At 41.2% G+C, this 115,343-nt stretch carries 89 protein-coding genes and 2 pseudogenes (1 of these 91 cut by a window edge); 73 read left to right on the top strand and 18 right to left on the bottom strand.

What is annotated here, in order from left to right:
• The first annotated feature begins 51 nt into the window (after positions 1-51).
• On the top strand, positions 52-771 hold the full coding sequence (locus tag BUB77_RS09375) for an SDR family oxidoreductase (protein ID WP_073275091.1): 720 nt from the start codon (positions 52-54) through the stop codon (positions 769-771).
• On the top strand, positions 768-1,544 hold the full coding sequence (locus tag BUB77_RS09370) for a meso-2,3-butanediol dehydrogenase (protein ID WP_073275089.1): 777 nt from the start codon (positions 768-770) through the stop codon (positions 1,542-1,544). The genes BUB77_RS09375 and BUB77_RS09370 overlap by 4 nt, the downstream gene beginning before the upstream one ends.
• 98 nt (positions 1,545-1,642) lie before the next feature.
• On the opposite strand, the gene BUB77_RS09365 is transcribed toward BUB77_RS09370, so the two are convergent.
• A complete protein-coding gene (locus BUB77_RS09365) occupies positions 1,643-1,855 on the bottom strand; it encodes a hypothetical protein (RefSeq protein ID WP_073275087.1) in 213 nt (70 codons plus the stop codon).
• A 502-nt stretch (positions 1,856-2,357) separates the two neighbouring features.
• Between BUB77_RS09365 and BUB77_RS09360 the strand changes: the two genes are divergently transcribed.
• The 4 genes from BUB77_RS09360 (at position 2,358) to BUB77_RS09340 (ending at position 7,971) form a co-directional block, all read left to right on the top strand.
• Positions 2,358-3,065 (top strand): DNA alkylation repair protein, encoded by a 708-nt coding sequence (locus BUB77_RS09360; RefSeq protein WP_073275085.1) that lies wholly within the window; start codon positions 2,358-2,360, stop codon positions 3,063-3,065.
• A 62-nt stretch (positions 3,066-3,127) separates the two neighbouring features.
• Positions 3,128-3,892 carry an AAC(3) family N-acetyltransferase gene (locus tag BUB77_RS09355; RefSeq protein WP_073275253.1) on the top strand — a complete coding sequence of 255 codons (765 nt, stop codon included), beginning with the start codon at positions 3,128-3,130 and terminating at the stop codon, positions 3,890-3,892.
• A gap of 970 nt (positions 3,893-4,862) precedes the next feature.
• Positions 4,863-6,242, top strand: a complete 1,380-nt coding sequence (locus BUB77_RS09350; protein WP_073275083.1) for a right-handed parallel beta-helix repeat-containing protein — start codon at positions 4,863-4,865, stop codon at positions 6,240-6,242.
• A gap of 565 nt (positions 6,243-6,807) precedes the next feature.
• Complete coding sequence (locus BUB77_RS09340) at positions 6,808-7,971, top strand: InlB B-repeat-containing protein (RefSeq protein ID WP_073275079.1); 1,164 nt, start codon at positions 6,808-6,810, stop codon at positions 7,969-7,971.
• A gap of 76 nt (positions 7,972-8,047) precedes the next feature.
• Here BUB77_RS09340 and BUB77_RS09335 read toward each other — a convergent pair whose 3' ends face one another.
• A complete protein-coding gene (locus BUB77_RS09335; RefSeq protein ID WP_073275077.1) occupies positions 8,048-8,845 on the bottom strand; it encodes a LacI family DNA-binding transcriptional regulator in 798 nt (265 codons plus the stop codon).
• Positions 8,846-8,992: 147 nt separating this feature from the next.
• On the opposite strand from BUB77_RS09335, the gene BUB77_RS09330 reads away from it, so the two are divergent.
• From BUB77_RS09330 to BUB77_RS09210, 25 genes are all read left to right on the top strand, one after another.
• Positions 8,993-10,690: a glycoside hydrolase family 13 protein gene (locus tag BUB77_RS09330; protein WP_073275075.1), complete on the top strand. Its 1,698-nt coding sequence runs from the start codon at positions 8,993-8,995 to the stop codon at positions 10,688-10,690.
• 14 nt (positions 10,691-10,704) lie between these two features.
• Entirely contained in the window at positions 10,705-12,168 is a 1,464-nt protein-coding gene (locus BUB77_RS09325) for a sugar ABC transporter substrate-binding protein (RefSeq protein ID WP_084124075.1), read from the top strand.
• A 10-nt stretch (positions 12,169-12,178) separates the two neighbouring features.
• Positions 12,179-13,507 carry a carbohydrate ABC transporter permease gene (locus BUB77_RS09320; protein WP_242962440.1) on the top strand — a complete coding sequence of 443 codons (1,329 nt, stop codon included), beginning with the start codon at positions 12,179-12,181 and terminating at the stop codon, positions 13,505-13,507.
• Entirely contained in the window at positions 13,504-14,340 is an 837-nt protein-coding gene (locus tag BUB77_RS09315) for a sugar ABC transporter permease (RefSeq protein ID WP_073275072.1), read from the top strand. The genes BUB77_RS09320 and BUB77_RS09315 overlap by 4 nt, the downstream gene beginning before the upstream one ends.
• Before the next feature lies 1 nt (position 14,341).
• The gene (locus BUB77_RS09310; protein ID WP_073275070.1) at positions 14,342-14,605 is read left to right on the top strand and encodes a hypothetical protein; all 264 of its coding nucleotides are present in this window, start codon (positions 14,342-14,344) and stop codon (positions 14,603-14,605) included.
• Between the two features lie 436 nt (positions 14,606-15,041).
• Positions 15,042-17,210, top strand: a complete 2,169-nt coding sequence (locus BUB77_RS09305; protein ID WP_073275068.1) for an alpha-amylase family glycosyl hydrolase — start codon at positions 15,042-15,044, stop codon at positions 17,208-17,210.
• Between the two features lie 762 nt (positions 17,211-17,972).
• Positions 17,973-18,977 (top strand): LacI family DNA-binding transcriptional regulator, encoded by a 1,005-nt coding sequence (locus BUB77_RS09300; RefSeq protein WP_073275066.1) that lies wholly within the window; start codon positions 17,973-17,975, stop codon positions 18,975-18,977.
• 59 nt (positions 18,978-19,036) lie between these two features.
• On the top strand, positions 19,037-20,407 hold the full coding sequence (locus BUB77_RS09295) for an ABC transporter substrate-binding protein (RefSeq protein ID WP_073275064.1): 1,371 nt from the start codon (positions 19,037-19,039) through the stop codon (positions 20,405-20,407).
• Positions 20,408-20,526: 119 nt separating this feature from the next.
• Positions 20,527-21,402, top strand: a complete 876-nt coding sequence (locus BUB77_RS09290; RefSeq protein ID WP_073275062.1) for a carbohydrate ABC transporter permease — start codon at positions 20,527-20,529, stop codon at positions 21,400-21,402.
• Complete coding sequence (locus BUB77_RS09285; RefSeq protein ID WP_073275060.1) at positions 21,402-22,235, top strand: carbohydrate ABC transporter permease; 834 nt, start codon at positions 21,402-21,404, stop codon at positions 22,233-22,235. Before BUB77_RS09290 ends, BUB77_RS09285 begins: the two co-directional genes overlap by 1 nt.
• Positions 22,235-23,068 carry an MBL fold metallo-hydrolase gene (locus BUB77_RS09280; RefSeq protein WP_073275058.1) on the top strand — a complete coding sequence of 278 codons (834 nt, stop codon included), beginning with the start codon at positions 22,235-22,237 and terminating at the stop codon, positions 23,066-23,068. Before BUB77_RS09285 ends, BUB77_RS09280 begins: the two co-directional genes overlap by 1 nt.
• Positions 23,069-23,243: 175 nt before the next feature.
• Positions 23,244-24,857 carry a glycoside hydrolase family 43 protein gene (locus tag BUB77_RS09275; RefSeq protein WP_073275056.1) on the top strand — a complete coding sequence of 538 codons (1,614 nt, stop codon included), beginning with the start codon at positions 23,244-23,246 and terminating at the stop codon, positions 24,855-24,857.
• 16 nt (positions 24,858-24,873) lie between these two features.
• Positions 24,874-27,318, top strand: coding sequence for a glycoside hydrolase family 2 protein (locus BUB77_RS09270; RefSeq protein ID WP_170866621.1), 2,445 nt, complete (start codon positions 24,874-24,876; stop codon positions 27,316-27,318).
• A 25-nt stretch (positions 27,319-27,343) separates the two neighbouring features.
• The gene (locus tag BUB77_RS09265) at positions 27,344-28,708 is read left to right on the top strand and encodes a GH1 family beta-glucosidase (RefSeq protein WP_073275052.1); all 1,365 of its coding nucleotides are present in this window, start codon (positions 27,344-27,346) and stop codon (positions 28,706-28,708) included.
• 120 nt (positions 28,709-28,828) lie between these two features.
• Positions 28,829-29,809, top strand: coding sequence for an adenylyl-sulfate kinase (locus BUB77_RS09260; protein ID WP_242962438.1), 981 nt, complete (start codon positions 28,829-28,831; stop codon positions 29,807-29,809).
• Positions 29,793-31,475 (top strand): alpha-amylase family protein, encoded by a 1,683-nt coding sequence (locus BUB77_RS09255; protein ID WP_073275049.1) that lies wholly within the window; start codon positions 29,793-29,795, stop codon positions 31,473-31,475. The genes BUB77_RS09260 and BUB77_RS09255 overlap by 17 nt, the downstream gene beginning before the upstream one ends.
• Positions 31,476-31,836: 361 nt before the next feature.
• Entirely contained in the window at positions 31,837-32,649 is an 813-nt protein-coding gene (locus BUB77_RS09250) for a MerR family transcriptional regulator (protein ID WP_073275047.1), read from the top strand.
• 169 nt (positions 32,650-32,818) lie between these two features.
• A complete protein-coding gene (locus tag BUB77_RS09245; protein WP_073275045.1) occupies positions 32,819-34,753 on the top strand; it encodes an oxidoreductase in 1,935 nt (644 codons plus the stop codon).
• Between the two features lie 495 nt (positions 34,754-35,248).
• Positions 35,249-36,037, top strand: coding sequence for a methionine ABC transporter ATP-binding protein (locus BUB77_RS09240; protein WP_170866620.1), 789 nt, complete (start codon positions 35,249-35,251; stop codon positions 36,035-36,037).
• 49 nt (positions 36,038-36,086) lie between these two features.
• Positions 36,087-36,797 carry a methionine ABC transporter permease gene (locus tag BUB77_RS09235; protein ID WP_073275043.1) on the top strand — a complete coding sequence of 237 codons (711 nt, stop codon included), beginning with the start codon at positions 36,087-36,089 and terminating at the stop codon, positions 36,795-36,797.
• Between the two features lie 43 nt (positions 36,798-36,840).
• Positions 36,841-37,722 carry a MetQ/NlpA family ABC transporter substrate-binding protein gene (locus BUB77_RS09230; protein ID WP_073275041.1) on the top strand — a complete coding sequence of 294 codons (882 nt, stop codon included), beginning with the start codon at positions 36,841-36,843 and terminating at the stop codon, positions 37,720-37,722.
• A 188-nt stretch (positions 37,723-37,910) separates the two neighbouring features.
• Positions 37,911-38,594 (top strand): hypothetical protein, encoded by a 684-nt coding sequence (locus tag BUB77_RS09225; RefSeq protein ID WP_073275039.1) that lies wholly within the window; start codon positions 37,911-37,913, stop codon positions 38,592-38,594.
• 106 nt (positions 38,595-38,700) lie between these two features.
• Positions 38,701-40,065 carry an SMI1/KNR4 family protein gene (locus BUB77_RS09220; RefSeq protein ID WP_073275037.1) on the top strand — a complete coding sequence of 455 codons (1,365 nt, stop codon included), beginning with the start codon at positions 38,701-38,703 and terminating at the stop codon, positions 40,063-40,065.
• Between the two features lie 404 nt (positions 40,066-40,469).
• The gene (locus BUB77_RS09215; protein WP_073275035.1) at positions 40,470-41,390 is read left to right on the top strand and encodes an ABC transporter ATP-binding protein; all 921 of its coding nucleotides are present in this window, start codon (positions 40,470-40,472) and stop codon (positions 41,388-41,390) included.
• A gap of 1 nt (position 41,391) precedes the next feature.
• Entirely contained in the window at positions 41,392-42,228 is an 837-nt protein-coding gene (locus BUB77_RS09210) for an ABC transporter permease (protein WP_073275033.1), read from the top strand.
• A gap of 192 nt (positions 42,229-42,420) precedes the next feature.
• Here BUB77_RS09210 and BUB77_RS09205 read toward each other — a convergent pair whose 3' ends face one another.
• From BUB77_RS09205 to BUB77_RS09190, 4 genes are read right to left on the bottom strand one after another with little or no spacing between them, the layout of a single operon-like run.
• Complete coding sequence (locus tag BUB77_RS09205; RefSeq protein ID WP_073275032.1) at positions 42,421-43,539, bottom strand: metal ABC transporter permease; 1,119 nt, start codon at positions 43,537-43,539, stop codon at positions 42,421-42,423.
• Positions 43,523-44,446, bottom strand: a complete 924-nt coding sequence (locus BUB77_RS09200) for a metal ABC transporter permease (protein WP_073275031.1) — start codon at positions 44,444-44,446, stop codon at positions 43,523-43,525. Before BUB77_RS09200 ends, BUB77_RS09205 begins: the two co-directional genes overlap by 17 nt.
• 12 nt (positions 44,447-44,458) lie before the next feature.
• Positions 44,459-45,217: a metal ABC transporter ATP-binding protein gene (locus BUB77_RS09195; protein ID WP_073275241.1), complete on the bottom strand. Its 759-nt coding sequence runs from the start codon at positions 45,215-45,217 to the stop codon at positions 44,459-44,461.
• A gap of 28 nt (positions 45,218-45,245) precedes the next feature.
• On the bottom strand, positions 45,246-46,175 hold the full coding sequence (locus tag BUB77_RS09190; protein ID WP_084124047.1) for a metal ABC transporter solute-binding protein, Zn/Mn family: 930 nt from the start codon (positions 46,173-46,175) through the stop codon (positions 45,246-45,248).
• 429 nt (positions 46,176-46,604) lie between these two features.
• Between BUB77_RS09190 and BUB77_RS09185 the strand changes: the two genes are divergently transcribed.
• From BUB77_RS09185 to BUB77_RS09170, 4 genes are all read left to right on the top strand, one after another.
• Positions 46,605-47,168 carry a TetR/AcrR family transcriptional regulator gene (locus BUB77_RS09185; RefSeq protein ID WP_073275029.1) on the top strand — a complete coding sequence of 188 codons (564 nt, stop codon included), beginning with the start codon at positions 46,605-46,607 and terminating at the stop codon, positions 47,166-47,168.
• Between the two features lie 115 nt (positions 47,169-47,283).
• A complete protein-coding gene (gene lon, locus BUB77_RS09180) occupies positions 47,284-49,656 on the top strand; it encodes an endopeptidase La (RefSeq protein WP_073275027.1) in 2,373 nt (790 codons plus the stop codon).
• 297 nt (positions 49,657-49,953) lie between these two features.
• Positions 49,954-52,335, top strand: coding sequence for a CDP-glycerol glycerophosphotransferase family protein (locus tag BUB77_RS09175; RefSeq protein ID WP_073275025.1), 2,382 nt, complete (start codon positions 49,954-49,956; stop codon positions 52,333-52,335).
• A gap of 70 nt (positions 52,336-52,405) precedes the next feature.
• Positions 52,406-54,697 (top strand): polysaccharide pyruvyl transferase family protein, encoded by a 2,292-nt coding sequence (locus BUB77_RS09170; protein ID WP_073275023.1) that lies wholly within the window; start codon positions 52,406-52,408, stop codon positions 54,695-54,697.
• A 105-nt stretch (positions 54,698-54,802) separates the two neighbouring features.
• On the opposite strand, the gene BUB77_RS09165 is transcribed toward BUB77_RS09170, so the two are convergent.
• Together BUB77_RS09165 and BUB77_RS09160 are read right to left on the bottom strand one after the other, a co-directional pair.
• On the bottom strand, positions 54,803-55,288 hold the full coding sequence (locus tag BUB77_RS09165; RefSeq protein WP_073275021.1) for a DUF2798 domain-containing protein: 486 nt from the start codon (positions 55,286-55,288) through the stop codon (positions 54,803-54,805).
• A gap of 272 nt (positions 55,289-55,560) precedes the next feature.
• A complete protein-coding gene (locus tag BUB77_RS09160; protein ID WP_073275019.1) occupies positions 55,561-56,514 on the bottom strand; it encodes a helix-turn-helix transcriptional regulator in 954 nt (317 codons plus the stop codon).
• 183 nt (positions 56,515-56,697) lie between these two features.
• Between BUB77_RS09160 and BUB77_RS09155 the strand changes: the two genes are divergently transcribed.
• From BUB77_RS09155 to BUB77_RS30985, 3 genes and pseudogenes are all read left to right on the top strand, one after another.
• Positions 56,698-57,861 (top strand): iron-containing alcohol dehydrogenase, encoded by a 1,164-nt coding sequence (locus BUB77_RS09155; protein ID WP_073275017.1) that lies wholly within the window; start codon positions 56,698-56,700, stop codon positions 57,859-57,861.
• A 26-nt stretch (positions 57,862-57,887) separates the two neighbouring features.
• Positions 57,888-58,046, top strand: a pseudogene (locus tag BUB77_RS30990) (maltose acetyltransferase domain-containing protein); the annotation flags it as partial.
• A 234-nt stretch (positions 58,047-58,280) separates the two neighbouring features.
• Positions 58,281-58,430 (top strand): annotated as a pseudogene (locus BUB77_RS30985) (DapH/DapD/GlmU-related protein); the annotation flags it as partial.
• Positions 58,431-58,574: 144 nt separating this feature from the next.
• Here the strand turns inward: BUB77_RS30985 and BUB77_RS09145 are convergent.
• Positions 58,575-58,901 carry a winged helix-turn-helix transcriptional regulator gene (locus BUB77_RS09145; protein ID WP_073275013.1) on the bottom strand — a complete coding sequence of 109 codons (327 nt, stop codon included), beginning with the start codon at positions 58,899-58,901 and terminating at the stop codon, positions 58,575-58,577.
• 264 nt (positions 58,902-59,165) lie between these two features.
• On the opposite strand from BUB77_RS09145, the gene BUB77_RS09140 reads away from it, so the two are divergent.
• The 10 genes from BUB77_RS09140 (at position 59,166) to BUB77_RS09095 (ending at position 73,201) form a co-directional block, all read left to right on the top strand.
• Complete coding sequence (locus tag BUB77_RS09140) at positions 59,166-59,993, top strand: SDR family NAD(P)-dependent oxidoreductase (protein WP_073275011.1); 828 nt, start codon at positions 59,166-59,168, stop codon at positions 59,991-59,993.
• Between the two features lie 104 nt (positions 59,994-60,097).
• Positions 60,098-60,502: a pyridoxamine 5'-phosphate oxidase family protein gene (locus BUB77_RS09135; protein ID WP_073275009.1), complete on the top strand. Its 405-nt coding sequence runs from the start codon at positions 60,098-60,100 to the stop codon at positions 60,500-60,502.
• A 268-nt stretch (positions 60,503-60,770) separates the two neighbouring features.
• Positions 60,771-62,378, top strand: coding sequence for a response regulator (locus tag BUB77_RS09130; protein WP_073275007.1), 1,608 nt, complete (start codon positions 60,771-60,773; stop codon positions 62,376-62,378).
• An 11-nt stretch (positions 62,379-62,389) separates the two neighbouring features.
• A complete protein-coding gene (locus tag BUB77_RS09125) occupies positions 62,390-63,427 on the top strand; it encodes a sensor histidine kinase (RefSeq protein ID WP_073275005.1) in 1,038 nt (345 codons plus the stop codon).
• Positions 63,424-65,100, top strand: coding sequence for an ATP-binding cassette domain-containing protein (locus BUB77_RS09120; protein ID WP_073275003.1), 1,677 nt, complete (start codon positions 63,424-63,426; stop codon positions 65,098-65,100). Before BUB77_RS09125 ends, BUB77_RS09120 begins: the two co-directional genes overlap by 4 nt.
• A 165-nt stretch (positions 65,101-65,265) precedes the next feature.
• Positions 65,266-66,366, top strand: a complete 1,101-nt coding sequence (locus BUB77_RS09115) for a galactose ABC transporter substrate-binding protein (RefSeq protein ID WP_073275001.1) — start codon at positions 65,266-65,268, stop codon at positions 66,364-66,366.
• Between the two features lie 77 nt (positions 66,367-66,443).
• Positions 66,444-67,988, top strand: a complete 1,545-nt coding sequence (locus tag BUB77_RS09110; RefSeq protein ID WP_073274999.1) for a sugar ABC transporter ATP-binding protein — start codon at positions 66,444-66,446, stop codon at positions 67,986-67,988.
• Between the two features lie 17 nt (positions 67,989-68,005).
• Positions 68,006-69,040, top strand: coding sequence for a galactose/methyl galactoside ABC transporter permease MglC (gene mglC / locus BUB77_RS09105; protein ID WP_073274997.1), 1,035 nt, complete (start codon positions 68,006-68,008; stop codon positions 69,038-69,040).
• Positions 69,041-69,061: 21 nt separating this feature from the next.
• Complete coding sequence (locus BUB77_RS09100; protein WP_073274994.1) at positions 69,062-71,134, top strand: beta-glucosidase family protein; 2,073 nt, start codon at positions 69,062-69,064, stop codon at positions 71,132-71,134.
• 75 nt (positions 71,135-71,209) lie between these two features.
• On the top strand, positions 71,210-73,201 hold the full coding sequence (locus BUB77_RS09095) for a beta-galactosidase (protein ID WP_073274993.1): 1,992 nt from the start codon (positions 71,210-71,212) through the stop codon (positions 73,199-73,201).
• A gap of 123 nt (positions 73,202-73,324) precedes the next feature.
• Here the strand turns inward: BUB77_RS09095 and BUB77_RS09090 are convergent, their stop codons facing one another.
• Genes BUB77_RS09090 through BUB77_RS09080 form a run of 3 tightly spaced genes read right to left on the bottom strand, consistent with a single transcriptional unit; the run spans position 73,325 to position 77,107 of the window.
• Positions 73,325-74,044, bottom strand: coding sequence for a hypothetical protein (locus tag BUB77_RS09090; protein ID WP_073274991.1), 720 nt, complete (start codon positions 74,042-74,044; stop codon positions 73,325-73,327).
• Entirely contained in the window at positions 74,037-76,244 is a 2,208-nt protein-coding gene (locus BUB77_RS09085) for a M1 aminopeptidase family protein (RefSeq protein WP_073274989.1), read from the bottom strand. The genes BUB77_RS09090 and BUB77_RS09085 overlap by 8 nt, the downstream gene beginning before the upstream one ends.
• Positions 76,241-77,107, bottom strand: a complete 867-nt coding sequence (locus BUB77_RS09080; RefSeq protein ID WP_073275233.1) for an ATP-binding cassette domain-containing protein — start codon at positions 77,105-77,107, stop codon at positions 76,241-76,243. The genes BUB77_RS09085 and BUB77_RS09080 overlap by 4 nt, the downstream gene beginning before the upstream one ends.
• 456 nt (positions 77,108-77,563) lie before the next feature.
• Between BUB77_RS09080 and BUB77_RS09075 the strand changes: the two genes are divergently transcribed.
• The 3 genes from BUB77_RS09075 (at position 77,564) to BUB77_RS09065 (ending at position 79,506) form a co-directional block, all read left to right on the top strand.
• Positions 77,564-78,166: a class I SAM-dependent methyltransferase gene (locus tag BUB77_RS09075; protein ID WP_073274987.1), complete on the top strand. Its 603-nt coding sequence runs from the start codon at positions 77,564-77,566 to the stop codon at positions 78,164-78,166.
• A 129-nt stretch (positions 78,167-78,295) separates the two neighbouring features.
• Positions 78,296-79,042, top strand: a complete 747-nt coding sequence (locus BUB77_RS09070) for an alpha/beta fold hydrolase (RefSeq protein ID WP_073274985.1) — start codon at positions 78,296-78,298, stop codon at positions 79,040-79,042.
• Between the two features lie 224 nt (positions 79,043-79,266).
• Positions 79,267-79,506: a hypothetical protein gene (locus BUB77_RS09065; RefSeq protein ID WP_073274983.1), complete on the top strand. Its 240-nt coding sequence runs from the start codon at positions 79,267-79,269 to the stop codon at positions 79,504-79,506.
• A gap of 172 nt (positions 79,507-79,678) precedes the next feature.
• On the opposite strand, the gene BUB77_RS09060 is transcribed toward BUB77_RS09065, so the two are convergent.
• Positions 79,679-80,380 (bottom strand): glycoside hydrolase domain-containing protein, encoded by a 702-nt coding sequence (locus tag BUB77_RS09060; RefSeq protein ID WP_073274981.1) that lies wholly within the window; start codon positions 80,378-80,380, stop codon positions 79,679-79,681.
• Between the two features lie 189 nt (positions 80,381-80,569).
• Here BUB77_RS09060 and BUB77_RS09055 point away from each other — a divergent pair, with 189 nt between their 5' ends.
• The 3 genes from BUB77_RS09055 (at position 80,570) to BUB77_RS09045 (ending at position 83,658) form a co-directional block, all read left to right on the top strand.
• On the top strand, positions 80,570-80,956 hold the full coding sequence (locus BUB77_RS09055; RefSeq protein WP_073274979.1) for a BlaI/MecI/CopY family transcriptional regulator: 387 nt from the start codon (positions 80,570-80,572) through the stop codon (positions 80,954-80,956).
• Positions 80,949-82,703, top strand: a complete 1,755-nt coding sequence (locus BUB77_RS09050) for a M56 family metallopeptidase (protein ID WP_073274977.1) — start codon at positions 80,949-80,951, stop codon at positions 82,701-82,703. The genes BUB77_RS09055 and BUB77_RS09050 overlap by 8 nt, the downstream gene beginning before the upstream one ends.
• A 325-nt stretch (positions 82,704-83,028) precedes the next feature.
• Positions 83,029-83,658, top strand: coding sequence for a hypothetical protein (locus tag BUB77_RS09045; protein WP_073274975.1), 630 nt, complete (start codon positions 83,029-83,031; stop codon positions 83,656-83,658).
• Positions 83,659-83,732: 74 nt separating this feature from the next.
• Here the strand turns inward: BUB77_RS09045 and BUB77_RS09040 are convergent, their stop codons facing one another.
• The 4 genes from BUB77_RS09040 to BUB77_RS09025 all read right to left on the bottom strand — a co-directional run bounded on the left by BUB77_RS09040 (position 83,733) and on the right by BUB77_RS09025 (position 86,107).
• Positions 83,733-84,284: a glucosaminidase domain-containing protein gene (locus BUB77_RS09040; RefSeq protein ID WP_073274973.1), complete on the bottom strand. Its 552-nt coding sequence runs from the start codon at positions 84,282-84,284 to the stop codon at positions 83,733-83,735.
• Between the two features lie 83 nt (positions 84,285-84,367).
• Positions 84,368-84,925: an RNA polymerase sigma factor gene (locus BUB77_RS09035; RefSeq protein WP_073274971.1), complete on the bottom strand. Its 558-nt coding sequence runs from the start codon at positions 84,923-84,925 to the stop codon at positions 84,368-84,370.
• A 224-nt stretch (positions 84,926-85,149) separates the two neighbouring features.
• Positions 85,150-85,551 (bottom strand): phage holin family protein, encoded by a 402-nt coding sequence (locus BUB77_RS09030; RefSeq protein ID WP_073274969.1) that lies wholly within the window; start codon positions 85,549-85,551, stop codon positions 85,150-85,152.
• A 10-nt stretch (positions 85,552-85,561) separates the two neighbouring features.
• Positions 85,562-86,107, bottom strand: coding sequence for a sigma-70 family RNA polymerase sigma factor (locus tag BUB77_RS09025; RefSeq protein WP_073274966.1), 546 nt, complete (start codon positions 86,105-86,107; stop codon positions 85,562-85,564).
• Positions 86,108-86,663: 556 nt separating this feature from the next.
• Between BUB77_RS09025 and BUB77_RS09020 the strand changes: the two genes are divergently transcribed.
• The 13 genes from BUB77_RS09020 to BUB77_RS08960 all read left to right on the top strand — a co-directional run bounded on the left by BUB77_RS09020 (position 86,664) and on the right by BUB77_RS08960 (position 102,990).
• Positions 86,664-87,479 carry a hypothetical protein gene (locus BUB77_RS09020; protein WP_073274964.1) on the top strand — a complete coding sequence of 272 codons (816 nt, stop codon included), beginning with the start codon at positions 86,664-86,666 and terminating at the stop codon, positions 87,477-87,479.
• A gap of 717 nt (positions 87,480-88,196) precedes the next feature.
• On the top strand, positions 88,197-90,008 hold the full coding sequence (locus BUB77_RS09015) for a cache domain-containing sensor histidine kinase (protein ID WP_242962436.1): 1,812 nt from the start codon (positions 88,197-88,199) through the stop codon (positions 90,006-90,008).
• Positions 90,009-90,063: 55 nt separating this feature from the next.
• Entirely contained in the window at positions 90,064-91,575 is a 1,512-nt protein-coding gene (locus BUB77_RS09010; protein WP_073274960.1) for a response regulator transcription factor, read from the top strand.
• Entirely contained in the window at positions 91,576-92,841 is a 1,266-nt protein-coding gene (locus BUB77_RS09005; RefSeq protein WP_073274958.1) for an ABC transporter substrate-binding protein, read from the top strand.
• 229 nt (positions 92,842-93,070) lie between these two features.
• Positions 93,071-95,062 (top strand): ABC transporter substrate-binding protein, encoded by a 1,992-nt coding sequence (locus BUB77_RS09000; RefSeq protein ID WP_073274956.1) that lies wholly within the window; start codon positions 93,071-93,073, stop codon positions 95,060-95,062.
• A 140-nt stretch (positions 95,063-95,202) separates the two neighbouring features.
• A complete protein-coding gene (locus BUB77_RS08995) occupies positions 95,203-96,201 on the top strand; it encodes an ABC transporter permease (protein ID WP_073274954.1) in 999 nt (332 codons plus the stop codon).
• Positions 96,202-96,210: 9 nt separating this feature from the next.
• Positions 96,211-97,056 carry an ABC transporter permease gene (locus BUB77_RS08990; protein ID WP_084124041.1) on the top strand — a complete coding sequence of 282 codons (846 nt, stop codon included), beginning with the start codon at positions 96,211-96,213 and terminating at the stop codon, positions 97,054-97,056.
• Between the two features lie 3 nt (positions 97,057-97,059).
• The gene (locus BUB77_RS08985; protein WP_073274952.1) at positions 97,060-98,031 is read left to right on the top strand and encodes an ABC transporter ATP-binding protein; all 972 of its coding nucleotides are present in this window, start codon (positions 97,060-97,062) and stop codon (positions 98,029-98,031) included.
• Positions 98,032-98,181: 150 nt separating this feature from the next.
• Positions 98,182-99,159 (top strand): ABC transporter ATP-binding protein, encoded by a 978-nt coding sequence (locus BUB77_RS08980; protein ID WP_073274950.1) that lies wholly within the window; start codon positions 98,182-98,184, stop codon positions 99,157-99,159.
• Positions 99,160-99,182: 23 nt separating this feature from the next.
• Positions 99,183-100,616: an extracellular solute-binding protein gene (locus BUB77_RS08975; RefSeq protein ID WP_073274948.1), complete on the top strand. Its 1,434-nt coding sequence runs from the start codon at positions 99,183-99,185 to the stop codon at positions 100,614-100,616.
• 109 nt (positions 100,617-100,725) lie between these two features.
• Entirely contained in the window at positions 100,726-101,280 is a 555-nt protein-coding gene (locus tag BUB77_RS08970) for a GNAT family N-acetyltransferase (protein ID WP_073274946.1), read from the top strand.
• Positions 101,281-101,370: 90 nt separating this feature from the next.
• Positions 101,371-101,847, top strand: coding sequence for an MGMT family protein (locus BUB77_RS08965; protein ID WP_073274944.1), 477 nt, complete (start codon positions 101,371-101,373; stop codon positions 101,845-101,847).
• A gap of 267 nt (positions 101,848-102,114) precedes the next feature.
• Complete coding sequence (locus BUB77_RS08960) at positions 102,115-102,990, top strand: SDR family NAD(P)-dependent oxidoreductase (RefSeq protein ID WP_073274942.1); 876 nt, start codon at positions 102,115-102,117, stop codon at positions 102,988-102,990.
• Between the two features lie 123 nt (positions 102,991-103,113).
• On the opposite strand, the gene BUB77_RS08955 is transcribed toward BUB77_RS08960, so the two are convergent.
• On the bottom strand, positions 103,114-104,019 hold the full coding sequence (locus BUB77_RS08955) for a DUF2935 domain-containing protein (RefSeq protein ID WP_073274940.1): 906 nt from the start codon (positions 104,017-104,019) through the stop codon (positions 103,114-103,116).
• A 378-nt stretch (positions 104,020-104,397) separates the two neighbouring features.
• Between BUB77_RS08955 and BUB77_RS08950 the strand changes: the two genes are divergently transcribed.
• The 6 genes from BUB77_RS08950 to BUB77_RS08925 all read left to right on the top strand — a co-directional run.
• A complete protein-coding gene (locus BUB77_RS08950) occupies positions 104,398-106,272 on the top strand; it encodes a non-ribosomal peptide synthetase (protein WP_073274938.1) in 1,875 nt (624 codons plus the stop codon).
• 50 nt (positions 106,273-106,322) lie between these two features.
• On the top strand, positions 106,323-107,630 hold the full coding sequence (locus BUB77_RS08945) for a glycosyltransferase family 4 protein (RefSeq protein WP_073274936.1): 1,308 nt from the start codon (positions 106,323-106,325) through the stop codon (positions 107,628-107,630).
• Positions 107,627-109,015: a glycosyltransferase family 4 protein gene (locus tag BUB77_RS08940; protein ID WP_073274935.1), complete on the top strand. Its 1,389-nt coding sequence runs from the start codon at positions 107,627-107,629 to the stop codon at positions 109,013-109,015. The genes BUB77_RS08945 and BUB77_RS08940 overlap by 4 nt, the downstream gene beginning before the upstream one ends.
• A 1-nt stretch (position 109,016) precedes the next feature.
• Positions 109,017-114,479, top strand: a complete 5,463-nt coding sequence (locus BUB77_RS08935) for a non-ribosomal peptide synthetase/MFS transporter (RefSeq protein WP_084124040.1) — start codon at positions 109,017-109,019, stop codon at positions 114,477-114,479.
• On the top strand, positions 114,418-114,822 hold the full coding sequence (locus BUB77_RS08930) for a hypothetical protein (protein WP_139241142.1): 405 nt from the start codon (positions 114,418-114,420) through the stop codon (positions 114,820-114,822). Before BUB77_RS08935 ends, BUB77_RS08930 begins: the two co-directional genes overlap by 62 nt.
• A gap of 435 nt (positions 114,823-115,257) precedes the next feature.
• A protein-coding gene (locus tag BUB77_RS08925; RefSeq protein ID WP_073274933.1) for a helix-turn-helix transcriptional regulator crosses the window boundary here: on the top strand, positions 115,258-115,343 show its 5' end (the start). It continues 130 nt past the right edge of the window; 86 of the gene's 216 nt are visible here — the first part of the coding sequence; its start codon is at positions 115,258-115,260; the stop codon falls past the right edge of the window.

The following is a 115,343-nucleotide window of genomic DNA, read 5'->3' as shown; positions in this document are numbered from 1 at the left end:
ATATTCAATCCAATCAATGGAAATACTATTGGCATATGAAAGGAGAACAAAATGAAAGGACAACTAAACAAACAAAAGATTCTGGTTATAGGCGGGTCAAAATATCTGGGCTTGGCAATCGCCCAGCAGGCAAGTGAAGCCGGAGCGGAGGTCATCATCGGAGCACGTAATCTTGAACAGGCTTCTCAGGCAGCCGCACAGCTTCCCAAGGCTAGTGCAATTCATATCGACATTGCAGAGGAAAGCACAATTGCTGCCGCAGCATCCCAGCTGGGGCATATCGATCATGTGGTAATAACCGCGTCTGCCCATCATAATGTTCCTGTCAAAGCTCTGGAACATGATAAAATTGTTGCAGCCTTTGAGGCAAAGGTGATTGGACCTATGCTACTGGCAAAGCACTTTGCTCCGATTCTGTCTCCGGGCGGCTCAATTCTTCTATTCTCCGGTGTGGCTGCATGGAAACCATCCCCCGGATATGCGGTGATGGGAGTGACCAACGGAGCGGTTTCTTTCTTAGTTTCCCACCTGGCAAAGGAACTCGCACCTATTCGAGTGAACGCCATTTCTCCCGGCATTACAGATTCCGGTACTTGGAACACTCTTGGAGAGCAAAACAAAAAAGAGCTTCTGGAAGGTGCTGCATCGTCCAGCTTAGTAGGACGGTCCGGTACAGCCGATGATATTGCGGATACTGCCATATGGCTGCTTGGCGCCGGAAATGTTTCAGGAGAGACCATCCATGTGGAAGGAGGAGCACGGCACGTATGACAAAAAATTCTTATTCCTTCGATCAAAAAGTCGTACTGGTAACCGGGGGCGGCAGCGGAATGGGCCGTGCCATTGTGCAAGCATTTTTAGACAATAATGCCACTGTTGCTGTCATTGGGCGGCGCTTGGATGCATTACAGGATACCTTGGCTCCTTATCCCAAAGAACGTACACTGGCTATTTCCAAAGACGTCTCTGAGCCACAGGCTGCCGCACAGATAGTGGCTGAGGTACTGGAGCATTTCGGACGCTTGGATGTAGTAGTAAGCAATGCCGGTATTTATGAGGGCGGAGACATTTTGGAGCTGGACAGTAAGAATTGGGAAAGGCTGCGCTCGATTAATCTGGATGCATTTTTTTATCTTGCTCAGGCTTCATATCCGGCATTGCAGGAGGCACGTGGTACATTGATTGCTACCTCGTCGGTATCCGGACTGAATGGAGACTGGAAACAGGCCGCTTATAACGCCACCAAACACGCAGTCAATGGCTTTGTCCGTTCACTGGCGCTGGACTGGGGGGAGAAAGGGGTTCGTGTAAATGCTATTGCACCAGCTTTTACTGTAACAGATATGACTAAAAGTATGGCTGGGACGCCGGAACAACTCGCTCCGTTTAATAACCGTATCCCATTGGGAAGGCCGGGAACTCCGGAGGATATCGCCCCGGCTGTCCTGTTTTTGGCTTCACCTGACGCAGCCTATATCACAGGAGTGGTGTTACCCATCGACGGCGGAACCAGTGCTTCTACCGGCCAGCCGCATATAGTGTAAAAAGAGAAATAAAGCCGGAATATTGCCTTAGAGTGGCAATGTTTCGGCTTTAATCTTCTGTCTGAATTTTCGCTTTTATATGTAAATCCTAACAATCTTCATTTCATTTGGTTAAAGAAATCTTCTTTTGATGAGCATATAAGAAGTTCATTATCAATTAATCCAAAGTATTTGTCACTCAATTCAGGACACTTTCTTTGGCATTTGCCCACGCATCCAAATTTTAATTTGCAATTTACATCCTCTGAATAGGCTTTTATTTCATTTACATCAAAATTAGAACAATGCTTACATACTTTTACTTTTTTCATAATCAATCTCCTTATTTTAATATCATAGAGGTAACCCATATAGCCCATGTTTTAATATAGTCCTCAAAAGCTTTATCTGTAATATGAAGTTAATATAATAAATAAAGTCATACGCTATTAATAGTTTATTAACTAAGTCTGCGTCATATTTTTCTTATTTTAGATGTTCCTGAAAAAGATTTAACAAAGATTGATATCTTATTTTTTAGGCAGATCCCAAGGTATAGGTAAGAAGTTCATCAATACATCCACAGGCTTTCCATTCCAGATAATTTTAGTATTGATTTGTATTTGCGTCAACTAGTTTTTAGCTAACGGTAATATAGAAGTTTTAGCTAACAGTAAAATAGAAGTTGTTAACTGAGAGTAAAATAGAAATTGTTAACTGACAGTAAAATAGAAGTGGGCTTGATTCTGAGGCTAATTTACCATATAATTGATGTAAAAGATTGTTACAGGATACCGTGGTGATTATTAGTAATAGCTTGAAGGGAGGATTTCTGTGGACGTTCAAACAGTTTTACAGGAACTTGAATTATTAGGTTCGGAGCGAACAAAAAAAGTGTATATGCAGCAGGGGGCCCAGGAACCTCTTTTTGGTGTTGCAACCGGTGCGATGAAGCCAATTTTTAAGAAAATCAGGAATAATCAGGCACTTGCAAATGAGCTTTATGCCACTGGCAATTATGACGCCATGTATCTTGCCGGAATGATCGCAGACCCGAAAGTCATGACTGAAGCGGACTTTAACAGATGGATGGTAGGCGCATATTTTTACATGATTTCAGATTTTATCGTAGCCGTGACCCTTGCGGAAACAGACTTTGCCCAGGCTGTATCTGACAGATGGATTGCATCCGGCAAAGAATTGTATGTGTCCGCCGGATATAGCTGTTATTGCTGGCTGTTGGGCAGCCGCAGGGATGAGGAGTTTGACAGGGAAAAGCTGAATACCATGCTCGAAACGGTGGAGAAAACAATTCACAGCAGCCCTGACCGGGCCAGATACGCCATGAATAATTTTGTTACAACCGTAGGTATTTCCTATGTTCCGCTGCATGAAAAAGCAATATCAGCAGCAAAAAACATTGGAACGGTAGACGTGTTCAGGGGCAAGATCAAATGCAGTGTCCCACTGGCAGCTGATGAAATCCAAAAAGCAGTGGATAAAGGAAGAATAGGATTCAAACGTAAAAACGTCAGGTGCTAGAGCTTGATTTTATACAATTCCGGAATAGTGATGAAAAGATTTTGAAAGGAGCAGGACTGCATATGCATACGAAAAACTCTTTAATCAAAGATATTGAACAAGCAGGAATTAGAAAAAATGGAACTTTGCTCATCCATTCTTCCATGAAAGCGGTAGGAGTGGTGGAAGGCGGAGCTGATACGGTTCTGGATGCTTTTATTGAATATATGAAAGAGGGGCTATTGTTATTTCCGACTCATTCATGGTCTGATAAAAATTTACGGAACGATATCTATGACCCAAAGACAGAGCCTTCCTGTGTTGGAGTACTGCCCAATCTTTTTATGAAAAGAGAAGGTGCAATTCGCTCCATGCATCCTACCCATTCAGTGACAGCCATGGGGGACAGGGCACAAGCCTATGTTCTGCGTGACAGGGAGGTTCATACACCTTGTCCGCGTAATGGCTGCTTTGGCGGACTATACGATGAGGAAGCGCAATTGTTATTTTTAGGTGCCACACTTAAGACCAACACCTTTATTCACAGTATTGAAGAATGGCTGAATGTTCCTGACCGTATAAACCCGCAGTCAAGGAAAATAAAGCTGCAGTTGGAAAATGGGGATACTCAGGAAATTGATTATAATGGTCATTATTCCACCCGGGGGGATGTGTCAAAAAATTATGACAAGCTGCTTCTACCAATGCTGCAAATGGGGATTGCGAAAGAAGTGAAAATCGGAGATGCTGTTTCCTATGTAGTTGAAGTGAGGCCTATGACAGATTGGGTCGTAGGGCTGTTGAAGGAAAAACCGTCTTTATTTGACGATGGTAAGCCAATTGAATAGGAATAAGAAACGCTTTTTACAGTAATATGGAAGTAACAGAGGACATTGTAAAAGTGATAAAAGAAGCCTTGAAAGTAACATTTCAGGGCTTTTATATTATGGCTCTCAGTCAATAGCGGGAGTGGTCCATCTTTTTTAAATTAATAACTTCAGTATTTCTTCACAATTATCTCAATCCAGGGGGGATTGGGAACGGACGATGATTTTGGCTTACCTTTCGTAGTTTTCTCGTTCGGGGTTCCGAATTCCACTAAAATGCCGGCAGCTGTTCCTGGCAGGTGAAATTATACCAAACTCGCTGGAAGGTTGTTTCAGTGTAGAGCTGTGAGCTCAGACAGTGGTATAATTTTACCTAGGAACAGCTGCCGCCATTTAAGTGTCATTAGGGAACTCCTCAATAGAAAATTACGAAAGGTAAGCCAAAATCATCTGGGGTTGGCAATAAACTCTTGGACAGTTGTTGTATTGTTTGGGTCTTATAGTGCTTTGGGTATGGCAAAGCATAAGACCAAATAATGAATATACACAGATGACCAAGGGGGTTGTTTGGGCATTTTGTCTCAAGAGGTTCCTTATGACACTTAAGCGGCAGGAAACGTGACTAGGTAAAGCAATGCCACTGTTTGAGCTTGATAACTAACACAGCCCTATTTGTTACAGCGAGTTTGGCATTACTTTACCTGCCAGTCACGTTTTCTGCCGTTTTAGTGGAATAAGGGTTCTCGCGCAACAAAAGGTCCAAACAACCCCCTTGGTCATCGTCCGCTCCCATAACCTTCCGTCAAGCGTTTATCGCAACTAAACATAGTAAAATCTTGACAATTCCCACTTTATGGTATATTATAAAACCAATATAGCTGTCTCATTATTAGTGTTAGTTTGTCAATAGAATGCAGATTTCTATATCAGTAAATGAGTGGAGATTAAATGTAAGGTGCGTTAAAAAATACGAAATACAGGGGAGATTAAAATGAAAAAATACTTTAACAAAAATATTCTTATGGTAATTCTGTTCCTAACTACTTTTACAATATTTTTTCTGCAAATGGATGTAACAAAAGCTGATGGCGGTACTTATTATGTGTCGTCAGTAAATGGAAATGACAAAAATAATGGCTCGGCCGACTCTCCATGGAAGACGATTCAAAAAGCCGCAGGTTCTGTTAAGGCTGGAGATACAGTAGTTGTACGGGGAGGGACTTATAAAGAAAAAGTAACAATGAAAACTTCCGGTACGTCAAATGATTATATTACCTTTAAGAATTATGAAGGAGAAACACCAATAATAGATGGCAGCGGTCAATCAGCTTCTGATGATGACAGCACCAATGCATTGATTCTTATAAACAATCAAAGCTACATAAAGGTCGTAGGATTTAGTGTTACAAATTATGTAGTAAGCAATCAATCTGTTCCGGCCGGAATCAGAGTTACAGGCGCTTCTAAGAATGTAGAAATAAGGAATTGCAAAGTTTATGGGATAAAAACTACATATTCCGGCTCTAACCAGGATAGAAATGCACATGCCATAGCCATTTATGGTAGCAATAGCAATAGTGCAATAGATGGCTTGGTAATAGATAATTGTGAAGTATACAATTGTGTTCTTGGCCAGAGTGAAAGTATAGCATTAAATGGAAATGTTACCAACTTTAAGGTTACAAATAATAAGGTTCATGATAACGATAATATCGGTATTGATTTTATAGGCTATGAAGGCACAGCCTCATCAAATGACTATGTGCGCAGTGGAATATGCTCCGGGAATCAGGTATGGAATATCAGCAGTGCAAAAAATAAGACTTATACGGACCTGTGTGCAGATGGTATATATGTTGACGGCGGTGCGGATATCGTTATCGAAAATAACAAAGTCTGGGCTTCCGATATAGGGATTGAAACTGCAAGTGAGCATAAAAACAAGGCAACAGATAAGGTAACCGTACGCAATAATCTTGTTTATAATTGTGGACTTTATGGGATATCCATGGGCGGCTCCGGTGATACAAACGGAAAAGCGACAAATATAAAGATTTATAATAATACAGCCTATAATAATTCTGTAAATATGAATATCCAAAAATACTGCCAGTATAGTTCAAATGTTATAAAAAATAACATTTTCTATCAGGGTACAGCCTTTGAAGGAACCAAAACCAGTATTGTTATTTCTAATAATGTAACCAGCAATCCCAAGTTTGTAAATCCCGGAGTTGATTTTCACTTACAGGCGGATTCTGCAGCAATTAATGCTGGTGTAAATGATAGTGATATTGGTTCGGTGGATTTGGACGGAAATACCCGTATACAAGGCGGAACGGTAGATTGCGGCTGCTATGAAAAGCAATAAGAATGGTTGAATGGATGTGCCTGTCTATTGCGACGTTGATTGAATATACAGGGTTAGATTTAAAAGTTGATGTTTATCATAAGTCTTGTCAGAGGAAATGAACGGGAATATATTTTGCTTTTAAGAAATGTCAAAGCTGAGGCCTGAGGATGGTAATTCTCAGGCCTTTTTGCTATGTGATAAACAGGAATTAGGAGTATTACCAGGAATCCTCCCCCATTCCTGCATTTAGAACCATAATGCTTCTGTATAATTTTTATTTTTGACCGGGCATCAGGCAGCATATACATAAAGCTGATTCAGAAACAATTATAGTTGCATAATTATTAAAGGAAATCTCCTGAAATTGCATAAATCCTTTTTGCACAAAGCATATTAAGAATCCTTTGTATAATATTAACAAAAAAGTATGATTAAATTGGTAAAAAGTATAATTGACATACAATAATCAGCATAGTAAAATTTGCTTAAACAGTTAAGCAATAATAAATAGGCGTCTTTTGCTTGGACGCTATTTATTTTAATCCTTTGCTTAAACGGTTAATCAACCTGGAGGTAAGTATTTATGAGAAGAAGCAGAGCTATAATTATGGTATTATTATCCATTTTCGTAAGCGTTTTTTTACTGACTGCTTGCGGCAGATCAAACTCAGCTGCGGAACCTACTGTATCAAAAGATCCGGATAGTTCAAAGGAAAATATAGAGAAAACTCTATATAAAGTAACTTTTTATGATATGGATGGAAGTACGGAATTATCCAAAGAAGAAGTCAAGGAGGGGGAAGCGGTAAGTGAATATACTCCGCAGAAAGATAACTATATCTTTATGGGCTGGTATGCAACACCTTCCCTGACCCATAAATATGACTTTAGCACGCCGGTGACTGCTGATACAAAAATCTTTGCAGGCTTTTTAGAAGATAAAAAGGATACAAGAAGTTTTGCTGTTGTTGGAAGCGGTAAGAGTCCGGTACTTGTCACCTCTAACTGGGGAACTGTAATTGGTGACAAACAGATTCTGACCAAGGAAGCGGATAAAAACGTCTATTCCATAAGCTTGGATTTGTGTGAAGGTGACGAATTCCAGTTAGCAACGAATACTTCGTGGTATGACCAAAGGGGGGCTGGCTATTTAACAACTACAAGTCAGGATAAGATTGAATACCTTGCAAGCTCCGGCGGTAATTATCAGTCAGCTGAAGCCAAAAAAGCAAATATTAAATGCCTGAAAGCTGGTAACTATACACTTAAGTTAACTACATATCCCGGTGCGGATGTCTATGATACAGAGAATAGTAATTACACCGAAGCAACGAAGGAAAATTTTAATTCAAATCCCTATGATACCATAGAGTGGGTGTATAACGGTGAACCAAAGGAAGCGGCGGCGGATGTTACAACCTCATACTATATTAAAAGTTCCATTACAACCCGTTGGAATGATGTTTATAAGGATAAATACAGATTCAAGGAAGTAGACGGACTGCCGGTTTTAACAATTAAGCTGGCAAAGAAAGAAGAATTTTTATTTACTTCCACAGTCAAGACCGGAGATACAGAAAGTGTAGGAAATGAGTATGTAAAATTCAGTAATATAAAGGACAAAAAATCACTGGAATTTGTTGAGGGCAGTGCCAGTGATAATATTATCGCAAAAGCGGCGGGAGTTTATACCTTTACCTATAACCCGGAAACGAAAGAACTGACAGCAGCCTTTAAGGCAAAATAATAATTATAAGAAAATGGGCTGCCCTATAAGCTGCAAAAGGCTGCCAGGTATTTTACAGCAGCTTTTTGCAGAAGGCTTATACAAATTGGGTGTGTTCCATATCAGGAATGCGGTTGACAGCTAAGTCTATGCAACGGTACACCCTATCCATTTTCGAATGTAAGTCATATGGAATGTAGCAGGTATTTTCTTTTCCTGCCATTAAAGTATTCAGAGCATCCTGGTTATATACATAATTTAGATCCGAAAACTCTGAAAGATCATTTAAATCCTTTACAAACTTTACTTCACGGAAAGTTTGGCAGATAAACGATTTTAACAGCTCATTGTTTGGAGTTAAGCATAGATAGATATAATTATCAACTCCAAAATGTTTATCAGCATCTTTCTTTAGAAGCATATAATCGGTGCAAATTTGAAAAAACCAGGGAATATCAATTAAGCAGTCGACAGCAATGACAGGAACAAGATTTTTATCACCGATACGAAGGAAAAAATCAAGCGTGGCGTCAAAACATAAAATGGCGTCCACATGATTTAATTTTGAAAATTCCTTATTGTCCTGGATGATCATCTGATATCCGTAATGAGTCGAAACCTCCGATAATACCTCAATCAATAGTAATTGCTCGGAACGTTTTAACAGAGAAGTCTCAGGCATCATATAAAGAGCGATATTATAGGATTTACTCGTAGACAGAGACTTCGCTGAGGAATTTGGTTTATAGTCCAACAGATTGACTATTTGCAGGACCTTTTTCCTTGTTTCTTCGCTGATTCGTTGATCCGTACGGTTATTGATCACATATGAAATTGTGGCCACTGAGACACCTGCCTGCTTCGCAATGTCTTTAATTGTAATTTTTTTATCCATGACTTAGTTATATACTTTATTGACATCTTTGTCAATATACGAAAAATTACAGGAAACAGAGAGCTGGCATTTGATTTCTTTCGTTCCGATTGGGCTGGGAGAAAAGAGTTACAAAACGACAAAATAGAATATTAAAGGAATGATATCATGAATAAACAAGCAATCTTACATATACCTGAATCAAAATTCTGCTATCCCAAGGGTCAGAATACGATAGTATTACGTTTACGTATGGACAAAGAAGATGAGGTAGACCGCGTTGAAGTAGTATATGGTTGTAAATACAAATACTATCTGGAACAAAAAACTGCTGTAATGGAAGAAAAATATAAGGATGATTTATTTAAATATTATGAAACAGAACTTAAGCTGGAAGATGTAAGGTTATCCTATGTATTTCAAATCTGGAAAGACAAGGAATGCTGCTACTTTTCAGAAGATGGGCTTACTTCCTCCTATGATTTTAAATTATCCTACTATAACTCCTTTCAGCTGCCCTATATAAACAGTAATGATATCCACGAAGTGGTGGATTGGATGCAGGGCGCAGTATTTTATGAGATTTTTATTGACCGCTTTTATCAAGGGGCAAAAGATAAAAATACAGATTATATAAATTTGGAATGGGGCGGGATACCAGACCCCAAGAGCTTCACAGGCGGAGATATTCCGGGCATTACACAAAAGCTGGATTATCTGAAGGAACTTGGGATAAATGGGCTCTACTTAACTCCTGTATTTGAGTCAATATCTAACCATAAATATGATATATATAACTATAAAAAAATTGACGGGCATTTTGGTACAAACGAAGATTTTTATAAACTGGTAAAGGAGGCTCATAAGAGGGGGATTCGGATTGTATTGGATGCAGTCTTCAATCACTGCAGTAATCTGCTGCCGCAATTTCAGGATGTCCTTTTAAAAGGAAAAGCATCAAGGTACTTTAATTGGTTTATGATTGATGGTGATAAAATTGATACACAAAATATCAATTATGAGGTATTTGGCTATAGTGCTTATATGCCAAAGTTTAATACCAGTAACACGGAAGTACAGGAATTTCTAATGGATATAGCACTCTTCTGGATAAAGGAATATGATATTGACGGCTGGCGTCTGGATGTATCGGATGAGGTCTCTCATAATTTTTGGAGAAAGTTAAGAGAAGCAGTTAAGAAAGTTAAGCCAGAGAGCGTAATTATCGGGGAAAACTGGCATGATGCCTATTCATTTCTGCAGGGAGACCAGTATGACAGTATCATGAACTATGCTTTTACCAAAGCCTGTCTGGATTATTATGCTTTTCAGACTGTTAACGCACAGGGCTTTGCCGAAAAGTTAAATCATTTGTTAATGAGAAATAACGGGCAGGTTAATGCCATGATGCTGAATCTATTGGATTCTCACGACACGGACCGTTTTTTTACCTATGTACATAAGAATAAGGACCGCTTGCTTTCCGCCATTGCCGTTATGTGTATGTATATGGGGGCGCCTTGTATTTATTATGGAACGGAACTATGCCTGGAGGGAGGCTATGATCCGGATAACAGAAGGTGCTTTGATTGGGAGGAATCCCACTGGGATATTCCGTTTAGGGAGAATTTAAAGAAGCTGTTGTCATTAAAGCAAAAGCCCGTGTTACAGAAGGGAGATATCTGTATTTCCTATGATGAGAATCTATGCTATATCATTCGGACCTATGAAAACAGTGAAATTATATTAATTCTGAATCAATCCGGTAAAGCAGTACCGATAAGTCTGACCGGAACAATACTTGCTCAAAATAAATTGCTGGATGGTAACTTATTAACGGATGGCTTTGTAGTTTATGAAAATTAGAGGAGTGGATGATGATGAAGAAAATTATTTGTCTATTACTGGTAGCCTTGTTAAGTATAGGACAACTGACTGGCTGTAAATCAACAGAAGCCGTGAAGGAAAAGGATACGTCTGCCCAGGCAAATGCATTAAAATCAATTTACAACGGCGAATTAGAAAAAAATGTTACACTGCGCGTCCTTGAAAATGACACAGCTATCGAACAGGGATACTTTAAGCAATTGATTGATGCTTTTAATGAAAAATATAAGGATTATGGCATTGTTGCAGTGGATGCCAATATGGACCAGCGCAGTAATCTGGCAGATGACGGACCTTATGGATATGGACCGGATGTATTATATCAGGCAAATGATTCCATTATGAAATACGTAGAGGGCAAACATATTTATCCAATCCCTGCGGAATCCCTGGAGTGCTTTTCCAAGATTCCGGAAAACGCATGGAATGCATATAAGTCCGAGGTGGATGGCAAGACCTATTATATGGGCGTGCCTGTAAATGTTCAGACCTCCATGTTATTTTATCGGAAGGATATGCTTCCAAAAGACTGGGAATCAAACTGGGATGACAATAAGAACAAGATACCGGACATGGTAGAGAACTGGAATGCTTTGTATAAGTATTCAAAATCAATCGTGGATTCCGGTACCGGAAAATATGGCTATATGCGCTCCTTATTTGATGTATATTTTTCTTCCGGCTTCCTTTTCTCCTATGGAGGTTATATCTTTGGAAATAATAATACGAATCCGAAAGAAGTGGGCTTATCTGCCGGAAAAGCCGAGGTTGGAGCAAATGTTCTGTTAAAGCTTGCTTCTGTAATGAATGAAGAGTGCATAGACGATTCCATCACAGTAAATGGCTACAGTAAAATTGCAGACGGTACTTATTTTGCCACTATGACAACACCGGATGTTTATACCTTATTTATTAAGGAACTGGCCTTGGAATATGAAAAGCAAGGTATGAGTACGGAGAAGGCGAAAGCAGCAGCAAAAGAAAATCTGGTTGTAGCCGGACTGCCCATGCTGCCTGCAAGCGGTGATTTAACGGAAGAAAATCCGGAATTAATACCTCAAAAGTCGATGGGAGGTATTAATGGATATGCCATCAGTGCTTATACAAAAGCACCCAATGCCTGCCTTGCTTTTGTGGACTTTGCCACAAGCTATGAGATGATTATGAAGAGGCAGGAGATGCTTGGAAGTATACCGGCACGCTCCGATGCCGCTAAAGCAGTGGGAGGAGTATCGGAAATTGTATTCAATAATTTAAACGATGGAAATATTGTAGTAATGCCATCCATTACGGAAATGGTCCAGGTATGGTCACCGGCAGAGACATTCTTTACCGATCTGGCAAAGGATGCTTTTCGTACCTCCGATAAAAAATATGCTTCCTTGGAAGAACTAAAGAGTGGGCTAAAGGCTGTGGATCAGCAAATTTACGATGCTATCTACACACTTTCTAAATAGAGGGATTTGTATGAATATGGTTAGCAAAAAAATAGAGAAACTAAGTTTTTTTAAAAAGCATGCGGGCAAAAATGTGAAAGCCAGTATGTGCCTTATGGGTCTGGGGCAGTTAATGTATGGTCAAATCGGAAAGGGTCTGTTGTACCTTGCCATACTTGCCTGTGGAATTCTCTATTTTATATTTCGGGGTTTTTCAGACCTGGCAGGTATTTTCACATTGGGAACCCAGGAAAAGGATGCCTGGTTTGGCATTGAAGGGGATAACTCCGTGGTTATGCTGCTTATGGGTATTCTTTCCATAGCTGCAATTATATTATTTATTAGCTGCTACCTTTCAAATATCCGGGATGCATATGAAACACAAAGCCTGGTGGAGAAGGGCGGAAAGCCAAGGACCTTCCCGGAAGATGTGAAAAAGCTCATGGATGAAAAATTCTACAAGACAGCACTGTTTCTGCCAATTGTAGGGGTATTTGTATTCAGTATACTGCCCATTGTATTTATGATTGCTGTTGCATTTACAAACTATGGAGGAAATATTGTTCCTCCAAAACTGGTCGATTGGGTTGGATTTAAAAATTTTATACAGATTGCGACCCTTTCCAAATTTGCGCCGACCTTTGGAAGGATTCTTAGCTGGAACCTCCTTTGGGCGGTGACCTCCACTTTTTTAAATTACTTTGCAGGTCTTGGCCTTGCCCTGCTCTTGAATAAGAAATGTGTAAGAGGAAGGATTATATGGAGGGCATTTCCTGTACTGGCCTACGCAGTGCCCGGCTTTATTACCCTCCTTGGTTTCCGCTTTATGTTCTCTTATGGCGGGCCTGTTAACCAGATTATTATGGGGATGGGGCATAAGGCCATTGGCTTTTTGGATATTGATGCAAAATGGATGGCAAGGGTTATTGGCCTATTGGTAAATGCATGGATTACAGTGCCCTCCATTATGCTGTTATCCACAGGTATCTTAACAAACATAGATACGGACCAGATAGAGGCGGCTAAAATTGATGGCGCAAAACGGTGGAAGCAATTTACGAAAATCATATTACCTTTTGTATTGTTTTCCACGACTCCGGTATTGATTGGCCAGTTTATTGGAAATTTTAATAATTTCGGAATCTTTTTCTTCCTTCGTGGCGGATTATATATGGATGGATATTTCTTAGCCAGTGATACGGATTTGCTGATTAACTGGCTTTATAATCTATCCATTAGTAACAACTACTATAATATCGGTGCGGCAATCAGTTTAGTCATATTCCTTATCACCTCTATGATTTCACTGCTTGTATATGTTAAATCGCCATCTTACAAAGAGGAGGATGTTTTCCGATGAAAAAATACAAATTTCTTCGCAGGTTAGATACCGTCATTACTCATAGTATACTAATTGTGGTTGCACTGATTTTCCTCTTTCCCTGCCTTTGGCTGATATTGGCATCCTTTAGTAAATCGGGTTCCATCTATACATATGAGGGCTTTTTTCCCAGGGAATACAGTCTGGATACCTTTAAGACCTTATTTACGGATACTGCCATGTACAATTATCCCAGGTGGTTTATGAATACCCTGCTGATTGCGGTATTCAGCAGCCTGATTGGTACTTTTCTTGTAATATTAACGGCATATACCATGTCCAGGTTCCAATTTAAGAGCAGAAAGAAAATCATGAAAGGAACGCTGATACTTGGCATGTTCCCCTCCTTTATGGGAATGATTGCTGTGTATATTATCATGACACAATTTGGACTGATTAATAAAATATGGGGTGTTATCCTGATTTACAGTTCCAGTGCACCAATGGGTTATTTGACCCAAAAAGGTTTTTTTGATACGATACCCTGCTCCATTGATGAAGCAGCTAAAATTGACGGGGCAACTAATTTTCAGATATTTTTAAAAATCAATCTGCCGTTATCCCAGCCCATGATAGTTTATACCGCCCTATCAAGCTTTACCTTTCCCTGGAGCGACTTTATATTGCCAAAGCTATTATTAAAGGAAAAAAATCTCTATACGGTAGCGGTAGGCCTGATGAACCTTGGTGAAACGGAGTTTTCAAGATTTGCGGCAGGCTCTGTTTTTATAGCAGTACCCATTGTTATTTTATACTTCATATTGATTCGCTATATGATAAATGGTATGACATCCGGTGCGGTGAAGGGATAATGTGAAAGAAAAGCTTTTTCACTCCATTATTTATAGCAGTACCGCAGACCTGTCTGCGGTATGCAATGGGAGCAATGTGAAAGAAAAGCGCTTTCACTCCATTATTTATGGCAGTACCGCAGACCTGTCTGCGCTATGCAATGGGAGCAATGTGAAAGAAAAGCGCTTCCACATTCCATTATTTATGGCAGTACCGCAGACTTGTCTGCGGTATGCAATGAGAGCAAGTGGGGGCTTAAATAAAATAGCCATCAATGGTGCTTGATTGTGCCATTGATGGAGCAATCAAAACTAAGACAATACTGGATATTAACTGGATTGAAGGAAGAGTAGGACAAGACCTGCTTTTACAATATATAAAGTTAATGATACTTTTTTAATCTTTAACACTAATTTCCATGCATATCGTAAGTTTACATGCGATACAGCACAATTAGTAAGTTTAAAACTGCAGCGCATTTTTAAAACTGTAGCTTTAATGAAAAGAATTGGCTGGTAAGAAACGAAAAACTGAAGCATCTGAATGAGAAAGGAGGTTTTCAAGTATATTGAGGGGTTGGTCCTTCCTGCGAAAGAAGGGTTTTAAAAGCTGTTTGTTATTACTCATTCTTCTTCCTTGTTACATGGTAAGACAAAGGTTTTTAAAATGTATTGGAAACGATTACGCTAATGATTAATTAAATTTAGAGAGGGGTAGATTTATGAGGCAAGTGTCAGATAATACAAGTAAGAAATTTATACGTAAAATAGTGGTAATAATGGCTTCGCTGCTGTTTGTTCTGGTGGCATATGGTGTATTGGGTTCTACAACTGTTTCCTTAGCAACTTCAGTACAGGATACGGATGTTACAAATAAGGCAAGCTTCTCTACGGATGTCATTTATCAAATTGTTACAGACCGTTTTTATGATGGTGATAAAACCAATAATCCTACGGGAAATGTTTTTAATACCAGCGATTTGACCAAGTATCATGGAGGGGACTGGAAGGGTATTATTGATAAGATCGAAGATGGTTATCTGACCGGGCTTGGTGTTACGGCTCTTTGGATTTCTTCACCCGTCAAAAATATTACGGTAATTGATGGCTCCAATAATAATGCGTCCTATCATGGGTATTGGGGAAAAGATTTTTTCCAGACAAATGCAGCCTTTGGCTCCTTAAGTGATTTTCAGGAACTAATTTCCGTTGCACATGCCCACGGCATTAAGATTGTCATCGATTTTGTGCCAAATCACACTTCAACAGGCGTATATGGCGAGGATGGTGCATTATACCGGGATGGCTCTTTGGTAAGCACTTATTCCAATGACAGCCAGGGTATATTTAACCATGAAAAAGAATGGTCGGATTTCGGCACGGCTGAAAACCAGATTTATCATAGTATTTATGGGCTTTCTGATTTAAACCAGCAGAATAGTACGGTTGATAAATACATGAAGGATTCCGCTGATATGTGGATTGGCCTTGGAGTGGATGGTATTCGTGTAGATGCCGTGAAGCATATGTCTTATGGATGGCTGAAGAACTGGCTTGCCAGTATTTATTCCAGGGAAGGTGTATTTACCTTTGGTGAATGGTACTACGGCGGTATTACAAATGATGCGGAATCTTCCAATTTTACAAATACTTCAGGCATGAGCCTCCTGGACTTTCGGTTTGCCAACGCACTTCGTAATGCATTGGGCAGCAAAACCGGCACCATGGTAGATTTAAGCAGTGTTGTTTCAGGCACCAGTACGGATTTTGATGAGGTAAATGATCAGGTAACCTTCATGGATAGTCATGATATGAGCCGGTTTATGACAGTATCGGGCAATAATGCAAGAGCGGTAGAAAATGCCTATGTTATTATGCTGACTTCCCGTGGCGTGCCGAATATTTACTATGGTTCCGAACAGTATATGACAGGTAGTGCAGATCCCTATAACCGCGGAGATATGACTTCCTTCAGTACAGCATCAACAGCCTATCAGGCAATCAGTAAAATTGCACCATTACGCAAATCCAATCCCGCATTGGCTTATGGAACGACAGTAGAGCGCTGGGTAAACAATGATGTGTATATCTATGAGCGCCAATTTGGTAACAGTGTAGTATTAACAGCAGTGAACAGAAGCTCTGACACAGGCTATGACATTACAGGATTATATACCAATCTCCCGGCAGGAAACTATAATGATGTAATGCAGGGATTATTAGGAGGTAATAATATCACAGTCGCCGGTAATAAAGCTGTAACTGCCTTTCAATTAGCTGCCGGTGAATCTGCAGTATGGGAGTATACGGCACCAGGTGCATCTGCACCGATTATCGGAAATGTAGATCCTAACATGGGTAAAGCAGGTAATGTTATAACAATTACCGGTGAAGGTTTTGGGGATTCAACGGGTGCTGTTAAATTTGATACAGCTGCAGCAACAGTTAATTTATGGTCTGATACTATGATTAAAGTAACAGTACCAAGTGTTGCAGCAGGAAAATATAAAATTTATGTAACGACATCTTCCGGGACAACCAGCAATGCCTATGATGGATATCAGGTATTAACAGGAGTTCAGGTTTCTGTCAGATTTATGGTCAATAATGCAACAACAGCATTGGGAACCAATGTATATCTGGTGGGGAATTGCTATGAACTTGGCAACTGGAACGCAGCCAAAGCAATAGGACCTATCTATAATTCCACTGCTACAATCGGCTTATACCCTACCTGGTTTATGGATGTAAATGTACCGGCCGGAACAAACATAGAGTATAAGTTTATTAAGAAGGATGGCAGTGGCAATATAACTTGGGAGAGCGGAAGCAATCATACTTTCAAAACACCTGCAACCGGCACGGCTACAGTAAGTGTTAACTGGCAGTAGGCTCTCAGAAATTAGTTTTATAAAAAATAAATAGTAAAAAAGGGACTTTGATCTATCACTTAAATGGCGATAGATCAAGGCCCTTTTTTTATTGCAGTACTAAGAAGCTTTTATTTAATGTGGATTTTTGTTTCAGTACTCTTCCGTATCTTTAAAGCACCCTTCAAATCCTTCATTGCGGAATTAAACAGCGGCCCCATCAACTTTCTGAAATTTGTATAGATAAACAACGATAATCAGAATAGGATTGCTTATCAAACACAAAACTGGCGCTTGATACGATTATAAATTGGATAAAAGTAATTAAGCTGTCTTCAGAGTGATTAAATGAAGTGAAAACCAGATAAAGCTTACAGCTAAATAAATACATAAATACGGACTTAAAGCGGCACGCTGTCCTTACGAAGTAAAGTGGATGCGTGCTGTTTTTTTGTACATATTGATAATAAAAATACTAATAACGACCATATTATCACATAATACCGTAAGCAGATTTAATGCTGTAAACATTCCCTTTTTGTAAGCACCTGGAAATAAAATGAATAAGAAATCTGGGAGGAAAATACATATGCTATAAGAAAAGCACTCAGGAAAAGGTTTTCCTGAAAAATATTTATTCAATATGCACAAAAATATAAGAATAATTTGTAGTAGTATGACGAAACTAAGAATAATTTAGATAAAAATGTTGACAGAATTTAAAGAAAAGGCTATGATAAGAACACGATAAGAAAACGATTTCCCAGAAAGGATATGTAAGTTATGTCAGCAACGATTAGTGATATAGCAGAAGATGCGAAGGTATCTATATCAACAGTTTCCAGGGTGATGAACGGTTCCAAGACAGTCAGTGATGACTTAAAGGAACGGGTTATGAAAAGCGTTGAAAAACTTAATTATGTGCCAAATGCGGCAGCAAGAAGCTTAATAACACAAAGAACAGATGTGATTGCGGTTGTTGAGGCTGATTTAACAAATCCGGTCACCGCAACTATTTTAAGAGAAATTGACCAGTGCTGTATGAAAAACAACAAAATCGTAATGAACTGTGATTATGATTATAGTAATAAAAAAGCGGTAGCACTTCTGAACAAATTGCAGGAAAGAAATGTTGATGGCATCATTTTCATGGGAGTCAGCCTGGATGAAGAAATCTTAAAATGTTTAAGAAAGTTTGAGTGCCCGGTTATTCTGGCCCAGCAGGGAGTGGAGTCGGAAGCCTGCGAATTTACCACGATTACAGATGACAGTTACCATGCAGCCATTGATGTTACAAATTTTCTGATTCATGAAGGACATAGGCGTATTGCTTATATCGGCGGAGAAGAAAATGACTATACGAACAACAAACTAAGATTAAAAGGTTTTCTTGACACGATGAAAGAAAATGGATTGGAAGTTCCGGATTCCTATATCGTGCATGGGGAATTCTCCTTAGAGGCTGGTAAAAAAGGGATGCAGAAGATTTATGAAAATAACTTATCCTTACCAACTGCTGTTATATCGGGCAGTGATTTAATTGCTGTCGGCGCTATCAGGTATCTGGAATCAGTTAAGATTAAAGTTCCGGAGGATGTTTCGGTATTTGGATTTGATGACTCGGTGTCTAATTTATTTGAGCTTCCTCTATCTACTGTGAGAAGCTATGACAGAGGTAAGATCCTTTGTGAGCAGTTATTCAGGGAATGCGATTCCGGGGAAGAAAAAAAATGGCTGTATTATCCCTACAAGGTGTTAAGACGTAACTCTACCAGAAGAATTGGATAAAGGTGTATTTATGCTGAAAGGCTTAAATAAAATAAGATTTAATTTATGGAGGATGGAAAATGAAAAAGAAACTTGTTACAAAAATTGTATCATGTGCTCTTGTGTCTATTATGGCAATATCATTAATGGCTTGCGGCAGTAAAAGCAATAACAGCAATAATAGCAACAGCAACGGTGGTGGTTCGAATAGCAATTCGGAATCTTCAAAAGAAGATGCAAAGACAACGATTTCCCTATATACCACGATTCCCGGAAAAGATAAAGAATTTGAAGCATTATGCGACGAATTTATGAAGGCAAATCCTAATATTACCGTAAACTATATTGCATATGACAGCAGTGAGAAACAGAAATGGATGACTCTTTATGCCAGTGGTGAAGCTCCCACAGTAGCAGTTATGGATCCTGTAGATATTCGTGAGAACAAAGAAAATATGCTTCCATATGATTCTTCTACCGATACATGGATGGATAAAATCGACAGCGCATATTTAGATGTTTTCAAAAGTGATGACGGAAAAATTTATGGTATTCCGAACTCTGTTCAGGCAATGGGTATTTTATATAATAAAACAACCATTGAAAAAGCAACAGGAGAAAAATTTGATCCCAGTACAATCAAAAGCACCAGTGATTTAGCAGCCCTTTGTGAAAAGATTAAAAAAGGCGGAGTAAGTCCGATTATGTTCACCGGTGTTGACTGGTCCTTAGGTTCTCATTACTTAAGCCAGGTATTTACAGGAATCAGAGGAACAGCTGACCAGCAGCTTGCTTTTATTAATGATCTGAAAGCCGGAAAGGTTGATTTAAAGAAGGATGCGGCATGGAACAGTGTTATGGGTACATTTGATGTTATTGCAAAATACAACTATAATTCATCTGATCCTTTAGTTGGAAATACTGATATCGACGGACAGGCTATGGCTAAGGGCGATGTTGCAATGTGGTTCATGGGAGACTGGGGATGGAGCTATCTTTCCAAAGTTGCTACTGCTGATGATGAATACGGCATTATGCCCTGCCCTTTAACGGATGATCCCAAGGATGCAATCAACCAGCAGTTAGGTGTATTTCCTTCCAAAGGATACAGCATAGATGCGAGCCATTCTGATGCCGCACAGCAGGCAGCCGGTAAGAAGCTTGTTGAATACTTATGCTTCGGAAATCAGCAGGCAATGGCAGATTTGTTACAGGTAGCACTTCCTTATAAAGACAGTAAAGTTACTTATTCAAGTCCCATTGTACAGTCTACACAGTCCTATATTCAGAATCAGGCAACCTATAGCACATATGCCTTCAGCTTATTGCTTCCTTCTGATTTCTGGTCAGAAAACGGAGCTGTAATGCAGCGGTATTTAGTGAAGGAATTTGACAGAGATAAGGCAGCAGGCGCTATTGAGGATTACTGGAAAGCACAGAATAAAAAGTGATAACAGCTGAATAGCTGAAGATGAAAAAATATGGAGATGATAATATCATCTCCATATTTTAAAGATTATAAAAGTCACTGAGCATTGTTTCAACGCACATTTTAAATAGGTGGTAAATTATGAAAAAAAAGAAGAAAGATATAAGATTGTTTTGTGAATTTGTAGTGCCGTCAGTGCTTATCTGGGGATTGGTTGTAATTGTGCCATTATTCTATGGACTCTATTTAACATTCACAGATTGGAATGGATTGTCTTCCTCCTATAATATGGTAGGATTTAAAAATTACCTGGATATTTTTACAGATAAAGCTTTTCTTGTATCCCTGGGAAGAACCTTTCTTTACGTATTCTTTGTAGTGGTATTAAGTAATATTATCGGCATCTGTCTGGCATTATTGCTGACCTATGGAATACGGATGCAGAGCTTTTTCCGTACCTGTTTTTTTGCGGCCAATATGATTGGCGGTATTATTATGGGATATATCTGGAACTATATATTTTCCTTTGCCTTAACCCGGGTTGGTGCGGTAACCGGCTGGAAACTGTTATTAACTTCATGGCTGACAAGTCCCAATACGGCTATGGCAGCGCTGATTATTGTAACTGTATGGCAGTTAAGCGGATACCTGATGGTCATCTATGTTGCAGGTCTTACGAATATACCCAATGATATGCTGGAAGCTGCTTCTATTGACGGAGCAGCAAAGTTTCAGCTGTTTCGTTTCATAAAGCTGCCAATGATTCGTTCTTCCATTACTATTTGTACCTTTATTGCTATATCAAAAGCTTTTATGTCCTTTGATGTAAACCTGTCATTAACAGCCGGAGGGCCCTACAAGACAACAGAATTGTTAGCCTACAAGATTTATCAGACAGCCTTCAGCAATTTTGAATATGGAAAAGGACAGGCGGAAGCAGTTGTATTATTTGTAATAGTCGCAGTGATTTCCCTGATACAGGTTACAATGTCTAAGAAAAAGGAGGTGTCGGCATAATGAAGAAAAAGAAAAGTATTTCTGCGGTATTTGTATTTCTAATTGTACTGTTGTTGGCTATTTTGTTTTTTATGCCGTTCTTCCTGGTTATCATCAATAGTTTGAAGGAATCCCAGGAATTCGTAGCGAATCCTTTTAGCTGGCCCGTAAAGGTAAAATGGTCAAATTATGCAAATGCATTTCAGACGATGAATTTTTCACATGCATTTTTAAATTCCCTGATTATCTGTGTGATAGCTACAGCTTTCAGTGCTGTTTTAAGCGCGATGAATGCCTATGTGCTTTCCCGTAAGAAATGGAAAATAAACAGAATCATTTTTATGTTATTGGTTGCGGCTATGGTCATCCCCTTCCAGGTCATTATGATTCCCTTAGTAAAGATTTACGGTTCCTGGTTTGGGCTCACGAATAATATTCTTCTGGTAACATTGCTGCATATTGGATTAAATATTCCTTTTCCCACCTTCTTATATTGCGGATTTGTTGGCGGAATACCGGAAGAATTGGATGAGGCTGCGGTGATTGACGGTGCTTCCTCCGAGAGAACCTTCTTTAACATTATCTTTCCTTTATTAAAGCCGATTACGATTACCTGTGTGGTATTTACGGCTCTTTCTATCTGGAATGATTATATACTGGCAAGTACCTTCCTTTCCTTAAAGGAAGTTAAGACCTTACCCTTGATGACATATGCGTTTTTGACTACCCATTCCGCAGACTATTCACCAATGATGGCCGGTCTTGTTCTGACCATGCTTCCGGTACTCATCTTATATCTTGTAGGACAGAGATATATTATTGAAGGTATTGTAGCAGGAAGTGTGAAAGGTTAATGGAAAATTACAAAATCAGAAAAATAGATGACAGCACCTGGCAACTGGAGGATTTATTCCGAACTTACCTTTATTTAATCGAAGGGGAAGAAGAAGCTGTTCTTTTTGATGCTGGAAATGGATTCAGCGGACTAAAGGAAATTGTTTCTTCCCTTACGGATAAGCCCGTGACCGTGGTGCTCTCCCACGGACATTTTGACCATACCGGATGTGCTGCCGAATTTAACAGCTGCAAAATCTGTGAAGCAGATGTTGAAGTTATGGAGGAGGGCTTTAACGGAGAGAACCGGGCTGCCATGATACAAAAATTCAGTGAATTGTTTCAGGTTTCCCTATCAGAGGAAGAAAAGAAATATATGAAGGAGGCAAAAGCTCCCGGGGCTTATTCGTTTCTGAAAGAGCACGATGTACTTGAACTGGGCGGAAGAAAGCTGGAAGTAATCGCTGCTCCTGGACATACCAGGGGGAGTATTTGCCTCCTGGATAGAAAGAACAGGTATCTTTTTTCCGGCGATACTATATGTAACCGGGAGATACTGGTGTATTTTTCTCATTCTGCTGCGGTGGAGGATGTAAAGGCCTCAGCTGAAAAACTATTATCCTGTCAAAAGGATTATGACAATATCTGGCCGGGGCATCATGAATGCCCGTTGTCAAAGGATTTGATTGAGGACTATGCAGAAGCTGCAAAGCACATCATGAAAGACCCTTCTATTGGAAAGAAAGTAGTTATGGATACAGAGTATAAGCTATTGTATGAATATAAAACAATTGGAATTTCATATTTATATGACCACGTGTATCGAAAAACAACTGATAAAAATAAAAAATAAGGAATCCATTCAATGGTAAGCAGTATCGCAAGGAAGCTTGCGACATGCATGGGGATTAGTGTATAAGGGCCCAGTTGTTTAGATTCCTGTTTTTTCGGGAGAAATGGGGAAATAGGATCAGAAATGATTTTTAGATAAATATATAGGTAGAATCGGACTGAAAGGAGATATGGCAATGCACTGTGAGAATCCGGTATTAAAGGGGTTTCATCCCGATCCGTCCATGCTTCGAGTTGGAAATGATTATTTTATAGCGGTATCGACATTTGAATGGTTTCCTGGTGTACGTATTTACCATTCCACGAATTTAATGAATTGGGAATACCTTACGGCTCCGCTGGATGATGTGGATAAAGCAGAGCTGGCGGGATGTTGTGCATCGGATGGAATCTGGGCACCTCATATAAGCCACGACGGAAGCTATTTTTATCTGATTTATACGGTTGTTCACGGTGCAAGAGAAAATCCGGTAATGGACGTCTCCAATTATCTGATAAAGGCGAAAGATATCAGAGGCAAATGGAGTAAGCCGGTCTACTTAAATTCCAGCGGCTTCGACCCTTCGATTTTTCATGAAGAGGATGGAAGTAAATGGATTGTAAACATGGAATGGAACTATCAGAAGGTTTGCTGCGGAGAACATCCGTTTACAGGAATTCTGCTGCAGGAGTATAACAGCGAACGGGCAGAATTGGTTGGAAATCCTGTGAAAATATTTCAGGGAACCACTATTGGAAGCACGGAAGGACCCCAGATTTTTAAGAAGAAGGGCTACTATTATCTGGTTAGTGCGGAAGGCGGAACCGGGTGGTTCCATGCAGTTACGGTAGCCAGGAGCCGCAGCCTTACAGGCCCTTATGAGGTACACCCCCAAAATCCCGTGCTCTCTTCCTGGGGAGGTACCAGGGAGCGGAGGCTGGTGCAGGAGGAGAAACGGGAAATAGGGATTGAGAATTGTTACTTGAAAAAGGCCGGCCATGGCTGCTTTTGTGAAGCGGCGGATGGCAGATGGTTTCTGTCGCATCTTTGTGCACGTACTATTCCGGGAACGGAGTATTGTCCTATGGGGCGCGAAACTGCGATTCAGGAAATTGTATGGAGAAATGACTGGCCTTATCTGAAAAATGGCACATATATTCCGGAAAATTCCTTTGAAGGAATGGGAGGGGCTATAAATGAACAGGAAAAAAGAGTGGTGTATTCTTTTCAGGAAGAAGAGTTTCTCAGGGATTTCCAGACATTGCGGAAGCCATGGAATAAGCTTGGAATGACTATAAAAGAGAAGCAGGGCTGTATTCGGATCTATGGAAGGGAATCTGTCTATTCAAGATTTGATCAGGCGCTGATTGCCAGAAGGCAGTCGTCCTTGAAGTTTCAGGCAGAGGCGACCTTTACCTTCCGGCCAAAATCATTTCAGCATTCCGCAGGACTTATATACCGATATGATGAGAAAAACCAGTATTACGCATTTGTTTCATACGATGAAGAGAAAGCAGTTGCTACGATAAACCTCATTACAGTAATTTCCGGTAAGACAGCCTGGATTGCTCAGAATGAAATTCATGCAGAGAAATACTGCATCCAATTAAAGGTTTCAGATAACAGAACTGCTTTTTCCTATGTAGAAGACGGAGTGATTAAGGATTTGGGAGAGCCCTTAAGAACAGAGGTTTTATCGGACGACTATGCAGATGGTTTTACCGGAGCTTTTGTTGGAATGGCTGTCTGCGATTTGCAGAAGCATTCGGAATATGCGGATTTTGAAGCTTTTGTCTATGAAGAATTATAATTTGAAGGAGGGAATAATGGTGAAAAGAGTGATGAACGATCAATTTCGGATAAGGATAGCCGGAAAAGACCAATGGTATCCGTTTTCTATTCCAGGCTCTGCTATGACAACATTTGTGGAGCAGGGAGTGATTCCGGACCCCTTTGATGGAATGAATGAATATGAGGTAAAGGAATTTTTAAGAAATGACTTTGAAATAGAAGGAATATTAAAGGTAACACCGGAGGAATACCAAAATCAAAACATGGAATTGGTCTTTCATGGAGTGGATACCCTTGCGGATATCTATATAAATGATAAGAAACTGGGCCATGTTGAAAATATGCACCGCAGCTATGTATTTCCCTGCAAAGAGTGGATAAAAGAAGGGGAAAACAAACTTTCTGTCAAATTTTTCTCTGCCCTGGAATTCATTGAAAGCCGTAAGCCTGCAAAGGGACGGGAAATAACCATGGCGAATACCGGGACCTTGCTTGGCGAACAGTATTTGAGAAAAGCACATTGTATGTTTGGCTGGGATTGGGGCCCTCAGCTCCCTGATTGCGGAATCTATGGAAACATCGAATTTTGTGCCTATGGAGAAGCAAAGCTGGGAGAGACACTTATTCGTCAGGCTTGGACAAAGGAACAGGTGACCTTGCTTCTGTCCACAGAAATATCCGGCGGAACGGATACCAAGGCTGAAATTTGTTATCGGGTGCTGGACCCTGCGGGTGCGTGCCTATATCATGGAACCAAAACTGAGATATCCATTGAAAAACCGGAATTATGGTGGCCTAACGGATATGGAAAACAGCCTCTATATTCCGTAGAAGCAATGCTGAACATTCCTGGTGAAGAGCCACAGAAAAAAACATATACAATTGGCCTCCGCAGATTAACGGTATCCCAGGAAGAAGACCAGTGGGGAAAGGAATTTGCCTTTATGGTTAATGGGGTGAAAATCTTTGCCCGTGGTGCTGATTATATTCCGGATGACTGCTTTTACCCTAAGATTACCCATGAGGTTTTAAAAAGAGATGTGGAAGCTGCCGTATATGCCAATTTCAATTCCCTGCGTGTATGGGGAGGCGGATATTACCCCTCTGATGATTTTTATGAATTATGTGATAAATATGGAATCATTTTATGGCAGGATTTTATGTATGCCTGTAATGTGTATGATCTGGATGATGCATTTATCGAAAATATCGTGGAGGAAGCAAAGGACAACCTTATCCGATTCCGGAACCATCCCTGTCTGGGACTGATTTGCGGAAATAACGAGATGGAGGTGGCATGGCTGGAATGGAAAGATATGAAGGATCATGCACCTTCCCTGAAGAAGGATTATTTACTGCAGTTTGAATATTATCTTGCCAATGCGGTGGCAGAATATGCACCTGATGTATTTTACTGGCCCTCCTCCCCTTCGTCAGGCGGAAGCTTTGACGATCCCGGAGATGAGAACCGGGGGGACAGTCATTACTGGGATGTATGGCATGGACAGAAGCCTTATACAGAGTATCGGAAGCATTTCTTTCGTTTTTGCTCGGAATTTGGATTCCAGTCACTGCCATCGATTAAAACAATAGAGGCTTTTACAAAAGAAGAGGACAGGAATCTGTTTTCCCGTGTGATGGAAAGCCATCAGAAAAATCCGGCGGCAAATGGAAAGATTCTTTATTACCTGTCGGAAACCTTCCGATATCCAAAGAATCTGGAAAATCTGGTATTCTTAAGCCAGGTAATACAGGGATATGCCATTAAATCAGGCGTGGAGCACTGGCGGAGAAACAGAGGCCGCTGCATGGGCAGCATATACTGGCAGTTCAATGATAACTGGCCGGTAGCTTCCTGGTCCAGTATGGATTACTACGGAAGATATAAAGCCCTTCATTATATGGCAAGAGAATTCTATGCACCGGTAGCGGGAAGTATTGAAAGAGAGGGTACTGTGTGCCGTTTCTGGATTTCTAACGAGACAACAGAGCCATGTCAGATAAAAGGAAGGATAACGTTAAAAACACTGGATTTTGAGGTGCTGGACCAGATTCAGGTGTCTGAGACAATTGATTCGTTAAGTGCAGCATGTATTTTTACAAAGGACTATCAATCCCTGATTGAGGGACGGGATGATTCGGTTTTTGTAATGATGGAGTATCAATATGGAGAGGAACAGCAGGGCAGAGAAGAGTGGGAGGTATTTGTCCCGGTTAAATATCTTAAGCTGGAAGACCCTGAGCTTCAGCTGACGGTGAATGCAGAAAATCAGTTGGAATTAACAGCAAAATCCTTTGCTCCCTATTGTATGCTGGAGGATAAAAAGGCAGATAGAATATTGAATAAAAATGTATTTGCTGTTACAGCTGCAAGCCCGGTGACCCTTGAGCTTTGTAAGACAGAGAATGCTTTAGAACCGGATGCAATGGATGCACAGCAGTGGAAAATTTATGATGTTTATCATACGTATGAGCAATAGGCAGAAATAAAAGGAGGTGAAGAAAATGGGATTTCGAAAAGATTTTGTCTGGGGGGCAGCCAATGCCTCCTACCAGGTGGAAGGTGCCCCACGGGAAGAGGGAAAAGGCTTAAGTATCTGGGATGTATTTTGCAGAGAAGACGGAAAGATCTATGAAAATCAGAACGGTGATATTTCCTGCGACCAGTATCACCGTTACAGGGAAGATGTTAAAATGATGAAGGATATAGGAATTCAGGCTTACCGTTTCTCCATCAGCTGGCCAAGAATCCTTCCTGACGGGGAAGGGGAAGTAAATGCCAGGGGATTGGAGTATTATGATAATTTGGTGGATGAACTGCTTGCTAATAATATTCAGCCCTATATCACACTGTATCATTGGGATCTGCCCTATGAACTCCAGAAAAAGGGAGGATGGATGAACCCGGATATCCCGGAGCTTTTTTATAAATATGCAGCAATACTGGCAAAGCATTTTTCTGACCGTGTAGAGCATTTTATTACCATAAATGAACCCCAGTGCATAGCTGGACTGGGTTATCTGACAGGAGTACACGCACCGGGATTAAAGGTTGGAGCGGCTGGATTTTTTACAATCTGGCACAATCTGCTGAAAGCCCATGGAATGGCAGTAAAAGCCATTCGCGAACACGCAGTTCGTCCGGTAAAAATCGGCATGGCTCCATGCAGTGCATTGTATTATCCTGCTTCCGAATCGGAAGCAGATATTATGGCTGCCAGGAAAGCTACGTTCCATTTAACGAATAATTCCTTAGAGGACTGTGTCTGGAATATTGCCCTGTGGTGTGACCCTGTATTCCGGCAGGAATATCCGAAGGAAGTTTATGAATATTTTGGAGAATATCTGCCTGAAATTACAAAGGAAGATATGGCACTGATTTCCCAGCCGCTGGATTTTTATGGCCAGAATATGTACAATGCCGTAATGGTAAAAGCCGATAAAAACGGCAATCCGGTTCGTGTAAAACGGCCAGAGGGATTTCCGAAAACAGCCATTCAGTGGCCGGTAACACCGGAGTGTATGTACTGGGCACCAAGGTTTTTATCTGAGAGATATCAAAAGCCTTTAATCATCACAGAAAATGGAATGTCCTCCCATGACTGGATTGCTTTGGATGGAAAGGTTCATGATAGCAGCAGAATTGATTTTATGCACCGCTATTTGAAGGAATATAAACGCGGGGCAAATGAGGGAATTGATTTGCTGGGGTATTTTTCCTGGAGCAGCATGGATAATTTTGAATGGGCATATGGATATTCAGAGCGCTTTGGATTAATTTATGTAGATTATCAGACACAGAAAAGAACGATGAAGGATTCCGGATATTTTTACAGAGACGTTATTTCCTGCAATGGTGAGAATTTATAAGAAGGTTATTTATATCAGCTTGTGTGGGGAAAGGTGAATGGGAGAAACCCAAGGAATCCTGGGGCAGATAGAAATACTGAAAGGATAACTATGTAAAGAATTTAAAAGTGAGAGGAAACTATGAAAAAGACTACAAGCGAGCAAAATAATAATTTGGAAATAATAAGGCAGAACAATATCTGGGAGGCTCCGGAAATACCCGGGGACATCCCCTGCGGAGACATGCCGGGAGATAAGGTCAGTATTGTGGAGGGGCATATTGCCAAGGCCAATGTAATTTTCCCTGAGCTGTTAAAGCAGCTGTATCCGGTTTTGGAACAGCAGAAAAAGGGAGTGTTGACTGTATGCGGAGGCTCAGGGGCAGGAAAATCTGCTATTGCTTCCTTATTATCCTATTATTTTAACCAGATTGGAATTGGAAGCTATACTTTGTCCGGCGATAATTATCCGCGCAAAATTCCTATGTATAATGATGCGGAGCGTCTTCATGTATTTCGGGAAAGTGCATTAAGAGGGATGCTGAGAGAAAATACATATACAAAGGAGCGCTTTGATATTATCCATAAATTTCAGACCGAAGGGGACGATGCCAACACAAAGCACCTGGAAGAATACAGCTGGTATGAATCCTATCTCCGCAATGGGAAGGAAGGCTTGAAAAAATATCTGGGAACCAATCTGGAATTAGGCTTTGATGATATGACGGATACAATTCTAAAATTTAAATCCGGTGCCGAAAAGATATGGTTAAAGCGAATGGGCAGAACGGATACGGAGCTCTGGTTTGAGCAGGTTGATTTCTCTGATATTCAAATACTTATTATTGAATGGACTCATGGCAACAGTGACTATTATGAAGGCGTTGATATTCCGATACTTTTAAACAGTACGCCCCAGGAGACCATGGAATACAGAAGAATCCGGAATCGTGACGGAGCTACGGACAGTCCCTTTACAACAATGGTCCTGGAAATTGAACAGGCCATGTTACATTCCCAGGCCCATAAGGCCAGGATTATTCTTTCTAAAAGCGGTGAGTTATTAAACTACGAACAGTATTGCAGGGCAATGGAGGAGAGCGCAGATGGAAGCAAGGAATAATAACGGTCCGATGCTGAATGCATATCCGGACAGTGTCGGCGGGACACTTTCGGATATTGTTAGGTTTTTAAAGAAGCCGGAAATAAAAGATGTATTCCGCTCCTTCTATATTCTGCCCAGTATTTATAATACAGATCTGGACCGTGGATTTTCTGTTATCGATTATGAGCTTAATGAGCTGCTGGCCAGCCGTGAGGATCTGAGGGACTTAGAAGAACTGGGTATTGACCTGAAGCTGGATTTTATTCTGAATCATGCATCCGTACTGTCAAAGCAATTCCAGGATATCATTAAAAATGGAGAAAAATCCAGGTACTGTGATTTCTTCATTGAATGGAACAAATTCTGGGAAGGACATGGCAGGATGACAGAAGAGGGATATATTCAGCCGGACCCGGAGTTAATTGAAAACATGTTTTTCCGCAAGCCGGGACTGCCTATTTTAATGGTGCGTATGCCCGATGGAAGAAACATTCCTTACTGGAATACCTTTTATCAGGAGGTATGCTATGATCCGATAAATGAGCAGGATTTGATGGGCGCCATGGATATACAGTACGGTGTGGCAGAGGTTCTGGCAGAAATGGTAAACAAAGCTTTAGTGGCTGGGAAAAAACCTTCTGAAATCAAATTTGGCAGCTTTGAAAGGTATCAGGAAAAAATCATAGAATTACTGGAATCACGAAAAAAATATCTTGGACAGATGGATTTAAATATCAAGTCTCCTCTGGTTTGGGAGCATTACGATAATACCTTAAGGACTCTGGCCGGCTATGGGGCAAAAATTGTCCGCCTGGATGCATTTGCTTATGCACCAAAAGGGCCGGGAAAGAAAAATTTTCTGAATGACCCGGAGACCTGGGAGCTGCTGGAAAGGGTTCAGGGACTTGCTGATAAGTATGAATTGAACCTGCTTCCGGAAATTCATGCCAGCTACAGGGAAGGCATTTATAAGGTACTTGCAGAAAAAGGCTATATGACCTATGATTTCTTTCTTCCGGGCTTGATTATTCATGCACTGGAGAGCAAGAAGGGAGACGCCCTGGCTAAATGGGCCAAGGAACTGGTGGACAACAATATCCGGGTGGTAAATATGCTGGGATGTCATGATGGCATTCCGCTGCTGGATTTAAAAGGGATGATTCCTGATGAAGAGATTGAAAAACTGATAGACATAATTGTACGGCGCGGTGGCTTGGTAAAGAATCTTCATGGGCAGAAAAATGTATATTATCAGATTAATGCCACCTATTACAGTGCATTGGGAGAAGACGACCTGAAGCTGCTTCTGGCCAGAGCACTGCAGCTGTTCATGCCGGGAAAGCCTCAGGTATGGTATCTGGATTTATTTGCAGGAAAGAATGATAAGGAAGCAGTTGCCCTTGCCGGGGGACATAAGGAAATTAACAGAACCAACCTCGAGGGTGAGCTGGCGGAAGAGCTTATGGAGAAAGAGGTAGTAAGCAGGCAGATTGAAATGCTGAAATTCCGCAACAATTCACCTGCATTTGGATTTGATGCTGAGATGACTTTTAGCCATAGAGATTCTGAGCTGGAAATCACCTGGAGAAACCATGGCTGTGAAGCTGAATTGAAAGCGGATTTAAGTACCTGCCAATTTACAATAACTGGGACGGATACTGAAGGCAAAGCTTTTGTTTTGTAGATAGAAAGCAAATTGTTTTTGATAGATAATGTAATGATAAAAACCATCAAGTGGCAAAGTCTATAGGTCAATTTTAAATGGCCTGTAGACTTTGCCTTTGTTTCGTTTCATATAAGGGAATTAATTTTTCAGCAGTACAGAACACCAAGTTAAAAGCGGGGAGGAAGACTTTAAGTGTTTTCGGGCCAAAGAAAAATTGACCGATATGATGCTGGATGATATAATTTCCAAAGATGTATATGCTGGAAATTATAATTTACGCCAGCATTCCGTGGGCTTTGGATAAACGTAATTTCTATAGAATTTGCTTGGAAATATATGGTGCTGATTTGGAGATATAAGAACGGGAGAATAGGAGAAAATGGAATATAATATTAAAGAAGTTTCAAACATACTTAATATTTCAAGAGAAATGATCCGTTATTATGAGAAGAAAGGAATGATAAGCCCGAAGCGGAAAGAGGAAAATAATTATCGTTCTTATGACACTATGGATGTTTTTTTCTTAATGGAAGCAATCCAGTATCAAGGCTGGAATATTAACATCAAGAACATCAGGGGATTAAAAGAAGAAAACTATTATGACAAGATAGTGAATTATCTGTTGAAATATTACAATGAGCTGATTAAGGATATTGATTATAAGACACTTTTATCAGAGCTAATTTGCCAAGTGACAGAGCGTAATAAAATGGTGCGCTATAATTTGGGTAATTATTGGGTGAAACGTATACCGGAAAGATATCTTTTCCATGTTGTTACCGGAGAAGGTGACAGCTATGAAAAGATTTGCCTGCCGGAAGAAATGAGCAAAGTCTTGTTTTCCGATACCAATATACCATTCTGGGATGTCTATTTTGAATATATAGATGGAAAAGAAATCTGGGAGTTATCCTTTGAAAAGAGATATTTTGACAAACTAAAGATTTTAAAGAAGGAAAATATGCTGTACGTTCCGGAAGAATATTGCCTGTGTACGAATGTAAATCTTGGAGTGATCGGAGCGTTTAATAAGAACTTTTATGTAGATGCCCTGGACTATTTAGAGAAGAAAGGATACCGCCAGAATGGAACGCTATCAGCTCTTTTAATAGGCAGGGGAATGGAAGAGGATGGGTTCTACAGGCTGATAGAGCTGCACATACCTATAGAGAAAAACCTTGAAACAGTTTAAAGGTTCAGAGGATTCTTTTATAAATAAGCCGGCTGCTTTCTGCTGGATATTGCTAAAAATTTAACAATTTTGAAGTAAAAAACAACTCCATTTTTGGACTTGACCATGAAATAATTTCACCTGTTATAATGAAATTATCAATAGGATAAAGTGATTTGGAGGATAAAAGATGATGACAGAATTGTTTACAGCAATGAATATTGCAGGCTGTACTGTGCCAAACCGATTAGTTGTTCCTGCAATGGTAACAAACACTTGTACAAAGGATGGAATAGTCACAGACCGATTTATCAAGTATATCGAGGAAAAAGCAAAAGGCGGATGGGGCCTTATTATTACAGAGGACTATGCTGTTAATGTAAATGCAAAGGGATATGAAATGATTCCGGGTCTTTACAACGATGAGCAGCTGGAAGGAAACAAGAGGCTGACAGAAACAATTCATAAATATGAATCCAAACTGTTCTGTCAGATTTATCATCCGGGAAGGCAGTCCTCAAAGCTGGTAAACGGAAATGTAATACCTCTGGCACCATCTGCTATAAAAGATCCGATCTGCCAGGAGCAACCGAAGGAAATGACGGCCGAAGAAATAAAAAGTATCGTAAAAGACTTTGGTGATACAGCGCGCAGATGTAAAGAAGCTGGATTTGATGGAATTGAAATTCATGCAGCTCATGGGTATCTGATCTCTGAATTTTTGTCTCCATTTACGAATAAAAGAGTCGATGAATATGGTGGCTGCTTTGATAACCGTGTGAGATTTTTAGATGAGATTCTGGAAGCGGTCAGAAAAGAAGCAGGAAAAGATTTTCCGGTAATCGTTAGAATTTCAGGAAACGAATATTTACTTGGAGGAAGAACAGAAGCTGAAAGCTTTGAATTGGCCCGCCATTGTGAAGAAATTGGATTTGATGCAATTCACGTTTCTAACAGTATGTATGCATCTGCTCCCATTGACCAAATTATTGCGCCTATGTATACAAAACACGCATTGAACATGGAAGTATCGGAACAGATCAAGAAACTGGTAAATGTTCCTGTCATTGTTACAAACCGCATTAATGATCCTAAGATGGCAGATACTCTCCTTAAGATGGGAAAAGCAGATTTCATTGGTATGGGCCGTGGTTCTCTTGCAGATCCTTATCTTCCGGAAAAAGCAAAAGCAGGAAAATTCGATAGTATTCATTACTGTATCGGATGTCTTCAGGGATGTGAGGAGAAGCTATTAACAGGGGATAGTCTTACTTGCCTTATCAATCCGCGGGTTGCACGGGAATATGAAAATACGATGGAAAAGGTGGAAAAAGGCAAGAAAGTAATGATTATCGGAGCTGGTCCGGGTGGATTAACGGCAGCATATACAGCAGCAAAACGGGGACATGCCGTAACTATCTTCGAAAAGAAGAATGACTTAGGCGGTCAGTTCAAATCAGCAGCTTATCCGCTCGGGAAGGGTGAATTAGCAACCTTTGTTTCTTCTATGCGGAAAGCATTAATGGCTTTAAACGTTCCGATTCATTTAAATACAGAGGTGACAGAAGAATTGATTCAGAATGAAAAGCCGGATGCAATTATCATTGCCACCGGGGCCACACCTTTTATGCCGAATATCAAGGGTATTGAGTCGGATAAAATTGTAACGGCGGAAGAGGTATTATTAGGAAATTATGATGTCAAAGCAGGCCCGGTAGTTGTATGCGGCGGTGGCGAAGTAGGAGGCGAAACCGCTCATTTCCTTTCCCAGACTGTCAGAGACATTACAGTTGTTGAAATGCAGAAAGACATTTTAAATGACATGATGATTATGACCAAAATTTGTTTAACAGGATACCTGCATGAATCCGGTGTGAAGGTGCTGACAGAAGCAACTGTAAATGAAATTAATGAAGAAGGAGTTGTTTATACGAATACTGCCGGGGAAAGACTTACTCTGCCTGCGGAAATGGTTATTTCTGCTTTCGGCTATAAATCTTACAATCCCCTGGAAGCATGTGCCAGGAAAAACTGCAGTGAGGTCTATGTAATTGGCGGGGCTGTAAAGGCAGGCAGTGCTCTTCATGCAACAAGAGACGGATATGAAGCAGGACTAACAGTATAGGGTATAGAGGGCATGAAAGTGAAAAAGCTTTCATGTCCTTTTTTGATGGAAATATAGAGGAAGCAGCTCGGGGTATATTGGTGCCGGTGGATTGCCTGATGAAAAAATCATAGCTAACGACCGGAATTTAGTTGACAAATGAAATTAAAGCATATAATATATATATGAATAGTATGTAATAAAACAGAAGGGAATGTCCGTTTATGAGAAATATGGCAATAACGATTGACAATAATATTAGTTGTACCTCCATAGGCAGGCAGTGTTGTTGCATGCCTTGTTTCGCTATGCCCCAATATTTTTCCTCCAGCGGATAATTCTACTTTTTATCTCACAAATGCCTTAAAAGCAGCTGGGAATGGAATTATCCCGGCTGCTTTTTTCGGTGGGACTTTACTGCTGTCAATGTCAGGGTGAGCTTGGGATATTAAATTGGGAAAGGAGAGTACGGCATAATCGATGATCCGATTGGTTAAGCCGTACGGCAGCTGTATAATGGAGGATTATATCAAAATTAAAGATTTATATAAAACTTATTCTACACAGAGTGCTCCGTTGGAAGTACTGAAAGGTATAAATCTTACCGTAAGGAAAGGTGAAATATTGGGGATTATTGGTTTCAGCGGAGCCGGAAAATCTACTTTAGCCCGGTGTATCAACCGCCTGGAGAACCCCGACAGGGGAGAAGTTTATGTTAATGATATCGATATTTTAAAGCTGTCTAAGCAAGAGCTTCTGAAAGAACGAAGAAAAATTGGTATGATTTTTCAGACCTTTAATTTATTTGAAGCCAAAACAGTATATCGAAATATTTCATATCCCCTTGAAATCAGCGGAGCCTCCAAGGCGGAAATAAAAAAACGTGTATTAGAGACAGCAGAGCTTGTTGGATTATCTGATAAATTGACAGTATATCCCGGCGGACTTTCAGGCGGGCAGAAACAAAGAGTTGGTATTGCAAGAGCGCTGGTTAATCAGCCGCATCTTTTGCTTAGCGATGAAGCTACTTCGGCGCTTGATCCCCAGACAACACTGCAGATTTTAGACCTTTTAAAGGAAATCAATAAGGCCACAGGTATTACAATACTCATGATTACCCATGAACTGGATGCAATTAAATATGCCTGTGAGCGCATGGCAGTTCTGGAAGACGGACGAATTATAGAATCCGGTGCCGTGAATGATATTTTCCATAATCCTCACAGTCGAACGGGAGGACTGTTTGCAAAAGTATTTTTAGAATTCCAGAAATACGAAGAGCTTGAAAACGGCCAGGGAATTTAATCTAACTTACAGTTATGCCAACGAATAAAAATAGAAAAGGAGTAGTGCTATGAGCTTGTTGGATACTCCCCTATGGGAGGTTATAAAAGGCTCTTTTGCAAAAGAGCTATGGGTTCGGATAGCACCGGCTATTTGGGACACAGTTTACATGACAGTCCTGGCTTCCATTATCACGTTGATTCTTGGGCTGCTCATAGGTGTTTTACTGACGATTACAAATCCAAATGGATTAGTGCCGCTAAAAGGGCTTTATACCGGTTCCGGGTGGCTGATAAATTGCCTGCGTTCTTTACCGCAAATGATTATGATAATTTTAATGATTCCGGTTGCACGATTGTTTTTTGGCAAGTCCTATGGGACGAATGCATGTATTATAGCAATAGCAGCAAGCTGTATTCCTATGTATGCACGTATCGTAGAAAGCAGTTTACTGGAAATTGCAAAAGGTAAGATTGAGGCGGCAAAATCAATAGGCAGTACGAATATTCAAATAGTTTTCAGAATACTGATACCAGAGACCATACCATCCCTGATACGTGGATTTACGGTAGCGGTTATCGCAGTCATATCTATGACCGCTCTTGCAGGCATGTTTGGGGCCGGCGGGATAGGTGATATTGCAGTTCGGTTTGGATATCAGCGTTTTCAGCATGACGTATTATTTGCTACCGTATACATATTGATTATTCTGGTGCAGCTGGTTCAGTTCATAGGGGACTTTGCTTCAAGGCAGATTCTTAAGAAAAGAAATTTACTCTAAAGGCAATAAAATTAAAATAAATGTGAAGAGAGGGAATATTATTATGAAGAAATCAAAAGCGTTAACACTACTCATTTCATCCGGTCTTGCATTGGCAGTTTTAACCGGCTGCAGCTCCGGCGCAAAGGATACCTTAAAGAACCAGGTGAATTCAGAAGCAAACAGCTCTTCTGGCAAGGCGGAAGATAAAACGAAAGAAACGGTTACCATTAAGGGAATTGCAGACCTTGTTCCTCATTCGGAAATAATTGAATATGTAAAGCCCAAGCTTGCCGAGCAGGGCATTATCGTTGAACTTGTGTCAACGTCAGCAGATACTACAACAAACGAGAAAACAGCAAAGGGAGAAATTGATTTCAACTATTTCCAGCACTATCCGTATCTGAAGGCCTGGAATGAGGCAAATGGATATGATTTGGTAAATGCCGGGGATATTCATGTGGAGCCCATAACCGCATATTCCGATAAGTACAGCAAGAAGGAGGATATACCTGATAATGCAGTTGTGGCAATTCCCAATGACGGGACCAATGAATATCGAGCTTTGCGTATCCTGGAGCAGAACGGTTTCATTAAGTTAAATGAGGATACGGCAACTACATTAAGTGCTTCTGTTTCGGATATTAAAGAATATACCAGGCAGATTAAAATCGTAGAGTTAGATTCGGCTCAAATTATCCCGACCAAAGCTGATTATGACCTTTTTATTACCAATACCAATAAAGCCCTGGAAGCAAAGTTAACTTCCGCAAAGCTTTTTAGTGAAGGAAGCGACAGCCCTTATGCGAATATCATTGCTGTACGTGCGGAAGATAAGGATAACCCCGCTATTATAGCCCTGGTAAAAGCACTGCAGTCAGAGGATACGAGAAAGTTTATAGAAGAAAAGTATAACGGGGCGGTAATACCTGCTGAAATAAAATAAGTACACTTACGGATAAAATAAAGGAAGTCTTACTATGTCTGTACAGCCTTTAAATTTTTATACGGGCTTGATTTTGATGATTAAATACCATATAATTGGGGCAAAAGTTTGGAGGAGATCATATTCAAGCCTTGTTAAAGGATTAGACCGGAAGGTTATGGGGAATTACAGTATAGAGGAGATATGGTATGGACGTAAGAAAGCTTAACTTAGTCAATAAAAACACGAGAGTGCAGCCTAATTATGACATAGGCAAAAGTGAGACTTCAATTCGCCTTTATTTTAACAGAAATGGCGAGGTGCTTATTATTGGACAGGTAGATAATAACTATATCTATTGGGCTTCTTTTACCAAAATAGCCGACAGGGAGATAAATAAAGCGATTTTTACATATATTGGGGGAGAACTCCCTCAGGTTGAGATGGTATCCAATGAATCAAAGGCCCTTGCCTCTGCTCATTTTCCCTATGAAGCTCTGGATACCTGGTACCGCACAGAGCTTTGGCGGGCTTCGGAGTATAATATGGCCTGGCAGACCCCTTTCGGCCATTATTACGGAAAGCAAGAGCTTGAGCTTACCGCCGGTTATTTTGCCCGTGATATATCCATACATTTTGACGATTTGCTTGAAAGATGCCGGTTCAGGGAAGCCGGCGGGGCCTATGAGGCAGTTCTGGATTACTGTCTGGAGGAACTGAAAAGGGATGGGGAAGATGTTTATCATTACGTTCAGGTAGAAGAGCTGATCGGCATACTGCAGCAGGAACATTATCTTATTTTATCAGAGCGTGAACAGATCAGGGAAAAATATTTTCTTTTCCGCAAGGAGGCAGGCAGATTGTATAATCAATACCAGACTGCAATCCGATAGATATTAAAAGAGGCTGGAATGATATTTATTGAAGGAATGAATCTCTCATTACACTTGAAGAATTGAATATGTCCGGTACTTTGAATTTTGCTTTTGGAGGAGTGCTATGAGATTTTTTAACAGATGGAATACAAACCGGAAGCCCGTATCAAAAGAGAAGGCTTTTGAAAGGCTGTCCGACGAGCATGCCGCATACATTAAGGATTTAGTTGAAAAGGCGGGGAATGCAGATTTAAAAAGGGAAGTCTTTGGAGCAGAAAAGCATCAGTACCGGCTAAATCCGGTTTTACCAATCGAGATAATAAATGAATATGAAGTAAAATATCATGTAAAATTTCCGGAAGAGTATGTTTTTTTCTTAACGAAAGTGGGCAATGGCGGTGCAGGGCCCTATTATGGTCTTTATCCGTTGGAAAAGCTGGAAATGTATAATGAATATGCTAAAGTAAGCGGCAATAATACATGGATTGATGCCGCCTTGACAAAGGACGACTGGGCTTACCGGATGAATTTGCTGGATGAGGCAGACGATGAGACATACGAGCGGTTGATGGAAGAAGCCTGCGGAGGCTTCAATGTCATTGGCACCCAGGGGTGTACTTATGATAATTTGCTAATGAATAATGGCTCGGAAAAGGGCAAAATCGTTTATTTTGATTGGAATCTTGAGCCTGAAAATGTGCCTTATCTGACCGGTATGACCTTTTTAGACTGGTATGAGAAATATTTCCTTGAAATTTTAGAGAAGCGCAGCGTTACTTCTTATGGATATGTAAGATTAGGAACGGAAGAAGAATTGATTTCTGCTTTTCAAAATGCGGAAAGGCAAGAAAAGCAGGCAATACTCAGAAGCTTTTACCGGTTTCATAAAGCGAGCAGGAATACAATAAACTTTTTAATGGACATTGACGACAAAGAGCTTGATGCTATGAGAACGGAGCTGCTTTTTCGCTTTGATGTGGATAAAGGAATCAAACTATTTGAAGCGATGATAAACGGTGCAAACCAGCAAGGCGCAGTCCTGTGTGCCAGAAGAATGCCGGAAGAATTCTATGACAGATATTACGGAAAGATGCTGGCATTACTGTATGGATTAGAGGCACCTTATGAAAAATTAAGTTATGGCTCCTATAAGCAGAAAATACTATATTTTTTGCAGAATTGCAAGAGCCTCAGGGCGAAGGAGCTGGCCGACTTTGCAACAGATGAAAGTAATGTGGAAGATGAGAGGAAGACAGCCATATTTGTCATGGGGCGTGCCGGTGACAAGATGGACTGCTTGGAAGATTTTATTCATTTTATGAAAAGCGATTCCTATTGGATTGCGCATACGGCATTGCAGGCAATGGCAGGAACGAAAAGCAATAAGCTTTTGGAAACCTATGAATGGATGTGGAATCGGTATAAAGAGGATAAGACGATGGTTTCTAACCTGGAAATAGCATTTCAGACAAATGGAATGAAAAAGTAATTGATTTAATAAAAGATATCACTTATATTACAAGCAAGGCTGGATGGCTTCTGAAGACAACTCAGAAAACCACCAGCCTTATTATTTATCATAGAAAAAAATCTTGCTAAAGGTACAGCTTATAGTATGAAAATTATAAGGCAATTTTCACTTTCTATCTGGGCAGTAACGTTAGCAGTCTTGTGATATGCATTGGATAAAAAAGAACTTTATGTAAAGAATTTAAACATCACGTAAAGAAAAAGAACATTCATTGACAATATAAATTGTAAATGCAATAATGAATTATTATATTTTGGAGCGACCATTTGTTTGGCTTTCCAATGAATGTAAGGATGCTTCCTGAAAATGGATTTGGTATAGAGTAGCGGACTAAAATTTAAACTGCAAAGGAGATGAAAACCATGAACCCAATTATCGAAGTTAAAAATTTTACAAAAAGATACGGTGATTTCACTGCTGTAAATGATATATCCTTTCGTGTGGAGGAGGGGACTGTTTTTGCCTTCCTGGGGCCTAATGGAGCCGGGAAGAGTACAACAATTAACACACTGTGTACGATTTTTGAAAAAACCTCAGGAACTCTTCTTATCGACGGAAAAGATGTTACGGATCAGAAAAGCGAAGTCAGATCGGCAATAGGGGTTGTATTTCAGGATTCAACACTGGATGCAAAGATGACCATTGAAGAAAATCTGAAGATGCATTGCGTCTTTTACAACATACCGAAAAAAGAGGTGGAAGAACGTATTCAGTTTGTTTTGAAATTGGTAGATTTGTTAGGGGAAAGAAAGAAACTGGTCGGTGCTTTATCCGGCGGAATGAAACGGCGTGTAGAAATCGCACGGGGGCTGATTCACTATCCCAAGGTGTTATTTCTTGACGAACCGACAACAGGGCTTGATCCCCAAACAAGGGCGCATATATGGGAATATATCATAAAGCTTCAGAAAGAGAGAAATATTACTATTTTTCTGACGACACATTATATGGAGGAAGCGGAAATCTGCAATAAAATAGCTATCATCGATGGGGGTGCTATCGTGGCTCATGATACGCCCTATGCTTTAAAGAAAATGTATACAAAGGATAAAGCATATATCTCTACGAAAAATGAAGCAGAGCTTGAAAAACTACTGGGGCAATATGAGCTTGCCTATGTAAAGAAGGATAGCTATTATAAGGTGGAGGCTGAAAATCTGGACCGGCTTTTACAGGTTCTTAGCAGTCACAAAGAAGACATTACAAATATTGAAATAAAAAAAGGGACATTTAACGACGTCTTTCTGGAGATAACAGGCAGAAAGATCAGGGAGGAGGATTAATATGAATACTGTGCTTGCGTTGTGGATGAGAGGATTAAAAGCGTTTATCAGAAATAAAACAGGGTTAATTTTTTCTTTGATATTCCCATTTTTCTTTGTTTATGTATTTGGTGCTATTTTTAAAAATGACTTTATTGAAAATCCCATTGCCTATATGCTGTCCGGTGTCATTATAACTACCGTGTTTGAAAGCTCGCTTAATCTGGCTTCTTCCACTGTTGATGATATGGTAAGCGGTTTTATGAAAGAGGTCTTGGTTTCTCCGGCGAAGAGGATTGCAGTTGCAATGGGACAAATATTATCGGCGGCTACTGTTTCTACCTTGCAGGGAATCTTAATTTTAGTGATAGGATTGTTTATTGGGATTAAATTTACGCATTGGGCCACACCGTTCTATATCCTGCTGTCCATGATCAGCATTGGAATCGTTTTTTCAGGTGTTGGATTATTTATGGCAACGAAGGTCCGCAACGGGCAGACCTTTCAGATAGTCAAGACAGCAGTGACCATGCCTTTGACGTTCCTTTCCGGTGCCTATATTCCTTTATCAATGCTGCCGGGAACCCTTAGATATGTTTCGTATATTAATCCAATGACCTACGCAACCGCATTTTTCCGTATGATTGTATTAGAAAAAACAAATCTATCAACGGCAGAACTTGTGAAAGAGGGACTGGCAATTGATATTAACGGATTTATAGTCACTCCGGTTATGTCCTTTGCCATTATTTTAATAATTGGCCTGGTATTTTTACTGTTATCAACGACTTCCTTTGTAAAAACAGATTTTTCCCGTTTAAACAGAAGTGCAACCGATGCCAATGCTTTATGGGGATAAGCAGATGGAGGAGACCAGCTATAACAGGATGTTTTTACAGAGCTCTGGGTGTTCTCTGAAAGTACAGCTGCCATCTTTAGTCAGCAAATGAGAGTATTGGGGAGGGAACCCTCAGCAGCCGGGTGATAAGAATAGTATGAAAAGGGTCTGGGAGAATTCCCGGACCCTTTTCAGTTAATGTTTTTTGGTGATTTAATCTAAAAACAAAGCCTCATATTCGGAAATGCTTACAGATCTTCCTTTCTCTGTCAGCTTAATGACTTCTTTTTCAAGGAGGATATTTTCTTCCTTTAACAGCAGCCGGATTATTTTATCTGTGAAAGCCCTGTCCCAGTGGAAATGCTCTGCCAGGGTATGAACACCGGCCTCTTTTGTTTCCTCAATACTTCCCTCATGATTATATAAATGAAACAGAAGTGTTTTTTTGCTGAAATCTAGTTTCTGCCTGCTTCGCCTCTTTAAGGAGCTTACCAATCCTCTGCGGGGAGCCGTTATGAATACAAGCAGGAATGCAAGCCCTGTCATTACCGCCATGCTGCCGGAAATGGAAACATCAAAGAGCACTGCCAGATAAAAGCCCAGGATTCCGTTTGCCGCTCCTATTATCCCGCTGAGTATCAGCATATGCTTTAAATTGTCCGTCAGCAGATAGGCTGTAACAGGCGGTCCAATCATAAATGCCACTACCAGTACGGAGCCGACTGCTTCAAAAGCTCCTACTGTTGTCATGGAAACAAGCATCATAAGTCCATAATGGATCAGGGATGGGGAGATGCCAAGAACGGCAGCCAGCATGGGGTCAAAGGTTACTACTTTTAATTCTTTAAAGAAAGTAATGATAAATACAAGGTTAATGAGTAATAAAGCCAGAGTACTGTAAATTGCTTTTGCACCGATATCATACCCAAATACCACCATACGGTCAAAGGGTGCGAAGGCAAGTTCCCCAAGCAGGACAGAGTCCGTATCAAGATGGACGGAGCCGGCATATCTGGTAATCAAAACGATGGCAATGGAAAATAAAAACGGAAATACGATTCCGATGGCAGCATCCTCTGAAAGGAGTTTCGTCCGGTTTAAGGTTTCCGTAAGCCATACAGTTGCCAGGCCGATCAGAGCGGCACCCAGTACCAGGAGGGGAGAAGATAAATCGTGGGTAAGGAAAAAGGCAAGGACAATACCCAAAAGGATGGTGTGGGTAATGGAGTCCGACATCATCGACATTTTCCGCAGAACCAGGAATACTCCAGGCAGAGAGCAGGCTACGGCAACAATAACGGCAATAAGCTGGATTTCAAATTGTGGGGACATCAGGGGCACCTCCTTCTTTTTGCAGTAGTTGTTTCAGATTATTTCTGTGCAGTATTTTCCGGAGAATACCTCTTCCGGGTGCAAACAGTACACTGAAAATAACAATACAGCTGATAAAAATAACAATGGCAGGTCCCGTAGGAAGCTTTGCCGTCAGAGAGCTGGCAGCTGTGCCTGCTATACCGGATATTCCGCCAAAGAGAGCAGAAAGAACTGCCATAATCCAAAATTTATTAGTCCATTGCCTTGCCGCAACGGCGGGAGCGATTAACATGGCACTCATAAGAATTACACCTACGGTCTGGAGCCCGATAATAATTGCCATAACAATCATAAAGGATAATAGCAGGTTTAATTTATGTGCAGGGAAACCAAGGCTCCTGGCATATTCGGAATCAAAAATAAAAAGCTTGAATTCTTTCCAGAATAAAAGGACCAGAGTAAGCAGCAGTACACCGCAGATTATCATAAAATAAACGTCCCTTTGCAGCAGGGTGGATGCCTGCCCGAAGATAAAACGCTTTAAGCCCGCCTGATTGGAGTTGGGAATTTTCTGCACATAGGTCAGAAGCACAAGGCCGGCTCCAAAAAACACCGACATGACAAGGGCAAGAGCGCTGTCAAATTTAATCCGGGTGTGTTTTACAATACTGATTATAAATAAAGTTGCCATAAGACCTGAAAGCAAAGCTCCGAGAAGGAGGACTTCCGTGTCCTTGGAGCCGGTCAGTACAAATGCCATTACAACCCCCGGAAGTGCCGCATGGGAAACGCCATCCCCAAGAAGACTCTGTTTGCGAAGCACAGCGAAGCTTCCTAAAACACCACTGATGAGGCCCAGGATAGCAGAGCCCAGTGCAACCGTCTGAAAGGTATAGTCATTTAACAGAGAAAGAAGATTTTCCATATAAACACCTCCCTAAACCGCATTCTTTAATAAGTTACCGGTACTGCGGTAAGCTTTTTTCAGGTTCTGCTCGTGGAAAACCTCTTCCACCGGTCCGCTGGCAATTACTTTGATATTGATCAGAGTAACCCAGTCAAAGTATTCCGGAACCGTCTGCAGGTCATGATGTACGACTACTACAGTTTTACCGGATTCCTTCAATTCCTTTAATAATAGTACAATCGCTTTTTCCGTCTGAATATCCACACCTTTAAAGGGTTCATCCATAAAATAGATATCAGCGGTCTGCATTAAGGCTCTTGCCAAAAAGACTCTTTGCTGCTGTCCGCCGGATAGCTGGCTGATTTGACGGGAGGCGTAACCTTCCATGCCAACTTTATACAAGCATTGTAACGCATCCTCCCTGTCTTTTTTACCGGGGCGCTTTATGAAACCCAGCCTGCCATAGCATCCCATTAATACAATATCCAGTACAGTTGCGGGAAAATCCCAGTCTACGCTGCCGCTTTGGGGAACATAGGCAACCTTATTCTTTAATTTACGCAGGCTGTTGTCTGTTTCCTGAAAGAAATGTACGGTTCCCGTTACCGGAACTAAAAGTCCCAGCATCGCTTTTAACAGGGTGGTTTTCCCGGCACCGTTAGGACCTATGATTGCCATTAATTTACCCTGTGGGATATCTAAATCAATATCCCATAGAACGGGCTTAGCATCATAGGCAACAGTTAAATCCTCTATTTGAACGGCATAATCTGTTTTATTAAATTCCATCTGCATAATCCTCCCTTATATTCGAATTTTATTTTAAAGCTTTTACAATGGTATCAACATTAGCCTTTACGGTCAGAAGGTAAGTTTCGGCTCCGGAGTTCTTACCACCTAAGGAATCGGAGTAAAGTTCCCCGCCTATACTGACATCAAATCCCCTTGCCTTCACTGCCGCCTGTAAGGCTTTGATTGTTTTAGGCGGAACGGAGGATTCTACAAAAACAGCCTTTATTCTGTGCCCGGCAATAAAATCGGCTAAGCTGCTGACATCAGCTGTTCCGGCTTCGGCATCGGTACTGATACCCTGTAACCCTTTTACTTCAAAACCGTAAGCTCTGCCGAAATAATGAAAGGCATCGTGGGCTGTTATCAGGACTCTTTGTTCCTTCGGGATTTCATTCACCTTATCTTTGATATAGGTATCCAGTGTATCTAATTCTGCCAGATATTCTTCAAGGTTATTGGTGTAATCCTTTGCATGGGCAGAATCCGCGGCAGATAATTTGTCAGCCACGGTCTTAGCTGCAGCCTTCCAAAGGGAAACATCGAACCAGATATGGGGATCGTGTATGGAGGTATCATTTTCCCAGGATAATAGATCCTCTTCCTTCAGTCCGTCCTCTATGCATATAACGGTACTGCCCCGGCCTGTCAGGGACTCAAAAATTTCTCCCATTTTACCCTCCAGATGCAGGCCGTTGTATACAACAACATCTGCATTCTGCATCAGTGTAACATCACCGGCACTAGCCTGGTATAGATGGGGGTCAATGCCAGGTCCCATAAGCCCTTTTACCGTAACATGCTCTCCGCCGATAATTCCGGAAAGATCGGCCAGCATGGTTGTAGTTGCAACAAGGTTTAAAGTATCCTTCGTTTCTTTTGGTTCGGTTTTTTGGCAGCCGGTTAATAAGAAGACTGCCAGGAATAAACTAAATAAAATTTTAAAATTTCTCATCATTTAAATCCTCCATTTATTAATCAATTACTGGTTTTGAAGATAACGCAGGCGGTATGTTTCAATAACGCTGCTTCCTTTTTTCGCTTAAGTTATCCAAAGTTCCTTAAGAGAAAAAACTTCCAAAACATTGGCCGCGTAAGAGGCCGGATGTATATCGTTCTTTTATATCGGAGATTAACTCACGACATCAAATCATAATTAAAATATTTTTAGGTATACCTAAATTTTATTTTATTATATACCTAAAATATAAAATATGCAAGTGATAATCAATATCATATTGAATAAAAAATATTAATAAAGGGCTGATGCAAATTCTGATTACAATCATATCTGAAACAATTTTCATCATTTCATTTTGTTATATTTAATTTACTGTTGACAATAAGTGAATGATCGTTTATTATATGAACATGCAGAGGTGATTATATGAGAAAGAAAGATGATGAAAAAGAAAAAAGTATTAAAGAAGCGGTAATCAAGCTGATCCTTCAAGAAGGATTTCATGGTGCCTCTATCTCAAAAATCGCTAAGCTGGCAGGAGTTTCACCGGCAACTGTCTATATATACTATGAAAATAAAGAGAACATGCTCCAGGACATCTATAGTGAGTACTCAGAAGAGGTATATGACTATTTAATAAACAAAGTAGATGTGAGCATGGGAGGACAGCAGCTGGTCGAGGTACTCATCAGAAGCTATTATGGCTATATATTGGAACACAAAGAAATCTACAGTTTCGTCGAGCAGTTTTCAAATTGTCCGTCCTTAGCGAACCATTGTTCCGGAAAAAAGAATGTCTGTAATATTTATAATCTGATTCAGGATATGAAGCAGAACAAAATAATAAAGGAATACAGTGAAGAAATTATAATGGCATTCATTTTTTATCCGGTAAAAGCAATTGCCGTTGACAGTCAGAAAAGCGAAGCTGAGAGAGGGCTTTTATTACAGGAGATGATTAAGGTAATACAAGATGCAATATTAGTATAAATTAATACAAGCGGGATAATTTTGTAAAAACAATTTTACAAAAGGATCTCGCAATTATTTACTACATTATTAAATGAACATTCACTTATTATTACGGCTAGAAAGGATGAAGATTATGACAAATTTCAATAACAACAAGGAACAAGGAATTGTTTTTCCAATACCTAATACGCTTTTGTTACCAGGCGTTGAAACAGTGGTTTATATGAAAACGCTGGATGATATCCATATGGAATTCCTGGAAAAGGAAGAAGCAGTAAAAATAGCACTGCCCCTGAAGCAGAATTTTGCCCAGAAGGCATTGAAGGAAGAGGACTTTTACAGGATAGGAGTAGTCTTTCAGGTAAGTGGAATTGAGAAAACAGAAAAAGGTATTCAAGTGACAATCAAAGCGACGGACAGAGTTCAAATCGGCGAATTTCGATTTGAAGACAGTATGATATATGCCGAATATAAGCCCTATCCGGAGAATGCAGACCTGGATGCAAAGGGCAGGGAGGAAATGCTTGATTACTTAAAGAAAATCATCCGGGAGATAAGCGGAAAATTCCAGGGAGGGGAACAATACAGCAGGATAACCGACGAGTTCGGGGATTTAAATTCTCTGATTGTGTACCTGAGTCAATTTATACTAATATCAAACGAAGAGAAGTATGAATTATTAAAAATAGAATCCCTGAAGGAGCGGGGGCTTCGCTTCATGGACCATCTGCTGAAACAAAAGGAAGCCGTTGAGCTGCAGATTCAGATATCGGAGAAATTCTCTGAGAAAGCCAACAAATATTACAGGGAATCAGTGCTCAGAGAGCAGTTGAAGGTTATCCAGGATGAATTGAATGAAGGTAAAAGTGAGAGAGCCAAAAAAGACAAAGATTATTTAACAAAAATCGAAGAGGCTCAAATGCCGTCCGATATCAAGGAAGCTGCCCTGGAGGAATTGGATAAGCTGGAGGCACAGGGACCTAACAGCTCCGAGTATAATGTCTTGCGCAATTATCTGGACCTTTTGGTTCAACTGCCGTGGAAGAAGGAGGAAGGGAATCCGGTTAATCTCGGAGCGGCAAGACAGATTTTAAATGAGCAGCATTATGGGCTGGAAAAGGTCAAGGACAGGATTATACAGCATTTGGCGGTCATGCAGCTTAAAAATGATAAAAAAGGCTCTATCCTGCTGCTTGTAGGTCCTCCCGGTACAGGTAAGACAAGCCTGGGCAAGAGTATTGCTGAAGCTCTTGACAGGAAGTATATCCGTTTGAGTTTGGGCGGCATCAGAGATGAAGCAGAAATCAGAGGACACCGCAGAACGTATGTAGGAGCAATGCCGGGAAGAATTATCCAAAGCATCAAAAAGGCAGGTACAAATAATCCTGTCATGGTCCTTGATGAGCTGGATAAGCTGATGACCGGAGGCTTCAGCGGTGATCCTGCAAGTGCGCTGCTGGAGGTGCTGGACCCTGAACAAAATAGCAGCTTTACCGATCATTATCTGGATCTGCCCTATGATTTATCGGATGTTTTCTTTATTGCAACGGCGAATACATTAGAAAGTATTCCGGGACCTTTATTAGATAGAATGGAAGTCATTTCAATTTCCAGCTATACCACAGAGGAAAAATTCCATATCGGAAAAGATCACCTGATTCCGTCTGTTCTGGAGGAGCACGGGCTGACAGAGGAACAAATGAGTGTGGAAGATGATGTGCTGCGTAAAATAATCAGTGACTATACCCTGGAAGCCGGAGTCAGAGGACTGAAAAAACAATTGTCCGCTCTTGCGAGAGTGACCTCCGAGAAAATTGTATCAAATAAAGCAGAGCTGCCTTATAGGATTAAGGCGGAGGATTTAGAGGAGCTGCTCGGAAGACAGGTGTCGCGGCATGACAAGGCGCAGCAGGATAATCCTCCCGGCGTAGTCACTGGTCTGGCCTGGACACCAGTGGGAGGAGAAATCCTTTTTATCGAAGCCACTGATATGCCGGGAAACGGAGAGATTACCCTGACCGGCAAGCTGGGAGATGTAATGAAAGAGTCGGCAAGAATCTCCCTGAGCCTGTTAAAATCGAGATTGCCGCTTAATTCGGTTAATTTTAAGGAAAGGGACCTTCATATTCATGTCCCTTCGGGAGCTGTACCCAAAGACGGACCGTCTGCCGGTATTGCACTGTTCACCGCTCTCGCATCTCTGGTAACGGGAAATAAGGTGGATTCCAAAATAGCCATGACAGGAGAAATTACATTAAGAGGCGCTGTCCTGCCAATCGGCGGGCTGAAGGAAAAGCTGCTGGGTGCCCAAAGGGCTGGAATTAATAAAGTGTTAATTCCCAAGGACAATGTCATTGACCTGAAGGATGTGCCCGAAGAAGTGAAAAAGCAGCTTAGGGTGATACCTGTTGAAACCGTAGAAGACGTGCTGAAAGAAACCCTGGGGATTTCCCTGCCGAGAATAGAAAATATGTTTCATCAAAAGGAAGTAAACAAATTTTTTTAATAAGAGATGAAGGAAAGAAAGAGGAATTTCGCTGATCAGTGAAATTCCTCTTTTGTTGTTCCGGAAAGCAATTTGACAGTTTTTACAATAAATACAATTACATAGCCGCTATACTTATCCGGCTTTTTTATGTGAATAATTCAAGCTTATAGTGAAGACAATAAAAGCATCTCTAAGGGTTTTAATTAATGAATGAAAAGAATAGCATTCCAGTTAGTGAAGACGCAGATAACCTAATAAGGACGCTGAAATAAGAGTGAAATTTATAATTATGATGCAGGAGTATAATTGACTAACATGAAATTACTGAATATGTATAAAAAAGCAAAAGTAATTATACTGAATTCTTATTATTCCTTTTATTATTATAAGGCAAGGTTAAATAAGAAATTAATATTAATGGAATCTAAAAATGGCGGCGATCTGGCAGGGAATATGTTTCATATATTATTAGAATTATCAAAACCGGAATATAAAGAGTATACTGTGTATTTATCCGTATTGGAAAGCAAGCAGGTGTCTATACAGAATCAATTGAATAAATATGGCATGGGGAATATAAGAATAACTCGTACCAATTCCTATCATTATTATAAATATTTAGCTACGGCCAAATACTTATTTACGGATACTTCCTTTAACAGGTCCTATGTAAAAAAAGAAGGACAGGTAATTACCAATACATGGCATGGAACACCCCTTAAAAAAATGGGACGGGATGTTGAGGATAGAGCCTATGGAATAGGTAATGTTCAAAGAAATCTTTTATTTGCAGACTATTTAGTCTATCCGAACGATTATATGAAGGAAAAAATGATAGATGCCTACATGCTGAATGATCTATATGAGGGCACTATCTTAAATGAGGGCTATCCCAGGAACTCGGTATTCTTTCATAAAGAAATCGGACAAGATATTAAGAGGGAACTGGGACTGGAGGATAAACAGGTGTTCATCTATATGCCCACCTGGCGGGGAACGCTGGTAAAGAAGAATACCGACCATTTATTAGCTCTTATTGAATATCATTTAAGGCCCCTTGATAAGGCATTAAAAGACAATCAGGTATTATATGTGAAATTGCATCCATTTGTAAGTAAGGACGCTGACTACTCAAAATATGAACATATTAAACCGTACCCGGACCAATATGACACCTATGAATTTTTGAATATGTGCGATTGCTTAATTACAGATTATTCCAGTGTATTTTATGATTTTGCCAATACCGGGAAAAAAATAATCCTGTTTGCCTATGATGAAACAGAGTATATCAAGGAACGCGGGCTTTATGTGTCTCTAGATAGCCTGCCATTTCCGGTGGTGAAGTCCGTAAAGAATTTAGTATATGAGTTGAACTCACCCAAAAATTACGATGATACACAGTTCCTGAAGGAATGCTGTACCTATGACAGTCCGGGAGCCGCAGAGCGGATTTGCAGACATGTAATCAAAGGGGAAAAGCAATGCAGGGAAGAGAAACTTCCCAAGAATGGTAAAGATACTGTTATTCTATTCGGTTCTGCCTTGTCTAAGAATGGTTTGACAACCGCCCTTATAAATCTTTTTAATAATATCGATTTAAAGAAAAGAAATTATTTTGTTACCTTTAATGAACAGGCACTTAAAAAAGCACCCTTGCGTCTTGCCCAGATACCGGAAGAAGTGGGTATTTATCCAATGAGCAGCGGTGAAAGCTTTACTTTGTTCGAAGCGGCAGCCTATCTGTTTTATTTTAAATGGAATAAAGAAAATGCTTTTACAGAGAAATATTTAGACCGGCTTTATAAAAGAGAATGGAAGAAGCACTTTGGAGATACCCATTTTGACCATGTGATACAGTTTGCGGGATATGAGAAGAAGGTCATCAACTTATTCCAGAGATATGAGGGAGCAAAGACCATCTATGTTCACAGTGATATGGTGGCTGAGATGAAAACAAGGGGCAATCAGCATTATCTGACCTTGAAAAATGCTTATCAAAAATACGATAATGTAGCGGTGATTACAAGTGATACTGTTCCTCCGACCTTGGAAATAAGCGGAAGAGAAGATAATATTGTAGTAATAAATAACTGCCATGCCCACAAGGAAGTGATTCGGAAGTCAAAGGAACCGTTGGCTTTTGATGTTGATACAAAATGTAATATCACGGAACAGGAATTGAAAAAAATATTGGCAGGTGATAAAAAGAAATTCATCACCATTGGGCGGTTCTCCCCTGAAAAAGGCCATCTGATGCTTATGAAAGCCTTTGAAAAATTCTGTGTTGAATATAAGGATGTATGCTTGATCATAATTGGCGGCCACGGTGTTCTTTATAACCAGACCCTGGAATATGCCAAAAATTCAGAAGAAGAGATTATAATAATTAAATCCATAAAGAATCCTATGCCGATTTTAAAGCAATGCGATTTCTTTATTCTGTCCTCCTATTATGAGGGCTTGGGTCTGACTTTACTGGAAGCAGATGCACTTGGGATTCCGACTATGTCAACAGATATACCGGGACCCCGAGGCTTTATAAAGGATTATAACGGATATCTGGTAGAAGCCAGTGAAAGTGGTCTGGAAATGGGGATGATTGCTTTCATGAAGGGTGAGGTAAAAGCCATGAATGTGGATTATGGCAGGTATAACCGAGGAGCAGTAGAACAATTTGACTCACTATTTGAATAGCTGAAGAGGCTAGTGTGAAAATTAAAAAGCAATTTTCACACGGCTCAAAGTTTTAGGCTGTGAGAAAGGCATGGTTTTTATAATGAAAATTGGAATTATTACGTTTAACAGTGCTCATAATTATGGTGCCGTCCTACAAGCCTGGGCTTTGCAGGAGTATTTAAAAAGTGAAGGTCATCAGGTGGAAATAATTAATTACAGATTACCGGCAACGGATAAGTTGTATCGGTTATATGTACCAAGAAACCCTTTTAAAAATGATAAATTAAACGAAGCAGTTCATGCCTTACAGTATTTGAAGAAGAGTAAGACGGAGCCGAATAAAACCAGAAAATACCGTGAGTTTGAAAGATTCATCAACCATACTTTAAATACAACGGAGCCCATGACAAAATTGGCTGAATTAAAGAAAGCCAATTTTGACTACGATATTATGATAGCCGGCAGTGACCAGATTTGGAACGGAGGGTTAACGAGTGGGGTTAATCCTGCCTACTTATTATCCTTTGGTAAAAATGAAATCAAACGCATTTCCTATGCTGCAAGTATTGGCAGAGATGAAATACCGGAAATAGAGCATCTCTTTTTCTCCAGATATTTACGTGATTTTGATTATATCTCCGTAAGAGAAGAAAAGGCAAAAGAAGCAATATCAAATCTGACGGATAAGGAAGTTTCTGTAGTACTGGACCCTACCTTACTGCTGCAGAAGGAAATGTACGATAAATTAAAGAAAGATCCAAAGGTAAAACAGGCTTATATCTATGTTCATAATGTACACCTTAAGAAAATAGACAAGAGATTAAATGCAATGGCAGAAGAAATCTCGAAGAGAACCGGGCTTCCTATCGTGCATAACCGTGAAGATTATGACTTTGCCAATGAGCTGAAGAAATTTACAAATGGCAGTCCGGAGGAGTTTGTGGGATACATTGCCAATGCAAAATATGTCATAGCGAATTCATTCCATGCGACAGTATTTTCAATTATTTATCAAAAGGATTTTATAACCATACCTCATTTCCAGAATCCGGAGAGAATGAGGCATCTACTTGATTCACTGGGAATAGCAAACCATATGATTGCAAGTCCCGGAGAATTACCGGAAGATTTAACCGCATTGAACATTGACTATGCTGCAGTGGAAATGGCAAGCTTTGTTCTTCGGGAAGAATCCGCTGATTTCCTCAGAAATGCAATCGAAGGGCCAAAAACCTCGCATAAGCCAATAACGGAGAAGGATAAATATTTTGATACAATGGATGCGTTTTCCTGCTTTGGGTGTAATGCCTGCAGGGATATCTGTCCTACTTCTGCCATAACCATGATAGAGGATAAAGAGGGTTTCATATATCCGTTCATTGTTGAAGAAAAGTGCATACATTGCAACCTGTGCAGAAAAACATGCCCTTATGGCAAATACAGGCATCCGGAAGAAGCCGTTAATGGATTTCCCAAGGTATATGCAGCAAGGCATAAAGAGGAAGAGGTGCTTGAACAAAGTGCCAGCGGCGGTATGTTCGCACCAATGTATAAAAATATCATTGCCCGAGGTGGCCGTGCAGTTGGTGTGAAGTATACGAATGACATGGAGGCTGTCTATGATATTGCCGATACGGAGGAAGCCTGCCAGGCATTCCACGGTTCAAAATATGTTTTTGCGGACAGCAGGGAGGTAAAACCGCGGGTGAAGGAAATGCTTGAAGAGGGGGTACCTGTATTATATTCCGGGAATTACTGCCAGATAGCAGGACTTAAAAATTATCTTCATAAGGAGTATGAAAATTTATTTACGGTTGAAATCATATGCCATGCAACGGCATCTCCTAAGGTTTTTCGATTGTATAAAGAATATTTGGAGCATCAGTATCATTCAAAAATATTAGATTTTGAATTTCGAAATAAAATCAGCGGGTGGAGTAAACCCTATGTATGTGTGAGATTTGAATCCGGAGAAGTGCTTTTGGAGCAGTCTTCCAGAAATAATTATAGAAGAGCATATTCGGATGATAATATCCAAAGACCTTGCTGCTATACCTGCGAATTTGCCGGTCTAAAGTTAGGGGTGGGAGATATCACCATAGGGGATTACTGGGGGATTGCGAAACAGCATCCGGAAATGGCTGATGAAAGAGGTGTTTCAATCATCAAAATCAATAATGAGCATGGATTAAAATTCTTTGAAGAATTCAAGGATCAGCTGGAACTTGCTGAATCAACTTATGAGAAAGCATATGCTGCCAATCATAATAAGCCTATTCCTTTAACGATAAAACGTAACCAATTAATGTCTCAAATAGATGAGGTTGAAATCAATAAATTATTGCAGAAGTTCAATAATCTGAAGAAAAATCTGAGTTAATCCATAAAATAGCCAACCTTCTGTTATAGTGGAAGATTGGCTATTAATGACAACTTTTGCAGTGTTGGATTTACATGGCATATAGCCTTTCGGAAACACTATATGTTAGTGGAAGGTACTGCCGGGTATATTGCTTTCTTTTCTGTAAAGGACCTTTACCACTTTTAGCGACAGTGGTGCAACAACCAGCATTTGGATTGGCATGGCAATTGTTAAATTGTAAGGGAAATAAATGCAGGCATCGATTAGTATCTGTATTCCTTTATTCCCGCTGGCGATGCAGCCAAACAATGTCATGCAAATGGTCATAAGTATGACCATGCTAAATCGCATAACAAAAACCTTCAAGGCTTCCGTATCCTCTCTTTTTGATACGGTAAATGTAATTTTTCTGGATATGGGTGTGCAAAATAACAAGTCACAGATGATTCCTGCAATAAAGCCCGGAATAAATGTAATTGCGGCATGTACCCAAGCCTGTGGGGAGATGGATTGTTCACGAACCCAGAAATTTAATGCCGCCATGACATATATCATAATGGCACTCATGATAAAACTAAACGTAATTCCTTCTTTTTTGCTCTTAGGCATGATTTTCCTCCTGATAATATTTTTGATCCGGGTGTCAGAAGGTCATAGCATAAAATACGCTCAGCTCCGTGAAAGCCGCTTTACTGCATAGTTGGGATTAACTTACGATACCCGAATCAATTTTGACAAATAAAAAAATGCCGCCTTACCGTCTGACAGTGGTAAGGCGACATTTATTGTCGAATATATTATACCGGATTTTTTGATTTTTGCAAATAGAAAATTCAGATTAATATAACGGAAGTAAACAGCAAATACTAAGCTGGCTGTAATTATAGTATTGTATTCATATATTCTCTTGGTGACAAATGATAATATTCCCGGAAAGCTTTGTGGAAATTACTGCTATTCGTATATCCCAGCATTACTGCGATTTCATTAACGGATAAGGAGGTTCCTTTTAAGAGAATAACGGCACGTTCCATGCGCTGCTCCAATAATATTTGTGAAAAAGATTTTCCAATTTCACGGATTAGCAAAGTGGAAATGTAATTGGGATGATAAGAAAAGCGGCTGGCAATGTCCTTTAATGTTACAGTATCAAAATGCTCGCTCATATACTGCACAATGCGGTCTGAAAGCTTTTCTGAAACAGGCTCCTGATTGGCAGCAGCATATTGGCGTGAAACTTGCATGAGGAAAGAAAGTACCAGCGGTTTTAAGACAGCCTGTGTGTCCTCCTGCTTATAGGCATATTCAATTACCATCATTTCCAGTAACGCCCGTATATTACAATCATCTTCAATTTTAAAATGAATAAATTCCTCGGAAAAGCTATTGGTTGCAGGATTAAGAAAAAAGTGGAACAGCTTGGAGTTGGTGGACAGGATCGGCAAGAAAGTGTGGAAAAAGATTTCCTTTTGGAGTAATACGCCAAAGATAATTGTTTCCTGATTATTATGGACGCACATAGCCTGTCCCGCAAATGGTTGTCCGGCATAAAGTTCACCCTCATAAATGGTTATTTTATTATCATATTTATAACTATGAGACTCATACTGCCCTTTATAGGTAAAATTAAAATAAAAGAAATCCTGCCGATGAAACAACTCTTGAACACCAGTGCTCTTGTGGACACAAATCAAAATTTCCTCCTCAGGGATACCAGGCCAATGGTACATTTTTTCCATCTTGTCGCCCACAGGAAAATCATGATAGGTCCAATCTAATTCTGAAAACTGTTCCTGCAACCGCAAAATTGCAGAGGGTAATAAATGTCTGCCCATAGTATACCTCCTGGCTGGGGTTTAAATAATACAGCATTATTTCCTTGATAATAACACAAAATATTAGAATTTGCCACACATCTCTTTAAGATTTAGCGCTGAAATCTTTGGAATCCTCCCCTATACTATGTTTGCTGGCAAATTGATTATCTTAAATACTTTAAAATTCAGGAGGAAATAATTATGAATAACTTTACTTATTTTATACCCACCCGTATTCTGTTTGGAGCAGGACAGCTTGCTCATCTGCATGAGCAGCAGCTTCCAGGGAAAAAAGCTCTGATTGTGATTTCTTCTGGCAGGTCCATGAAGGATGGAGGATATCTGTCCCGTGTGGAGGAACAGCTCGATTTAGCCGGTGTAGGTTCTGTGCTGTTTGACCAGATCAAACCCAATCCTACCTTGAAAAATGTAATGGATGGTGCGGCTATGGCAAAAGAAAACGGCTGTGATTTTGTTGTAGGTCTTGGCGGAGGCAGCAGCATGGACGCTGCAAAAGCAATTGCATTTGCAGCCATCAATCCTGGTTACCTTTGGGAGTATAGCTTTAGCATGACTGGCGGTAAGAAAACACCTGTAAATGCTCCGTTGCCAATAGTTGCTGTCACAACTACGGCAGGGACAGGAAGTGAGGTCGACCCCTGGGCTGTCATTACGAAAGAAGAAACAGAAGAAAAATCAGGATTTGGCTTTGAAAGCATGTATCCTGCCTTATCCATTGTAGACTCTGATTTGATGATGACTGTACCGCCTATACTCACGGCATATCAGGGGATGGACGCTTTCTTTCATGCTTCGGAAAGTGTCATTAATACCAAAAACCATCCAATGGGTGAAATGTTTGCATTAAAAACCATTGAACTGTTGGCAGCCTGCTTGCCTGGAGCTGTGAAAGACGGTTCCGACAAAGAAGCCCGTGCCCATGTCGCGCTGGCTAATACACTGGCCGGATATTATATGCTTTGTACCTCAGCACATTCAATGGAACATGCCATGAGTGGCTTCTATCCGAATCTTCCCCATGGTGCGGGCCTTATTATGATAGCCCATGCATATTATCAGCATTTTGCTGATCTGCATGTCTGCGATGGTCAGATGATAAAAATGGCAAAAGCAATGGGTGTGGAAAATGCGGTTTCCGGACAGGAATTTGTGGATGCGCTGGATAAGCTGCTGGCAGATTGCAATGTGGAGGCGCTGAAAATGAGTGAGTATGGTATTACGCCTGAAAGCTTGAAAAAGTTCCCTGAACGTGCCCGTAAAGTACTTGGCGGTGATTTCTCCGCTGATCCTGCAGTATTGACGGACAATGATATTTTAAGCATTTACCAAAAATCCTTCCGATAATTATTAAGAATGATAGGGTGAAAAAAATGACAGAACTGGAAAAGTTAGATGCCGGACTTGAATATTGCTTTTTTGATGATGAGGTTGTGGCACGCAAGGAGAATGCATTAAAAGGCTGTGCCAAATTCAATGCCATTGACCCGGCTGATTACGATGCCCAACTTGTGGCGATTAAGGAATTGTTCGGTTCCGCTGGTAAGAACGTGTATATCCAGCCCAATTTTAATTGCGACTATGGGAAGAATATCCATGTGGGTGAAGATTTTTTGACAAACTATAATGTAACCATTTTGGATATTGCGCCTGTGCATATCGGCAATTACTGTATGATTGGACCAAATACATTGATTACAACTGTAGGGCATCCTCTTACTCCAAAAGGCAGACGGGAAAAGAAAGCCTATGGGAAACCGGTGAAAATCGGAGATGATGTGTGGATTGGCGGCAACTGTACAATTCTGCCCGGTGTTACGATTGGAAATAATGTAATTGTGGCGGCTGGTGCCGTTGTGACGAAAGATGTGCCGGACAACTGTGTTGTTGCAGGCGTCCCGGCTAGAAAAATCAAGGATTTTGTTACTGATACCGGTGAATAGTAAATACCGGTTTAAGATGGATAGCTATTAGGCTATTAGGTATATTAAAAGGACAGACCCCGCACGAAACGTGTGCATGTAAGTGGGAAGCTGTCCTTTTAATAATTTAAAATGCATTCATACATCTTCCTTTAGCCATTTGCTGCCCCACTCCCTCATTGCAATAAAAACCTCTTCAAAATCACGGCCTTTATCTGTCAGGGAGTACTCCACCTTAATGGGAGGGGTGGAATACACGGTGCGTGTAACAACACCGTTTGATTCAAGGCTCTTTAAAGCATCTGAAAGGGACTTAGTACTAATTCCTAAGTTCTTATTGAGTTCATTGAAATGCTTTGCACCTGAATGCAATTCCCCAATAATTACAAATGACCATTTACCACCGAAAATCGCCATTATCTGCTTTATAGATTCTACGCATAATTTATCGTCTCGCGGATTCATAAGCTTGCACCTCTTATAATAGTAAAGTGAATTAAGTAAACAAATGTATACTAGGTGTAAAAACTTTGCGTACTTTACTTTTTAAACTATCATGTTATAGTAATATTGTCAATACAAATTTGAAAGGATGTGATTATAAGCAAACGTTGGTTATTACAGGTGCAGGATAAGGAGCAGGGGTGTTATGTGATAGGTTATAGGGCAAATACCAGATGGAAATGTTATTAAATTTACCATTTATGATAACGAAATGGAGGAGGATTAATGAAAACAATACTTGTAACAGGCGGAACAGATGGAATTGGAAAAGGTATTGCCATGCACTTCCTAAAAAAGGGCGACCGCGTTATCGTTGTCGGCAGCTCATCTGCAAAAGGCGGCGTATTCTATCAGGAAGCCAGACAACTGGGAGCTGAAGACAGGGCAATCTATATACAGGCGAATTTGAGCCTGGTAAAGGAAAACCAAAGGGTGATTGAAGAAATTAAAGACCGCTTTCATTATTTAGATATAGTCGTTTTTTGTGCCGCAAAGCACAATAAGGAGTATACCGAAACAAAAGAGGGCTTCGAAACCACCTTTGCGCTGGCTTATCTGAGCAGGTTCCTTCTAAGCTATGGATTGAAAGACAGCCTTGAAAAATCGGCTTCTCCTGTTATTCTTAATGTTTGCGCACCCGGAATGAAGGGAGAAGTAAACTGGAAGGATATACAGAACAGAAATAATTTTGAACCGCAAAAGGTAATGTTCCATGGCAGCCGGTTAAATGATCTTTCAGGAGTTTCCTTTGCAGAAAATGATACTGCCGGTAAAATAAAGTATATCCTTTATAACCCCTGGGCAGTACAAACCTCCAGTATGCTGGAAACCTTTAAAAATCCGTTAATGAAGCTGATTTATAAAATAATTGGAAAGCCTGTTGAGAAGGCAATTGTGCCAGTCATCGAATTACTGGATAATCCGCCTGCAGCTTCTTTATCCGCATTCAGGGAACGTAAAGCAGTAAGCCTTGCAATGGAGACCTTTAATAAAGAGAATGCACGTAAACTTTATAACATGACTTTAGAATTGCGTAAGAAGAACAGACTATAAAAGTTAATTGAATATTTGAGAAGATTATGTCTCATATTATGGAATAGGTTGGTTATAATCCCACAAGCAATGTGGAGCAATGTATAAAAAAGGAGAAAATAATTATGAATTTAGAAGAAATGAAAGCAATAATTCCGGTTCACACAAGCGGCCATTTTGCAACAGTTGACGGTGATAAGGCTGACGTCAGAGGCTGGCAGTATCAATTGATTGAAGACGGCAGGATATATTTTTGTACCTCCAATAAGAAAAATGTATACCGTCAGCTTGAAAGTAATCCGAATTGCGCATTTACCTGCAGCGCAGGCGGTTATAATTTCCGCATCAGCGGTAAGGCTGTCATGGTCACTGATGAAGAACTGACAGCAAAGATACATGCTACAATTGATAAACAGGTGGCAGCTGTTTATCCTGCTCCTGATGCTAATGGTTTTACCGTATTTTATTTGGAGCACGGAGAGGTGAAGTACTCAAATAACTTTATGACCTATGACAGCTTTACTTATTAATACAGGGAACTTGTCTGGTAATTTGTTAATTATAGTTCAGTTATAGGACTGTAACATAATTTTTAGGTCTAATGCATTGGTGCACTAAGATTATCCCGCCGCAAAAAGGCTGTAAAGCTTGCTTTAAAAAAGCAGGCTTTATGCATTTTTTGCGGCAGTAACGCTCATGCTTTACATTGTTAAGTACAGATGCTAGAATATAAGCGTAGTCAGGAGAGGCTTGTTATTTACGGGAATAGTCAGAACTCAAATGTAAGGAGGATAATCAGTGCTCAAGGTACTAATTGTTGATGATGAAGTAAAAGTGTGTCAATTGATTCTACATTTGGTTGATTGGGATGCTATGAATTTAGAGGTTGTAGATATATTGCATGATGGTCAGACCGCATTGGAATATATTATTGAAAATAAACCTGACATCGTAATATCGGATATTCGTATGCCAAATTGCGATGGACTTGAGATGATCAAACAGGCAAAGGGAGTTTATCCGGAGATTAGTTTTATTATAATAAGCGGTTACAGTAATTTTGAGTATGCCCAAAATGCAATTCATTACGGAGTACAGGATTATCTGCTTAAACCATTGAGAAAAGAAGAACTGGTAAATACACTCAATAAAATAAAAGAAAAGCATGTCAGCTTAGTGGAGCAGCAGATAGAACAGGTAAAGTGGAAATCTCTTGCGGAGAGCTCCAGGGAAAAGGTGAAGAAATCATTTATTGCAGATTTGATCTTAAATCCGGAGAAGGTCAATTTAAATGATCTTGATGAGTTTAATAAAGAGTATCATACGCATTTTATAGAGGGTTATTACGCAGTATTGAAAATCCAGCCCTTTATCCGTGGCAGGCGCCTGAGTGATGAGGAGCGTGACATGGTATTAACAAAGATCCAGCAGATGCTTCGGGAGCGGCTGACGAAATATTGCGAAGAAATTATTTTTATGGAATATGAAGACAGTATTATCCTAATTATAAATGTAAACGACCCGTCTCTTTTCGAGGTGAAAAAGCAATTAAAGAAAATGAGACTGGATATTATAAATTTAAAGAGTATATTCCAGGAGCTTAAGGTATACATTGGAATCGGCTCGGTGATGAACAGTCTGGAAGGATTGGCGGCTTCCATGGAGCAGGCGAAAGAGGCTGTTTTTAACAGATTGTCGGAACAGGAAAAATATATCATTGAATATCAAAGCCCAAAAGATGGTAAACGGGCTGCCGGTGATTTTATAGATGCCCAGATAAAAAATGACCTGCATGGTAATTTGGAGAGGCTTAATCCGGATGGGATAGCGGTTATACTGCAGGAATTGAAAAACCGTCTGCTGCCTTACAGGGAAAATGGAAAATTAGTATATGACTGCTATATGGAAGTTATCGGAATGATAGTCTATGGTCTAAAGGAATTCAGCTCCGAGCTTGAGATTCTGCCCGTAGCCCATTATGAAAAATTGTATGAAACCTATTTTTCCCTGGAGGATGTATTTAACGGACTGGAACAGGAAATCAGTGCTTTGCTGGAGAAATACACTGAAAATATAAAGCAGGCTGAAACGAAACCGATACGCCTGGCAAAGCAGTATATCAATGATAATTATAATTTAGCCTTGAGTTTAGAAAGCATCAGTGCGCAGATAGGGTTTAATCCGGCCTATTTTTCCACACTTTTTAAGAAAGAAACCGGGAAAAACTTTATGGAGTATGTTATGGAAATCCGCGTTCAAAACGCAAAGAATCTTCTGGCAGCAACGAACAAGACACTGGTTGATATTTCAATAGAAGTCGGATACTCTGATTTTAAGTATTTTTCAAAGGTTTTTAAAAGGATAACAGGCTTAACCCCGTCAGAATACCGTAAATTATATAGTTAGCAGGTGATTTGATGAAAAAGAAACGTGAAACTTTTTCCGAACAAATTTTTCTTATTGTTTATATTTTGTATGCAGTGATTATGGTGTTGGTTTTTTCTATTCTCATTGCTTTATATCAAAAACGTGTACTGGAATTTAAGATGTTTTTGGTGTGTATCCTTTTATTTATGTTAGGCTTCAGCCTTCTTGTTTATATATTTGAGCATAAAATCATGCAGCCCTTTCAGCGCAAAATAAAGAAATTTAAAAAGTTCAACGAGGGATTAATTTATGAAGAATTGTTTGAGGAAGATTATCAGATGGTTCCGGAGCTGCAGGAGGTCTTTCAGCGGCTGCATAATATGCTGGATAAGCAGAGTGCGATTAAAATCTCTACCAAACAGGCTGAATATCTGGCCCTGCAGAATCAGATCAATCCCCATTTCCTTTATAATACCCTGGATGCCATCCGTGGTGATGCCTTATGTGCCGGGAAAGAGGACATTGCTAATATAACGGAAGCACTTTCAAAATTTTTTCGTTATACCATTACGGAAACAGAAAATCTGGTAACCCTTGAAAGTGAAATAGAAAACGCAGAAAATTATTTTGCAATTCAGGAATACCGGTTTGGGGGGAAATTAAAAATCGTGTTCAATCTGCCGGAGGAACCCCAGGATATCCTGCGGTTAAAAATCCCAAAATTGACGTTGCAGCCAATTATTGAAAATGCTATTTTTCACGGACTTGAAAAAAAGGCAAATGCCGGAGTTGTAGTCGTGGACTTTGAAATAACGGATACGAAATTCTATATCAGCATCAAGGATGACGGAGTTGGCATTTCGGAAGAAAAGCTGGAAGAACTCAATGCAAAGCTGGAGAGGGTATCAGTAAGCTATGTAAATGATGAACGCGGTAAAAGCGGAGGTATAGCGCTTAAGAACGTATGCCGCAGGATTAAGCTATTATTTGGTGAGGAATACGGGATACATGTATATAGTCTGCCGGGAATGGGAACGGATGTCCGGATTACAATTCCCAATATTCATTCGGAAGGAAGCCAATCGTGAAAAGAGAATTGTTATTTGTAGAAAACGGAAGTATTTTTAACAATGGAGTGGAGATTATGAAAAGCCTCTATTTTAATCTCTTTCATGGTGACAGCCTTGGCTTCGTATTTGACAATGCGTTGGAAAAGAATATCCTGGTGGATTTTCTCAAAGGTAAGAGACCGCTGCAGACAGGGAAGCTTTCCTTTGAGAATAACAAGATTTCAGCAGAAAGCTATGAGAAATGCTTTGAAAAGAATATTTCCGTTATTGAACGTACAGGTAAATTAATACGCTCCTTAAGCGTGGAAGAAAATATTTTTTTATTTTCTTCCTATGTGCCCCGCTATTTTGTCAGCGGGCACGCCTTTGAGAAACCGATAAAGGAAATAGAAAGCAAGCTGGGCATCAATCTGCGAAAATATAATTCCACTGTGCTCCTATCAGAAAAGGACAGAGTCATTCTTGAGATGGTGAAGGCCTTTGCGGAAGGGAAGAAAATTATTGCCTTTTCAAATCTGACAAGCTTTCTGAAAGAGCCGGAATTAGAGGAAGTTTATAGTATGATGAAGCGGATGCGGCAATTTGAGATGTCTTTTCTTGTCATAGAAGCATTTGATGATATTATTTTCCGGTGGTCGGATAATTTTGTTATAGTCAAGCATGGCAAGACAATGGGAATCCTGAATTCAAATAGTGTTCGTGGCGATAAGGTCTTTGAAATACTTCTCAAGGACGAAAGTATGAAAGAAAAGCACTTTCACACTCCATTATTTACGGCAGTACCGCAGACCTGTCTGCGGTATGCAACGGGAGCAAGTGTGAAAGAAAAGCGCTTTCACACTCCATTATCTATGGCAGTACCGCAGACAGGTCTGCAGTATGCAACGGGAGCAAGTGTGAAAGAAAAGCGCTTTCACACTCCATTATCTATGGCAGTACCTCAGACAGGTCTGCGGTATGCAATGGGAGCAAGTGTAAATAATGTGGAATATGAAGAATGGATAACGGAAGTCGAGTTTGATAATGTTTCAACGGAGGTGCTCCGTCAGCTTTCCTTTTCGGTGGGCCGGGGAGAGGTTGTAAAGATATATTATATGGATGATGCAAGCGGGAATCATATTCTGGAACTATTAAAAGGAGAAAGAAAAGCCGAGAGCGGCAATATATTCATAGAAGGGGATGCCTATACTGCCGGTAACCTGAATCAGGCAATTAAGCGGGGAATTGGATTTATTGAAGAATTTGCATATGAAAACAAACTATTGGGTAATTTGTCCGCTTTTGAAAATATCAGCCTGCTTTTGGGTGAAAAGGTTCCTTTGTTTTGGCTGCGCAGACGGTTCCGAAAAAACATCAGGCAGTTTTTGGAGACAGCCTTTGAGGCGGCGGACCTGGACAAGAAGCCGGCAGAAATCCAGCCGGTGGAGCTGCAGCAAATGGCTTATTATAAATGGTATCTGTATAATCCGAAAGTAGTCGTATGCATCAGGCCCTTTGCACAGGAGGATGTTCATGTAAGGGAAATTACGGTCATGATGATCGAGATGCTGAGAAACCGGGGGATTACGGTTATTATCCTGCTGTCGGCCTTTTCCGAAATAAATCTGGTGGAGGGGGAAAATATATTTGTACACAATGGTACTGCCATTGATGAAGATGGGGTATATCAATTTTTATATGGGGAAAAATAGGGTATCGGTATTTTTTACAAAAGAATACAAATATCCTATTTTTTTTTGTTTATAATTAAGTTCTAAAAATAGTCCACCACTTCTAAAGATTGAAAGTTGTACAAGAATAGGGTGGATGGTATTCTGTTATTGCAATTAATTATATAAGTATCAGGAGGGTTTAACATGAAAAAGAAAGTTTTAAGTGTATTGTTATGTGCAGCAATGATTCTGTCATTGACAGCCTGCGGAGGTAATTCTACAGGCGGAACTACAGGCGGAGGTACAGAGGAGGGGGGACAGAAGCCGACAGAAACAGCGAAACTGCCGATTTTAGGCGCCGGTATTTATTCTGCCTCGGATAACTTTAACTCCTATATTGGAAAGAGCATTGTTAACGCATCTGGCGGTATCTTTAAGACCAATATTGAAGATGGGCAAAATGACCAATCCACACAGACGAATCAGGTTGATACCATGATTGCAAAAGGAGCTAAGGTAATCGCATTATCAGTCTGCGATACAACAGCGGCACCGGCACTGATTGAAAAAGTAAAGGCAGCAGGTAATCTGCCAATTATCTTCTTTAATAAAGAAATAACGGAAAAAGGTGTTATCGATTCCTATGAAAATGCTTATCAGGTTACTTCAACAGGAGGAGATTATGGTGCAGCCATTGAAGGACAGATGATTGTGGATGCCTGGAAAGCCAATCCCAACATGGATAAGAATGGGGATGGAAAGCTCCAGATGGTGAATTTAATGGGTGATCCGGGACATACTGCTTCCCAGCCCAGAGCAGATTATGTAAAAAGTACAATTAAAGACGCAGGAATTGATATAGACTTGCTTGCTGAAGACACGGGTATGTGGGTAACAGCAACAGCAAAGGATAAAATGGATGCCTGGATTTCCAAATACGGTGATGAGATAGAATGCATTGTTGCGGCAAATGACGCAATGGCACTTGGAGCATTAACCTCTATTGAAGCAGCCGGGTATAACACCAACGGAACAGAAAGTAAAAAATATATTCCTATTATTGGAATTGATGCCCTGCCGGAGATGCTGGATAAAATCGAAAGCGGAGAAGTAATGGGCTCGGTACTGCAGGATGCCAAGACCCAGGGACAGATAATAGTAAAGATGGCCGAAAACTTAATCAATGGAAAAGATGCTAGTGATGGTATGGATTTCAAGTTAGATGAAGCAAAAGCGATTCGTGTTCCTTATAAGGCTATTACAAAAGATAACCTTGATGTTGCAAAATCTACTTACGCGAAGTAAATCTAAATTTAATACGGGGCATGCGGCATGCGTAAGAAAAAGCGCATGCCCCATATTGGCAGAAAAGAGGGTTAAACATGTTAAGGAGCAAGGAAAACAATAGGAATACAACTCCGGACAGTGTTAAAAATAGTGAATACCTGTTAGAAATGAATGGAATAAGTAAATCGTTCCCGGGGGTAAAGGCCCTGGACAATGTCAATTTACATTTGCGGTGGGGCTCGGTTCATTCCTTAATGGGTGAGAACGGGGCTGGAAAATCAACGCTGATGAAATGCCTGTTTGGAATATATTCCGTTGACAGCGGGGAAATTTTACTTAACGGTAAAAACGTTAAATTCTCCAATCCGGCAGAGGCCTTGAATAACCAGGTTTCAATGGTTCATCAGGAGCTTAATCAGGTTCTGTACCAGACGGTCATGGAAAACGTGTGGCTGGGCCGGTATCCCATGAAAAACGGATTGGTTGACGATAAGAAAATGTACGAAGATACGAAAGCTATTTTTGATGATTTGGACATTAATATTGATCCGAAAGTCAAAATCGGAACACTTCAGGTATCACAGAAGCAAATGATTGAAATCGCAAAAGCTGTTTCCTACAATGCAAAAGTAATTGTGATGGACGAACCGACGTCATCGTTAACGGATAAGGAAGTTGAACATTTATTTCGGATTATAGATAAGCTGAAAAAGAATGACACAAGTATTATATACATTTCCCATAAGATGGAAGAAATTTTGAGGATTTCCGATGAAGTAACTATTATGCGGGATGGTAAGTGGATAGCTACAAAGCCTGCAGCGGAATTAACCATTGATGCTATTATAAGGATGATGGTAGGAAGAGAATTGACGGAACGCTATCCGGTCAGAAATAGCAGTATTGGTGACGTATTGCTGGAGGTCAAGGAGCTTTCCTCCTTTTCACCGGCATTTAAAGAAGTAAATTTCCAATTATGCAAAGGAGAAATTCTGGGTGTTGCCGGCTTGGTTGGAGCAGGCAGGACTGAATTACTGGAAACACTGTTTGGAATCCGGCGAAGAGGAAACGGTGAAATTTATTTGAACGGCAAGAAAATTGATAACGGTACACCGATTAAGGCTATGGAAAATAAATTTGCAATGCTTACGGAAGAACGACGGGCAGATGGAATTTTTACAACACTCAGCGTGGCATTTAATACAATTATTGCGAATGTAGGAAGTTATTCTAATAGAATAGGATTGCTTAATAATAAATTGATTCAGCAGGATGTTAATCGAATGATCCAGGCTATGAATGTTAAAACACCTTCGGGAAAGACCTATATCGGCAATTTGTCCGGAGGAAATCAGCAGAAGGTAATACTTGGCCGCTGGCTGCTTACAAACCCTGATATATTGCTGCTGGACGAACCTACCAGGGGCATTGACGTGGGAGCCAAATATGAAATATACCAGCTGATCAACCGGCTGGCGGAACAAGGGAAAGGCGTGATTATCGTCAGCTCTGAAATGCCGGAACTCCTTGGAATTTGTGACAGAATTCTGGTTATGAGCAACGGCAGACAGTCAGGACTGTTTGATGCAAAAAGCACTTCACAGGTAGAGATTATGAGCTCATCTGCAAAATTCATATAGTTACGGAGGAAATTAACATGAGTAGTTTAAGTAAGGCTACAGAGAAAAAAAGCGTGAACATAAAAGAACTATTGGCTCAAAAAGCAATGTATGTTGTTTTAATAGGACTGTTAATATTGATTGCGGCCTTTGAACCTAAATTTTTATCTTTAAATAATTTTACCAATATTTTTTCCCAGTCCTCTACAAGAATAATCATTGCACTGGGCTCGGCAATGGTGCTGATCGTACAGGGCGTTGATTTATCCGCAGGACGTATGATTGGATTTGCGGCAGTTGTTTCCGCGTCCCTGATGCAGCAGGTTACCTATGCCTACCGGATGTATCCAAATCTTACGGAGCTTCCCATTATTGTACCTTTTCTGGTGGTCATGCTTGTCTGTGCAATCGCAGGAATGCTTTCCGGTATTGTAGTTTCAAAATGCAAGGTTCCTCCCTTTGTGGCAACCCTGGCAATGCAATTAGTACTTTATGGTCTGGCTTCCATCTATTTTGACCGTCCTCCCTATGGTGCGCAGCCCATTGGCGGAATTGATTTTAAATTTACGAAAATAGCCACAGGCTCCATTGGTATCGGAAGCTTACGGATTCCCTATTTAATTATTATAGCAATTATAATAGCTGCTTTGATCTGGGTATTATGGAATAAAACGAAATTCGGTAAATATATGTATGCAGTGGGCGGCAATCCGGAAGCCGCAAAAGTATCCGGCGTTAATGTAACCCGTATACAGATTCTTGTATATACCCTGGCAGGTGCCATGTATGCCTTTGCAGCTACACTTGAGGTTGCACGTATTGGCAGTGCCTCGAATACAACGGGTAACGGATATGAATTGGATGCGGTTGCGGCAGCCGTAGTAGGCGGTGTTTCCCTTACCGGAGGTATCGGAAGTGTGGGAGGAGTCCTTATTGGAGTTCTTATCTTTACGGTAATTAACTATGGTCTGGCATTCATCGGAGTCAATATGTACTGGCAATACATTGTAAAAGGCTTGATTATATTATTTGCCGTAATCCTTGATATGAGAAAATATACGAAGAGAAAATAATATTGGAGGAGGAATAAAATAATGCGTGATGTGGTAAAAAATACAAAGCTTACTGAAAACTGTTCGAAGGAAGAAATCAAAAGGTTCGTTGATGAAATTATTCCCCAATTAACCCTGGAGGAAAAGATTGGAATTATGTCCGGGCAGTCAACGGAAGAAAAATTGATGGACGACCTGTTCGTGATAGAGCATTATAATATGAAACCATATCCTACTATGGCAGTGGACCGGTTAGGATTACCCAATGTGCGCTTTGTGGACGGGCCAAGAGGAGTGGTTTCAGGCTCCTCCACCTGTTTTCCGGTGTCCATGGCCAGAGGTGCTTCTTTTGACAGGGAGCTGGAGGAAAAGATAGGTGAAGTAATCGGAGCTGAGATTCGGGCCCAGGGAGGCAACTATTTTGGCGGCGTCTGCATTAATTTACCCCGTAATCCCAGATGGGGACGGGCCCAGGAGTGCTACGGGGAAGACCAGTATCATCTTGGGGAAATGGGTGCGGCCCTTACCAGAGGAGTGCAGAGCCAGAACGTTATGGCCTGCATCAAGCACTTTGCCATGAACAGTATTGAAAATGCACGTTTTAAAGCGGACGTTTTTGCTGATAAAAGGACACTTCATGAAGTCTATCTTCCCCATTTCAAACGCTGCATAGAAGAAGGTGCGGCCTCCGTAATGGGAGCTTACAATAAAGTATACGGTGACCAGGCATCGGAGAGTAAGCTGTTATTAAAGGATATCCTGAGAACAATGTGGGACTTTGAAGGCTTCACCCTGTCTGACTTTATCTGGGCGGTCAAAGATGCCGTAAAAGCGGTGCAGAATGGAATGAATATTGAAATGCCGAGCCTTCTTTGCTATGTGAATCAATTACCGGATGCGGTAGCAGAAGGAAGAATTGACAGTAAGGATATTGACGAAGCGGTCGGCTATATTTTAAGAACCATCCTGTATTTTGAGACCAGAAAAGACCCGAAGGCTTATGCACCGGAATGCATTGCTTCTCCAGAGCATATTGAAGTTGCAAGAAGAGCAGCGGAGGAATCCATGGTCCTTCTGAAAAATGAAGGAAAGGTTCTGCCTTTTAAGCCTGAGAAAACAAAACGTATTGTGGTACTGGGCGTATTGGGAAATACGGAGAATATCGGTGACCATGGTTCCAGTAAGGTTCATCCCTGGTATACGGTCACACCCTTACGCGGCTTGATGAGAAAAATGCCCACAGCCGAAATTCTTTATCATGATGGAAATGATCTGGAAAAAGCAAAATCACTTGCAAAAGAGGCAGACGCCGTTGTTATTGTAGCAGGCTATATCCATTCGGATGAAGGGGAATACCTTGCCGATCGAAGTGATATTGCTGAAATGGGCGGAGACAGGGCATCTATGAGACTGCATAAAAGAGACATTGATTTAATAAAAGGGCTGAAAGGGATTAATCCGAATACAGTGGTATCCTTGGTGGGAAGCAGTGCCATTCTTATCGATGAATGGGAGCAGGATGTGCCGGCAATCCTCTTTTCCTTCTACAGCGGAATGGAAGGCGGCAACGCTTTGGCAGATATTTTATTCGGTGATGTATGCCCCAGCGGTAAACTCCCCTATACGGTAACCTGCGCAGAAGAGGATTATCCGGAGTTCGACCCGGATTGTACCAGCATTACCTATGAATATTATCACGGCTATGCAAAAATGGAAAAGGAAAACAGGAAAGTACTCTATCCCTTTGGCTATGGCCTGTCATATACCACCTTTGAAATCGGCACCCCGCTGATTACCAGCTTTCAGAATAAAGCGAAAATAACGGTTACAGTAAAAAACACCGGAAACAGGAAAGGTGCGGAAATCGTACAGCTATATGTCGGCTGTGAAGGCAGCAAGGTAGACAGACCAGTGAAGCTGTTAAAGGATTTTGCCAGAATTGAGCTTGCTCCGGGTGAGGAAAGAGAAGTATGCCTTCAGGTTACAAAAGAAAATATGGCATATTTTGATGAAGCTGAAAATGGATTTGTGCAGGAGGATATCGTTTACGCAGCTTATATAGGCAATTGCAGCAGAATGAAAGAGCTTCAAACAGTTAAATTTACTTTCAGGTAATTGCGTGCCATAGAAATGCAAGCATGATATTTTAGCAATCACATAAAAATTCAAATTAATAGAAGGGAAGTTATTATGCGAATAGGTGTTGATTACTATCCCGAGCATTGGGATAGAGAGCGGTGGGAACAAGATGTGAAGCTAATGCTGGAAGCTGGGATTAAAGTAATCCGCGTAGGAGAATTTGCCTGGAGCTTATATGAACCAAGGGAGGATGTTTATGAATTCGCCTGGATGGATGAGATCGTAGACTTCTTTGGGAAAAAAGGGATAAAGCTTATTCTCTGTACTCCGTCAGCAACTCCGCCCAAATGGATGATTGATAAATATCCGGATATTTTAGCGGAGGATATCCATGGAAATACAAAACTGTTCGGTACGAGAAAGCATTATTGTTTTAACAGTGAAATATACAGAGAAAAAGTACGTAAGTTAGTTGGGCTTATTGCAGAGCGTTATGGTAAAAATCCTTATGTGGAAGGCTGGCAGATAGACAATGAGCTGGGCCACGGAAATACGGCACGCTGCTATTGCGAGGAATGCCATCATAAATTCATAGACTGGCTGGAAGAAAAATACAAAACGATAGAATGCTTAAATAAAACCTACGGAACCGTATTCTGGAGCCAGATCTATAATAGCTTTAATGAAGTTATTGTGCCGAAAGCCGGGACCTGTTATGATTTTGATTCCGGGACACAGGGGCAGAATCCAAGCCTGCTCATTGATTACTATAGATTTTGCAGTGACTCCATTATCAGCTTTACCAAAGAGTCAACAGAGCTGATTAAAAAATACAGTGACAAACCATGCACCAGTAATCTCTTGGATGCTGCTGTCAATTCCGGGACAGGAATCGATTATTTTAAACTGTCAGAGGAATTAGATTTTGTTACATGGGATAATTATATTGAGTTCCAATGGGGCAAGGCAAAGATGGAAACAGTATCCAGAGACCATGCCCTGCTGAGGTCATATAAGAAAAAGCCCTTCTGGGTAATGGAGCAGCAGAGCGGACCCTGCGGCTGGAGTAAAATGGGACCCTCGCCGGATCCGGGGAAGCTCAGGCTATGGACATATGAAGCAGTTGCCAATGGTGCCGATACCGTTGTGTATTTCAGATGGAGAGCCTGCACCTTCGGTGCGGAGCAGAACTGGCATGGTATATTAGGACATGATGGAAAAGTAAACAGAAGGTATGACGAGGTTAAACAAACCGGAGAAGAAATGGAAAGGCTAAGTCAAAAGGTGGGAACCTTAATGCCGAAAGCCAGAGTGGCAATTATAAAATCCTTTGATACGGAGTGGTGCCATACGATCTTTCAGAATGTGGAGGGTTTTCAATATGATAATCTTTTACTGGCGTTTTATAAACCATTTTATGATATGAATATTTCCGTTGATTTTGTCCAGGCGGAGGAGGATTTATCCATGTACTCCCTGGTATTGGCACCGGCCCTGGCATACGTTTCCGATGAGGCTAAGAATAATCTGGAAAGCTACGCGGCAAAGGGCGGCACTCTGGTCATAACCTTCCGTTCAGCTTTTAAAAATGAATATAACCGGATGCTGCCGGAGACAATACCGGGCCCATTAGCGGAATTGACCGGCGTGGAGGTGAAGGATTATGACCCTCAGTTTGATAAATCAACTTCAGTGGCAGGCATCTTTGGAAGCGGCACGGCTAAGCTTTGGTGTGACATTGTGACTCCTAAGGATGCGGAGGTATTAGGCTTGTATACCGGCAGTTATTTTAAAGGAGCTCCCTGCCTGACCAGAAAAGGCAGCGTATATTATCTGGCTTGTGATTTGGATGAAAAAGCACAGGGCAATTTTGCAAAATATCTCTGCAGACAGGCCGGTATTGAGGTGGGACTTTATGTGCAGGAAGGAATAGAGGTAGTAGATACTACGGATGGAGAAAAACAGGTAAAGTTCCTCCTGAATCATAATAATTACGATACGGTCATAGCCCTTACACAGGAATATACGGACCTTCTTACAGACCAGAAAGTTGTTAATACTGTAAAACTTGAAGCTTATGGGGTTGCAATTCTGGGTGATTAAATAACATTAAATAAAATTATGTAAATAATAGCTAAAACCATTTTTGAAAGAATTTATTTTTGATTTTTAAGCTGCTGTTCCATCTCTATTTGATGTATGGAACAGCAGCTTTCTTTTAGCATTTCAATACTTTTTTTCCTCTAAACGGAGTGCTGCAAATAACATCCCCACTCCCCCAAGGGCATAGAATAATTTACCGGCGATAACGGAGGTAGGGAGAGACAGAGGAGGATCAAGGATACCCAGCTCCAAGGGATAGTTGGTAAAAAAGCTTTTCCCCAATATATCTGCAGATGCCGGCAGGAAGAACTGGGACAGAGCAGCGAGAATAAGCAGCAGAAGGACGGGAAGTAAAGGATGGAGACGGCTGCCCAAAAGAAACAGTCCCAGCATAAATAGCAGTACAGGCAGCAGGATGATGGCGGAAAGGAGCAGCAGCACAGCAACAGGGACGGCGCCTCCAAACAGGAAGAGGAGAAAAGCCAGACCCAGAAGGACTGTACAAAGGGCTGCAGCCAGCCATGCCACTGCAGCTGCCATGACCTTTACCAACAGGTAGCGGCTTTTTGAAACCGGAGTGGCAAGGATTAGGGGCTGTACACGCAGGGAATTTCCGGAGGAGATATTCCATACCAGAAAGAGGAGTATGATGCCAAGAAGGGGCAGAAGCTCTGACAGATACTCCCCGTAGCTCCAGGGAGAAAAAGGTGCGGTACTTGATACGCCGAGGATGGTCCGGGTGCTTAGAACCTGCCAGCCATAGGCCAGGCATATCACAAGAATACCGGCAAAAAACTTGGAACATACGAGCCGTTTTAATTCATAATGAAATATTTTATTCAAGATTCAGATCCTCCTCGGTTAATTTACAGGCATCCAGAAAATCCTGATAGGTAAGATAGGGATTGTTGTTATCAATTTTGCGGGTGAACAGTTTTTTGAGAATAATGTCCATCTTTTTCTCGCCGCCTACCAGCTGCTCCGCTTTCAGGAGCTTAAGCGGCATTTCACAGTAAAGCCGGGTAGAAGACTGGCTGTTGGAGATACTAGTACGAAATTTCTCCGGCAAAACTTTCAGGTATTCGGGGTGGCGGACATAATAATTATCGTAGTAATCGTCCACCTTTTTTTGCCATTCTCTTACATAGTGCTCCATGGCATAAGCTTCTCCGTATTGCTCCTTCACCATACGGTAGGTAGTATAAACAGTAAGTCCTTCCGATGACCATAGGTTACTGCCGCCATTATCGAACATATTGCCCAGTCCCCACCACTGATGAACAATTTCATGGGCCAGGACTTCACTTCCGGAGGCTCCCTTCTTTGAATCTTTCAGCCCCTGTTCATTAAAGCTGTCCTCACTCATAACGCTGGCACCCTTGCCGGCATAACCGCCCCCTGCAATTCCAATTTCCAAAAGGCGCATATTGCTGCTCTGATAGAAGCTCAGCGGTCCGTAATGGGAGGTACAGTACTCGAATACCCTGCTGATGATGTCTTTGACACCACACTCCTCCATGACTCGCTGATGCTTCAAACTATAATAAAAATCAATATTTATTCCGGCTGCTTGTATGGCTTCGAATATGTAGTCTCCGGCATAAAGAATGAGGGTGCTTCCCGCATCATGAATCAGCCACCGTACCGTACCGTTGGGGTTGGTACCCACCTGCTCCACGGTACCGTCTCCGAATAATACAGGAATCATTTCTTTAGGCAGTGACAGAGCAGAGGTGAACTGAGGTAAATCATCGCCGCTCCAGAAAAAATCCCATGGAACAGGTGCAAAATCCTGATTGGCAAGATAAATATAATCCTTGCTGATTTCAAGTTCTCCCTGGGATAAATCTAAAATATTCCATTCCTGAGGAAAGCCGCCATATTTAATTTTCAGAGTGATTTCTTTAGCGGGAGGGAGATTCACTTCTATTATTTTACCATTTTGGTCATCATTATTAAGGTCATGGTATTTTACGGAAGTCCCATTGGCACTTACAGAAGAAATCTTGTAGCCTGGATTTATACGAAAAGAGATCATTTGAGACTGACCTGCGGTATTTTGCAGCTGATAGGAAGCAGTTCCCCATTGACATCCGGTTTTAAGATTGGGGCGGGCGTCTACATGGATGGAGGAAAAGGTGACAGCTTCGTTGTAATTGATATTATACAGATCATCCGTAATTTCAAGCTTACTGTGGTCGAGAAAGGGCTGCGCGATATATGCCCGGATGCCGGCTGCTATGAACAGGGCGGCAGCAAAGGGCAGGTATAGCTTTCTTGCATTCCAGGCTGCGGAGCGCAGAATTCCCCTGCCATACCGCCTGATGAAAAGAAAAGAAAGACACCAAAAGCCCAACAGTATAAAAAGCCAGAACAATCTGTTCCAGATAATGGAACGCAGCAGCCGCATGTGTCCAAAATCATCCGATAAGTAACCGATGGAGGGATTAACCCAGCGCAGCAGCCAGTTTTCCGTCCATACTTTGATACTAAGCAGAAGGAAGGCGGCAAGCAAAATCAGTGTTAAGTCCATACGCCTGATAATCTGGTATACCGAAGCAGTAAATAGTATTGCAAACACCATGGCTGGAAGCATTGTGCATAAATAAAATTCAAGATAGAGCCCGGGATGAAATACCGAACCAATGCGGGCAGAGGTATAAGGAAACCAAACCGCCAGTACCGCGATTTGGGAAACTGCGGCGGCGAGAAGTAAAGCCATAATTTGAGAGAAATAAAAGGACAGAGGGGAGACGATGGCTTCTGTTAGTATATTTGTATGGGTCCTGTGCACACGGTCTAACTCCAGTACGGTTAAAAATCCAAAGAGCAAAGCTCCCAGTAAAGCTCCGGCCAGTGCTGTATTACCCAGGTAGGTTCCGTTCAAAGAAGTCGTATAGGAGGAATTGGAGATGGAAGTGACTGCCCGGTAAATCCATAATCCTGTTGCGGGAGATGCGATAACAAGCAGGATAACCAGCCAGGTTCTTACACAGCAGAACAGCCGCCCGGTTTCCACCCGTAGTTGAGAGAGGAATTTCATAGCAGCGCACCCTCTCTTTCAATTAGATACAGGTATGCATCCTCCAGGGAAGGTTCCGCTGTGGTGGCATAGTCGGGAAGGGTGTCAGCCACACCACGGCAGGAAATGCCGTGTGCTGTATTTACCCGTGAGGTAATGAGAAGGGCTTGGTCCGCTTTGCTTATACTGTTTTCGATAAAAGTCCCGACATGTCCTTCTGCCCTTTGAATTAATTCTTCCGGGCCTCCGGTGAATAGAATTCTGCCATGGTGGATTACAATCAACTGATTGCAGACGGATTGGACATCCTCGATAATGTGAGTGGACAGCAGCACAATCTTATCCTGTGCCATATGGGAAAAGAGATTGCGGAAGCGGATCCGTTCCTCCGGATCAAGTCCTACCGTAGGCTCATCGAAAATCAGCAGTTCCGGCTCCCCGAGCATAGCCTGGGCAATCCCCACACGCTGGCGCTGTCCTCCTGAAAGGGTTTGGATTCGTGCCTTCTGTTTCTCCTCTAATCCGGTGGCGGCTATTGCTGCTTTGATGGCAGCTTTGCTGTCTTTAATGCCTTTGAGGGAGGACATGTAATCCAGGAACTGCCAGACTGTCAGCTCATCATAAAGCCCGAAGGACTGCGGCAGATAACCAAGCTTCGTCTTCACCTCCTTTTCGCATTTTACTAGCGGACGCCCATCTACGCAGATATCTCCGCGGGAAGGCAGAAGACCTGCAACCAGCAGCTTCATTAAGGTGGATTTGCCCGCCCCGTTTTGTCCGAGAAGCCCGATAAGGTTCGGACTGTCCAAGGTCAGGCTTACGTTGTCCAGTGCCTGTTTTCCCGAAGGGTATAACAGGTCCAGATTTTTCATTTCAATCTTCATAAATGTTTGGTTCCTTTCTGCTCCTTTTATAAGGGCTGAGATGCATGCATCCTTATAATTTCCATTTTTTACTTTATTATAGCATAAAATGAGAAGAAGCACACATACTTTGCACAAGGCAGTACCAGTCCTCGTGCCATTCCATTAACTGTTTTCAAGCGTTTGCCCTGGGTAATTTTAACTACCCCATACGTTTCCGGCAAAGAGAGCCTTTACCTCCTTGGTATGATAAGCATACCGCAGATAAGTAGGATATATTTTAATTTGATATAACTAATTTGTTAAAAAAAAGTAGAGAAAATCAAAAGATTTTCTAAAGAAAGCAGGTTTTAACTTATAACTGGGTACCAGTTTGGTAGTTTTTTGTTGTAGATTATGTTATCATAATATACAGAATGCAGAAGCAGCACAAAGAGTGCCAGCGTAGATTTATCAAAGAAGATTGGAGAGATAATAATGGGAAATACGGATAAATTTGAAATGATAGCTGATATATATGACACTTCTGAAAGAATCCAAATTGCAAAGCTATCGTCAGATGCCATTCGCGAATATTTAGCTGATGCCAAAGATAAGAGCGCAATAGATTTTGGCTGTGGAACCGGTCTTGTTGGAATGAACCTGTTAAAGGATTTTAAATCGATGCTTTTTCTGGATACATCACAAAATATGGTTAATCAGATAAAGCAAAAAATTTCCGTATCGGATATACAGAACGCATCTACCTTATGCTTTGACCTCGAAAAAGAAAGTCTTTCGGAGTTACATGCTGACTATATTTTTATGGTTCAGGTCTTGCTCCATATTAGTGAGGTCGATATGATTTTATCAAGATTATATGAGATTCTGAATGAAAACGGACATTTACTGATTGTAGATTTTGATAAAAATGAAAAAATAGTTTCCGATATAGTTCATAACGGATTTGAGCAAACAGAGTTAGCTGGAATTATGAGTAAAATCGGATACAGGAATATTCAATCTAAGACCTTTCATACCGGAAGCAAAATATTTATGGGGCAGGATGCAGCTATGTTTATTCTTGATTCTCAGAAATAGAGCTGCCTGTTTATTACCAGCGTACATTCCAAACGGTATACACTACAGGGACTGCAGGTATGGCTGTATTAAAAAATGTTGAATACGATTGAGAATGAATTGAATCGATTTTAGGAAAGAGGAAATACAGTGAAATTCATAACTTTGGGAAATCCGCAAAATCCTGTTGCACTTTTGATACATGCCATGTTTATCACGGAAAAAATGTTTGATGGTATTACTTCATTATTGCAAGAGGAATATTATGTCATATTACCCACTTTAGATGGACATGACATTACTGAAAAGACGACTTTTAAATCAGCGCAGGAGGAAGCAGATAAAATAATTGCGTACCTCCAAAAAAAGCATATAACAAGTATAGAGATTTTATTAGGTACTTCATTGGGAGGGATTATTGCCTTTGAACTTTTCAAGCAAAATAAATTAGCAATACAAACTATTTATTTAGATGGTACACCTTTTATTCGTTTCTCTGATTTACGCATTAGAATGATGGCAAAAGTATTCAAAAAAATTGCTCACAAATCAGCTAAACAACCTGAAAATCCCAATGTTTTAGATAAATTATATCCTGTTCATTCGTTGGAAATGAAAAAGATTTGTGGAAATTTAAGTGATGAAAGCATAAATAATTTAGCAAGGACATGCTATACATATGAATTGCCAAATACAATTAATCTAACTGAAAATCAATCTTTGACATTTATTTATAGTACCAAGGAAAAAGCCAAAGTGTGTATCCATACTGTAAAAAAGTTTACAAATTGCCGCTTAATCGTTAAAGATGGGTATAAACACTGTGAATTCTTATACAAAGAACCTGAAAAATACGTAAGAATGCTTGTAAAAAATCAAGATAAAGGAGCCTGTTAATCTCCATAAATTTTACAAGCTTGCTTGCGATACTGCATAAATAAGGGGGGTGGGAGCTTCCTTTGAAGAACATAAATTTAAAAGAAAAGCCACAGGCAATTTTACTGAAAATGACAAGGCTGCTCTATGTGTAAAATTAACAAATTTTTCAAATAGGCCAATTTTTCGTTTGATTTTAAAAAATTTTATATGCTAAAATGAAAGAAAAAGGGAGGATTACACATATGAAACGCATTAAAGCTGCCTGTTTGGAACAGACAATACATTTTCAGTTAAAAGAAGAAATCGGCCAAGCCGCTGCGGCCAGGGCTGTCAAGGAAGAGGTCGAGAAATACAAAGCACAGCTGGAGCGAAGCCGTATAAAGCATAAGATTATGGAAGAGCTTATCCAGCCTGATGAATCCATTATTATTAAAATCAAAAAACAGTATAACAATCATGATTGCGGAGAATATATGGCTTAGAAACAAGCGGCCAGCATCATTATTGGAACGGAAATAAAACAATCCTGATAAAATGGATAGAACAGCCAGCGCCTTTTAGCTTCAATCGAAACTAAAAGGCGCTTTTGCTATTTCAAATGCTAATCAAATATTGGAAAATCCAAAAATAAAATGCATTTTCAATCTATCCGGCTTACCATAAATTAATTGTGGCAGCGGAATCTCTTGCCTCATCAAGGTCAACTGAAATCGCGTAGGTATTTCCTTTATTCTTCGTCCCGTAGCAATTTTCAGCATACTGCCAAAAAGTTATATTGCTTTGTGACAGGCAAGGCGGAGGGGTAGGATTCCAGGTGGGTCTGCCTGCTGCCGTACTGCTTCCGGGTTCAGGCTGGCAGGGCCATACCAAACTGGAATGATTTCCGACATAGGTTGTATCTTCCTTGTATGCTGTAGTGTATGGTGTGTTGAAGTACCCAGTCACGGTATTGGCATAAAAGCCCGGGCCAAATTGATTGTTATAAAGAGTCTTTGCAAAGCCTTTTATCCAGGTACTGGTGGGCTTCCATGGCTGCTCAATGTCAGCGTAAATGGCTGTTGTACTTGGGACATTTAAAGCATTAGCGGCTTTTGCTGCCTTCTGCCCATCCGCTGTTCCGTCCGTTGAGCTTACGGAGGAGGATGTGGCTCCGTTATAAATAAGTAAAATCTTGCAATTCTTATTATGTAAAAATGTGACCTCATCACTTGTTATAGCGTAGCTGCCGCCAATATATCTGCCCCAAAATGCGGGTGCCTGTCCGGCTTTGCTGGTTACCCAATCATAGAGGGTTTGGCCGTTTGATACTAAAGTGGTCGGACGTTCTGCTGAATCTACTCCAAAAATTGTTGCCATTGATGATCTCTCCTTTTTTATGTTTTATAATCTGTCGACTGATTACAACTATAAAGAGAAGGGCAGCTTTATTTTGTAAATGGCGGGTCATGTAAATTTTTACAAAATTTGTTGACATTTTGAGTTTACAGCAGTAAACTCTTTATTAGATAGTTTACTGCTGTAAACAGTATAGGAGGAAGTAACCCTGTGAATAATTTGGATCGAATGGGAAATGCAGAAGCAGAAATTATGAAAATTCTCTGGAAAAGAAATGGAGAGCCCGCTACATCATCTGAAATCCTGAAGGCATTGAAAGACAGGATGGAATGGAGCCGCTCCACCACGCTGACCTTACTGCGCCGGCTTGTAGAAAAGGGTTTTGTCACTTGTGAGAAAAAAGAAATCTTTTATTACACGGCTTTCGTCAGCGAAGAGGAATATAAACATTATCAGACACGTAATTTTATTGAAAGAATATATGATGGCAGTGTTAAAAATTTAATTTCCGCTTTGTGCCGTGGGAACAGCCTGAGTGAAAAGGACATAGAGGAACTTCAGGATTATCTGAAGCAGGAGGCGGAACGGAATGGTTAAGCTTTTGACAGGGCTCCTTGTTTCAACGGTTTCAGGCACTGTACTTGCTGTAATACTGTTCCTGGTGAAGCCCTTGGTAAAGAACAGAGTCCCACAGAAAATCCAGTATTTTAGCTGGTATTTGGTATTTATAAGAATGCTGCTGCCTATTACACTGGGAGGTTTTTTTATTGGGAGCTTGATTCCACCTCTACAGAACCTGGCTATGGAAAATCCGGTAAATGCTACCTCCACAGTTGCTTCACCTCCGGAAAGTTCTGCTGCCAATTCAGCTGCCGACACCATGAATTTGCCCCAGGCTGCCGATTCACCTGTGACCCCTCCTGGCAGTAATTTTTCAGTCTATGATTTAATGCCGTTACTCCTTACTGTCTGGCTGATGGGTATTATTGTGGTTCTTGGATTGAATATAACAGGTTATCTCAGGTTCTCATCACGGATAAAAGAGAGCCGCATCCCCTTGGATGATCAGGAGGCTCTGGCACTGTTTCAGGAATGCTGCGGTAAATACGGGCTGAAGGGGCCGCTGCCGTTGTATGTCAGCTCCTGCATCGATACGCCCATGCTTTGCGGACTTGTTAAGTGTTCGATTGTATTGCCCGAGAGAAGCTTTACCCCTGAGAAGCTTTGCCATGCTTTTCTGCACGAGCTCATACATCACCGCAGGCATGACAACCTGTTGAAATGGATATCGGTTCTTGCAGTCAGTGTCAATTGGTTCAATCCTGTAGTCTACCTTGCTGCACGGGAGGCCAGGCGGAAGTGTGAGCTTTCCTGTGATGAAACAGTTACTGCAGGCTTTACAAAGGAAGAATGTGTCCGGTATGGTGAAACCTTGCTTGCAGTGGCTTCCAATACCGATTACAGACCCTTTGCCATGTCTGCTACCATGAGTGAGGATAAGCGTAACTTGAAGGAGAGACTGGAATTTCTGGTAAAGGCGAAAAGAAAAAGCAGATGCTCGGAGTTTATTTCGGTAGTACTGCTTGGTGTTGGGATTGCAGCCATGACTTTTACATTGATGGTTAGCGGCATAGAAAAGCCCATAGTTTCGGCGGAAGGAGCTGCACTCAGCGTAAATATCCTAGGCTTTGATGAAAACCAGCCGGAGGAGCCCGTCCCGGTTCAGCTTCCGCCTGCATCGCAATATCCCAAGCCGGCATTTGACGGAACGGTGACGATGGTCAGTCCAGCCTGGAAGGAAATGTCTGTTGTACCGGAAGACAGCCTGCATATCGACCCGGACAATCTGCAGTCGCCGCCTGTTAAGGATTTTACCATAACCCAGTGCTGGAAGGGCTCTTTAAAGGGCGAAGATTTTGTTCTGGAAACCTATTACGATTTTTCAGAGAAAGACATTGACCAATCGGAATATTGCTATGCTGCATTGAAAACGGGAGGAAAGGTATATCTTACTCCCATTGACCCCCAGGAGATTCTGGTAAGCTTTTGTGGGCCGATGGCTGTCTTTATCCGCCCCGCAATGTCTTATACAGTGATGCCCATAGATTTGCAAAGCGGGAGTTTTGTAGCGGCAGACAGTGATGAAATTCGTTCACTGGCCACCGAGTCATCCTTTGACTCCAATGAACCACCGAGTATTCCATCCTATGTGACGGGAATTACTCAAAAAGTCGCTGCTTATCCTGCCTGCCAGACATCCGCCTCCATGTCGAATCCCTTCAACAATCCGAAAGACAGGGCAGCCTTGAGTGAAGCCTGGAAACAGCGGATTGGCAACCGGTAATTTTATCACTGCTAAGATATAATTTGGAGTCTTTATTCCTTGAGGGATAATTAGATTGAAAAGTGCCCTGGCATTGCAAGTATGCTTATGATATGTATGTTAATCCGTGTGAAATAAAAGACATTTCGCACCCTAATTTGTGGCAGTGCTGCATCTGCAAGAAGACACGGCATGCAAAGGAAGAGCAATTTTTTAATTTAATTTGGGAGGTATCGCAAGCAGGCTTGCGATAAGCATGGGAATAAAAATGGAAATGGAAGTATTTAATTCGTATAACAGGCAGTTAATATACTGCCTGCAAGTGTAATGCCAGAGGGAGGGCAAAATGAAAAGAAGAATATTTATTTATGTATTACTTATCTGCTTTAACACATTTTTAATAATAGGCTGTTCCAAGAAAGACAAGGATAATTCTAGTACATTGGCAGATCAGCCTTCTTCCAATGTAAGTGAAAACAATGAAAATACAAATACTGAAAGCGGGCAGCTACAGTGTAAGGAAATGATCGTACAGAGAGAGGCCGATTGTTTTTCTTTTAAGAAGGATGAAATAGCCAGGGAGGGATTACTTCAGGATATTGAAGATTTATTATGGATTGTTCCAAGGGGCGGAGCGGGAATTAATGAAACGGGTACGGATAAGGACATTTCCGAAGTACCTATAATAAAGGATATTAATAAGGTAATCCATAATAACTATACAACGGATGAAACAAATAATAAGTATACCTGGATCCGCCTTGTATGTGACCCATATTTACCGAAGGAAGGCGAAAATGCGGTAAAGCATAAAGATATAATACTGTATGTTGACCCGGACAATGTCTCCGATGCTGTCTTTGGCATACAAAATCCCGATAAGGACTCCCAATGGAATATTACAGTCTTACCCGGTTACGGGGAGTGGTTAAAAAAGGAAATTGACATTTTGTTAAGGATAAAAGCAGGGCTTTAAGAGGGGAATTAATTTATATAAAGCTGAAAAAAGCGCAGATGATGGATTTCATCTGCGCCTTTTTCTTATATCATTTAGATCGTTGCATGATTAGCCAATGTTTTCATCCATGAAACAAGACTTGAATAATATGCATCATGGTCTGAACCGCCGAAGCCGGCATCGGCAATATTTCTGGCACAGGTATCTGCATCGGGGGTGGCATGGGAAGTTTCACAATACTGTAAATATCCGATTAAGGATGCATATCTTGAATTGTTAATAAAGAAATACGCATAGCCGATAGCATGCTTGTACCTTCCTTCAAATTTCGCCCAGCCACTCAGACCGGAGCCAATATTTCCTACGGGATTCGTTGAGCTGGTATAGACCATATTCGAAAAATTCTGGTTGGATTTTTGGGTGCTGCCGGTAGCCCAGCCGCATTCACCGCCCCATTGAGCTAAAATCAGTTTTAAAGGTAATCCGTGGCAGGTAGAACTTGCATTATTAGCAACACCTTTAAAACAATCTACAAATGCCTGAACCTTATCATCTGCATTTGTATTGCTGTTAATGCCAACGGAATAATCAGTAGTGCCATCTTTACAGGTTACTTTAGTTGTGGGTATAGCTGTTTTTGCCATTTTATTTTCCTCCTTCAATAATTTTGACTTGCAAGTCTACTTAATAAAGAGAGAAATAAAAGCAATATGTAAACACGGATAATCTATTTCCGTTCCTTTTCCATGAGCTTTTTTGCACTGCGTCTTGCCCGGGTCAGGTATTCCCGGACGCTATCAGGAGAAATGCCAAGCAGTTCGGCAATTTCCTTATTACTCATTTCAAGGTTATATTTAAAGTAAAGCAATTCTTTCTGGTTTCGCGGCAAATGGGAAAGGGTGTCACATAATGCAAGCAGTTCTTCCTGCCGTACAAGTTTTTCAACGATATCCGAATCAGTATAGAATAAATTTTCATCCGAATCCATATTTTTGCTGATATACATATGCTTATTTTCAATATGCTGATGCTTTATGTAATTGAGGGTGACATGTTTAATTGTATAGAAAATATAGGCGGTAATTTTGCCGTCGTTAAGGGTACGAAGTACATTTATTTTTTCAATTAATTTTATAAATACTTCGTCTATTAAATCTTCAATGTCATTATTGTTATGTATCATAGTATAAATATTTTTTCTTGCAAAATTGTAATAGTTTTTATATAAATGAAGTATGAAGGTTCTGTCATCCTCATCGAGTTGTGCGGCATAAAGGGCTTTCAAAGTATTCCCCCCTTCCTTACAGTAAATAAGATAATTGTAAGGTACTGCAATTACTTATTATCATCTTGTGATTAATAAACTGGTGTGATTGAAGTTAATTTTAAGTTTTTTGAATTGGTGATTAGAGCTTATCAAATATCACATCGAAAGCGCAAGCAGGAAATAGTCTTACTGTTTTAAAGGTTGCCAAAAGCCGGCTTGTGCAAGCCGGCATTTTAGTGGAGCTATTCATTATTGTCATTTAGTTTTTGTATGGCACTTTTAAGCTTTTTCGGAATCGGTAAACCCAGCTGGCCGGCATTTTCCAAAATGCTGATTCCTTCGTTTGACAAGTAGAACATTATTATCAGAGTTCGAAGGGTAGTTCCTGTCCCAAGAATGTAATAATCAATGATGTTGCCCATGGATACGATCAGGAAAATCAGAAATTTTTTCACAATACCCTTAAATCCAATATCACTTGATACCTTTTTATCCCGGATTGCCAATAAAATGCCGGTGATGTAATCAATAGTGACAAAGGCAATCAGTGCATATATAAGAGAATCAAAACCGCCAAAAATCCAGCCGATAATGCCTCCTGCAAATGCAAGGATGAATTTAACATAGTCCAGTATTTGTTCCATAATTCACCTCCTAAGTTTGCTTGTCCGAAAACACCAGTTTCAGCTTTTTTAAAGCCCGGTTTTTCATCTGGTTAACCGCCTGCCTGGTAATGCTATTGGCATTTGCGGTTTCCGTAACAGAGTAGCCATCATAAAAAATCATTTTAATAATTATAAATTCGGAAGCCGTTAATAGGTTTTTTAACAAATCCAGCTCATTGTTTATGTAGGTATCGTTTGTAGCATTTAAGGCGTCAATATAATGCAATTCATTTTCTGATAAATCCGAATAAATAATAAATCGATGCAACTGTTTTTGTTTTATCAGCTTTTTAACGTAACTGCTATGCATGGAAGCAGCAATATAAGCTGTCATGCCCCCATCATCCTTATTTTTTATCCTGTCAATCCTTACACAGGAAAGTAATTCGATAAAGTCCGCCAGGAGATCATTATAGGCATCTTCATAATAGAGCATGTGAGCATATTTTTTCAGCAACGGATTAAATTTTTCTATGAGCTCTAAAGTTGAATTACTATCTCCGTTTTGTATTTTAGTTATAACATCAATTATCATATTTATTTCCACCTTTCGACTAATAAAGAGATGGAAACCACAGGATTGTAAACATATGGAAAATAAATTTTGATTTTTGGTTACACTAAATTATTTTTAAGTTAAAACGGGTTAGGCTGCATGTTCGTGAGTTACTATGAATTTTTACGGGCTAAAACGAGAAGCGTTCATCAGCCCTTATATAAACTAAAGACAATTAATATGGGATAATGCAACAATTATTTACATATATTCCTAAATTTGAGGCGAATTTATTGCAAGGAAAGCATTTATTTTCGGAAAGACTTCAGAAAGGGCCAATTTATTCAAAAATAAAATATTTTCGAACAATGTACTGAAACATAGAAGATATGTTTTATAGAGCTTTCAGAATGGAATACAGCCTGGTTAAAAACAGCTTGATATCTGCATTCTTACATATTAGAATAGAATAATTAGAATATTTTGGACTTACAGGACAGAGCTTACAGCACTTTCGATTAAAATTGAATTGAAAGAAATACCAGCGGAACTTTATACCAATAAGCGCTGCAAAAAAATACAAAAGGGAGATTTTATGAAAAAGATTACACTGTTTGGCTTTATAACCCTGCTGTTATTTTCTTTAACAGCCTGCATTAGCACAGAGGAAAGAGAGAAGGGAAAGGAAGAGCTAAAAAAGGGCGAGAAATTAATCAGGGAATATGTAAGAGAGACCTATGGCAGGAAAGCCAAAGCATCTGATTTCAAAGCCTGCTATGCTTATGAAAGATATGATTCAACTGTTCCGAATTTTGATAAAGTGGCAAGTGGTTTTGTAAAGGCAACGGTATCCACAGACGATAACGAATTTGATATCATTTATAATGTACATACGGATGAGGTACTGACAAAAGAAAACATTAGCGCTGTTATGGATTCTTTCCTGGAATACGGGAAAGAGAAAGTAAAAGCTGCTGAATTTGTGGACTGTAAAATGGAATTATATTCTAGAAAATATGAGGATACTTACATAGCCAGCTTTCTCATGCCGGGCATAAAGACATACAAAGAGCTGTTGGAATCAGGGGACTACAGTATCAGACTGACTTACCGGTCTATTGATTCGGATTATAACGGTATAAAAAAGGAAGAGTGGGAAAAAGTAATTGCTCCCTTTCAAAATACGGAAAGCGATGTATATATGCTGTTTGTTAATTTTAAAGAGAAGGAAGGATTTCAGACAGACGCAATCTATGATTACTTTGATGAAATCGATTATGATACCAGCATTGACGGCTTTGTATTAGAATATTCCATTTCGGAAAGAGCACTGGAGAATGCAAAAAATATCATATACGCAGATGACAGAGGGTATGTAATGGAGTTGAAAGCGAAGGTGGGGGATGAATAAGCGCGGAATAGGTGGATAAATGGGTAGGTTTTCACAATGGGGCGGCAGTTTGCACAAAATAGAAAGCTTCCTGCTTCATTCCAATGTATAAGAAGTCCTAATTCTCTGAAGCTTTTGTGCTGGACATATCATTAAACAGATAACTCGCTGAGCTCAAACAATCTGTTTGATGATATAGCACAAAAGCTTCAGAGAAAAGGACTTCTAATACATTTCCATAGGCGCAGGAAGCTTTCTATTTTGTGCAAACTGCCTTAGGTATATTGAAACAGGGCATTTGTAGGACTAATCTTAGTAAATGTTGCGTTGATTGAATGTGGAGTATAAAAAGGTACTTAGTTGAAAACTGAGATTTACTTTGGATATCCAAATCAGGTATACATAGGAATAAGCTAGGTTTATTTATTCCATTCAAATTATTAGTTCAAAGCATTTGAAATTCCCCAGTAAAAAATTGAAATCCCGAAATGTCTGATAAAATGAAAAAGCCGGCAATGTAAGGAGCCGTGCTTACTTAAATTTAAAATTCTGCAACACAATAAATGTGAAAAGGGATGACATTTTTCACATTTTGTGATAATCTATTAATAATCAAATTGGAAAATAATTACATATTCTATTTCAATTTCCTAAAATTTATCGGTATTTTATACAATGAAATATAAATTCAGCACACGGCATGATGATTGAAATAACCATATTAAAAGGATGGCTCCTATGATGCATAAAGCTATTGCCAAAATATTGTTATCCTTGAATCTGTTTACGAAATTAATGATTATGCTATTGTTAATATCGATTCTACCAATATGCCTTATCCAATTTACATCATATAAAATAAGTACGTCCACTATTGAGAAGCAGACCAAGGAATTAATCAGCGCGAACCTCCAGCAATCCAGCAATAGTGTGGCGGGCTTTTTTCATGCCTATGATAATATTATGCTGGATATCTATACGGACAACAGTTACATTGATAACTTAAAGTACATCAATGTTTGGGATACGAAGAACTATTATCCGGCAAAGCATCAGATTGAGAAAAAGCTTGAAAATATTGTTTATGTTTATTCGGAGATTTTGGGAGCTGCCATAGTTGGTTTGAATGGGGATGCCACCTTTTATGATACGGTTACACGGTCCGGCGAGGAAAGCTTCTGTTTTGATGTGAATAATATAAGGACAAATGCCATGTTCAAGGATTCCCTAAAAGTTAAGCATGCTATCTATTCCAATACAATTCATAAGGCGGATAAGAATTACGGGAGCAAAAATTATTTTTACATAGCACACCAGCTGACCGACTTTAATAATTATAAGAACGGTCCCGTTGGAAGTATTATTTTATGCATCGATGAAAAGGCTCTTCGCAAGGTATATTCGGCAGGTATGGATTCTCATTCCAATGTAACATTTTTGGTAAATGGGGAGGGGGATATTATCTCCTTTCCCTTAGAAGCCTATGTGGGCTTGAATATATATCAGGAGTACGGTAACGGCAGCATTGAAAAGGTTACCAAAAAATTCTTTCGGGATAAGCATTTTATGGATGCAGAACAGCTGGAAGTACATAGCAGCAGTATAAAGGACGGAGTATTTACCCTTATTAACGTACAGAATCTAACCTATGCATTAAAGGATGTACAGAATATTTCCAAGATTATTATCTTTATCGGAATTTTATTTGGCAGCATGTGTGTCTTAATTGCCATGTCTTTTGCAGCCGATACCGATAAATCAGTGAAGAAAATCATATACGGGATGAGAAAGACGGATCAGGGAGATTATGATGTACAGATATCCCTGGAAGGGAAGGATGAATTTGCAAGAATTGCCCGCCATTTTAACGACATGATTGTCCGGATAAAGGAATCCAACCGGCAGGAAAAGGAAGCATTGGTACGGAAGAAGAATGCGGAAATCAAATCCCTGGAAGCACAAATCAACCCTCATTTTTTATATAATACCCTGGATGCGATTAATTGGGTGGCCGTGGAGCATGAGGAGTTCCATATCAGCAAGATGCTCATTCACTTAGCCGCCATCTTAAGGTACAGTATTCAAAAAAGCAATGAAATTGTGACTATTCAGGAAGAGCTGGAATATTTAAAAAAATATATCTATTTGCAGCAGGAGAGATATTGCTATTCCTTCCAATGTGCCATTCATATGGAAGAGGGGTTAAAGAGCAGTAAGATACATAAACTGCTGCTGCAGCCCTTAATCGAAAATACCATTGTGCATGGCTTTCCGGGGGCTGGGGGGCAGGATGAAATCCATATCCTGATTGAAAAACAATCTGACAGCTGTATTCAGCTCCAGGTCAGGGATAACGGGAAAGGTATGGCCCGGGAATTAGTGGAGCTGTTTAATAACTATGATTATAAAAGGGATAATGTGGAAACGAGCATAGGTGTGAGAAATGTCATTACAAGATTAAAGCTGTATTACGGCAGCGGCAGTTATTTTCATGTAGCTTCCGATGAGCAGGGGACTGTGGTGACTATCAGGATTCCATATGAAATATAAATAAAATAAGCGGGGCGGCAAATGTAAGAAAATCATGGTGAACCGGAGGGTATCTATGCGTATTCTTATTGTAGAGGACGAGGCAAAAACAAAGGAAGGCTTAATCAGCATTATCGGCAAATTTACGGAGTATGAGATATGCGGCATTGCTTCCAACGGAGTGGAGGGAATAAGAAAGATAAAGGAGTTGAAACCGGATTTAATCATAACAGACATACAAATGCCGGAAATGGACGGTCTGACCATGCTTCGCCAGGTGGAGCAGGAGGGGATTCCCTGCTATGCATTGATTCTGACCGCTTATTCTTCCTTTGAGTATGTCAGAACGGCTCTGCAGCTGGGGGCGGTAGATTATATCTTAAAGCCTGTTGATACCGTGAGCTTTATAGCCGTATTGCAGGAAACGGAGGCCAGGATATTAAAAGAAAAATCGGAGAAGATTGATTCGGCCCATTTAATATGGAGCCTGATGACTTGTAAACCGGAAATGAATGAGCAATTAACACGCCAGCTTTCCATTCAATTACATATAAATGACAGGATGGAAATTACCTTGTTTTTAGTAAAGCCAGACAGTATTGACCAGGAAACGGCGGATGAAATGGTTCAATGTATAAAGGAAAGGCTGAACGAATTATGCATCATGAATTTCCAGGTCATCCATCTGTCCTTTTCCTATGGAATAGTGGTACTTATTATTGATACGGAAAATAATAAGCATTTAAACACCATGTTTTCCACCTGTATCCTGCCAAGCTTACATCATATAGGCAGCTGTTATTGCAGCTATGCTTCCATGCTGGGGCTGGCCGGGCTGAAGGGGAGCGTTGCGGAGTTAAATGCTCTTTTATCCTACGCTTTTGTTTATGGCAGTGAAGTAATACTGGATAAACAAATGGTGGAAAAGCTGAAATTTTCTCCCATCAGTTATCCGATGGATTTAGACAACCGTATCCGGAAAGAAATTATGAATGGGGATTATGAAAAAGCCCTAAAAACAAGCAGCAGATTTAAAGAATTGGTCATTGAAAGCAAGGGCAGGCCGGAGCTGATCAGGGAATACACGGCAAGGTTTTCCTCCAGCCTTTACAATGGGGCAAAGGAATATGACTCCCGGCCGGAGCCTCTGCTGATCTTCCATTACTTTATCAATAACATCATTGAAAGTAAAACAAAGACAGAATTAATTTCAAACTATGAGAAAATTGTGAATACCATACTGACTATAAATCATGAAGAGACGGATATTGATAATCTGACCATCTTGAAAGTGATTAATTATATCCGGGACAATTACAGCAAAGACATTACTTTATCAGACGCGGCCAGTCTGGTAGGGGTAACGCCGGAATACTTAAGCAAGCTGTTTTACCAGCAGATTAATGTGAATTTTGTTGTATTTTTAAGAAATTTCAGGATCAGTATTGCCAAGCGCATGATACTTTCCGGAAAATACCGGATACAGGATATTGCGGACCAGGTTGGATTTAAGGACCCCAAATATTTCAATAAGGTCTTCAAGACGGTCTGCGGCATTTCACCATCCGAGTATAAGAAGGTGATTTAGATGAAAATGTTTCACGTAAATATATTGCTGTCTTTGGGGGTAGTGCTTGTCTTATTCCTGTTAATCAGCAATTATACCGGAAACAGCATAAAGCAGCCCCGGGCAGTGAGCCAGAAGGCAGAAAGAAAAGTATTGCGGATACTATCCCCCTATGAATCTGCCGAAAACAGTAAGCTGCTTCAGGACATAGCTGACCAGTATTCCAGGATTGAAAATAACCCCAAAGTGGAAATTGACTTTATTTCCAAAAATGATTTTAAAAAAGAAATCTGCCTGAATTTGGACCAGAACCATCTAGCGGATTTAATTATATGCGACAATTCCATAATGCCCGCTCTGATTAACCTTAACGTTCTTCGGGATTTAAGCGGCTATATTGATGAAACCTCAAAAGTATCCCATTATTCCTTAGGACAGTGGAATAACACCAGAAGCGACGGAAAATATTACGGGATTCCATTTACCTGTGACCCCTATGTGCTGATATGGAATAAGAGCCTGTTTGAAAAGAGTGGTGTTCCCGTACCGAAGACCTGGGAGGATTTAAAGGCAGCAGCCAGAAGGGTCCAGAAGGTCGGCATCTATGGAATTGGAATCGGGGCAGGACAGCCGGAAGAAATTACAGCCCTCATCCTGCAGCTGCTTTATTCAACGGGGGGCTCCATCCGGGAAATTAACGGGGAGGGTGGCATAAAGGTATTTGAACTGCTTTATTTCCTGAAAACCAATAAGCTGCTTCCGGTCCAATGCATTAACTGGAATCAGCTGGATTTGACCAATAAATTTCTGGATGGTGAAATTGCAATGATGATCAATAATTTAAGTGCGTTATCCGTTATAAAAATGAATCATGCTGATTTTCAGGTGGGAGTGGCGGCAGTTCCCTATGAAAAGAAAGAAAATTATATGTTTCACGGCAAGAACATTGGGATATCCGTTACGGCTGATTATGCAGCTTCTGTTAAGTTTCTGGACTATATAACGGATAAAAGCATGGCAGAAAGGATTGCCGAGGCAACGGAGACCATACCCGTACAAGTGGATGCAGATTATGATTTTAACAATGACGGATATGCAGTCAGCCGGGAATTTATTCAAAAGCAGAAAGAACATGGAATAGCCAAGAGCTCGCTGAATTCCTGGTTTGATATTTCAGCCGCCATTTCGGACGGGATATACCAATTGCTCAGCGAAACGGAGCCCTCTCTTCACAGCATAGCAGACAGCATGCAGGATAAGGTGAGAATAGGAATTATAGAAAATTAAGGCGGCATTTTCTTAATTTTCAGAAAAACCATGAAATGAGATTAAGAATTTACTCCTTTCTTAAAATTTTGGAATTTTAAGTAAAACCCTTTGGAGTTAAGATGAAAGTGTGAAAGAAAAGCGTTTTCACACTCCATTATTTATGGCAGTACCGCAGGCTTGTCTGCGGAATGCAACGGGAGCAAGTGTAACCAATTACAAGTTCTTTAAAGGGTAGAGGAGGTTTTTAATGAAAAAAGCAATGCACCGGGCAATGGCATGTATCATGGTTTTGATGCTCATGGCTTCCATGCTCGCAGGCTGCGGAAAGACAAAGAACAACAAGGCAGAGGTTGAAACTGCCAAGGTAACAGCAGAGGCCGAAAACAAAACCGAGGATGAAAAGGAGCCGGCACCGTCAAAAGAGATGACGGAGGTTGGTACGCCAAGAAATGAAACATTGATTGTTGAGTGCCAGTCACCGACGGACACACCCGGACAGTTCAATTCCTATATGCAGGGAACTACCATGGGCTTCGGCATTCATCAGCTTATGTCAGCGATGATGTGGGAAATCGATACCGTAAAGGGGGAGCAGTTTGGCGAGGTTGCAGATGGCATGCCGGAGTCCAATGCTGATTTTACAGAGCACATTGTAAAAATCCGCAAGGGAATCAAATGGTCCGACGGCGAGGATTTAACTGCGGACGACGTTGTATTTACCTTTAACATGATTATGTCCAATACCGGAATCAGCCAGAATGCCTATTACAATCAGATTTTCAAATCCGTTGGAAAAGTAGATGATTATACCGTTAAAATTGTGACCAAGGAGGCTTTTCCCAGGTTAGCACAGAGATTCGGTGTAACCATCTGGGGAAATGACTTAAGAATTGTTCCGGAGCACATTTACTCCAAGCAGCAGGATGTTACACAGTTTAAGGATTCCAAGCCTGTGGTTGCCGGTCCTTATACGGTAAAGGCTTATGACGAATTGGGAAAATGGGTTCTGTATGAACGCCGTGAAGACTGGAAGGCCAGTACGGTTGGTGTTGTGACAGGAAAAGAGCCCAAGGCGAAATACGTATGGTTCAGAAATCTCGGCGATGATACCAGCCGCCAGATGAGCCTTATTAATAACGAGGTTGACATTCTTTGCGAGGTGACTCCGGAAATGCTGGAGGTAATGACGGCTCAGAATCCGAATATTGCCTGCTGGTACAAGAATTTTCCTTATGCTACCAGTGATGACCCCTGCTCAAAGGGTCTGCTCTTCTCCATGGGTAAGGGTGCTCCTTATGATAACAAGGACTTCCGCTGGGGTATTGCTCTTGCAATGAATTTTGATGAGATATCACAGAATATATTTGACGGTGTAGGGCGTGCGTCACCGTTCCCTATCATTACCAATACAAGTGCTGCCCAGGAACTATATGTCAAGCCAATCCTTTCTTGGCTGGAGGCCTTTCAGCTGGATTTGGGCGACGGTACTTCAGTGAAGCCCTTCGATTCCGGCTATGCTGAGAGAATCGCAGGTGTTCTGAGAAATAAAGGCTATGATATTCCTACGGACCAGAATACTTTGATCGATATGTTTGGTGTCGGCTGCTGGAAATATGATCCTCAGGCAGCAGAGAAGCTGCTGACGAAGGCCGGCCTTGAGAAAAAATCCGACGGCTGGTATTTTAACGGCAAGCCCTTTACCTTTAACATGACATATCTGGCAGATTCGGAAGCGCAGGCAGGCCGTGGTACCCAGGCAGCTTATGACCAATTGACGAAATTCGGCTTCAAAATCAACCTTGTCAGTGAATCCAGTGCGACCTGGGATACCAATGGTGCTACAGGACAGTTTGATATCGCAGGATATTGGCCGACCGGTTTCATAACCAAGGACATCTATTCCCAGATCAACGGCTGGGATGCCGACCTTATCGTTCCCATCGGAGAGAGGGGCTCAGGCCAGTCAGGCCGTTGGAAGAATGCCAAAGCGACCGAAATCATTCACGAACTGGCGAAGCTTTCACCGGATGATCCCAAGGCATATGAGCTGGGTATTGAATTTTTTAAGAATTCCATAGAAGAACTTCCTTTTATTGGTTTTCACTCAGGTGTTAAATTCGTGCCTACCAACAGCACTTATTGGAACAACTACCCCTGTGCCGACAATCCATATAATGGACCCTGGTGGTGGTGGAGCTGCTTTAAATATATAACGACAGAGATTTCACCGGTTCAGTAAAATCAAATGCTTTGCGGTATCAAAACAGTATAAACGTGGGTAAGTAATAAAGATATTCTGTTTGCTGCCCGGTGGTTTCCGCCGGGCAGCAATGGTATATAAGAATAGTTGCCTCGAAATTAGAAAAAGGAGTGAAGCCGTTGAAATTCCGTAAATATTTCGGTCTGAGGTTTTTAACATATTTATTGACTATCTGGATTGGCATCACATTTATATTTTTTATACCCCGTATGTTTCCTTCTGATCCTGTTGAAAACATGATTGGACAGATGCAGTCCCGCTCCGGGCAGATGGATCCTGTACAGATGGAGGCACTCCGCTCACAGCTCAGGGTACAGTTCGGTCTGGAAGGTTCCCTGCTGGAACAATACGGCACCTTCCTTTGGAAGGGATTGCTGCATTTTAATTTCGGTCCGTCCCTGATGAGCTATCCCACCCCCGTAGGCGAAATAATCGGCATGTATCTGCCCTATACGCTTTTTCTTTCCCTGACGACTACCGTCATAGCCTGGGTTATAGGCAATATCATAGGACTTCTTGCCGGCTTTCGTAAAAATAAGCTTTCCTCCAAAATTCTGGAGGGGATAGCCATATGCATTTATCCGGTGCCCTATTTTATCATAGCACTGGTGTTACAGATTGTATTTGCATTTGTTTTGGGATGGTTTCCGATTCAGACAACCATAAACACCCAGGGGAACACCGCTGCCTGGTTCCTTTCACTTTTAAAGGCCTCGATTCTGCCGGCTTTATCCATGCTGCTGGTCGGAACAGGCTGGTGGATCATATCCATGAAATCCCTTGCAGGCACTACATCGGAGGAAGATTTTGTCCTCTTTGCCCGTTACAGGGGAATTTCAGAGAGCAGAATCGGAAAAAGCTATGTGTTCCGGAACTCCATTCTGACCCAGGTCACCGCTTTGGCAATGAGTCTTGGCGGCGTATTCGGCGGCTCCATCATGACTGAAATTGTATTTGGCTATCCGGGAGTCGGTACACTGGTACAAAAGGCTATACTGATGTCAGACTACAACATGATACTCGGCTGTATCACGATTTCTATCGTGGCAATATCTACTGCAACCTTAATCGTGGATTTGATTTACCCGTTTATCGACCCGCGTATTCGGTACAATTGAGAGGGAGAGGTGGAAAGCGTGAAGAAATTCTGGAGAAATACTAATTTAAGTCTGAAGGCAGGACTATTACTGACTGCTATATTTATAATAATTGGGTTTGTCGTATATTTTCTGCCCCATACAAATCCCTTTACCTTCAATTCCTATCCGGGAAAGCTGAAGCCCTCGTCAGAACACCTGCTGGGTACTACAAGTATGGGGCAGGATGTGCTGTGGCTGCTGATCGAGGCTATCCATAATTCCCTTATGATCGGCCTTATCGTGGCTACAATAGGTACTGTCGCAGGTGTATTCATAGGGCTTCTGGCTGGTTTTTCAGGCGGCTTCCTTGACAGGGTACTGACGGTTGTAACAGATACTTTTATTGTAATACCCTCCCTTCCCATCCTTATATTAATGACCTCATTTATGAAGGGATCCTCTACGGTTTTCATCATGGCACTGGTGCTTGCGATGTTTGCCTGGGCCTGGCCCAGCCGCCAGATTCGTTCCATGGCCCTTTCCATGCGGGAGAGGGATTTTATCCATACGGCCTGGTTCTCAGGGGAAGGTACCATTCAGGTCGTTGTAACGGAGATACTTCCCTATGCTTTTACCTGGTCCCTTTCAAACTTCATGAATGCCACTCTTGTTGCTATCGCTTCCGAATCGAGTCTGGCTGTTCTGGGCCTGTCTCCTGGGAATCTTATCTCTCTGGGAAATATGATACAGTGGGCAAGGGACCGTAATGCAATCTTTACAAAGCAGTGGTTCTGGATTGGTTCTCCGATTATAACAACGGCGGTTATGTTTATTGGGCTGTTCCTTCTGATAACAGGCTATAATGATTATCTATCCAGGAAGAGAGGAAGGTAGGAGATGATAAAAATAGACCATTTATCCACCTCGTATTCAACCATAAGCGGACCTGTTCATGTTATTAACGATGTGGATTTTGAAATATATGATAATGAGATCTTCGGAATAGCCGGGGAATCCGGATGCGGCAAGACAACACTTTTAAAGGCCTTATATGATATCATTGAGTTTCCCATGGTGGTGGATTCGGGGAAGCTGATACTTTCCGGGGAAAAATACGGGAAAACTTTTTCCTATGAAACAGGCCAGATCAGAAAGACCTGGTGGAATAATATATCTTATGTCCCTCAGGCAGCACAGAGTGTACTGAACCCAATAGTTCCCCTGAAGAACCAGTTCCTGGATTCCATACCGAAAGAAGATAAAAGGTATAAAACAAAGGAGCAGACCTTAAAAAGGGTTGCGGACTATCTGGAGGAGCTCAGCCTCTCTCCTGATCTCTTGAATGCTTATCCCTTTCAGCTCTCCGGCGGAATGAGGCAGCGTGTTATTATAGCCCTTGCTACCTTTATGTCCCCCAATGTAGTCCTGGCGGATGAACCGACTACGGCCCTTGATGTCGTAGTCCAGCGCGGAATACTTATGATGCTCATGCGCCTTCAGAAGCAGCTGAAGAATACCATGGTCATCGTGAGCCATGATATGGGCGTACATTATCAGGTAACGGACCGCATGGGGATTATGTATTCGGGAAGCCTGGTTGAGCTGGGGAAAACAGAGGACATCTTCGAAAAGCCCATACACCCCTATACGAAAATGCTGGTAGGTGCTCTTCCGCGGGTAGGTGACAAGAGTCCGAAAACCGGAATTCCGGGAAGGCCGCCCGCCCTTACCAACCCCCCTGCAGGGTGCCGGTTTGCTCCCAGGTGCCAAAGAGCTACGGAGGAATGCAGAAAATCGGTACCAAAGCTCCAGGAAGTGGAGCCGGGGCGTTTTGCAGCCTGCCATTTAATAAATAAGAATGGCTGTTAGTGTGAATTATTGAAAAGCATAATTCACAACAAGTTTGTGCCTGGGAAATCCTCGGTCCAAACTTGCGGCATGCAGGGAAAGCATGATTGTTCGTGTGAAAATTGAGAGGCAGTTTCGAAAGTTGGCTTGTGAAATGAATGGAGGAATAAGATGTCCGAAAAATTACTGGAAATTAAAAATGTCAGCAAATCCTTCCATATTGGTGGAATGCTCAGCAAAAAGAAGCTTGTGGCTGTGGATGATGTCAATATTGATATCGATGATGTCAGGCCGGTTATTCTTTCCATTGTAGGCGAGTCCGGCTGCGGCAAGTCTACCCTGTGCAAGATGATACTGCGCCTGCATGACCTGGATCAGGGGGATATCCTTCTTTCCGGCAGGTCTTATAAAGACCGTAAAGGCTACGATGCTTTTCAATTCAGGCTGGATGTGCAGCCCATATTTCAGAATCCTTATGAATCCTTTTCGATGCGCAAAACGGTGGATACCTACTTGTTTAATACTGCTCTCCGGTTAAAAATAGCTAAAAACTATAAAGAAGCCGGGGAGCTGATAGACGATACCCTAAAAAGTGTGGGCTTGTCACTGGAGGTGGTGAAGGGCAAATACCCTACCCAGTTTTCAGGCGGTGAGCTGCAAAGAGTATCCATAGCCAGAGCGCTGATTACCAGGCCGAAGCTGATCATAGCGGATGAGCCGGTCGCAGCTATTGATGCCTCAATGAAAATGAATATTGTAAATTTGTTTAAAGAGTTAAAGGATAAGTATAAGGTATCCTTTATCTATGTTACACATGATCTTTCCACGGCTTATTACGTATCGGATTATATTGCAACCTTATACCGGGGCTGCCTGATAGAATATGGGCCGGCAAAGGAAATCATGGATAATCCGGCACATCCCTATACGGAGCTCTTGATGAATGCCATCCCAAGGGTGGGGGAAAAGTGGGATCAGGAACTGGTTATGCCGGACACGGAGGATAAAGAGTATGCCATTACCTATTGCAAATTTGCTCCCCGTTGTCCCTATGCTACAGAGGAATGCAGGAAATCAAAGCCGGATATGAAAACCTTTGACGACGGGCGGAAGGTACTGTGCTTCTATCCGTTAAACTCCAAAGCTTAGGCGGAAAAGAGGAGAGGTTTACAATGAAAAAGTCATTGGGTATACTGATGGCAGCTGTAATAATTTTATCACTGACCGCATGCATGGAATCAAAAAATGCGGCTGGCATAGATACAGAAACGAATGGCTTAATAAGAAAAGAAACCAAGACACAAAAAATGACCGCTGCCGGTGAAGCAGCCTCTTCTGAAAAAAGCGTTATAACCGTCACCTTCCGGGATGACGGACAGGGGGAAAACAGTACATTGTGGAAATGGCTGCAGACAGCTTATGACAGCTTTGATAAAAAGGACAGCTGTGAGCTGAATATTTCACCGATTACTGCCTGCGAAGGCGATTACTTTGCGAAAATTGCCCTTATGCTGCAGTCCGAAAAAACAGCACCTGATTTAGTGGCGGAGGATACCTTCCAGCTTACGGCGGATGTGGAGGCCGGGTATCTTACTGCCCTGGATGATTACCTGGCAGGCTACGCCGACTGGACGAACGGTTCCTATTATGATTCCTTAAAGAAAGGTGTTGCCGGAGCAGACAATAAGGTATATGGCGTGCCATACAATACGGACATCCGGGGCTTATGGTATAACAAGAAAATCTTTCAAAAGGCAGGCTTGCCGGAGGTTTGGGAGCCAAAGACCTGGGACGACATCTTTTTAGCCTGCAGGACCATTAAGGAGGAAGCTCCGGATGTGATACCATTCTGGTGTAATTCCGGAGTTGCAACCGGAGAGGCAACCTCCATGCAGACTTATGAAATGCTTCTTTACGGAACCGGTGAAGGCCTGCAGGATGAAGCTACCGGCAAATGGATTATATCCAGCCAGGGAATTTTAGATTCTTTAACCTTTCTGGAAGAGTTATATAAGAATGATTTGGGGCCGCCCCTGTCAAAAGTCTTGAACGGCCAGGCAAGCAATATTTCAGCCAGAGAATATTTACCCCAGGGCAAGCTTGTCATATCCCTTGACGGCAGCTGGATTACCGGCAATTATCTGGATACAGGTGCATCTCCCTGGCCGGAATACGAAAATGTTCTAGGCTTTGCCCCTATGCCGACCCGGAAGGGTGACGGCACCGGAATCATAACCATGTCCGGCGGCTGGGCGTGGTCGATTCCATCAAAATCTGATAATAAGGACATTACGATGGAATTTATCAAGCACCTGATGGAGCCTTCCCTTTACGTGGATGCCATTGTTGCTATGGGCAGCATTGGTACCAGGGCAGATATCGCCGATAATGAGAAATATTCTGCCCTGCCCTTCATCCAGACAGCGACCCAATATTTAAAGGTTGCATCCTTCAGGCCCAAGGACAGCAAATATGCGGCAGTCTCAGCCCATATCCAGACCATGGTGGAATCCGTTGTATCCGGAACAAGTCCGGCGGATGCCATGGCAACTTACGGTGTGGACGTAGCACGAACCGTTGGGGAAGATAATGTGATTAGTAAATAAAATATTCCGGGCTTGGCATAGTTGGCTATAATTATATTAAGGAGAATTGGAAGGATAATATAGAAGGCAGCATACTACTTAGCAGATAAAACAATTAAAGGAGACTATTATGAAAAATAAGAATTATAATACGGAAAGACTAACTTTAAAGGTACTGGACAAATCTTCCGCGGAAATAGTTTTAGATTATTATTTAAGGAACAGAGAATTTTTAGGTGAATGGGAACCTTTAAGGAGTGAAGAATTTTATACAAAGGCGTATCAGGAAGAGTTGCTTGAAAATGACCTGTCCCAGATAGAAAATAAGAAGTTATTAAGACTGTGGATTTTTAAGAAGAGTGAAGAAAATCGAATTATTGGCTCTATTGGTTTCAGCAACATTGTGAGGGGGATATTTCTATCATGCTTCCTGGGTTACAAACTGGATAAAGACGAAATCAATCAAGGCTATATGACGGAGGCAATTAAAAAGGGAATTGATATTGTATTCAATGAATACGGATTACATAGGATTGAAGCCAATATAATGCCTCGAAATAAACAATCTTTGAGAGTATCCGAAAAACTGGGGTTTTATCATGAGGGTATTGCACAGGAGTACTTAAAGATCAATGGGATATGGGAAGACCATATCCATATGGTTCTGTTGAACGATAAAGCTTAAGTGAAAAGAAATTTTTGAAATAATCACAAACTGTCTCATTGCATAATAAAGATAGTTGATTTATTCTTTACACAAAGGAGGTGTATTGCTATGGCAAATGAACAGGAAAAAGACTTCAATGCAATGCTGCATAATAATAAGGATATGCCCAAAGTACAAATGCTTGATGATGAAAAAAGTACTGAAAAGTATGGCGGAGAGCGCATGTTTTTTGCTCCCCCTATTGAATATGACAGGGTGATGAAGGCAGTACCATTGGGCAAGGTTATCACAGTAGGGCAAATCAGGGATAACTTTGCTAAGAAAAATAACGCGGATTTTACAGACCCTATTACCGCCGGAATTTTTGTTTCTATTGCTGCATGGGCAAGTGAGCAAAGGGACAGTGATAAAACGCCGTATTGGAGAACGCTTAAAGCAGAGGGAGAGTTGAATCCAAAATATCCGGGTGGTATTGAGGTGCAGAAAGAAAAATTGGAGGCAGAAGGCCACATAATTGTCCGGCGCGGAAGAAGCAACATCAGATATTATGTGCAGGATTATCAGGATAACTTATTTCAGCTGTAACAGTTTTACAAGTACCGTTTAAAGGCGGCAAACTGCGATAGTATTTTAATAAAAGGAAACGATGAGTGTACCTAAATAAAAAAATCTATTGGAATATTGTCTTTCATATTTTTACCTTTTCTAATTACTTGACATATATCAAATAAAACTATATACTTGATATATGTCAAGTATATTCAGGCATTAACAAGCGTCAAGTGAAGGATTAGGTATAAAATCCAGAAATAGAACTTATGTTTTTATTTCTATATTCAAAGGAGGTTTTATATGAAAGCACAATCAATTGCAGTAATAACCGGTGCTACCAGCGGCCTAGGCCAGCTGACAGCAATTGAATTAGCCAAGGGCGGGGCACAGCTGGTATTAACGGCCAGAAATAAGAGCCGTGCAGAGTCAACAGGAAATATGATAAAGAAGCTTGTACCAAATGCAAAAGCAGACTTTTTTTATGGAGACCTGTCACTTATGGAGGATGTAAAAAGAATCGGCAATGAAATAAAGGCTGCATATCCCCAAATTGATATATTAGTGAACAATGCAGGACTGCATGGATTTGAACAGCGAATAACCAAAGAGGGATTTCCTGAAATGATAGCAGTAAATTATCTTGCACCATGGTTATTGACACATTCGCTGTTAGATTCATTAACGGCTTCCCGAAATGCAAGAATAGTTAATGTTGCTTCTGAAGCATCACGCAACCATGGCGAACTTAAATTGCCGGAGGATTTAACGGATACTTCTGAATTTACTACCAGAGGTTCCTCTGAGCTTTACGGAAAGACGAAGCTTCTTGATATTATGTATACGGCGGAAATGGGACGCCGGCTGACTGGTACAGGAGTTACTGTAAATGCTCTTAACCCTGGGTTTAATGTTACAGGACTAGGACGTGAATTAGGGTTTTCTTCTGTACTTGCCAGGATATTGAAAGTCCTGCATATAGGAAATCCACGTAAAGGTGCTGATATTATTATTCGTTTAGCGGCAGACGCTCAGTATGAGGGGGTGACCGGTGGATATTTTAACGTTGGTACCGGTAAGTCCATTGTGCCGGTATACCCCGGCGGGGACATCAGGATGCAGCAGCAGTTGTGGGCAGATACAAAAAATATATTGACAGAAAGAGGTTACCTTCAGTAAAGCGTACATCTTTCTTACAAAATAAGATATTCAAAAGCAGATAAATGGAACAACCGGAAACCGCTGTCCTTTCACTTAATGGCAGCGGTTTCCGGTTGTTTGTATATCCATCATATCAGTATTTCAAGTAAATTGCTTCAGCAAGCGGATAAAATGATTGGATTCCCTCAGAACATGGTCTCCCAGCAAGGGCAAAATAATACTGCGTATTTTACATTCTGAAATTCCTTTTGTGCCAGCTTCTTTGAAGTCGCGATACTTAAGAGTCTCCTGTAAGGTAGCACCTGTAATGCCTTCAATTGTCCTGTCAGTGGCCGATTTTGCTTCCTGCAATAGGGCGGCATATTCCTGGGCAAAATTATTTGAGGTGCTGATGAGTTGATTTTCACTTGGGTCCAGCAGGCCTCTGATGAACAGAGCATGTTCCATCATAATTTGATCCCAGAAAAGCTCGGTTTCTTTTATGCTGCTATCAGGATTCTGTCCACTCTCCAATGCTGCAAGATGACTTCTATACATTTTAGCTTCCCGCAGTATGTGCTCGATGAGCAGCGGATAATTTACAGTGAACATATAACAGGACAGGACGTTATTCAGTATGTTTGATTTAAAATCGATAAGGCCGTCCAGTAATGGTATCGTCAGGGTGTTCAGCTGTTTTACCTGCTGTATCAGCTCCGGTGTGATACGGGGGTTGGGAGAGCCATAGAGGTCTGCTTCCAATTTGGTTATATTCTGATTGATTGCAATACCAGTAAAGTTTTGTGTTTTTTGTTCGCTTCCCAGAGTGTAATTAGTAACAATTTCGCCGGAGGATGCAACAGTAGGAGTTATAATTCCATTCCCTAAGTTTACGGCATTAAGCAAAACAATCTCAAATTGTTCTTTGTATTGGTCCGCAGCTTTTGAATAATCGGGATTTGCCGGAGTGAAGCCGGCTTCCAGGAAAATCGAATGTTCTTTCATAATGCGGCCGAAAAACATATGTAATTCCAGCGACAAAATGACATATTGTTGTTGAGTGAGCATATTGAGCTACCTGGCAGTTTTCTATTATGATATGACGAAAGGGAAGATTTTGCTACTATATTGTTGACTTTGAGCCGACCTGTCAGAGAAGGATTTTACCAAAAACAGCCCCGTCGATATGGTGGGGTTGTTTTTTTACCGGGTCGGGAATTCAGTTTTAGAGGTTATTTTTATAAAAATAGGACTAAATATAACGCTTTCGAAAATTATCGAAAATAAAATGTAAAACATTAACACATTCCATTGACTGAGTGTAATCTGCGGAAGTATAATTATGCCACAACATGGAAAAAGAAGTAAATAAAATTCATGTGGTGTAAAAAAATATCATATTAAAAACAGTGCCGCATAATTTTACGGCCGGAATGGAGGAGCTTTATGAAGGACGCATTAGAAGATAGCTTTAAGTTTATTCATGAGTATTTTGCGGAGGTTGCGAAGGATAATCCGCATCTGCACTGTATTGAATATGAGGACAGAATTTTTACCTATGAGGAAATAAACAGGAGGGCCAACAAGCTTGCCAGATATATCAAAAACATCGGAGCCGGCCCGGAACAGATAATTGGCCTTTATCTGGAACGAACCCCGGAAATGATTATTTCAATTCTGGCAATATTTAAAGCAGGGGCTGCCTATGCCCCGATTTCTACTGCATATCCGAAAGACAGGCTGGAATATCTCATCAATGATGCCGGACTGGAGGTTATACTTACGTCATCTAATCTGGAACGCGGTTTGTCGAAGCTAAATACCAAAGCACCGGTAACCTTTGTATATCTGGATAAGGAAAAAGAAGATATTGACAGGGAATCGGAGGAGGAGGTTCCCTGTCTGAATGAAAGAAATAACCTGGCCTATGTCATATTTACATCCGGGTCAACCGGACGGCCTAAAGGTGTCATGATTGAACACCGGGGAATTCCCAATATGGTGCTTGAGCAGATAAATGCTTTTAACATAAATAAAAATGACAGGGTTTTGCAGTATGCATCCATTGCCTTTGATGCTTCGGTTTCGGAAATATTCACAGCATTGCTTGCGGGTGCGGCCCTGGTGCTCCTGCCCAATAAGGGGCTTTACCTTGGCGAAGACCTTTACCAGGTTTTACGGAAAAAGAAAATAACGGTGGTCACACTTACTCCATCGGTTCTGAACACCTTACCGCCAAAGGAATTACCTGCCCTGAAAACGCTGGTTTCTGCCGGAGAAGCATGTACGAAAAAGCTGATTGATTATTGGTCATCTAAGTTGAATTTCATAAATGCATATGGACCAACGGAATGTACCGTATGTGCATCCATGAATATTTGCAGTTCGGCTGATGAGGGGGTTTCTTTGGGGAAGCCGATAGCCAATACGGCCTTTTATCTTTTGGATAAACAGCTTTGTCCGGTGCCTGCTGGTGAAACCGGTGAACTCTGCATTGCAGGCGTTGGTCTTGCACGGGGTTATCTGAACCTGACCTCTTTAACGGAGGAAAGTTTTTGCAGGAATCCTTTTATGGATGGTATCAGTGAGCGGCTATACAAAACCGGTGACATTTGCCGCAGGGTTTCAAAGGATTCTTTTGAGTGGGTAGGAAGAGAAGACAACCAGGTTAAGATAGCAGGACTTAGAATTGATTTGGATGAGCTCATCCAGGTCTTAAGAGAATACCCCGGAATTCTGGATGCCGTTATAACAATTGTTGATGACAGCTTTAAAAACAAACAGGTCTACGCCTACATAATTACAGATTCTTCCCAAAAGCTGAGCATTAAGGAGATAAAAGCTTATGTAAGAGCCAAGCTGCCGGCTTATATGGTTCCTTCCAGATTTATGTTCATCAGTGAAATTCCAGTTCTTGAAAGCGGTAAACTGGATAAAAACAGCCTTCCTTCTATGGAGGATGTCAGGCCGGATATTGATGCTGCTTATGCTGAGCCTAGAAACCAGATGGAGGCGGCCATTGCACAAATATGGTGTGAGATATTAAAAATAGACAGAGTGGGTATTTACGATAATTTCTTTGATTTGGGAGGGCAGTCCCTGATGGCTACTCAAATTGTATCCCGAATACGCTCAACCCTGGGAATGGAAATCCCCCTTCATGTACTCTTTGAAGCAGCGTCTACGGTGGAACAGACAGCCGCTGCAATCGAAAGGTATCAGCTGGAACAATACGAGCCGGAGGAGCTGGAACAACTTCTGTCAGAGCTTGAAGGCTTATCGGAGGAAGAACTGGCGGCAATCCTAAAGGAAATGGAATAGGGATAGAGGAATTTGAAAGATTATGCCGCTAAAAGCGGGGAAGGGAGCTTATGATGAGAATTTTACTGGTTCAACTGCTGGAATATCTTTATCCCTGGGGAGGGGCCCATAAAGCAAACCGCATACTGATGGAGGGACTTACCGAAAGGGGACACGAATGCGTGGTGGTAACTCCGGAAGTATATATCGGAGGCTTTGAAGAATACTTTAACGAAAAAAAGAATAGCAACGAATTTGAGATATCTGCAGAGAGTGAGAATGTTACCGTAATCCGCAAGAAAGGAGTCACTGTTTACCGGGTGGAGGGAGAGTATAAAATCTTTTCCTTTATTCGAAAGATGGTTGAGGATTTTAAACCGGACATTACGCTGATATCGGAGGATAAATCCCACCTGCTTATGGAAGCTGTGCTGGAAACAAAAACAAGAACAATCTGCCTGGCACACAGTCAGACAGTGCTTCCCTTTGGTCCTGAGTGCTTTGAGGAGAAGCAGGACAAAACTGCCCTTTATCCAAAACTGCATGGAATTATCAGTGTCAGTGATTATCTGCAAAGCTATTTCAAGAAATGGGCCGGACTGGAATCGAAAAGAATTTATTTTCCTTCCTATGGCAAAGGGCCCTTTCCTTTCCTTGGAAATTTTGACAATCCCTATATTACGGTAATTAACCCATCAGGAATCAAGGGGTTCCCAATCATTGCCGGACTAGCCAGAAGCTTTCCCAAGGTACAATTTGCCGCCGTTATAACCTGGTCTACCACAAAGGCTGAGCTGGAAGAATTAAAGGCTATAGAAAATGTAATTATTATGAAGCCGGAAGAGAATGTGGATGTTATTTACCGGCAGACAAAGGTATTCTTAATGCCCTCCCTTTGGGGTGAAGCATTCGGGCAGGTGGTCGTGGAAGCCATGCTTCGAGGTATTCCGGTAATAGCAAGTAATGTCGGCGGACTTCCTGAAGCAAAGCAGGGCCTTAATTATATCCTGCCGGTCAATCCAATCAAAAAGTATATCAGTGAGAAAGAATTATTAATGAGCGTTCACAGGCCGGTTCTGCCAGAGCAGAATCTGAAACCCTGGATTGAAACCCTGGGCCGGTTGATAAATGACAGAAGGCTATATGAAGAGCTATCCGGACAGTCCTATGAGAAGGCGGCCCAATTTCATTCTAAATTAGGCTTTGAAGAGTTTGAGCAGTATTTCAGGGAAGTAATGGAGGCTTATCCTGACGAGTTACTTGGGAAGAAAAATAGAAACCATTCTGCCGGCAGTGCTCTGGAGCGAATTAATCTGCTTTCTCCAGAAAAGCGGGAGCAGCTGTATGAAAGGTTAAGGAAGACAGGAGGCAAAGTGTGAAAGGAAAGCACTTTCGCACTTTATTTATGGCAGTACCGCAGGCAGGTCTGCGGTATGCAATGGGAGCAAGTATGAAGAAAGCAAAAATGAAATTATTACTGATTCAATCCATGGGATATCTGTATCCCTGGGCAGGAGCCAATAAAGCCAATAAGCTCCTCATGGAATGGATGGCAGAAAGGGGCCACCAATGCAGGGTGATCAATCCCTTGCTGAGTCCTCCGGGATTTAATGAAAATGAATATATCAGAGAAAAAAGCGGGGAAAATGAACTGGAGCTTTTAGAAAGCACCGACAGTATGACGCACATACGGATCAATGGAGTGGAGGCCTATACGGTTACCAGTGAATTTAATATTATTTCCTTTATCAGAAAGACAATAGAAGAATTCCAGCCGGATATCACTCTTGTTTCTGACACCCAGCCCTATATTCTGCTGGAAACGGTAACGGAATTAAAAACGAAGGCCGTTTTTCTTGCACACAGTCAATCTACTCTTCCCTTTGGGCCCGATAGCTTTGAGGAAGACAGGGATAAGCTGAGGCTGTTTAAAAAATTACAGGGTATTATTTCCGTCAGCAAATTCCTGGATAATTATTTTCGGAAATGGGCAGATGTGGAATCTAAAGTAATTTATTTTCCCTCCTATGGGAAGGGACCCTTTCCGTACCTTGGAAATTTTCATAATTCCTTTGTCACGGTGATTAATCCGTCTGCCTTAAAAGGCTTTTGTATCTTTAGAGAGCTTGCTAGACGTATGCCAAATGTGCAATTTGCTGCAGTGCCGACCTGGGCTACCGCCGAAGAAGAGCTTGAAGAAATGAAAGCAGCGCCGAATATCACCCTGCTGAAACCATCGGAGGATATTAACGATATTTACAGAAAGACAAGGATTTTTCTTATGCCGTCTCTTTGGGGAGAATCCTTTGGACAAGTTGTTATCGAGGCAATGCTCAGAGGGATACCGGTCATTGCCAGTAATGTCGGAGGACTGCCGGAAGCAAAGCTTGGACTCGATTATATATTACCGGTGGAGCCTATCAGGCAATACAGCACGGATAATTCCCTCATGGGTTCCGTAGCTCAGCCGGTTGTTCCCGAACAGGATTTAGAACCCTGGGTTCATGCACTGGAAAAGCTTATAAATAACAGGGAACATTACGATTTCTTATCCAGGGCTTCTTACAAAAAGGCTCAGGCCTTCCAGGCTTCACTTGGGTTTGAACTGTTTGAGCATTATTTTCAGGAAATCTGCGAAAATACGGATATTTACAGAGAAAGTATTACGAAGCCTGAAAGAAACAGTATTTTGGGGCGGGTCGATACACTTAGTCCTGCAAAGCGGGATCAGCTGGTAAGTCTGTTACAAGAAAGAAGGAGATAACATGAACAGTATTTATGAACGTGTGAACCTTCTCCCACCGGAGAAAAAGAAAATCCTGCTGGAAAAAATATATTTAAGCAACAGCTTAATACAGGAAGATAATGGAATTACACCGGTTTCAAGAGACAGCTCCCAAAGGGAATTTCCCCTTTCCTTTTCTCAGCAGCGTCTGTGGTTCTTATATCAATGGGAACCGGATAGCCCGTCCTATAACATTCCCTGCCTGTTCAGCCTTAATTTTAAAGCGGAGGCAGGCTTATTGGAACAGGCAATTAATAAGCTGGTCGAGCGTCATGAAATACTCCGGACCACCTATAAAATGGAGAAAGAAGAGGCTGTTCAGGTCATTCATCCCTATGAACCTATCCGGCTTCAAATCTGTGACCTGCAAAACAAAACATTCAGTGAAAAAGAGCTTCGAGATACGTTCATGAAAGAAAAAGCATTGATTCCTTTTAATTTGGAAAAGGAATTCCCAATCAGAGCATATTTCTTTATTCTTGGTGAAGATAAAAATTATGTGCTGTTAAATATCCATCATATTGCCTGTGACGGATGGTCCCTGGACATTATAATTAATGAATTGAGAAGTAATTATGGAGCTCTGGCAGAAAAGCGGCAAAGTAAATTAAAGCCTTTGGTACTTCAATATGCGGACTTTACCTGCTGGCAAAGAAAGAACGAAAAATCCGATAATTTCAGAAAGCATGAACTCTATTGGAAAAGCGTTTTTGAGAGCGATATTCCGGTGCTGGAGCTTCCCACGGACAAACCCCGTCCGCCGGTCAGGAGCTTTCTGGGAGCGACGGCCGTAAAAGCGCTGCCCTCCAATATATATAAGGAGTTAAACAAAATATGTGTGGAAGAGGATGCCACTCTTTTTATGGTTACCCTGGCTGCCTATTTTGTTCTGCTTTACAGGTATACAGGACAAACGGATATTGTTGTGGGCTCCCCCATAGCAAATAGGAACAGAACAGAGCTGGAAAATATGATTGGCTTCTTTGTAAATACGATTCCCCTTCGTATGAAATTAAAAGAGCAGGCAACCTTCAGGGAAACCGTCCGGCAAGTGAAAAAAATGACTCTGGAGGCCTATGAACATCAGGACCTTCCATTGGAAAGAATAATCGAACTGCTGACGATTGAAAGGGACATGAGCCATAATCCGCTTTTTCAGGTTATGTTTGTTATGCAGAATGCCTTTCTTACCACCTTTGATACGGTAAAATGGAACATGAACTTTGAGGGCTCTATTAATACGGACAGCTCAAAATTTGACCTTACTTTATCAGCATCTAAGGATTATCTGCAAGCCGAATACAGCACGGATATGTTTGAAAAGCAAACGGTCGTGAAGTTTCTGGACCACTATCTCAACCTGCTGGAAAGCATTATCAAGTATCCCGAACAGGTAATATCCGGAATCGATATATTATCCGATGCTGAAAAGCAGCAGCTCATCGGCTGGAACCGGACAGCTTCCCTCTATGAGGATAATTTTCATTTAATCAGCTGCATTGAAGCCTGGGCCGACAGGCAGCCAGAGAAAATAGCTCTCCTGAATGAAGTAGCTGCTTATACCTACGGGGAGATGAATACATACTCCAATAAACTTGCGCATTACCTGATTTCGAAAGAAATCGGCCCGGAAAAAGTTGTTGGCATCTTTCTTGAGCGTTCGGCTGATTTTATTCTTGCAATGCTGGCGGTGCTGAAATCCGGCGGGGCCTATGTGCCTCTTGACCCTTCCTATCCGAAAGAGCGGATTGAGCATATGATTCAAAGCTCCGGTATGGAAGTACTGATTACCAGGAATACACTGGTACAGGATATGGGACTGGAAAAGGTTACGGTCATTTACCTGGATATTCACAAAGGGCAAATAGATTCCCAAAATCAAAAAAATCCAATTATTCCAAGTAACCGGCATAATCTGATGTATATTATATTTACTTCCGGCTCTACGGGAGAGCCTAAAGGAGTTGGGGTAGAGCTTCGTAATTTTTATAATTATATCCAGGGAATAATCCGGCAGCTGAAAATCAGTGAGCCATACAATTATGCAATTGTTTCCACTCTTGCTGCCGATTTAGGGCTGACCAATGTATTTTGTGCTTTATGCACCGGAGGCACACTGCATGTTTTATCCTATGAGCATTCCTGTGATCCGGATGCGGTTTCAGATTATTTTGTTCATAACAGGATAGATATTATGAAGGTCGTTCCCAGTCATTTTGAAGTGCTGATGACAGCCAATCATCCGGAGCATGTAATACCCCAGAGGACTCTGATACTTGCCGGAGAAGGGTTAAGCTGGGAAACGGTGCGAAAGATCCGGCAGTTAAGACCGGATTGTGCTATTGAAAATCATTATGGTCCCACTGAAACAACAGTCTCAGCCTTGACATATCAGATTCCGAAGAATTTCACCAGCCAGGCCTCTGGAATAGTACCGATCGGAAGGCCCATAGGAAATGTCCGGACCTATATTCTTGACCCTCACCTGGGGCTGGTTCCAGAGGGAGTCCCGGGCGAATTGTATATTAGCGGGGAAGGGGTATCCAGAGGATACATAGATAATAAAGAGCTGACCCAAAACCGGTTTATCCGGAGTCCATTCGGAAGGGATAGATCGGAGCTGCTCTATAAGACCGGTGACAGGGTCAGATATCTGCCGGATGGTATCATAGAAATACTGGGGCGTATGGACCGGCAGGTCAAGATAAGAGGTTTCCGCATTGAACTGGGGGAAATTGAGTCCGTCATAACCTCTGTTTCATATGTTAAGGATGCGGTGGTCCTGGTGAAAGAGTTCGGCAAAACGGATAAGAGGATTGCAGCTTATATTGTAATTGAGAAGCCACGGATATTGGAGAATCCCATAGCGGAAATCAGGAAAAGGCTGAGCGAAAAATTACCGGAATATATGATACCGAACCATATGATGGAATTGGACTCTCTTCCCTTAAACCCAAACGGCAAAGTGGATGTTGGTAAGCTCCCGCCCATTGATTATAGGAAGAAAACAGACAATCCCTCTGGAGAGAAGCCCCGGACAGAAACAGAAAAGCGGATATGCGATATATGGAAGGAGGTCTTAGGGGCAGAGAATATCGGAATTGATGATAATTTCTTTGAACTGGGAGGGGAATCCTTCAAGGCTCTTAAGGTGGTCAGGCGTATTGGTGAATGGGTTGGGATTATGGATTTTTTCAAAAATCCGACGATCCGTTTGCTTGCACAATTCCTGGAGCAGGGAAAAAAGTCTGAAAATCAGATACTTCATAAGCTAAAGACAAGCAGCCGGAGTGGAGGAGCTTCTGTTTCATTGGTTTGTGTACCCTATGCCGGAGGCAGTGCAATTACCTATCAGCCCCTATCGGCACAAATTCCGCCGGAGTATGATTTGTATGCCATTGAAATACCGGGCCACGATTACAGCCATAAAGAGGATACCCTGCTATCCTTGCAGGAAACAGCAGGCTTATGCGTTGAAGAAATCAAAAGCACAGTTAAAGGGCCGATTGCATTGTATGGCCATTGCGTCGGCGGGGCATTGACCATTGAAATTGCGAAGCAGCTGGAGGAAGAAAAACTTCCTTTAAATAGAATATTTGTAGGAGGAGCTCTACCCATTGCCCGTATTCCCGGACGGCTTTTTCAGTTCCTTTCAAAGCTGTTTCCGTCGGACCGTACCATGTCCAATAAGTCCTACCATGAGTTTTTAAAGGCGCTGGGTGGATTTAACGATGTAAGTGATGAAGCGGAAAGGGATTTTTTGATTCGCAATCTGAGGCACGATGCCCGGGAAAGTGAATCCTATTTTACGTCAGCTTACAGTAACAGGGAATATGCCGGACTGCATGCTCCGATTACATGTATCATTGGACAGAAGGACAGGGCCACGGAACTTTATGAGGAAAGGTATCTGGAATGGGGGTATTTTAGCAGCAGTGTGGATTTGGCTGTCATCCCCATGGCCGGCCATTATTTTATTAAGTATCAGGCGGAGCGGCTAAGCAGTATTATTGATAACAGGGTACAGAAAAGCACTAATGCAATTCCGGATACGGCAGACGGAGAAAATGGCCTTACTGGCATAGAACATAAAAGAATAGCCATACCGAATCTGGCAACATTTTTTATTGTTGTGTTAAGTCAAATGGTGTCCGTTTTAGGGTCAGGCCTGACGTCCATTGCAATAGGGGTCTGGGTGTATTCCAAAACGGGCTCGGTGGCTGACTTTGCGGCTATTTCTTCTGCGGGACTTATACCCGGAATTCTTGTACTGCCGGTTGCCGGTGCGGTTGTAGACCGCTATGACAGACGGGTGGTCATGTTATTCAGTGACTTGGCTGCTGCGCTCTCGATTGCCGCTCTGGCAATTCTTATGGCAGCCAATACCATTGAGGTATGGCATATCCTTATCGCAACAGCCATTGGTTCCATATCAAGGGCATTTCACCGGCCGGCTTTTTCGGCAGCCATAGCACAAATAATTCCCAAACAGTACCTGGGCCATGCCAACGGTATTGTCCAATTTTCCGGCTCGACCAGTGAATTGATTTCTCCTTTAATCGGTGTAGCTTTGTATTCACTGATAGGCATGAAGAATATCTTTATTCTTGATTTTTTCAGCTTTTTGGCTGCAATAGTAACGTTGGTATTTATTCGCTTTCCCAATACGCTGTTCCGAAAAAGAGAGGAAACCTTTACCAAAGAAATACTAATGGGATGGAAATTTATCTTTAAAAGGCCGGGCATGATTTATATGATTATATTCTTTTTTATAAGCAATATACTTTTTGGAGCTATTTCCGTATTATTTCAGCCGCTTATTCTGTCCTTTGGCACTGCAGCACAGCTTGCAACCATCACAATGCTGGGGGCTGTCGGAGGCATGACCGGAGCATTACTGATGAGTCTGTGGGGAGGGACAAAACGGAGAGCATCAGGAATGATTGGATTTGTTATTCTCGAAGGCTTTTTTGCCATTATAGCTGGTATCCGGCCTAACTTTATAATCACCGCCATAGGTATATTCGGTTTTTGGTTTTCGGTTACAATGATTAATTCCCACTGGCAGTCACTGATACAGACTAAGGTCGGTCTGGAGCTTCAGGGGCGTGTACTTGCCACAAACCAAATGATTGCCATGTCCAGTATACCAATCGGCTATTTTTTATCGGGGCTGCTGGCTGATTCGGTATTTGAAAAGGCTATGAATAAACAAGGGCTGCTGGCTGACACCATAGGAGCGGTCATTGGGACAGGCACTTCACGGGGGATTGCACTGCTAATAATATGTGCCGGGTTACTGGTAATGCTCTGGTCGATTTTAGGCTTTCATTTCAAGCCGCTTATCTATATGGAAGATAATATGGAGGATGCCTCACCGGGTGCAGAGATACAGGACCGTGATTCCCTCCAGGAGGAACTGGACCATCATATTTTACAATAATGAGGTTCAGCTGCGTCATGAGATATGGCCGGAAATTCGAGGCAGTATCAAGGAAGAGAAGGCCGAGGCATATATCCTGGCAGGAGGATTTAAAGTAGTATCTGATAATGATTTTGTAATTTGCTATGTGAGGTCTATACCCGAAGAAGCAATTATTGTAATCTGTTCTACCGATGAGGAGACCAGGGAGGTTAATATTCCTGTCAATATTTTCGGCATTCATTATTTTAATATCACGGAGGATTTGTTTCATAACAAATTACAGTATGAATATAGCGGAACTTCTTTAACAATGAAGGTACCGCCCCATAGAAGCTATATTTTTTGTGTACCGTGCCAGTAATAAGGTTATCCATTTTTAATTTTCATACATTTATGGAAAGTTTGCTTGACATAAACTCATACCTATGGTATTCTGATTATGGAAAGGGAGCTTTCCTTTTTTGGAAATGAAGTGATAGTGTGCCTGCGAAATCCTCGGCCCAATCTTGCGGCGTGTTGGGAAGGCATGGCGGTTAGTGTGAAAATTAAAATACAATTTTCACACACAAGATTACGCCTGCGAAATCCTCGGCCCAATCTTGCGGCATGTTGGGAAGGCATGGCGGTTAGTGTGAAAATTAAAATACAATTTTCACACAAGATTACGCCTGCGAAATCCTCGGCCCAATCTTGCGGCGCGTTGGGAAAGCACGGCAGTTAGTTTGAAAAATACGGTGTATTTTTCAAATTTCAAAGCAGTATCACAAGCAAGCTTGTAAAATGCATGGAGGTTGGTTTGAAGAACAGATTGGAAGAATTACGTAAACAGCAGGGCATTAAGCAGGAGGATTTGGCAGCGGCACTGGAGGTATCCAGACAGAC

Source organism: Anaerocolumna jejuensis DSM 15929 (genome assembly GCF_900142215.1).
GTDB lineage: Bacteria > Bacillota > Clostridia > Lachnospirales > Lachnospiraceae > Anaerocolumna > Anaerocolumna jejuensis.
The sequence above is the reverse complement of the archived record's forward strand: the minus strand, read 5'-3'. Positions and strand labels throughout refer to the sequence as shown.

Bases quoted from the DNA above. Each gene is read 5' to 3' on its own strand.
- BUB77_RS09375 (WP_073275091.1), top strand. From the start codon at position 52: ATGAAAGGACAACTAAACAAACAAAAGATTCTGGTTATAGGCGGGTCA.
- BUB77_RS09370 (WP_073275089.1), top strand. From the start codon at position 768: ATGACAAAAAATTCTTATTCCTTCGATCAAAAAGTCGTACTGGTAACC.
- BUB77_RS09365 (WP_073275087.1), bottom strand. From the start codon at position 1,855: ATGAAAAAAGTAAAAGTATGTAAGCATTGTTCTAATTTTGATGTAAAT.
- BUB77_RS09355 (WP_073275253.1), top strand. From the start codon at position 3,128: ATGCATACGAAAAACTCTTTAATCAAAGATATTGAACAAGCAGGAATT.
- BUB77_RS09350 (WP_073275083.1), top strand. From the start codon at position 4,863: ATGAAAAAATACTTTAACAAAAATATTCTTATGGTAATTCTGTTCCTA.
- BUB77_RS09340 (WP_073275079.1), top strand. From the start codon at position 6,808: ATGAGAAGAAGCAGAGCTATAATTATGGTATTATTATCCATTTTCGTA.
- BUB77_RS09335 (WP_073275077.1), bottom strand. From the start codon at position 8,845: ATGGATAAAAAAATTACAATTAAAGACATTGCGAAGCAGGCAGGTGTC.
- BUB77_RS09330 (WP_073275075.1), top strand. From the start codon at position 8,993: ATGAATAAACAAGCAATCTTACATATACCTGAATCAAAATTCTGCTAT.
- BUB77_RS09325 (WP_084124075.1), top strand. From the start codon at position 10,705: ATGAAGAAAATTATTTGTCTATTACTGGTAGCCTTGTTAAGTATAGGA.
- BUB77_RS09320 (WP_242962440.1), top strand. From the start codon at position 12,179: ATGAATATGGTTAGCAAAAAAATAGAGAAACTAAGTTTTTTTAAAAAG.
- BUB77_RS09315 (WP_073275072.1), top strand. From the start codon at position 13,504: ATGAAAAAATACAAATTTCTTCGCAGGTTAGATACCGTCATTACTCAT.
- BUB77_RS09305 (WP_073275068.1), top strand. From the start codon at position 15,042: ATGAGGCAAGTGTCAGATAATACAAGTAAGAAATTTATACGTAAAATA.
- BUB77_RS09300 (WP_073275066.1), top strand. From the start codon at position 17,973: ATGTCAGCAACGATTAGTGATATAGCAGAAGATGCGAAGGTATCTATA.
- BUB77_RS09295 (WP_073275064.1), top strand. From the start codon at position 19,037: ATGAAAAAGAAACTTGTTACAAAAATTGTATCATGTGCTCTTGTGTCT.
- BUB77_RS09290 (WP_073275062.1), top strand. From the start codon at position 20,527: ATGAAAAAAAAGAAGAAAGATATAAGATTGTTTTGTGAATTTGTAGTG.
- BUB77_RS09285 (WP_073275060.1), top strand. From the start codon at position 21,402: ATGAAGAAAAAGAAAAGTATTTCTGCGGTATTTGTATTTCTAATTGTA.
- BUB77_RS09280 (WP_073275058.1), top strand. From the start codon at position 22,235: ATGGAAAATTACAAAATCAGAAAAATAGATGACAGCACCTGGCAACTG.
- BUB77_RS09275 (WP_073275056.1), top strand. From the start codon at position 23,244: ATGCACTGTGAGAATCCGGTATTAAAGGGGTTTCATCCCGATCCGTCC.
- BUB77_RS09270 (WP_170866621.1), top strand. From the start codon at position 24,874: ATGGTGAAAAGAGTGATGAACGATCAATTTCGGATAAGGATAGCCGGA.
- BUB77_RS09265 (WP_073275052.1), top strand. From the start codon at position 27,344: ATGGGATTTCGAAAAGATTTTGTCTGGGGGGCAGCCAATGCCTCCTAC.
- BUB77_RS09260 (WP_242962438.1), top strand. From the start codon at position 28,829: ATGAAAAAGACTACAAGCGAGCAAAATAATAATTTGGAAATAATAAGG.
- BUB77_RS09255 (WP_073275049.1), top strand. From the start codon at position 29,793: ATGGAAGCAAGGAATAATAACGGTCCGATGCTGAATGCATATCCGGAC.
- BUB77_RS09250 (WP_073275047.1), top strand. From the start codon at position 31,837: ATGGAATATAATATTAAAGAAGTTTCAAACATACTTAATATTTCAAGA.
- BUB77_RS09245 (WP_073275045.1), top strand. From the start codon at position 32,819: ATGATGACAGAATTGTTTACAGCAATGAATATTGCAGGCTGTACTGTG.
- BUB77_RS09240 (WP_170866620.1), top strand. From the start codon at position 35,249: ATGGAGGATTATATCAAAATTAAAGATTTATATAAAACTTATTCTACA.
- BUB77_RS09235 (WP_073275043.1), top strand. From the start codon at position 36,087: ATGAGCTTGTTGGATACTCCCCTATGGGAGGTTATAAAAGGCTCTTTT.
- BUB77_RS09230 (WP_073275041.1), top strand. From the start codon at position 36,841: ATGAAGAAATCAAAAGCGTTAACACTACTCATTTCATCCGGTCTTGCA.
- BUB77_RS09225 (WP_073275039.1), top strand. From the start codon at position 37,911: ATGGACGTAAGAAAGCTTAACTTAGTCAATAAAAACACGAGAGTGCAG.
- BUB77_RS09220 (WP_073275037.1), top strand. From the start codon at position 38,701: ATGAGATTTTTTAACAGATGGAATACAAACCGGAAGCCCGTATCAAAA.
- BUB77_RS09215 (WP_073275035.1), top strand. From the start codon at position 40,470: ATGAACCCAATTATCGAAGTTAAAAATTTTACAAAAAGATACGGTGAT.
- BUB77_RS09210 (WP_073275033.1), top strand. From the start codon at position 41,392: ATGAATACTGTGCTTGCGTTGTGGATGAGAGGATTAAAAGCGTTTATC.
- BUB77_RS09205 (WP_073275032.1), bottom strand. From the start codon at position 43,539: ATGTCCCCACAATTTGAAATCCAGCTTATTGCCGTTATTGTTGCCGTA.
- BUB77_RS09200 (WP_073275031.1), bottom strand. From the start codon at position 44,446: ATGGAAAATCTTCTTTCTCTGTTAAATGACTATACCTTTCAGACGGTT.
- BUB77_RS09195 (WP_073275241.1), bottom strand. From the start codon at position 45,217: ATGGAATTTAATAAAACAGATTATGCCGTTCAAATAGAGGATTTAACT.
- BUB77_RS09190 (WP_084124047.1), bottom strand. From the start codon at position 46,175: ATGATGAGAAATTTTAAAATTTTATTTAGTTTATTCCTGGCAGTCTTC.
- BUB77_RS09185 (WP_073275029.1), top strand. From the start codon at position 46,605: ATGAGAAAGAAAGATGATGAAAAAGAAAAAAGTATTAAAGAAGCGGTA.
- lon (WP_073275027.1), top strand. From the start codon at position 47,284: ATGACAAATTTCAATAACAACAAGGAACAAGGAATTGTTTTTCCAATA.
- BUB77_RS09175 (WP_073275025.1), top strand. From the start codon at position 49,954: ATGAAATTACTGAATATGTATAAAAAAGCAAAAGTAATTATACTGAAT.
- BUB77_RS09170 (WP_073275023.1), top strand. From the start codon at position 52,406: ATGGTTTTTATAATGAAAATTGGAATTATTACGTTTAACAGTGCTCAT.
- BUB77_RS09165 (WP_073275021.1), bottom strand. From the start codon at position 55,288: ATGCCTAAGAGCAAAAAAGAAGGAATTACGTTTAGTTTTATCATGAGT.
- BUB77_RS09160 (WP_073275019.1), bottom strand. From the start codon at position 56,514: ATGGGCAGACATTTATTACCCTCTGCAATTTTGCGGTTGCAGGAACAG.
- BUB77_RS09155 (WP_073275017.1), top strand. From the start codon at position 56,698: ATGAATAACTTTACTTATTTTATACCCACCCGTATTCTGTTTGGAGCA.
- BUB77_RS09145 (WP_073275013.1), bottom strand. From the start codon at position 58,901: ATGAATCCGCGAGACGATAAATTATGCGTAGAATCTATAAAGCAGATA.
- BUB77_RS09140 (WP_073275011.1), top strand. From the start codon at position 59,166: ATGAAAACAATACTTGTAACAGGCGGAACAGATGGAATTGGAAAAGGT.
- BUB77_RS09135 (WP_073275009.1), top strand. From the start codon at position 60,098: ATGAATTTAGAAGAAATGAAAGCAATAATTCCGGTTCACACAAGCGGC.
- BUB77_RS09125 (WP_073275005.1), top strand. From the start codon at position 62,390: ATGAAAAAGAAACGTGAAACTTTTTCCGAACAAATTTTTCTTATTGTT.
- BUB77_RS09115 (WP_073275001.1), top strand. From the start codon at position 65,266: ATGAAAAAGAAAGTTTTAAGTGTATTGTTATGTGCAGCAATGATTCTG.
- BUB77_RS09110 (WP_073274999.1), top strand. From the start codon at position 66,444: ATGTTAAGGAGCAAGGAAAACAATAGGAATACAACTCCGGACAGTGTT.
- mglC (WP_073274997.1), top strand. From the start codon at position 68,006: ATGAGTAGTTTAAGTAAGGCTACAGAGAAAAAAAGCGTGAACATAAAA.
- BUB77_RS09100 (WP_073274994.1), top strand. From the start codon at position 69,062: ATGCGTGATGTGGTAAAAAATACAAAGCTTACTGAAAACTGTTCGAAG.
- BUB77_RS09095 (WP_073274993.1), top strand. From the start codon at position 71,210: ATGCGAATAGGTGTTGATTACTATCCCGAGCATTGGGATAGAGAGCGG.
- BUB77_RS09085 (WP_073274989.1), bottom strand. From the start codon at position 76,244: ATGAAATTCCTCTCTCAACTACGGGTGGAAACCGGGCGGCTGTTCTGC.
- BUB77_RS09080 (WP_073275233.1), bottom strand. From the start codon at position 77,107: ATGAAGATTGAAATGAAAAATCTGGACCTGTTATACCCTTCGGGAAAA.
- BUB77_RS09075 (WP_073274987.1), top strand. From the start codon at position 77,564: ATGGGAAATACGGATAAATTTGAAATGATAGCTGATATATATGACACT.
- BUB77_RS09065 (WP_073274983.1), top strand. From the start codon at position 79,267: ATGAAACGCATTAAAGCTGCCTGTTTGGAACAGACAATACATTTTCAG.
- BUB77_RS09060 (WP_073274981.1), bottom strand. From the start codon at position 80,380: ATGGCAACAATTTTTGGAGTAGATTCAGCAGAACGTCCGACCACTTTA.
- BUB77_RS09050 (WP_073274977.1), top strand. From the start codon at position 80,949: ATGGTTAAGCTTTTGACAGGGCTCCTTGTTTCAACGGTTTCAGGCACT.
- BUB77_RS09045 (WP_073274975.1), top strand. From the start codon at position 83,029: ATGAAAAGAAGAATATTTATTTATGTATTACTTATCTGCTTTAACACA.
- BUB77_RS09040 (WP_073274973.1), bottom strand. From the start codon at position 84,284: ATGGCAAAAACAGCTATACCCACAACTAAAGTAACCTGTAAAGATGGC.
- BUB77_RS09030 (WP_073274969.1), bottom strand. From the start codon at position 85,551: ATGGAACAAATACTGGACTATGTTAAATTCATCCTTGCATTTGCAGGA.
- BUB77_RS09025 (WP_073274966.1), bottom strand. From the start codon at position 86,107: ATGATAATTGATGTTATAACTAAAATACAAAACGGAGATAGTAATTCA.
- BUB77_RS09020 (WP_073274964.1), top strand. From the start codon at position 86,664: ATGAAAAAGATTACACTGTTTGGCTTTATAACCCTGCTGTTATTTTCT.
- BUB77_RS09015 (WP_242962436.1), top strand. From the start codon at position 88,197: ATGATGCATAAAGCTATTGCCAAAATATTGTTATCCTTGAATCTGTTT.
- BUB77_RS09010 (WP_073274960.1), top strand. From the start codon at position 90,064: ATGCGTATTCTTATTGTAGAGGACGAGGCAAAAACAAAGGAAGGCTTA.
- BUB77_RS09005 (WP_073274958.1), top strand. From the start codon at position 91,576: ATGAAAATGTTTCACGTAAATATATTGCTGTCTTTGGGGGTAGTGCTT.
- BUB77_RS09000 (WP_073274956.1), top strand. From the start codon at position 93,071: ATGAAAAAAGCAATGCACCGGGCAATGGCATGTATCATGGTTTTGATG.
- BUB77_RS08985 (WP_073274952.1), top strand. From the start codon at position 97,060: ATGATAAAAATAGACCATTTATCCACCTCGTATTCAACCATAAGCGGA.
- BUB77_RS08980 (WP_073274950.1), top strand. From the start codon at position 98,182: ATGTCCGAAAAATTACTGGAAATTAAAAATGTCAGCAAATCCTTCCAT.
- BUB77_RS08975 (WP_073274948.1), top strand. From the start codon at position 99,183: ATGAAAAAGTCATTGGGTATACTGATGGCAGCTGTAATAATTTTATCA.
- BUB77_RS08970 (WP_073274946.1), top strand. From the start codon at position 100,726: ATGAAAAATAAGAATTATAATACGGAAAGACTAACTTTAAAGGTACTG.
- BUB77_RS08965 (WP_073274944.1), top strand. From the start codon at position 101,371: ATGGCAAATGAACAGGAAAAAGACTTCAATGCAATGCTGCATAATAAT.
- BUB77_RS08960 (WP_073274942.1), top strand. From the start codon at position 102,115: ATGAAAGCACAATCAATTGCAGTAATAACCGGTGCTACCAGCGGCCTA.
- BUB77_RS08955 (WP_073274940.1), bottom strand. From the start codon at position 104,019: ATGCTCACTCAACAACAATATGTCATTTTGTCGCTGGAATTACATATG.
- BUB77_RS08950 (WP_073274938.1), top strand. From the start codon at position 104,398: ATGAAGGACGCATTAGAAGATAGCTTTAAGTTTATTCATGAGTATTTT.
- BUB77_RS08945 (WP_073274936.1), top strand. From the start codon at position 106,323: ATGATGAGAATTTTACTGGTTCAACTGCTGGAATATCTTTATCCCTGG.
- BUB77_RS08935 (WP_084124040.1), top strand. From the start codon at position 109,017: ATGAACAGTATTTATGAACGTGTGAACCTTCTCCCACCGGAGAAAAAG.